Annotated in this window: 102 protein-coding genes and 1 tRNA gene (1 of these 103 running past the window's edge); 41 read left to right on the top strand and 62 right to left on the bottom strand. The window is 57.0% G+C overall.

All coding sequences use genetic code 11. The features are described 5' to 3' along the window. Window positions 1–48 precede the first annotated feature (48 nt). A tRNA-Met gene (locus QZ862_RS18405) sits at window positions 49–125 on the top strand. Window positions 126–438: 313 nt separating this feature from the next. Here QZ862_RS18405 and QZ862_RS18410 read toward each other — a convergent pair. Both QZ862_RS18410 and QZ862_RS18415 read right to left on the bottom strand, forming a co-directional pair. Then, complete coding sequence (locus tag QZ862_RS18410; RefSeq protein ID WP_296101288.1) at window positions 439–645, bottom strand: hypothetical protein; 207 nt, start codon at window positions 643–645, stop codon at window positions 439–441. 533 nt (window positions 646–1,178) lie between these two features. Beyond that, window positions 1,179–2,072: a LysR family transcriptional regulator gene (locus QZ862_RS18415; protein WP_296101289.1), complete on the bottom strand. Its 894-nt coding sequence runs from the start codon at window positions 2,070–2,072 to the stop codon at window positions 1,179–1,181. A gap of 121 nt (window positions 2,073–2,193) precedes the next feature. Here QZ862_RS18415 and QZ862_RS18420 point away from each other — a divergent pair, with 121 nt between their 5' ends. Both QZ862_RS18420 and QZ862_RS18425 read left to right on the top strand, forming a co-directional pair. Beyond that, window positions 2,194–2,805: a glutathione S-transferase gene (locus QZ862_RS18420; RefSeq protein ID WP_296101291.1), complete on the top strand. Its 612-nt coding sequence runs from the start codon at window positions 2,194–2,196 to the stop codon at window positions 2,803–2,805. Between the two features lie 55 nt (window positions 2,806–2,860). Then, window positions 2,861–4,915, top strand: coding sequence for a pyridoxamine 5'-phosphate oxidase family protein (locus QZ862_RS18425; RefSeq protein ID WP_363315947.1), 2,055 nt, complete (start codon window positions 2,861–2,863; stop codon window positions 4,913–4,915). Between the two features lie 67 nt (window positions 4,916–4,982). On the opposite strand, the gene QZ862_RS18430 is transcribed toward QZ862_RS18425, so the two are convergent. Both QZ862_RS18430 and QZ862_RS18435 read right to left on the bottom strand, forming a co-directional pair. Further along, the gene (locus tag QZ862_RS18430; RefSeq protein ID WP_296101292.1) at window positions 4,983–5,858 is read right to left on the bottom strand and encodes an alpha/beta hydrolase; all 876 of its coding nucleotides are present in this window, start codon (window positions 5,856–5,858) and stop codon (window positions 4,983–4,985) included. 117 nt (window positions 5,859–5,975) lie between these two features. Further along, entirely contained in the window at window positions 5,976–6,656 is a 681-nt protein-coding gene (locus QZ862_RS18435; protein ID WP_296101293.1) for a TetR/AcrR family transcriptional regulator, read from the bottom strand. On the opposite strand from QZ862_RS18435, the gene QZ862_RS18440 reads away from it, so the two are divergent. Together QZ862_RS18440 and QZ862_RS18445 are read left to right on the top strand one after the other, a co-directional pair. Then, complete coding sequence (locus QZ862_RS18440) at window positions 6,650–7,093, top strand: nuclear transport factor 2 family protein (protein WP_296101294.1); 444 nt, start codon at window positions 6,650–6,652, stop codon at window positions 7,091–7,093. The two genes, QZ862_RS18435 and QZ862_RS18440, sit on opposite strands and share 7 nt — an antisense overlap. Further along, window positions 7,093–7,941, top strand: coding sequence for an NmrA family NAD(P)-binding protein (locus QZ862_RS18445; protein WP_296101295.1), 849 nt, complete (start codon window positions 7,093–7,095; stop codon window positions 7,939–7,941). Before QZ862_RS18440 ends, QZ862_RS18445 begins: the two co-directional genes overlap by 1 nt. 418 nt (window positions 7,942–8,359) lie before the next feature. On the opposite strand, the gene QZ862_RS18450 is transcribed toward QZ862_RS18445, so the two are convergent. Next, a complete protein-coding gene (locus QZ862_RS18450) occupies window positions 8,360–8,800 on the bottom strand; it encodes an RbsD/FucU domain-containing protein (RefSeq protein WP_296101297.1) in 441 nt (146 codons plus the stop codon). A 358-nt stretch (window positions 8,801–9,158) separates the two neighbouring features. Here QZ862_RS18450 and ugpC (QZ862_RS18455) point away from each other — a divergent pair, with 358 nt between their 5' ends. The 11 genes from ugpC (QZ862_RS18455) (at window position 9,159) to QZ862_RS18505 (ending at window position 21,696) form a co-directional block, all read left to right on the top strand. Beyond that, window positions 9,159–10,220, top strand: a complete 1,062-nt coding sequence (gene ugpC, locus QZ862_RS18455) for a sn-glycerol-3-phosphate ABC transporter ATP-binding protein UgpC (RefSeq protein WP_296101437.1) — start codon at window positions 9,159–9,161, stop codon at window positions 10,218–10,220. Window positions 10,221–10,279: 59 nt separating this feature from the next. Beyond that, a complete protein-coding gene (locus QZ862_RS18460; RefSeq protein ID WP_296101298.1) occupies window positions 10,280–11,941 on the top strand; it encodes an extracellular solute-binding protein in 1,662 nt (553 codons plus the stop codon). A gap of 100 nt (window positions 11,942–12,041) precedes the next feature. Further along, complete coding sequence (locus QZ862_RS18465; protein WP_296083699.1) at window positions 12,042–13,157, top strand: sugar ABC transporter permease; 1,116 nt, start codon at window positions 12,042–12,044, stop codon at window positions 13,155–13,157. Window positions 13,158–13,225: 68 nt separating this feature from the next. After that, window positions 13,226–14,086: a carbohydrate ABC transporter permease gene (locus QZ862_RS18470; protein WP_363315949.1), complete on the top strand. Its 861-nt coding sequence runs from the start codon at window positions 13,226–13,228 to the stop codon at window positions 14,084–14,086. 8 nt (window positions 14,087–14,094) lie between these two features. Further along, window positions 14,095–15,015: a ribokinase gene (rbsK, locus tag QZ862_RS18475; protein ID WP_296019053.1), complete on the top strand. Its 921-nt coding sequence runs from the start codon at window positions 14,095–14,097 to the stop codon at window positions 15,013–15,015. A gap of 230 nt (window positions 15,016–15,245) precedes the next feature. Then, entirely contained in the window at window positions 15,246–16,217 is a 972-nt protein-coding gene (locus tag QZ862_RS18480; protein WP_296019075.1) for a TIM barrel protein, read from the top strand. A gap of 77 nt (window positions 16,218–16,294) precedes the next feature. Then, window positions 16,295–17,359: a substrate-binding domain-containing protein gene (locus tag QZ862_RS18485; protein WP_296083703.1), complete on the top strand. Its 1,065-nt coding sequence runs from the start codon at window positions 16,295–16,297 to the stop codon at window positions 17,357–17,359. Window positions 17,360–17,419: 60 nt separating this feature from the next. Continuing rightward, window positions 17,420–18,946 carry a sugar ABC transporter ATP-binding protein gene (locus QZ862_RS18490; RefSeq protein ID WP_296101438.1) on the top strand — a complete coding sequence of 509 codons (1,527 nt, stop codon included), beginning with the start codon at window positions 17,420–17,422 and terminating at the stop codon, window positions 18,944–18,946. Window positions 18,947–18,962: 16 nt separating this feature from the next. Continuing rightward, complete coding sequence (locus QZ862_RS18495) at window positions 18,963–19,940, top strand: ABC transporter permease (protein WP_296101300.1); 978 nt, start codon at window positions 18,963–18,965, stop codon at window positions 19,938–19,940. Beyond that, window positions 19,937–20,812, top strand: coding sequence for a MurR/RpiR family transcriptional regulator (locus QZ862_RS18500; protein ID WP_153312678.1), 876 nt, complete (start codon window positions 19,937–19,939; stop codon window positions 20,810–20,812). The genes QZ862_RS18495 and QZ862_RS18500 overlap by 4 nt, the downstream gene beginning before the upstream one ends. Beyond that, window positions 20,809–21,696 carry a ribokinase gene (locus QZ862_RS18505; RefSeq protein WP_296101301.1) on the top strand — a complete coding sequence of 296 codons (888 nt, stop codon included), beginning with the start codon at window positions 20,809–20,811 and terminating at the stop codon, window positions 21,694–21,696. The genes QZ862_RS18500 and QZ862_RS18505 overlap by 4 nt, the downstream gene beginning before the upstream one ends. A 127-nt stretch (window positions 21,697–21,823) precedes the next feature. Here the strand turns inward: QZ862_RS18505 and QZ862_RS18510 are convergent, their stop codons facing one another. The 3 genes from QZ862_RS18510 to QZ862_RS18520 all read right to left on the bottom strand — a co-directional run bounded on the left by QZ862_RS18510 (window position 21,824) and on the right by QZ862_RS18520 (window position 26,445). Further along, window positions 21,824–23,704 carry a diguanylate cyclase gene (locus tag QZ862_RS18510; RefSeq protein WP_296101302.1) on the bottom strand — a complete coding sequence of 627 codons (1,881 nt, stop codon included), beginning with the start codon at window positions 23,702–23,704 and terminating at the stop codon, window positions 21,824–21,826. A gap of 305 nt (window positions 23,705–24,009) precedes the next feature. After that, window positions 24,010–24,975, bottom strand: a complete 966-nt coding sequence (corA, locus tag QZ862_RS18515) for a magnesium/cobalt transporter CorA (protein WP_296038871.1) — start codon at window positions 24,973–24,975, stop codon at window positions 24,010–24,012. Between the two features lie 387 nt (window positions 24,976–25,362). Next, window positions 25,363–26,445, bottom strand: a complete 1,083-nt coding sequence (locus QZ862_RS18520; RefSeq protein ID WP_296101303.1) for a hypothetical protein — start codon at window positions 26,443–26,445, stop codon at window positions 25,363–25,365. A gap of 1,109 nt (window positions 26,446–27,554) precedes the next feature. Between QZ862_RS18520 and QZ862_RS18525 the strand changes: the two genes are divergently transcribed. Then, window positions 27,555–28,568: a GlxA family transcriptional regulator gene (locus QZ862_RS18525; protein WP_296101304.1), complete on the top strand. Its 1,014-nt coding sequence runs from the start codon at window positions 27,555–27,557 to the stop codon at window positions 28,566–28,568. A gap of 283 nt (window positions 28,569–28,851) precedes the next feature. Here the strand turns inward: QZ862_RS18525 and QZ862_RS18530 are convergent, their stop codons facing one another. The 7 genes from QZ862_RS18530 to QZ862_RS18560 form a co-directional block, all read right to left on the bottom strand. Beyond that, window positions 28,852–29,718 (bottom strand): sugar phosphate isomerase/epimerase family protein, encoded by an 867-nt coding sequence (locus tag QZ862_RS18530; RefSeq protein ID WP_296019066.1) that lies wholly within the window; start codon window positions 29,716–29,718, stop codon window positions 28,852–28,854. Between the two features lie 81 nt (window positions 29,719–29,799). Continuing rightward, window positions 29,800–30,456 (bottom strand): nucleoside/nucleotide kinase family protein, encoded by a 657-nt coding sequence (locus QZ862_RS18535; protein WP_296101305.1) that lies wholly within the window; start codon window positions 30,454–30,456, stop codon window positions 29,800–29,802. Between the two features lie 45 nt (window positions 30,457–30,501). After that, window positions 30,502–31,359: a sugar phosphate isomerase/epimerase gene (locus QZ862_RS18540; protein ID WP_296038878.1), complete on the bottom strand. Its 858-nt coding sequence runs from the start codon at window positions 31,357–31,359 to the stop codon at window positions 30,502–30,504. A 1-nt stretch (window position 31,360) separates the two neighbouring features. Continuing rightward, a complete protein-coding gene (locus QZ862_RS18545) occupies window positions 31,361–32,356 on the bottom strand; it encodes an ABC transporter permease (RefSeq protein ID WP_274101193.1) in 996 nt (331 codons plus the stop codon). Next, entirely contained in the window at window positions 32,353–33,366 is a 1,014-nt protein-coding gene (locus tag QZ862_RS18550; protein ID WP_296038881.1) for an ABC transporter permease, read from the bottom strand. Before QZ862_RS18550 ends, QZ862_RS18545 begins: the two co-directional genes overlap by 4 nt. Further along, window positions 33,359–34,849, bottom strand: a complete 1,491-nt coding sequence (locus tag QZ862_RS18555) for a sugar ABC transporter ATP-binding protein (protein ID WP_274101191.1) — start codon at window positions 34,847–34,849, stop codon at window positions 33,359–33,361. The genes QZ862_RS18550 and QZ862_RS18555 overlap by 8 nt, the downstream gene beginning before the upstream one ends. A gap of 162 nt (window positions 34,850–35,011) precedes the next feature. Further along, complete coding sequence (locus tag QZ862_RS18560; protein WP_113176035.1) at window positions 35,012–35,989, bottom strand: substrate-binding domain-containing protein; 978 nt, start codon at window positions 35,987–35,989, stop codon at window positions 35,012–35,014. Window positions 35,990–36,231: 242 nt separating this feature from the next. Between QZ862_RS18560 and QZ862_RS18565 the strand changes: the two genes are divergently transcribed. Continuing rightward, window positions 36,232–37,302: a LacI family DNA-binding transcriptional regulator gene (locus tag QZ862_RS18565; RefSeq protein ID WP_296101306.1), complete on the top strand. Its 1,071-nt coding sequence runs from the start codon at window positions 36,232–36,234 to the stop codon at window positions 37,300–37,302. A 61-nt stretch (window positions 37,303–37,363) separates the two neighbouring features. Here the strand turns inward: QZ862_RS18565 and QZ862_RS18570 are convergent, their stop codons facing one another. The 9 genes from QZ862_RS18570 to QZ862_RS18610 all read right to left on the bottom strand — a co-directional run bounded on the left by QZ862_RS18570 (window position 37,364) and on the right by QZ862_RS18610 (window position 46,680). Then, window positions 37,364–38,974, bottom strand: a complete 1,611-nt coding sequence (locus QZ862_RS18570) for an FGGY-family carbohydrate kinase (RefSeq protein WP_296101308.1) — start codon at window positions 38,972–38,974, stop codon at window positions 37,364–37,366. 39 nt (window positions 38,975–39,013) lie between these two features. After that, the gene (locus QZ862_RS18575) at window positions 39,014–39,742 is read right to left on the bottom strand and encodes an SDR family oxidoreductase (RefSeq protein ID WP_296019849.1); all 729 of its coding nucleotides are present in this window, start codon (window positions 39,740–39,742) and stop codon (window positions 39,014–39,016) included. A 105-nt stretch (window positions 39,743–39,847) separates the two neighbouring features. Then, window positions 39,848–40,930, bottom strand: coding sequence for a sn-glycerol-3-phosphate ABC transporter ATP-binding protein UgpC (gene ugpC, locus QZ862_RS18580; protein WP_062599772.1), 1,083 nt, complete (start codon window positions 40,928–40,930; stop codon window positions 39,848–39,850). Window positions 40,931–40,988: 58 nt separating this feature from the next. Continuing rightward, a complete protein-coding gene (locus tag QZ862_RS18585) occupies window positions 40,989–41,987 on the bottom strand; it encodes a sugar-binding transcriptional regulator (RefSeq protein ID WP_296101309.1) in 999 nt (332 codons plus the stop codon). A 13-nt stretch (window positions 41,988–42,000) separates the two neighbouring features. Continuing rightward, window positions 42,001–42,906, bottom strand: a complete 906-nt coding sequence (locus tag QZ862_RS18590) for a TIM barrel protein (RefSeq protein WP_296101310.1) — start codon at window positions 42,904–42,906, stop codon at window positions 42,001–42,003. Then, the gene (locus QZ862_RS18595; protein WP_062424443.1) at window positions 42,903–43,721 is read right to left on the bottom strand and encodes a carbohydrate ABC transporter permease; all 819 of its coding nucleotides are present in this window, start codon (window positions 43,719–43,721) and stop codon (window positions 42,903–42,905) included. The genes QZ862_RS18590 and QZ862_RS18595 overlap by 4 nt, the downstream gene beginning before the upstream one ends. Beyond that, a complete protein-coding gene (locus QZ862_RS18600; RefSeq protein WP_062599768.1) occupies window positions 43,721–44,623 on the bottom strand; it encodes a sugar ABC transporter permease in 903 nt (300 codons plus the stop codon). The genes QZ862_RS18595 and QZ862_RS18600 overlap by 1 nt, the downstream gene beginning before the upstream one ends. A 59-nt stretch (window positions 44,624–44,682) precedes the next feature. Beyond that, entirely contained in the window at window positions 44,683–45,234 is a 552-nt protein-coding gene (locus tag QZ862_RS18605; protein ID WP_296085041.1) for an SIS domain-containing protein, read from the bottom strand. A 96-nt stretch (window positions 45,235–45,330) separates the two neighbouring features. Continuing rightward, complete coding sequence (locus tag QZ862_RS18610) at window positions 45,331–46,680, bottom strand: sugar ABC transporter substrate-binding protein (RefSeq protein WP_296085043.1); 1,350 nt, start codon at window positions 46,678–46,680, stop codon at window positions 45,331–45,333. Window positions 46,681–46,994: 314 nt separating this feature from the next. Here QZ862_RS18610 and QZ862_RS18615 point away from each other — a divergent pair, with 314 nt between their 5' ends. Continuing rightward, complete coding sequence (locus tag QZ862_RS18615; protein ID WP_296101311.1) at window positions 46,995–47,786, top strand: inositol monophosphatase; 792 nt, start codon at window positions 46,995–46,997, stop codon at window positions 47,784–47,786. A gap of 33 nt (window positions 47,787–47,819) precedes the next feature. On the opposite strand, the gene QZ862_RS18620 is transcribed toward QZ862_RS18615, so the two are convergent. Continuing rightward, entirely contained in the window at window positions 47,820–48,578 is a 759-nt protein-coding gene (locus QZ862_RS18620) for a GntR family transcriptional regulator (protein ID WP_296101312.1), read from the bottom strand. Window positions 48,579–48,749: 171 nt separating this feature from the next. Here QZ862_RS18620 and QZ862_RS18625 point away from each other — a divergent pair, with 171 nt between their 5' ends. Both QZ862_RS18625 and QZ862_RS18630 read left to right on the top strand, forming a co-directional pair. Next, entirely contained in the window at window positions 48,750–49,952 is a 1,203-nt protein-coding gene (locus QZ862_RS18625) for a mandelate racemase/muconate lactonizing enzyme family protein (protein WP_296101313.1), read from the top strand. Window positions 49,953–49,962: 10 nt separating this feature from the next. Beyond that, on the top strand, window positions 49,963–50,733 hold the full coding sequence (locus QZ862_RS18630) for an SDR family oxidoreductase (protein ID WP_296101314.1): 771 nt from the start codon (window positions 49,963–49,965) through the stop codon (window positions 50,731–50,733). Between the two features lie 129 nt (window positions 50,734–50,862). Here QZ862_RS18630 and QZ862_RS18635 read toward each other — a convergent pair whose 3' ends face one another. The 6 genes from QZ862_RS18635 to QZ862_RS18660 all read right to left on the bottom strand — a co-directional run bounded on the left by QZ862_RS18635 (window position 50,863) and on the right by QZ862_RS18660 (window position 58,735). Then, a complete protein-coding gene (locus QZ862_RS18635) occupies window positions 50,863–51,558 on the bottom strand; it encodes an ROK family protein (RefSeq protein ID WP_296101316.1) in 696 nt (231 codons plus the stop codon). A gap of 17 nt (window positions 51,559–51,575) precedes the next feature. Further along, window positions 51,576–52,946 (bottom strand): glucose-6-phosphate dehydrogenase, encoded by a 1,371-nt coding sequence (gene zwf / locus QZ862_RS18640; protein ID WP_296101317.1) that lies wholly within the window; start codon window positions 52,944–52,946, stop codon window positions 51,576–51,578. An 18-nt stretch (window positions 52,947–52,964) separates the two neighbouring features. Further along, window positions 52,965–53,969, bottom strand: a complete 1,005-nt coding sequence (gnd, locus tag QZ862_RS18645; protein WP_296019809.1) for a phosphogluconate dehydrogenase (NAD(+)-dependent, decarboxylating) — start codon at window positions 53,967–53,969, stop codon at window positions 52,965–52,967. Window positions 53,970–53,983: 14 nt separating this feature from the next. Then, window positions 53,984–56,401: a glucan 1,4-alpha-glucosidase gene (locus tag QZ862_RS18650; protein WP_296101439.1), complete on the bottom strand. Its 2,418-nt coding sequence runs from the start codon at window positions 56,399–56,401 to the stop codon at window positions 53,984–53,986. Between the two features lie 307 nt (window positions 56,402–56,708). After that, window positions 56,709–58,073 (bottom strand): HAMP domain-containing sensor histidine kinase, encoded by a 1,365-nt coding sequence (locus QZ862_RS18655; protein WP_296101318.1) that lies wholly within the window; start codon window positions 58,071–58,073, stop codon window positions 56,709–56,711. Next, on the bottom strand, window positions 58,070–58,735 hold the full coding sequence (locus QZ862_RS18660; protein ID WP_296101319.1) for a response regulator transcription factor: 666 nt from the start codon (window positions 58,733–58,735) through the stop codon (window positions 58,070–58,072). The genes QZ862_RS18655 and QZ862_RS18660 overlap by 4 nt, the downstream gene beginning before the upstream one ends. Before the next feature lie 132 nt (window positions 58,736–58,867). Here QZ862_RS18660 and QZ862_RS18665 point away from each other — a divergent pair, with 132 nt between their 5' ends. Continuing rightward, complete coding sequence (locus QZ862_RS18665; protein WP_296101320.1) at window positions 58,868–59,374, top strand: hypothetical protein; 507 nt, start codon at window positions 58,868–58,870, stop codon at window positions 59,372–59,374. A 139-nt stretch (window positions 59,375–59,513) separates the two neighbouring features. On the opposite strand, the gene QZ862_RS18670 is transcribed toward QZ862_RS18665, so the two are convergent. From QZ862_RS18670 to QZ862_RS18705, 8 genes are all read right to left on the bottom strand, one after another. Beyond that, on the bottom strand, window positions 59,514–60,707 hold the full coding sequence (locus tag QZ862_RS18670; RefSeq protein WP_296101321.1) for an amidohydrolase family protein: 1,194 nt from the start codon (window positions 60,705–60,707) through the stop codon (window positions 59,514–59,516). Window positions 60,708–60,775: 68 nt separating this feature from the next. Next, window positions 60,776–61,753, bottom strand: a complete 978-nt coding sequence (locus QZ862_RS18675; RefSeq protein WP_296101322.1) for an ABC transporter ATP-binding protein — start codon at window positions 61,751–61,753, stop codon at window positions 60,776–60,778. Beyond that, a complete protein-coding gene (locus tag QZ862_RS18680; RefSeq protein WP_296101323.1) occupies window positions 61,750–62,748 on the bottom strand; it encodes an ABC transporter ATP-binding protein in 999 nt (332 codons plus the stop codon). The genes QZ862_RS18675 and QZ862_RS18680 overlap by 4 nt, the downstream gene beginning before the upstream one ends. Continuing rightward, the gene (locus QZ862_RS18685; RefSeq protein ID WP_296101324.1) at window positions 62,745–64,250 is read right to left on the bottom strand and encodes an amidohydrolase family protein; all 1,506 of its coding nucleotides are present in this window, start codon (window positions 64,248–64,250) and stop codon (window positions 62,745–62,747) included. Before QZ862_RS18685 ends, QZ862_RS18680 begins: the two co-directional genes overlap by 4 nt. Beyond that, on the bottom strand, window positions 64,247–65,440 hold the full coding sequence (locus tag QZ862_RS18690; RefSeq protein ID WP_296101326.1) for an amidohydrolase family protein: 1,194 nt from the start codon (window positions 65,438–65,440) through the stop codon (window positions 64,247–64,249). The genes QZ862_RS18685 and QZ862_RS18690 overlap by 4 nt, the downstream gene beginning before the upstream one ends. A 21-nt stretch (window positions 65,441–65,461) precedes the next feature. After that, window positions 65,462–66,409, bottom strand: coding sequence for an ABC transporter permease (locus QZ862_RS18695; protein ID WP_296101327.1), 948 nt, complete (start codon window positions 66,407–66,409; stop codon window positions 65,462–65,464). A 13-nt stretch (window positions 66,410–66,422) separates the two neighbouring features. Then, complete coding sequence (locus QZ862_RS18700) at window positions 66,423–67,388, bottom strand: ABC transporter permease (RefSeq protein WP_296038919.1); 966 nt, start codon at window positions 67,386–67,388, stop codon at window positions 66,423–66,425. 73 nt (window positions 67,389–67,461) lie between these two features. Then, complete coding sequence (locus QZ862_RS18705; RefSeq protein ID WP_296101328.1) at window positions 67,462–69,021, bottom strand: ABC transporter substrate-binding protein; 1,560 nt, start codon at window positions 69,019–69,021, stop codon at window positions 67,462–67,464. A 248-nt stretch (window positions 69,022–69,269) separates the two neighbouring features. Between QZ862_RS18705 and QZ862_RS18710 the strand changes: the two genes are divergently transcribed. From QZ862_RS18710 to QZ862_RS18730, 5 genes are all read left to right on the top strand, one after another. Continuing rightward, complete coding sequence (locus tag QZ862_RS18710; RefSeq protein WP_296019772.1) at window positions 69,270–69,959, top strand: GntR family transcriptional regulator; 690 nt, start codon at window positions 69,270–69,272, stop codon at window positions 69,957–69,959. 68 nt (window positions 69,960–70,027) lie between these two features. Then, window positions 70,028–71,551 (top strand): gamma-glutamyltransferase, encoded by a 1,524-nt coding sequence (locus QZ862_RS18715; RefSeq protein ID WP_296101440.1) that lies wholly within the window; start codon window positions 70,028–70,030, stop codon window positions 71,549–71,551. A 7-nt stretch (window positions 71,552–71,558) separates the two neighbouring features. Beyond that, on the top strand, window positions 71,559–72,809 hold the full coding sequence (locus QZ862_RS18720; protein ID WP_296101442.1) for an amidohydrolase family protein: 1,251 nt from the start codon (window positions 71,559–71,561) through the stop codon (window positions 72,807–72,809). 166 nt (window positions 72,810–72,975) lie between these two features. Continuing rightward, complete coding sequence (locus tag QZ862_RS18725; protein ID WP_296101329.1) at window positions 72,976–73,509, top strand: cytochrome b; 534 nt, start codon at window positions 72,976–72,978, stop codon at window positions 73,507–73,509. Between the two features lie 10 nt (window positions 73,510–73,519). Beyond that, window positions 73,520–74,353: a RibD family protein gene (locus QZ862_RS18730; protein ID WP_296101330.1), complete on the top strand. Its 834-nt coding sequence runs from the start codon at window positions 73,520–73,522 to the stop codon at window positions 74,351–74,353. On the opposite strand, the gene QZ862_RS18735 is transcribed toward QZ862_RS18730, so the two are convergent. Genes QZ862_RS18735 through QZ862_RS18750 form a run of 4 tightly spaced genes read right to left on the bottom strand, consistent with a single transcriptional unit; the run spans window position 74,282 to window position 77,529 of the window. Further along, window positions 74,282–75,076, bottom strand: coding sequence for a class I SAM-dependent methyltransferase (locus QZ862_RS18735; protein ID WP_296101331.1), 795 nt, complete (start codon window positions 75,074–75,076; stop codon window positions 74,282–74,284). The genes QZ862_RS18730 and QZ862_RS18735 overlap by 72 nt on opposite strands. Next, complete coding sequence (locus QZ862_RS18740; RefSeq protein WP_363315951.1) at window positions 75,073–76,110, bottom strand: glycosyltransferase family 4 protein; 1,038 nt, start codon at window positions 76,108–76,110, stop codon at window positions 75,073–75,075. The genes QZ862_RS18735 and QZ862_RS18740 overlap by 4 nt, the downstream gene beginning before the upstream one ends. A gap of 5 nt (window positions 76,111–76,115) precedes the next feature. Continuing rightward, a complete protein-coding gene (locus QZ862_RS18745; RefSeq protein WP_296019757.1) occupies window positions 76,116–76,514 on the bottom strand; it encodes a 6-carboxytetrahydropterin synthase in 399 nt (132 codons plus the stop codon). A 13-nt stretch (window positions 76,515–76,527) separates the two neighbouring features. Continuing rightward, window positions 76,528–77,529, bottom strand: coding sequence for a zinc-binding alcohol dehydrogenase (locus QZ862_RS18750; protein WP_296101333.1), 1,002 nt, complete (start codon window positions 77,527–77,529; stop codon window positions 76,528–76,530). A gap of 156 nt (window positions 77,530–77,685) precedes the next feature. On the opposite strand from QZ862_RS18750, the gene ribA reads away from it, so the two are divergent. From ribA to QZ862_RS18765, 3 genes are read left to right on the top strand one after another with little or no spacing between them, the layout of a single operon-like run. Further along, window positions 77,686–78,792 carry a GTP cyclohydrolase II RibA gene (gene ribA / locus QZ862_RS18755; protein ID WP_296101334.1) on the top strand — a complete coding sequence of 369 codons (1,107 nt, stop codon included), beginning with the start codon at window positions 77,686–77,688 and terminating at the stop codon, window positions 78,790–78,792. A gap of 24 nt (window positions 78,793–78,816) precedes the next feature. Next, entirely contained in the window at window positions 78,817–79,581 is a 765-nt protein-coding gene (locus tag QZ862_RS18760; protein ID WP_296019751.1) for a CDP-alcohol phosphatidyltransferase family protein, read from the top strand. Next, window positions 79,578–80,333 carry an FkbM family methyltransferase gene (locus QZ862_RS18765; RefSeq protein ID WP_296038534.1) on the top strand — a complete coding sequence of 252 codons (756 nt, stop codon included), beginning with the start codon at window positions 79,578–79,580 and terminating at the stop codon, window positions 80,331–80,333. Before QZ862_RS18760 ends, QZ862_RS18765 begins: the two co-directional genes overlap by 4 nt. Window positions 80,334–80,341: 8 nt before the next feature. Here the strand turns inward: QZ862_RS18765 and QZ862_RS18770 are convergent, their stop codons facing one another. Further along, on the bottom strand, window positions 80,342–81,259 hold the full coding sequence (locus QZ862_RS18770) for a lysylphosphatidylglycerol synthase transmembrane domain-containing protein (protein ID WP_296101335.1): 918 nt from the start codon (window positions 81,257–81,259) through the stop codon (window positions 80,342–80,344). Window positions 81,260–81,325: 66 nt separating this feature from the next. Between QZ862_RS18770 and QZ862_RS18775 the strand changes: the two genes are divergently transcribed. Further along, window positions 81,326–82,951 (top strand): sulfatase, encoded by a 1,626-nt coding sequence (locus QZ862_RS18775; RefSeq protein WP_296101336.1) that lies wholly within the window; start codon window positions 81,326–81,328, stop codon window positions 82,949–82,951. Between the two features lie 44 nt (window positions 82,952–82,995). Here QZ862_RS18775 and QZ862_RS18780 read toward each other — a convergent pair whose 3' ends face one another. The 8 genes from QZ862_RS18780 to dinB all read right to left on the bottom strand — a co-directional run bounded on the left by QZ862_RS18780 (window position 82,996) and on the right by dinB (window position 93,368). Next, complete coding sequence (locus QZ862_RS18780; protein ID WP_296101337.1) at window positions 82,996–84,729, bottom strand: M14 family metallopeptidase; 1,734 nt, start codon at window positions 84,727–84,729, stop codon at window positions 82,996–82,998. Between the two features lie 5 nt (window positions 84,730–84,734). Then, the gene (locus QZ862_RS18785) at window positions 84,735–85,583 is read right to left on the bottom strand and encodes an ABC transporter permease (protein WP_296019739.1); all 849 of its coding nucleotides are present in this window, start codon (window positions 85,581–85,583) and stop codon (window positions 84,735–84,737) included. A 6-nt stretch (window positions 85,584–85,589) separates the two neighbouring features. Beyond that, window positions 85,590–86,513 (bottom strand): ABC transporter permease, encoded by a 924-nt coding sequence (locus QZ862_RS18790; protein WP_296019736.1) that lies wholly within the window; start codon window positions 86,511–86,513, stop codon window positions 85,590–85,592. A 76-nt stretch (window positions 86,514–86,589) separates the two neighbouring features. Then, window positions 86,590–88,125, bottom strand: a complete 1,536-nt coding sequence (locus tag QZ862_RS18795) for an ABC transporter substrate-binding protein (RefSeq protein ID WP_296019733.1) — start codon at window positions 88,123–88,125, stop codon at window positions 86,590–86,592. 38 nt (window positions 88,126–88,163) lie between these two features. After that, window positions 88,164–89,978 carry an ABC transporter ATP-binding protein gene (locus QZ862_RS18800; RefSeq protein WP_296101338.1) on the bottom strand — a complete coding sequence of 605 codons (1,815 nt, stop codon included), beginning with the start codon at window positions 89,976–89,978 and terminating at the stop codon, window positions 88,164–88,166. A 1,168-nt stretch (window positions 89,979–91,146) separates the two neighbouring features. Next, window positions 91,147–91,494 (bottom strand): hypothetical protein, encoded by a 348-nt coding sequence (locus QZ862_RS18805; protein ID WP_296101339.1) that lies wholly within the window; start codon window positions 91,492–91,494, stop codon window positions 91,147–91,149. Continuing rightward, window positions 91,491–92,240, bottom strand: a complete 750-nt coding sequence (locus QZ862_RS18810) for a DNA polymerase III subunit epsilon (RefSeq protein ID WP_296101340.1) — start codon at window positions 92,238–92,240, stop codon at window positions 91,491–91,493. Before QZ862_RS18810 ends, QZ862_RS18805 begins: the two co-directional genes overlap by 4 nt. Window positions 92,241–92,270: 30 nt before the next feature. Further along, on the bottom strand, window positions 92,271–93,368 hold the full coding sequence (gene dinB / locus QZ862_RS18815; RefSeq protein WP_296101342.1) for a DNA polymerase IV: 1,098 nt from the start codon (window positions 93,366–93,368) through the stop codon (window positions 92,271–92,273). Between the two features lie 149 nt (window positions 93,369–93,517). On the opposite strand from dinB, the gene QZ862_RS18820 reads away from it, so the two are divergent. After that, complete coding sequence (locus QZ862_RS18820; RefSeq protein WP_296101343.1) at window positions 93,518–93,811, top strand: hypothetical protein; 294 nt, start codon at window positions 93,518–93,520, stop codon at window positions 93,809–93,811. 109 nt (window positions 93,812–93,920) lie between these two features. After that, window positions 93,921–94,811 carry a LysR substrate-binding domain-containing protein gene (locus QZ862_RS18825; RefSeq protein WP_296019713.1) on the top strand — a complete coding sequence of 297 codons (891 nt, stop codon included), beginning with the start codon at window positions 93,921–93,923 and terminating at the stop codon, window positions 94,809–94,811. 6 nt (window positions 94,812–94,817) lie between these two features. Here the strand turns inward: QZ862_RS18825 and QZ862_RS18830 are convergent, their stop codons facing one another. Further along, on the bottom strand, window positions 94,818–95,084 hold the full coding sequence (locus QZ862_RS18830) for a cyclic nucleotide-binding protein (RefSeq protein ID WP_296019710.1): 267 nt from the start codon (window positions 95,082–95,084) through the stop codon (window positions 94,818–94,820). A gap of 238 nt (window positions 95,085–95,322) precedes the next feature. On the opposite strand from QZ862_RS18830, the gene QZ862_RS18835 reads away from it, so the two are divergent. The 5 genes from QZ862_RS18835 to QZ862_RS18855 all read left to right on the top strand — a co-directional run bounded on the left by QZ862_RS18835 (window position 95,323) and on the right by QZ862_RS18855 (window position 102,355). Continuing rightward, window positions 95,323–96,879 carry an ABC transporter substrate-binding protein gene (locus QZ862_RS18835; protein WP_296101344.1) on the top strand — a complete coding sequence of 519 codons (1,557 nt, stop codon included), beginning with the start codon at window positions 95,323–95,325 and terminating at the stop codon, window positions 96,877–96,879. Further along, entirely contained in the window at window positions 96,879–97,826 is a 948-nt protein-coding gene (locus QZ862_RS18840) for an ABC transporter permease (protein ID WP_296101345.1), read from the top strand. Before QZ862_RS18835 ends, QZ862_RS18840 begins: the two co-directional genes overlap by 1 nt. Further along, window positions 97,823–98,647, top strand: a complete 825-nt coding sequence (locus QZ862_RS18845) for an ABC transporter permease (RefSeq protein WP_296019702.1) — start codon at window positions 97,823–97,825, stop codon at window positions 98,645–98,647. The genes QZ862_RS18840 and QZ862_RS18845 overlap by 4 nt, the downstream gene beginning before the upstream one ends. After that, window positions 98,644–100,257: an ABC transporter ATP-binding protein gene (locus QZ862_RS18850; RefSeq protein ID WP_296101346.1), complete on the top strand. Its 1,614-nt coding sequence runs from the start codon at window positions 98,644–98,646 to the stop codon at window positions 100,255–100,257. The genes QZ862_RS18845 and QZ862_RS18850 overlap by 4 nt, the downstream gene beginning before the upstream one ends. Window positions 100,258–100,351: 94 nt before the next feature. After that, window positions 100,352–102,355 (top strand): CocE/NonD family hydrolase, encoded by a 2,004-nt coding sequence (locus QZ862_RS18855; RefSeq protein WP_296101347.1) that lies wholly within the window; start codon window positions 100,352–100,354, stop codon window positions 102,353–102,355. Window positions 102,356–102,468: 113 nt separating this feature from the next. Here the strand turns inward: QZ862_RS18855 and ggt are convergent, their stop codons facing one another. From ggt to QZ862_RS18880, 5 genes are all read right to left on the bottom strand, one after another. Beyond that, window positions 102,469–104,226, bottom strand: coding sequence for a gamma-glutamyltransferase (ggt, locus tag QZ862_RS18860; protein WP_296101348.1), 1,758 nt, complete (start codon window positions 104,224–104,226; stop codon window positions 102,469–102,471). Window positions 104,227–104,454: 228 nt separating this feature from the next. After that, a complete protein-coding gene (locus QZ862_RS18865) occupies window positions 104,455–105,519 on the bottom strand; it encodes a GTP-binding protein (RefSeq protein ID WP_296101349.1) in 1,065 nt (354 codons plus the stop codon). Further along, complete coding sequence (locus tag QZ862_RS18870) at window positions 105,519–105,818, bottom strand: hypothetical protein (RefSeq protein WP_296101350.1); 300 nt, start codon at window positions 105,816–105,818, stop codon at window positions 105,519–105,521. Before QZ862_RS18870 ends, QZ862_RS18865 begins: the two co-directional genes overlap by 1 nt. A gap of 13 nt (window positions 105,819–105,831) precedes the next feature. Further along, window positions 105,832–106,731, bottom strand: a complete 900-nt coding sequence (locus QZ862_RS18875; RefSeq protein ID WP_296038561.1) for a polysaccharide deacetylase — start codon at window positions 106,729–106,731, stop codon at window positions 105,832–105,834. Window positions 106,732–106,772: 41 nt separating this feature from the next. Continuing rightward, complete coding sequence (locus QZ862_RS18880; protein ID WP_296101351.1) at window positions 106,773–107,492, bottom strand: FCD domain-containing protein; 720 nt, start codon at window positions 107,490–107,492, stop codon at window positions 106,773–106,775. Between the two features lie 165 nt (window positions 107,493–107,657). Between QZ862_RS18880 and QZ862_RS18885 the strand changes: the two genes are divergently transcribed. Beyond that, window positions 107,658–108,641: an asparaginase gene (locus QZ862_RS18885; RefSeq protein ID WP_296101352.1), complete on the top strand. Its 984-nt coding sequence runs from the start codon at window positions 107,658–107,660 to the stop codon at window positions 108,639–108,641. Between the two features lie 180 nt (window positions 108,642–108,821). Beyond that, a complete protein-coding gene (locus QZ862_RS18890) occupies window positions 108,822–109,514 on the top strand; it encodes a DUF72 domain-containing protein (RefSeq protein WP_296101353.1) in 693 nt (230 codons plus the stop codon). A 57-nt stretch (window positions 109,515–109,571) separates the two neighbouring features. Here the strand turns inward: QZ862_RS18890 and betC are convergent, their stop codons facing one another. Then, window positions 109,572–111,086 (bottom strand): choline-sulfatase, encoded by a 1,515-nt coding sequence (gene betC / locus QZ862_RS18895; protein WP_296101354.1) that lies wholly within the window; start codon window positions 111,084–111,086, stop codon window positions 109,572–109,574. Window positions 111,087–111,214: 128 nt separating this feature from the next. Beyond that, a complete protein-coding gene (locus tag QZ862_RS18900) occupies window positions 111,215–112,168 on the bottom strand; it encodes a choline ABC transporter substrate-binding protein (RefSeq protein ID WP_296101355.1) in 954 nt (317 codons plus the stop codon). Between the two features lie 94 nt (window positions 112,169–112,262). Between QZ862_RS18900 and QZ862_RS18905 the strand changes: the two genes are divergently transcribed. Beyond that, complete coding sequence (locus QZ862_RS18905; RefSeq protein WP_296101356.1) at window positions 112,263–113,156, top strand: LysR family transcriptional regulator; 894 nt, start codon at window positions 112,263–112,265, stop codon at window positions 113,154–113,156. Between the two features lie 113 nt (window positions 113,157–113,269). Here QZ862_RS18905 and QZ862_RS18910 read toward each other — a convergent pair whose 3' ends face one another. Both QZ862_RS18910 and QZ862_RS18915 read right to left on the bottom strand, forming a co-directional pair. After that, window positions 113,270–115,171, bottom strand: coding sequence for a bifunctional diguanylate cyclase/phosphodiesterase (locus QZ862_RS18910; protein ID WP_296101357.1), 1,902 nt, complete (start codon window positions 115,169–115,171; stop codon window positions 113,270–113,272). Continuing rightward, a protein-coding gene (locus tag QZ862_RS18915; protein ID WP_296101358.1) for a molybdopterin-dependent oxidoreductase crosses the window boundary here: on the bottom strand, window positions 115,168–115,343 show its end. It continues 319 nt past the right edge of the window; the window shows 176 of its 495 coding nt (coding positions 320–495); its start codon lies off the right edge, out of view; it ends in the stop codon at window positions 115,168–115,170. The genes QZ862_RS18910 and QZ862_RS18915 overlap by 4 nt, the downstream gene beginning before the upstream one ends.

Here is a 115,343-nt window from a genome sequence, read left to right on the forward strand (position 1 = left end):
TCTAAACAAAAAACTCCGGGTGCTTGCTCGGACATCGCTCAATGTCAACGCGGGGTGGAGCAGCCCGGTAGCTCGTCAGGCTCATAACCTGAAGGCCGCAGGTTCAAATCCTGCCCCCGCAACCAAATAATGCAATATACGAAACACAAAGCCCCTTGGCAGATGCCTTGGGGCTTTTTGTGTTTACAGGGCAGGGCATTCCTTCACGCATGCCTCCGCGGTGCGCTCGTCGGAAGGACTATCGAGCGGCATCTTTGACAGGACATGCAGGCATGGGTCGTTCGATCACGCCCTCCGACTAAGCACCAGAGTTGGTGCCGGAGAGGTTGAAGTAGAACGTCTGCGGGCGAACTCCATTGAATGCTATTCCCGCAGTTCTTGTGAGACTTCAAGCCACGCTTCTTGGTCGGCTGTGTGGCCGTCGATGGTCAGTTCCGCCTATTTGCCGTCAGCGGATGGCACGACCACTCCTTTCTGCACCAACTGGCGGATGATTGATATGCAGTTTTCCCCGACACCAGTCTCCCGCGCTGACAGCATGGGCTTGACGGCGGCGATCGCGCTTTTGAGCACTCCGGCATTGAGGGCGGGGTTGCGGCGTGGGTGGGTGTTGAGGGCGCTGCGGCCAACTCGCTCATCAGTCACAGGCTTCGTTGTTCCAGATCGTTCAGCATCTCATCGAAAGCGAGGATGACGGTATGCCCGGCCATAATGCGTTCTGCAATCTTCTCGCCGATCGCCCATGACACAAGTGTCGAGGGCGTCGAAGCCTATGCTTAGATCGCTACGAATCCGGGAACATGCCGAAACTCGGAGCCAATCATCTTTCCAAACAGCAGCCGCCCAATCGAAGATGCGAAAATATTCGATGCACCTCCCAACGCCTCGCATAGCTGTCGGGTCCGATAGTGCGTGAGCTATCGAGACCCGTCCGCTGATGTAATGTATCACGTTGCCCGGGAGGTCATTTTCCTGATGTCACGGCTGATGACGGCTTCGAAGTTCGAAAAAATCATTCGGAAATATAATTTCTACGGGAGAAGTGCAGTCGCTTAGGGGGCGTAGGCGCCCCTAAATCAAAAAATACACATATTTCAGGGGTGTTGAGGCTGTTCTGCGTGGGCTGGAAGTTCATGGTGATTCAATGTGACCACAAATCCATTGCGTGTGGCAAAAGCCTATCTCAATAGTTCCCTTAGTCGCGGCGTTGCGAAGTCGAGAAATGTCCTGAGTTTCAGTGGCATTAGGCCCTTCGATATGTGGAGGAGATGTACCGGCGACGCCTTCGGTTCGAACGTCTCCAACAGCGGCACCAGCAGGCCGGCATCAACGGCCCACTTTGCCTGATAGGCCATGACGCGTGTTATTCCGAGACCGGCGGCTGCGGCATCGACCGCTGCTTCTGCCGTGTTGACGGAAAGGCGCGTTCGGATTGGCACTTCGATTTCCTTTGCTCCGTCGCGGAACGTCCATAACCGCGTTGAGAGTACTTCGCTGAAGGCAATGCAATCGTGGTTCTTGAGGTCGTCAGGATGCAACGGGCGGGAGTGCCGCTTGAGATAATCGGGATTGGCGTAGGTCGTCGTGCGGATCGAACCCAGACGGATCGCAATCAGGCTGCTGTCTGAAAGTTCGCTGATGCGTAGAGCAACATCGATATGATCGTCAGCAAGGCTGATCATTCGGTCACTCATCGTCAGATGAATGTTGATCTCCGGAAACGCTTTCAGGAAATCCGTGATGATTGGCAATACATGCAGGCGGCCGAAGACAATCGGCGCCGTCATGGCAAGGTCTCCCTTTGGCGTGGCGTATTCTCCGGCGGCGCGACGTTCAGCTTCGTCTACCCGCTCGAGAATCTCACGTGCCGCAGCGACATAATTCCCGCCGGCCTCAGTGAGTATGATCCGACGGCTGGTGCGAGTGAAAAGGCGAACACCGAGATGGGCCTCCAGTTCGGTGAGCTTGCGGCTGACCGTCGGTAGTGGCGAATGCAGGGCGCGCGACGCGGCTGAAATGCTGCCATGTTCCACCACAGACAAAAGAACTGCCATGGCATCGAGACGATCCATACATGAATTCCAAAAAACGAGAGGGTGCCTACAGAATTTGCAGCCTACTACAAAAATATGGATACCACTAATTTTCTCCCGTCACCGGATGATGCTGTCCGGGTCGAAAAGGGAGCCAGCCATGAAACTCTACCATTTTCCTCTATCGGGCCATGCGCACCGCGCTCGCCTCTTCCTGTCCCTGCTCAACGTAAATGCCGAGATTATCGACCTCGACCTGGCAAATGGCGAGCACAAGACGCCTGAATTCCTGAAGCTCAACCCGTTTGGTCAGGTGCCGGTGCTGCAAGATGGGGATGTCGTCGTCAGTGATTCCAATGCAATCCTCGTCTATGTTGCCACGAAGCTTGGCCGCGAGGATTGGTTGCCGGAAGACCTCGTCTCTGTTGCGAAGATCCAGAAGTGGCTTTCCGTCGCGGCCGGAGAAATTGCCTATGGTCCGTGTGCTGCCCGCCTGATCACGGTTTTCGGGGCAGACTTCCGGGCCGAGGAGGTGATCGCACGCGCCCACCGGATTCTTGGCCTGATTGATGCGGAACTTGAAAATCACACTTTCATCATCGGTAACAAACCGACCATCGCGGATGTCGCCCTCTACAGCTACATTGCAGGCGCTCCGGAAGGTAACGTCGATCTGACACCGCATCCGCAGGTTCGCCAGTGGCTGGCGCGGATCGAGGCTTTGCCCGGTTTCATCGCTCTTCCAAAAACGCCCGTCGGCCTTGCAGCCTGACGTGACATACGGCCGGGGCAGTGGTCTCGGCTGCCGCTTCTCATAGGAGATTTCAGTGCCTGCTGAAGAATTCTCATCCCCGTCACCATGGCATGCAGGAGAGTTGCAGTTACAGCGGCACGCTGGCGTGGTTGACCAGATGGACGCCATCGGACGCAAGGTCTTGCGCCCATTCCTACTTGATCAACATCGTGAATTTTACGGGCTGCTGCCCTTCATTGTTATCGGCTCTGTCGATGGCAACGGTAAGCCATGGGCGACGATCCGGAGTGGAAGACCGGGCTTTCTGCATTCGCCCGATCCGCTGACACTGGATATCCATGCTGTCGGTGATCCCGATGATCCGGCAGAAAGCGGAATGAAGGATGGAGACGCGATCGGTTTGGTCGGCGTCGATCTTATCACCCGCCGGCGCAATCGTTTGAACGGTACGGTTGTTCGCAGCGGCAGTGACCGCTTTTCCGTGGTCGTCGAGCAGAGCTTCGGCAATTGCCCGCGCTACATCCAAAACTGGCAATTCAGCTTTGCGCGCGATCCGGCAAAGCCTAAGCGTTCCGAAGCACTGGTTTCAGATCGGCTCGATGTCTATGCGCGCGGCATCATCGAGTCTGCCGACACATTCTTCGTTGCATCTTATGTGGATCGCGACACTGAAGGACGGCAGGTGGATGTCTCCCATCGGGGTGGCCGGCCCGGTTTCGTTCGCATCGATTCCGATGGTGGCCTGACCGTGCCGGATTTCAATGGAAACCTGTTCTTCAATACGCTCGGCAATTTCCGCATCAATCCTCGCGCCGGACTTCTGTTCGTTGATCATGAGACGGGTGACATGCTTCAGATCACCGGCGGCGCCGAAATCATATTGGCTTCACCTGAAATTGCCGCCTTTGACGGCGCAGAACGCCTTTGGCGCGTCATGCCGCAGAGGGTGGTGCTGCGCAAAGATGCGTTGCCGCTGCGATGGAGCTTTCTTGAAGATGGCATGTCGCCAAGCAGCCTTATGACCGGAGAATGGAGGCAGGCCGAAAGCCGCTTGAAGATTTCTGCCCAGCCAAAGACATGGAGGCCTCTTCGAGTGGAACGGGTCGTACAGGAAAGCTCAACAATCCGTTCGCTTCATCTTGTGCCGATCAATGATGAGGCCCTTGTTCCGCATCTTGCAGGCCAGCATCTGCCGATTCGTATAGGAGACGGGGACGACACGCTTCGTCGGAGCTATACTATATCCAGCGCTCCATCGAATGGCTTCTACAGGCTGAGCATCAAGCGTGAGGGTCGGGCCTCCACGCTCCTGCACGCGATCGGGGAAGGCGACGAGATCGAGGCACTGTCGCCAACCGGAACCTTCACAATCGACGCGATGGAACGTAACCGACCGGCCGTTTTCCTTGCGGCGGGTATCGGCGTCACGCCCGTGCTGTCTATGCTGCACCATCTTGTCCACACCGGCGACAGAACGCGCTATCGCCGGCCAATATGGTTGTTCCGCTCGTCACGCATTTCTGCCGAAAGAGCGTTTGATCGCGAGATCGGTGAACTGGTCGCGCATAGCGAGGGCACGGTTCGGGATATTAAGGTCCTGGGAACGCCCAATATCGATGACAACGGCCTTTTCGATGCAGCCGGTCGCATCGACATGGCGCTGTTAAAGGCACATTTGCCATTCGGCGACTATGATTTCTACATCTGCGGACCGACATCTTTCATGCAGTCAATGTATGACGGGTTGCGCCAACTGGATGTCGCAGACAATCGAATCCATGCCGAAGCGTTCGGCCTATCGGGCTTGAAGCGTGATGGCGGCGTCCACCCATCGGCACTGCCACGCAAGCCCACAGCTCAAGCGCCCACTCGCGTCGTCTTCACGCAAACGGGAAAAGAAGCCATCTGGAGGCCGGGCGAAGGCTCCTTGCTAGAGCTCGCGGAGCAGTGCGGCCTCAGCCCACTCTACGGCTGTCGGGCTGGCAGTTGCGGCGATTGCCGAACGAAGATAGTCAAAGGCGACGTCAGTTACCAATCAGAGCCCAGTTATGCCGTAGCAGATGGCGAGGCACTGATTTGCTGTTCGGTTCCTGCACAAATGGACGAGGATTTGCGGCTGGATATGTGAGGCGCGCGCGTTCAGCACCAAACCAGATACGTGCAGCATCACCGGGTCCAACGAACGTCATCACGGGTCAGCAGCCGAGAAAGATTGCCAGTTCCCTTGCAACCGTTTCCGGGTCCTCACGTTGCGGAAAATGCCCAACGTTCTGGAGGGTAACACGCTGAAATGGCCCGGAGAACTTTTCGTGAAGATGTTCCGATAGCTCAGGCGGGTTCACACCGTCTTCCAGACCTTGGAAATAGAGGGTTGGCAAGGAAAGCGATTTTGTTTCCTTGATCCGGTCTTCCAGCCAATGGCTGGCCGGATCAACCTCAGCCTCACCCCATCTGGCTTGATAGCTGTGCAGGGTGACGTTTACCCAATCTGGATTGTCAAAGGATTTCGAGACAGCATTGAATGTGCTTTCGTCGAACCAGCCTTCCGGGCCCCAGTTATCCCACTGAATGCGCGCAAACCCGTGCGGGTCGGAGGCAACTCCTTCTGCTCCGCGCTTTGTTGCCATGAACCAGTGATACCAGTATCTCTGCGCCTGCTTAAAGGACGGCGTTTTTAGACCACCAATGCGTGGAAGCGATGACAGCAGCGCAATTTTGTCGACGCGCTGAGGCCAGCCAACAGCCAATCCTTCGGCAACGCCCGCTCCCCAGTCATGGCCAACGACAGAGAAGGTTTCGATCCCCAGACTATCCATCAAAGCGATCGCATCCATGGCGAGGATGCCGCTATTGGCTGTTCTCAAGGCGTCTTTATTGCGGAATATGCTGCTGCCGAACCCGCGCATATAGGGTGCTATCAACCGCAGACCACGACCAACGAGCCTCTCTGAGACACTTTCCCACGTCGAAGCGTCGTCAGGCCAACCGTGCAATAGTAAAACCGGCCTGCCGTGTTTGTCACCGCTTTCGATGAAACCAATCCGCAAGTTGTCAGTATCGACATGGGGCATGAGGAAATCCTTGTTTTTCCGGTAACATCGCACGACCAGAGCTGTTTCCGATGCTCTATTTCTTATCCGTGCAGCAGTCCGACGTCAGCAGTGGTGTCGCTTTTCACAGTTTCAACGTCATAGGAGCTTGATGGCAGCGTTCAGCGCTTTTGCTTGTCGTTCGATTTGAGCTCTGCTGATCTTGCGCTTCGTCACGATGATGCGCCAATAGAGAGCCGATGGAATCATATCGAGCGCCATTTCCACGTCTACGCTCGCATTGAGTTCGCGGCGCGCGATCGCCCGCTCAATCAATGCAGTTCCGGCAGTTCTTCTGGCCGCAGCCAGCCTCGTCAAAGCGATCGCGAGTTCGCTTTCGCGAGCTGCTTCCGCATAAAGATCTGGTAAAATCCTGCGCACGAGACGATGGCGGAGTGCCCGCCGCATCATCAGCAGGTAAGCTTCAAGCTCTTCGAGCAAGCTTCCTCTTTCCGACACGTCGGTGAGCTTCAGGCCAAGATCATCGATTGCCTCTGATGCCAGTGCAAGCTTAGATGGCCAACGGCGATAGATCGCAGCTTTGCCCGCGCCCGCTCGCGTTGCGACCCGCTCAAGACTAATTCCTCCGTAGCCATAAGCAGCCCAATCTTCAAAAAAAGCTCGTATCAAAGCATGCGTCAGATCCGTGCGCATGACCGCAGCGCCGCTCGGGTGGCGCCCACTTTTTTCGTCGGTACTCTTGCGTTCCATTGAAACTGCTCCATATCTAGTGAACGGAACGATAGCGTTCCATCCAAAAGGAGTAAAGTGCAATGCCAAGCAATGACGACGTATTTCCGAGCCTATCAGCTCTACTTCGGCAGGCTCTGGGCGATTTGATTTCCCGCGAGGCAACATCTTTCCTCGACATGTGCGATGAAAATATCGTTTTCGAGTTTCCGTACGCACCAGAAGGATTCACTCAGCGTCTCATGGGTAAATCAGCACTCGCCGCCTATCTTCCAACTGTTGCCGATTTACTGACGATTGAATCGATGAGCCTCAATCGAGTCATCATTGGAACTGGTTTCGAAACGGCCACGATCGAATTTGACTGCGGCGGATATTCGAACGACACGGGTGCGCGTTACGATCAAACCTATGTGTCGGTGGTTGATTTGAAGAACGGTCTGATCACGCGTTACCGTGATTACTGGAACCCACTTGTTCTTCTCTCAACAACAAAATCTTCACCCGCAATGGCGGAGACTCAGTGATGAAGACAGACAAAACAAAAACAATCCTAGTCACGGGCGGTACTGGAACAACAGGACGTTTGGTTGCCGAAGGGCTGAGGAAAGCCTGCATTTTGCCGAGGATAGCGACGCGTAAACCGTCTGGCGAAAACGACATTCTGTTTGACTGGCAGCAGCCAGAAAGTGCGCGCCGCGCTTTCGATGGGGTTTATGCCATGTACATTGTTGCTCCGACAAGTACGAGTGATCATGGGACGGTTGTTCCTCCCATCCTCGATATTGCGCTCTCATCCGGTGTGCAGCGCTTCGTTCTTCTCAGCGCATCATCGCTGGAGGCTGGTGGGCCTATGATGGGGCAAATACATGCATATCTTGCAGCCAGCGCGCCGGAATGGACTGTCTTGCGTCCGACTTGGTTCTTGCAGAACTTTTCGCAACCGCAACATCAACAAACGATCAGACAAGAGAATGCGATCTACTCGGCGACTGGATCTGGCCGCGTTGGTTTCATTGACGCAAACGACATTGCAAGAGCGGCTGTCAGCGCCTTGCTTGAAGATAAATCCTGGAACCGTGATTTTATCCTTACCGGCCCTGAAACCCTTTCCTACGCACAAATTGCGTCCAAGCTCAGTAGTATTCTTGATCGCCCCATTCGATATGTGAAGCTCAGCGTTGAACAACTGGCCGAGCGATATCGCGCTGGTGGCTTGGATAGGGACTATGCGGAACTTCTTGCTTCTATGGACAAGTGGATCGAGGAGGGGCACGAAGACTGCCTTACCGATGGGGTGTTGACCCTGACGCAACAAGCGCCGACATCTGCAGATGCTTTTATACGAGCCAACATCAAAAGCTGGCTGCCTTGATCTCCTCACTTTGAGGCGGTCGTTGTCAACCAGTTGCCAAAAACAAAGCCCATCGCAGAAAGGTGAAGACGCGAAGAATGGCGACGTCCGCTCTCGCCCTTCGATCTTCAGCGGTGGACAGTCCTTATTGCCGGCGTCCAAATATTTCCGTCAGAACAGATGCTTAATCTGCCCCCGAAGGCTCGGATCCCCTTCAAGGCGTTAAGTACGGTTCTCAATTCGGGGCTCGAGTTCATCTCTGACGACATTTGTTACCGGGCATATGATTTTTGTTGTGCACCAAAATATTAAGGGGCGAGATAGCTGATCTTTAGCGCGGGACCGAATTCCGTGTTCGTTGCAATCGGATACAAAGCCTTGCTGGTTGATCCACGATAAGCAAAATCAAGTCCCAACGGTTTTGCCCGCTGGCCAGAAATTAAACAACACCTTTACTGAAAATGAAGCAGCCATATGGACCCGGATCAGAGGTGCGCACGATGGCGAATGAGGCTTTCGCTTCATCGTAGAAAGCGAAACGCTCCAGCGCTTCAATTCTCACAGGTCGACCTTCCGCATTGTCGACAACCGACTGCATCACCGCGAAAATTGGAACTTGCCCGTCCGGGTCGCCAACGACCTGCATCCGTTTCACCGGAGAGTCGACGAATGTGTCGAGCGGGAAAAGCTTCAGGATGGCTTGCGCCGCATGCTCAAGACCACAGCCGGAAACATCGATCAGACGCCCATACGTCGTGTGGTGCGCGATGGTTTGTGCAGGATGGTTGATGTCGCATAAGACCAACTGATCGCCATGGCCCATGAGCATCAGGGCATGGATCAGCTCAGCGTTAATTATAGGGTCAATCCCTTTGAGCACTGCTTTCTCCTCCCAGAAACTGCAGAGTTATTCTTCACGAAATACAACATATTTGTAATGTACGCAATTAGCCGGTGACCAAAGTGATACGAGTAGCGGTACAGAAACAAACCACAGAACGCGCTCTTCCGCCAGAGAGTGACTTATTGAAGTCAGTTTTTGCCGTAGACATGAAAATCGGAAAAATTTGACGGCGGCCTAATTTACAAAAATATTTATATGTGTGAAGTTCACGGAACGGATGTGTCCTCCCAAGGATAGCATATCGATGGCAGGTACGGCTGACAGGCTGTACTCGCCCATTGGCTGGGAGGCGCAGAGTCGCGGGGAGTGCGACGCCGGTGGAGGAGAACAGCTATTGGCATCGATGAACATCGTCAATGTCGGGAAAGCCTATGGAAGCCTGACAGTGATCCATGGCGTTACCGTTGAAATACCTGACGGCGAATTTGTCGTTTTGGTGGGGCCGTCCGGCTGCGGAAAATCGACCCTGCTGCGGATGGTCGCCGGGCTTGAGCCGATCACTTTTGGGGATATCCAGATCGACGGAAAAGTGGTCAACGACCTGCCTCCGAAGGATCGCGATATTGCCATGGTGTTTCAGAGCTATGCGCTCTATCCGCACAAGACAGTCGCGGAGAACATGGGCTTTGCGCTAAAAATGCGTGGAGAGGCCAAGGCGAATATCGATTCCCGCGTCCGTACGGCGGCAGAGATACTAGATCTTACACCTTATCTGGCCCGTTATCCCCGCCAGCTTTCCGGTGGCCAGCGCCAGCGTGTGGCTATGGGGCGAGCGATTGTTCGCGATCCCAAAGTTTTTCTCTTCGATGAGCCATTATCCAACCTCGATGCCAAGCTGCGCGTGCAGATGCGGGCTGAAATCAAGGAATTGCAGCGACGTTTGGCAACGACCATGATCTATGTGACGCATGATCAAGTGGAGGCCATGACCATGGCCGACCGTATTGTCGTGCTGCGAGACGGGCGCGTGGAACAGATCGGTTCGCCGCTGACGCTTTATGATAAGCCCGCAAATACCTTCGTTGCCGGTTTCATCGGTTCTCCATCCATGAACCTCATCAAAGGCCATATTCGCAATGCCGCTGAACCCTATTTCGAAACGGATGATGGCATTCGCTTGCCCCTATCAAGCACGCCTGCCGGCTCTGATGGAAGGTCTGCCTTTTATGGTATCCGGCCAGAGCATTTCACGCTTGGCGGAACTGTCAGCGCGCAGGTGACGGTAGTGGAATCGACTGGCTCGGAAACGCAAGTCTTTGCCAAGCTTGGTGAGCAGAAGATCATCGGCGTCTTTCGCGAGCGCGTGGAAGAGCCCGCGGGCGGCACGATTGCAATGACGCCGAATGTTGCGCTGGTCCATCTTTTCGATGGGGAAAGCGGATTGAGGCTGGAGTGAATCTGGTCGTCGCCGTCAGGAGAAAAGCGACGATAACAAATCAACGGGAGGAGAACCGCATGAAAGTCAGTGATTTCGAGAGAATGATGGCTATCGGCCTGAGCCGCCGTGCCATCTTGAAAACCGGTGCGAGCCTGGGTGCCGCGGCAGCTGCAGGCAGTATGATGGGTCCGTTCGGAGCAGCTTATGCGCAGGACGCATCCTTGCGCAGTCAGATATTGCAGGTGCCGGGCGTCGGCAAGGGCTCTCCAACTGATGCTGACTGGCAGAAGGTCGGCGAAATGTGTCTGGGGGCGACGAAGAAAAACGTCAAGCAGGGCGAATTTGCCGGTGTCGAGCTTTCCTTCATGGGCCTCAACAACCAGAACCTTCACAATGTTCTGTTTCGCGGCTTTCTGAAGCCTTGGGAAGAGTACACAGGTGCCAAGATTACCTGGATCGATCTGGCGCAGGCGGATTATAATCCGCGTCTGCAACAGGCCATCGCCACCGGCACAGTCGATTTCGACATCCTCGAGATGGGTGCGCCGTTCGAGGGTGATGTTTGCGGCAAGGGGCTGGCCTCCGAGATGCCGGATTGGGTCAAGGCCCAGATCGATATGGACGACTATGTCGATTACTTGAAAGCGCCCGTAGGCACATGGGATGGCAAGACCTACCGCGTGTCTGTCGATGGCGACTGCCACAACTTCAATTATCGCACCGATTACTTCACCGATGCCGATCTTGCCAAAGCCTGGAAGGACGAGGGCCACGAGGGCGAGTGGGGCGTGCCGAAAACATGGCAGAAGGTGCAGGAAGTCACCAAATTCCTCAAGGGCAAGACCGTCGCTGGCGGTGATGCTCTTGGCTATCTCGATGCGCCAAAGGCCTGGGGTGGTTTCGGCTTCTACTTCCTCGGCAGCCGTGCGACGGCATATGCCAAGCATCCGGATGACAAGGCTTGGCTGTTCGACGCTGACACGATGAAACCACGCATCAACAATCCTGCCTGGGTTCGTGCCATTCAGGACGTTATCGATGCTCTGCCATCTGAAGCGGGCGACCAGCTAAATGCCGATCCCGGCACCACGGCCTTCCAGCAGTTTCTTGCTGGAACCGGCTCGATGGTCTCGTGGTGGGGTGATGTCGGTGCTGCCGCACGCACCAGCGATAGTTCTGTTGTGGGCGACACCATTGGTTTCGATATCCTGCCGGGTTCTGACGATGTCTATAATTCGAAAACCGGCAAATGGGAGAAGTTGGCGAGCGGTCCGAACCACGCCCCGAACATGGCCTATCTCGGGTGGGGCGTTTACGTCATGTCGCGGGTCGACAGCGATGAGAAAAAGAAAAAGGCGGCCTGGAGCGCGGCAGCCCATCTGGGTGGCAAGGACATCGCGCTTTGGACGGCAGCCTATCCATCCGGCTTCCAGTGCTATCGCAAGAGCCAGTTCGACATCAAGGAATGGGTGACGGCGGGTTATGACGAGGCGTTCATCTCGAACTACCTCGCCTCGCAGTCCAACTCCTACAATCACCCCAACGCTGCCATCGAGCCGCGTATTCCCGGTATCTTCCAATATTACAGCATCGCGGAAGATGAGCTTGCCAAGGTGTTTGCCGGACAGGCCAGCGCTCAGGCCGGAGCGGACGCCATCGCTGCGGCATGGGAAAAGCTGACGGATCAGCTCGGGCGCGACAAGCAGATTGCACTTTACAAGGCCTCGCTCGGGGCATGAGGCCTAGTGCAAATCTTTAGTTTGCAATTGCTCAGGCGGTTGGTTTTGCCGCCTGAGTCGCCAAGTCTTCCGTTCGGCTTACCAGCCAAGAGGTCTGCTCATGTCGCATACGATCACGCAAACCATCAGCCCTGTGCAGCGGACCGTCGTTCCACCAAGCTCCGCGCGGCGTGGAAAGCTGTTGCTCATGGCCGCGACGGTGCTGCTCTTTGGCGCCCTTCTTGCGCAGATAGCTGACGCAGCCGGCATCACGACCTTTGGTTTCGTCAGCTGGCAACCATTGCTGTTTGCCTACATCATATGGGCTGCAGCGCTTTGCGCGGCGCAAGTCATGATCCGCGGGGAGGCGGGGCAGCGCGCAGCTTTCGTTTTGCCAGCCGTTCTCTTCACTGTGGCCATGGTGGTTTTCCCCACGGTCTTCGGCCTCTATATCGCTTTTACCGACTGGAACCTGAGCGCTGTAGCGGGCCGCCGTTTCAACGGGCTTGATAATCTGAGAACACTGTTTGCAGATCGCTACTTCTGGAACGCGCTGCTGAACATGGTCTATTATGTTCTGTCTGTTCTGGTGCAATATGCCATCGCCTTCGGGCTCGCATTGTTGCTGAACGCGGAGATCAAAGCGCGTAAATTCTTTCGTGTCGCGTTCCTGCTGCCGTTGATGTTGAGCCCCGTTGCCGTGAGCTGGATGATCGGCAAATCGTTGATGGAGTATCGTTTCGGCCCAGCTGCGACGCTTGCGCGCCACCTCGGTTGGGACAATCCGGCATTCTTCTCGACGCCATGGTTGGCGCGGACTTCGATCATGGCCATGGATGCCTGGGTCTCCATCCCCTTCATGATGATCCTGCTGCTTGCGGGGCTTCAGGCCTTGCCCTCCGAAATCAAGGAAGCGGCGAAGGTGGATGGAGCGTCCGGTTGGCAGAGCTTCAAGGAAATCACCTTTCCGCTGATGCTGCCTGTGAGCATAACGGTCATCATTCTTCGTATCATTTTTCAGCTGAAGCTGGCCGATATCGTTATCAACGTAACTGCAGGTGGACCGGGCGGAGCGACCGATACCGTTTCCAGCTTCATCTTCCGTGAATACAGAGACCGCTCCAATGTCGGCTACGGCACCATGCTTGCGGAATTCTATCTCGTCATCATCATCATTTTCGTCGCGCTCATCCTGAAAGGGGCGAGCCGCTGGATGCAACGGGACAATCGAGGCTGAAGCCCATGGCAGCACATGTTGAAACATCCACCCCACGATTAAGCTTTTGGTCCCGCCGACCGCAGTTCATGACCAGCAGTCTGCTGATCTATGCGGCTTTGGTGTTCTGGGCTTTCGTGTCGCTATTTCCAATATACTGGACCATCACAACGTCCTTCAAGACGGCAGTCAATGTGACGCAAGGGCATCTCATTCCTTTCGTTGACTTTACGCCGGATTGGAAAGGCTGGCGCTCACTGGGTCTTTCTCCCGATACGATCTTCGCGCAATCGACGGTTCGTGACGAATTTATTCGCCGCTTTCTTAACAGTATCGTAGCCTCGGCCGGCGCATCGTTTCTGGCGGTATTGATCGGCTCGCTGGCGGCCTACGGCCTCAGCCGCTTTTCCTACAAATTTCTCTGGATGAAGAATAAGGATATTTCCTTCTTCTTCTTGTCTCAACTCATACTGCCGCCTGTCGTTTTGGCGATGCCATTTCTGGTTCTCTACAAACATCTGATGCTGCTCGACACGCTGGCCGGCCTTATCCTCGTCTATACGCTGATGGTGCTGCCCATCGTTATATGGATCATGCGCGATCAGTTCGACACGATACCTGTCGAACTTGAGCAGGCAGCACTGGTGGATGGTTGTTCGATCTGGGGTGCATTTCTGCGCATCGTTTTGCCCATCGCCTTGCCCGGCATGGTTGCGGCCTTCATCCTTTCGGTCATTCTGTGCTGGAACGAGTATTTTTTCGCCGCGCTGCTAACGAGCTCGAACGCCAAGACCCTACCGGTGATGGTGGCCAGCCAAACAGGGTCACAGGGCATCAACTGGTGGTCGATGGCGGCGATTGCTACGGCGGCCATAATGCCGCTCGTTCTCGTCGGTATCTTCCTTGAGCGCTATATCGTGAAGGGCCTCACCGCAGGCGCCGTAAAATGAGGTCTGGAATGAAGTCAGGCGTTTCCATTCTCGGTATTTTCGTTGCTGATACCGCCTATCTTGCGCCCCGCATGCCTGCTGTGGGCGAAACCATTACTGGCAGCGGCTTTGCAGTCGGTCCGGGCGGCAAAGGTTCCAACCAGGCCGTTGCCGCGGCGCGTGCCGGTGCGAAGGTGTCTTTCATTTCCAAGATTGGCCGCGACACATTTGGCGATCTGGCCCTGAAGACATATGAAGAGGCCGGCGTGACGGCAAAGCTGACGGTTATGGACGATCAGCCGACCGGTGCCGCTTTCATCTACGTCAACGACAGCACCGGCGACAATGCCATTATCGTTTATGCGGGAGCAGCAGGAACGATCGGTGTTGGCGATGTGGAAGCGGCACGCGACACAATTGCGCAATCCAACGTTTTCGTCACCCAGCTAGAACAGCCTGTGGAGGCCGCGCGGCATGCCTTGGAAATTGCGCGCAACGCCAGTGTCACAACGATTTTCAACCCCGCACCAGCGGAGGCCTTCCCGGAGGACGTCTACCGCCTTTGTGACTTCATTATTCCGAACGAGACGGAAGCTGCCGCGCTTGTCGGCTTTCCAATCGATACGCTTGATGATGCCAAGCGCGCGGGCGATATTTTCCTGTCTCGCGGCGTTGGCGCGGCCATCATCACGCTTGGCGCGCGGGGCGTGTTGTTTCATGCGCCGGGCCAATCCGTTCATGTGCCTGCCGTCTTCTGTGGTCCGGCCATCGATACGACCGGCGCGGGGGATGCATTCGTGGGTGGATTTGCGGCTGCGCTTTCGCGTGGCGCCGAGCCGCTTTGGGCGGTGCGGCTCGGTTGCGCGACCGCCGGTATTGCCGTGACCCGGCGTGGGACGGCCCCAGCAATGCCGATGCTTGCCGAAATCGAAGCAGTGATGGCGCGCTGACGCCATCAGATTTGGCCGCGCACCCCGCGGCCTTTCTTCTCATGTCAGGCCACCATAGTTGCAAAAAGCTTCGCGGCTGATTTCGCGCGTCCTGACGCACGGATTAACGTCAAAAAACGCGACCTCCGACACGAATTGATGCTATGCACAACATATATAGCTTTACAAAATAGAATTAATTTGTGAAGTTGCGTCAACAGCGACTGAAGTGAGCAAGACCAGTGACCCAATTGAAATTCGCCACCCGACTGAATTCCTTCGCCTCGAAGCCTGCTGCCGAGTGGCCTGATATTTCCGGCAAGCCGACCATGTTGCAGATGGCAAAGCGTGCTGCGAAGGTAGATGGTTTGACGGATCTAGATCTGAATTATCCCGACCATGTTGCTGATGATCCGGCGCTTCTTGCTCGCCAGATAGGCGATCTGGGGCTTGCTATTAATGGCTTTGCCATGCGCTATTATACCAATCCGGCGTTCAAGATCGGTGCCTTCACCAACCCGGATGCAGCTGTGCGCCGGGAAGCGATCGATCTCACGAAGAAGGGTATCGACGCTGCGCGTGCCGCTGGCAGTAACCTGATGACGTTGTGGCTGGGGCAGGATGGCTTCGATTACGCCTTCCAGGCTGACTACCACACTCTGTGGCAACACGAGATTGACGGAATTCGTGAAGTTTGCGCTCATGATCCGGATTGCCTCATCAGCATCGAATACAAGCCCAACGAGCCTCGTTCCTACAGCCTTATGCCAGATTGCGCGACCACGCTGCTGGCCATCAAGGATGTTGACATGCCCAACCTGGGTGTGACGCTCGACTTTGCTCATGTGCTTTATGCGGACGAGCAGCCTGCTTTCGCTGCAGCCCTGATTGCCCGCTACAGCCGCGTTCTCGGCGTTCACCTCAATGACGGTTACGCCAAGCGTGACGACGGCCTGATGGTGGGAGCCGTGCATACCCAGCAGACGATCGAGCTTCTGCGCCAGATCCGCAAGGACGGTTATGATGGTGCGATCTATTTCGATACCTTCCCTGACATGACCGGCCTCGACCCGGTTCACGAATGCGAAGTCAACATTCAGACCGTCAAGCGGATGCTGAAAGTGGTGGATCGTATCGAGCAGGACAATCGCCTGTCCGGTGCCGTTGAACGTCAGGATGCCGTTTCCGCGCAGGCCGTCATTCAGGAACTGATGCTCGGCTGATCTGCACACGAAAATCCAAAACCTCGTCACAACGCATGCCGAAGGCGTGCGGACACATTCCATCTGGGAGGAAACCGATGAAGACCTTTTTGAAGACAACACTCGCTGCCGGGCTTGCCGCCAGCTTCCTGTTCAGCGCAGCCTTTGCGCAGGAACTTGCGCCGCTGAATTCCGATACGGAAAAGGATCGCATGGACTGGTCCCAGTTGGAAGCCAAGCTCGGGCCTTTCCCGAAACTACCTGAGGGCACCAAGGCAGGTGCGGTGTCCAAGACGCTGACCAATGAATATTGGCGCTCGCTGGGTCTGGGATATGAAGCTTTCGGCAAGAAGGTCGGCGTTCCCGTCGCCTATCAGGCCGCACAGAGCGAAGGCGACCAACTGGGTCAGCTCACCATTGCCGAAGGCATGATCACGCAGGGCTACAATGTTTTGCTCGTTTCGCCGCAGACGGATGCCAATCTCCAGCCGGTTATCGAGCAGGCCAAGGCCGCCAATATTCCTGTCGTCAACGTCAACGATGCCGTCATTCCGCAGGCTGAACATTATGTTGGCAACGTCCAGCGTGACAACGGTGTGCGCGTGGCCAAATGGTTTATCGAGAACCGTCCGCAGGGCGGCAAGGTTGCCATTGTCGAAGGTCAGGCCGGTGTATACGCTGCCGTGCAGCGCACGGACGGTTTCAAATCCACAATTACGAAAAACGACAAGTTCCAGGTCGTTGCCAGCGTTCCCGGCAACTGGGATCGCCAGACATCTTATGATGCTGCCACCAACATCCTCAACCAGCATCCTGATCTGATTGGTTTCTACGCCAACAACGACGGCATGGCGCTTGGCATCGTTGAAGCTGTCAAGGCTGCGGGTCTTGCTGGCAAGGTCGCAGTCTTCGGCACGGATGGCATTTCCGATGCCTATGCCTCCATCAAGGCAGGTGAACTGACGGGTACCGTTGACAGCTTCCCAGTTCTGACCGGCGAAGTTGCGCTTGAGACAGCGCTTCGTCTGGTGGCCGGACAGAAACTGCCCCGCGTTGTCTCCACGCCGCAGGCTCTCATCACCAAAGACAATCTTAGCCGCTATCAGGGCCAGGGCATCGATGTGCGCGCCGTGCTGATGGAAGACGCCAAGACTGCCAAGTGATCAATGCTCAAGGAGATGCCGACCAAACCCGGCATCTCCATCCAGCCTGAGAGGTGGAACATGACGCCACGACTGAGATTCGAGACGATTTCCAAGAGCTTTCCCGGCGTCAACGCGCTGACGGACGTTTCATTTGACGTCGCTCCCGGCGAAATCCATGGACTTCTCGGTGAAAACGGCGCCGGCAAATCCACGCTTTTGCGCATTCTGTCGGGTGTGTTTCGCCCGACATCAGGCACCGTCTTCGTTGATGGGGAGGCTGTCGCCTTCAAGAAGCCGATGGATGCGCGTGCCGCCGGCATCGCCATGATACACCAGGAACTTCAGCAGGTGCCGCACCTGAGTGTAGCCCAGAATATGTTTCTCGGACATTCGTTGACGCATATGGGCGGCATGTTCGTGTCCCGCCGCGAACAGGAAGCCCGCGCAGCCGAAGCTCTTGCGAAGATCGACAAAACAATCGACCCCTCGGCACCAATATCGTCGCTGAAGGTCGCTCAGCGCCAGATCGTTGAAATTGGTCGCGCGCTTCTCGACAAGGCGAAGGTCATCGCCATGGACGAGCCGACATCGAGCCTGACCCCCAGCGAGTTCGATCGTCTGGCCGAGGTCATCGCCAGCCTGTCGCAAAGCGGCGTTTCTATTATTTATGTGTCGCACAAGATGGATGAGGTCTTCCGCATCTGCCAGCGCTCCAGCATTATGCGCGATGGCAAGTTGGTGGACATTGTCAATCTTGCCGAGGTTTCGGAAACCGACGTGATCGCGAAGATGGTCGGTCGCGAATTGATGCAGGAAGAGCATAATTCCTTCGTCAAGGATACCGTCAAGCTCGAGGCTAGAAACCTCTCTTCGGCCACAAGAATTCGCGATGTGTCCTTCACCTTGCGTAAGGGCGAAGTTCTCGGCATTGCCGGGCTAGTCGGCTCTGGCCGTACGGAGCTTTTGCGTCTGCTGGCGGGTGTAGACCGCCTGAGCGCAGGATCGATCAGCATCGACGGCAAGGAGCAGAGCTTCGCCAACCCGCGCGACGCGATCGCTGCCGGTATCGGGCTGGTGCCGGAAGAGCGCAAACGTGAGGGCATCATTCCCTTGCGTCCCGTATCCAGCAATATGGCGCTGGCCTCCCTCAGTCGTTTTTCGTCCGGCGGTATGATCAACAATGCCAAGCTTCGGACGACCGCGAAGGATTTGCTGAAGCGTGTCAATCTTCGACCCTTCCAGTTGGATCGCCCGATCCGCTTGTTCAGCGGTGGCAATCAGCAAAAGGCGATTATCGCGCGCTGGCTGGCGGCCAAGTCGCAAATCCTGCTGTTTGATGAACCGACCCGCGGGATCGATGTCGGCGCCAAGTCGGAAATCTATCATCTGATCGAAGACCTCGCCCGCGAGGGGCGTTCCATCATCGTCGTCTCTTCCGAACTCCCGGAAGTCATCCGTCTGTCTGATCGTGTACTGGTGATGCGCGAGGGGCGGATCGCCGCGACCATTGAACGTGATCAACTAAGCGAAAGCGCGATTGTCGCGCATGCCATTCCAGGGGCGAATGCCGATGCGGATGAGGCGCGCGTTGCGCGACCCGTGTGAACCTACAGGACAAGTCATGACCAGCACTTCCAATGCTCCCGCAACCTCCGCTTCGGCTTTCCGCCGCTTCTCGTTTTCTCTGCGCGATGCGGGAACGCTGATCGGGCTCATCGTCATCATGGCGGTGTTTGCCGCACTGGTTCCGGGCTTCATTTCCGAGAGAAACCTCGTCAACATTCTCCAGCAGTCCAGCATCAATGCCTGCCTGGCGCTTGGCATGACGCTCGTCATCATCTCCGGTGGCATCGACCTCTCGGTTGGCCCAACGGCTGCGATCTCGGCGGTTATCACCGCCAGCCTGCTCGTCGCGGGCACACCGATACCGTTGGCGATCCTCGCGGGCCTCGGCGTGGGCTTGCTTTGCGGCTTTATCAACGGCGCGCTCGTTGCCTATGTCGGCCTGCAACCCTTTATCGTCACACTCGGCACGCTCAGCACCTACCGCGCCATCGCCCTGATCTACACGGGCGGCAATCCCGTTCTCGGTATTCCCGCAGGGTTCCGCTCCCTGTTTAACGGTACTCTCTTCGGCATTCCAACCCCTATTTTGATCGTCGCTGTCGTGGCTATTGCTGCATGGATTCTGCTCAAGAAGACTCCGATTGGCGAATATCTGATGGCAGTTGGCGGCAATGAAGAGGCGGCTTATGTGGCCGGTGTTCCCATCGCGCGCACCAAAATCACGGCCTATGTGATTTCCGGTGTCTTGGCTTCACTTGCCTCGCTCATCCTCATCGGTCGCCTTGGCGCAGCTGAACCCATTCTTGGCAATCTGTGGGAGCTGGATGCCATCGCGGCAGCGGCTATCGGTGGCGCATCGCTTATGGGCGGCAAGGGCAGCATTCTCGGTACTATTCTGGGGGCGATCATCTTGGGGGCAATGCGCAATGGTTTGACGTTGATGAATGTTCAGGCCTTCTATCAACTGCTCGCCACTGGTCTTATAATCCTCGTTGCCATGATGATTGATCGTGCGACAAGGGGAAGAGAATGAATTCCGAAAGCTTCGACACTAAGGCCGTCGGCCCACGCATCCGCATGATGATGCCATTGCTGACGCCACTCGAAGCGAAGGTTGTCGATACCGTGTTCGCCATGCGTGATTTCAGCGACGATACGTCGCTGAAACAGATTGCAGACGATGCCGGTGTTTCTGAAGCGATGGTGGTCAAGATCACCAAGAAGCTGGGCTTTGCCGGTTATCGTGATTTTCGCACGGCAGTCAGCCAGTATAACCGCCAGCCGACCGCGGAAATGCATCAGGAACTTTCTGTAGATGATACGTCCATGGAGATTGTGCAGAAGGTTTTCCGCACTTCCATCAATGCACTGGAGGAAACACTTTCCATTTTGGATATGGTTGCCTTCGATAAGGCCGCCGACCTTATACACAGTGCAAAGCATAGAGACTTTTACGGTGTGGGCGGTTCGGCGCAGATCGCACGGGACGTCGCGCATAAATTTCTGCGTATTGGCGTGCGTGCCAGCGTGGTTGACGACGTGCACATGATGCTGATGTCGGCAGCCCTGTTGTCTGAGGGCGATATCGCCGTTGGCTTTTCTCATTCTGGCAACACGACGGCGATTATCGAAGGACTTCAAGTCGCCAAGCGAAATGGCGCGAAAACCATCGCAGTCACCAACTACAACTCATCTGCCTTGGCGCAAGCCGCAGATGTCGTCCTCTGTTCTACAGCGCAGGGCTCTCCACTGATGGGCGAAAATGCAGCTGCCCGAATTGCACAGTTGAATATCCTCGATGCCGTGTTCATGGCGGTTGCGCAACGCGACTACCAATCGGCTGAACGAAATCTTGACCGGACCATGTCTGCCGTCAAATCCAAACGGAAAGATAAACCTTCATGACATCCTTGCCTCTCGTCACCGTTTTCGGCAGTCTGCACTACGATATTGCCGTCATGGGGCCATCACGGCCACGGAAAGGCGAGACGGTGACCGGAACGTCATGGCATCCCAAAAGCGGCGGCAAGGGCGGCAATCAGGCAGTTTCGGCAGCCCGCACAGGCGTGGCCACTTCGATGATTGGAGCCGTCGCTGATGATGATTTCGGGCATTTCCTGCTTGCCAATCTGAAACGCAAAGGTGTCGATCATCACTTCGTTCGGCGCGACGCCTCCCGATCAACGGGAATGAGTGTTGCAATCTTTGACGAGGAGGGCGATTACGGTGCCGTTATTGTCTCGGGTAGCAATCTAACCCTCGGTGAAGCCGATGTAACTGCGGCACATGAACTGCTGTCCAGGACGACGCTGCTCGTCCTTCAGAACGAAATTCCTGATGCGGCCAATGTCGTTGGTGCAAGGGCCGTTAAGCAGGCCGGTGGGCGTGTTCTGATCAATGCTGCCCCCGCCAGAGCTCTCTCCATCGACATTCAGCCGCTCATCGATATACTGGTCGTAAACGCTATCGAGGCAGAAATGCTGGCGGGTGTTCCTGTAGTTGAGACACTCGAAGGCGCTTTGGAGGCTGCACGAAAGCTGGCGAAAATCTACCCAGAAGTAGTCGTCACTGCTGGTGGTTCAGGCGTCGCCTATGTCAGTCAAGATGGGAACGAAATTGCCATCGAAGCTGTGAAGGTGGATGTCGAAAGCACACATGGTGCAGGCGATGAATTCATAGGTGTTCTGGCCGCAAAAATTGCATCAGGTGAAACTATGAACGACGCTCTTCACAGTGCAAATGCCGCCGCGGCAACGCTTGTCGCTACCCCTGAATCCCAAAGAGTTTAGGCGAGTCCATAGCCAGCTTAGACAAGGCGTTTCATACCGACGACGACCATGTTGAGATAAGAATAAAGATGAGTTGCTAGCAAGGAAACGCTAGATAATCGAGCAGTCGCGGCTCAAAACTCACCATTCACATGCTGGATCGCAGATGTTCCGGTTTGTTGTTCTCCTCGTCGTCTTGCGACCGGTTGCGGCCGGCGGCCTTGGCCGCATAAAGCGCGCGGTCTGCCTGAGTGATTAAGTCGTTTTCGGAAAAAGCTTGCGAGGGCAGTGCCGTCGCATAGCCGGAGGAGGCGGTCACATGGCCCCAGGGCAAATTTCCAGCATGCTCGATTTTTAGCGCCGCGATCGCCTTGCGAATGTTCTCGGCAATCCTCATTGTTTCTTCGGCATCTGTATTTGGCAGAAGAACAACCAGCTCCTCGCCGCCATAACGGGCCGCGAGGCCACCGGTCCCGATGAGCTGAGGAGGGATGACGGCAGCCACATCGCGTAGTGCACAATCGCCTGCCAGATGTCCATAGGTATCGTTGTAGGCCTTGAAGCGGTCGAGATCGAGCAGGATAAGCGAAACCGACTGCTGATTTGCGCGTGCTGCTGCCAGCGTGCTGCTCAGCTGGGTATTGAAGTAACGCTTGTTGAACAGGCGCGTCAGTTCGTCCGTCGTTGCCAGTGCGTTCAGTTCCTGCTTCATCATCTGCTGACGGGTGACATCGCGGGTAATAACGACAATACCGTCCGGCTCGTTGTTATCATCGCTTCGAAAGCAGGAGATGACGCTCTCCAGCCAGATCATGGTTCCATCCATGCGCTGGTGTCGATAAAGAATACATTCCGTTGATGATCCCGATTGCACCTTGGCCAGAGCGTCTTGCCAGGCGGACTTCGTCTGGTCATCCCGGTCATCCAGTACGCTGGTGCCGATCACGCTTTCTGTATCTCTTTCGAATATTCTCGCTGCAGCCGGCGATACATATTGCCGGACGCCCGCCAAGGAGATCTTTTCAATGACGTCGGGTGAAGCATTGGCAATAAGGCGGAATTCCGCTTCTCGGGCGGCGACTTTCTGATCCCCGATCTCCCTGAGTTCGATCTGCCTGATCCACCTTATGGCCATGGCGGTGCCGATCAAATAGGCGAGAATGATGCTAAGCCAGGGATATTTCGACTGCTTAAGCCAGTCGTCAAAGATCGATGCCTTGGTTTGCGTGGCGATCGCTGTCACGCCCGTGTCCGTGCTACGATAGAACCCGCTGATGCGCTTTGTGCCATCGAAACGCGAGACATATTCGTAATTGCCGCGCAGCTTCTTCATGATCTGATCACGATAAAGCGCGCTGTCAGCAACATTTGCACCCATCGCCTTTAGATCTATCGGCAGGCGAAGCAGAATGGCGCCGTCCTTGCGCAGCAGGGCAAAGGCATTCTCCTCGTTCACCTCGAAGGTTTCAATGAAACGGGAGAAATGATCCATGTCGATGGTTGCGATCATAATGCCAGCCAAGCTTCCGTCGGGATTGTCAATCCGCTGGCTTATCGGCAGGAACCAGCGGCCATTTGTCTGGCTTTGAGACGGAAGGCCGAAACGCGGTTGCGTCGACGCATTCGATTTGTGGAACAGAAAATATTCGCGGTCGGACAGATCCATGCCCGCGGAATTCGCCGCAAACGTAGACCCGATCAGACGGCCTTGCGCATCGGCATAGGCAAGGCTTCGCAACAATGGGGATGTCTTGACCACGCGCAACATCTCCTCAAGCAGATGTTGCATTTTGGCTTCGTCGCCCAGCGCATCTCTAGCATGAGCGGAAAGGTTGTTCAGAGGCTGCTGAGCGAGCGCCAGTATGTCGTCGGTATGAAGCGCCATGGCGCGCGCCGTTTCCATCTGACGGGTGTTTGCGCTTTGCAGCAGCCGCTGCCAGTTGGTGTACTCGGCCCAGATGCCAAGACAGGCAAACACGGCCCCGACGGCAAGAACGACGGCGAGACGGAGGCGGGACCTTTTCTTCATACTTTGGGAAGACATGCAATCTAGCTGTTGAGGTTCAGATTCGCTAATCTTCTGCCAAATAAATGAAATAAATTCTAATCTTCATTCGAATGTGCGAAAGACATAATGCCCGGATTTGGTGGAAATATAACGGCGTGAACTAGGCCTTAACGCGGCAGGGTGCCCGCTTAATTTTTTTGAACTGTCCGCATTTCGGCTGGACAGGTTGGCACAACCAAAAGGCTCGAGCACAGACTTGACGTCGATCTCAGCGCAAAATTAGGGTCTTTAGTAAGTGCGCGTCTCGTCGGAATTGGGTCTGCCGATTACACCCAGCCTGCTTTCTTGAAACGGTAATAAAGAATGGCGCATAGAACCACAATGACCGCTATCACGACGTAATATCCGTACTCGGTCTTCAGCTCAGGCATGTTTTCGAAGTTCATCCCATATATGCCAGCGATAGCGGTTGGTACCGCCAGGATCGCCGCCCACGCAGCAAGCTGTCGAGTGATCGCGCCTTGTCGTTGTTGCTCGAGAAGATTTGCGGCTTCGAACACGGATGTGACGATGTCGCGCAGGCCGATCACCATGTTTTCCACGCGGCGGACATGATCATGAACATCCCTGAAGAACGGCCGTGCATTGTTGTCGACGCAGGGCAGTTCAAGATGGGCGAGTTTGCTGGCGACTTCCGCCATTGGGCCGATCACCCTCTGAAACTTGATGACCTGCCTGCGCATCCGGAAAATCCTGCGGATCTGTTCCGGTTCGAGGAAGGAAATGAGGACGTGCTTTTCGATCTCAAGCACCCGGTCTTCGATCGTTTCGACGAGTGGCAGATAACCATCGACGATGAAATCGAGAATGCCGTGGAGAACATAGTCGGGACCGTGGGAGAGAAGCTGCGGTGCCTGCTCGAGTTGCTCACGTAGTTTCTGGTGGGATCGTGCCGATCCGTGCCGGACTGTTATGACGTGCTGTTGGCCGACAAAGATACAGGTCTCACCATAGATGATCTTGTCGTTCTCCAAGTGTGCGGTCTTGGCGACGACGAATAGCTGATCTCCATAAATGTCGACTTTGGGCACCTGCCGTCCATTGAGCGCGTCTTCGACCGCAAGGGAATGAAGCCCGAACATTGCCTTGAGGTGCGCCATTTCTTCGACCGTCGGATCGGTCAGTCCGATCCACACAAAGTCGCCCGCGGTGGTTTCGAAGGGTTGCGAAGTGAGTGCGACCGCGTCGGCGCGCTTACCGTTGCGGTAGAGATAGGATGCGACGACTGTCATCTGAATCCGTTGAAGCTGCTAGATCGAGAGGTGGGATAGATAAAGTGATCGAGGACTTTATAAGCGCAAAGCCGACGGGGAGGTAAAGCTTAAAGATCGTCGGACGAGTAAGCAATCGGCACTAGTCGAGTTTGCAAGCGTCGAGATCATCAGCCCCGCAGTCGACGTTTTCGCTTCTCGACGGTGTACGGCTGGTTTCTCAAGCGTCCAGGTGCATTCTCCTTACGACCTCACATGCATGCGGTGGAACAGTTTTACATACATGGCAGGCGCTGTCATCAAAGGTAATAGCTACACTCTAAAAACAAGAAGGCCGGGGCGAAGCGCACCGGCCTTCCGGCTGTTTGCAGCAAAGAGGCCCTCTTCGAAGAGCCTCACTGCGTTTAGTTACTTACGATACGCAAGGCCGCCCCACACGCGACCTTCGTCGCGGTGACGTCCGCCGTGCACGCCGCCGATATAAGCAGCAACTGCCGCCACAAGTGACGAAGCTGCCAGGAGGAATGCTGTGAGGATGCCTGTGATGCGAGCCTTTTCTGCGGCGTCTGCCGCTGCTGTCTTAGCGTCCTCGGCAGCCTTCACAGCTTGTGCCTTAAGTTCTTCGAGCTTCTTTTGTGCCTCATCAACCTTTTGCTGTGCTGCCGCACGCACAGCCTGCACACGCTCGACCGTTTGATTCACCCGCGTCTGTGCGTCAGCTTGCGGGATACCGGTGCGGGCAACAATCTGGTTGGCCAACCACGCCTTATCGCCATCTGATATTTCGCCCGTGGAAAGCAGATTGCTAAGGATCCCGCCAGCTTGACGCTGAAAGTCAGCAGCGTTCGGATCGGTCCCAGGAGCAGGCGTGTCTGTGCGCAGCATTGTATCGGTGAAATAGTCGATTGGGTTCGTCTTAAGTCCCTGTGGCAGAGACTGTTCGATGCTTGGAGCGGCAGCTTGTCCCGCGCCCTGAGCAACACCACCTAGGGCGTTACCAGCGCCAGATACGACGCCGCCCGCCAACTGACCTACACCTTGCGCTGCGCCGCCCACGGCAGAGCCGGTTGCCTCAACCGCTGTCTGTGCGACACTGCCGACAGCCTTAGCGCCGCCCGAAATGACGCCGAGCGCCAGAAACGCTGAAACGACGGTGCCAATGCCCCATACAACAAGGCCATTCACACCGTCTCGGGTAGTCCGTTCATCGCGTAATGTGGTATCCGAAACTGGGCGTCGCATGCGCCCCGCAATGTAACCGCCGAGCATGTAAGACGCGACCATCGAGACCACCACGAACAAGCCGGTGATGATGAGCCATGTTATGCTGATGTCTCCGCCGTTGTCGGCCGAGATTGCATTCAATCCCAATCCACCGGCGAAAGCCGTGAATACGGCCATCGTACCTGACGCGATAGCAGTTCCAGCAAAGATCGCTGGCCAGTCGACGTAGCTGCGATTTGGGTTCTCAACCAATTCAGATCCTACCATCAACGTAACCCCAACAGAGAGAGAACAAACAGGACAACTACGACTAGTCCCACCAAGTAAATGATCGAGTTCATGAGGGTCTCCTCTAAAGAAATCAGTCCCAAGTGTGCAGCTGATCTGAAGCTTACTATCGCCTCCTGCACGCAAAGAGCGGCGCAGCCTGACCGACTGCGTTTTAGCGAAATGTAAACACTTCAAACGAGACATCGTTCCGCCTACAAATGACCAGATATTTCATTGCTTCACCGAGCACACAAACAGCGCCAGTTCACGCCCGACCGGTTGATCGCGCAGTTTCAGCGCGGAGCGCTCTCGGTTCCATAATTTGGCCTATCTCGCAAACATCCGGTTTCGGGCACCGTTGGAGCTAATTTGCGCAAGTCTCTGTGCAATCATCCTGCAAGCAAGGACTAGATCCGCTTAAGAAGCCCGTCGCTAACCGCCGCGGAGTCTCTGAGTTTACGGAGGATCAATTGCTTTTGGGGGCGCGCGTCGTCGGGAGGAGACATCATCAGCGGAAAATGCAAATCCACGGGGGATGGCGTGATAACGGCGGAGTCTTGTCGTGGCGTCTCAATGACGCTCATTCCTGAACGACGTCATTCACTAAAAATACGATAGCATCTCCGGGCAGCAGTAAGTCGTTGAGGAAATATAAAAATCCAATGTCGCATCGCGGGCTTTACTTCCAACCTCACACCTGATTGCGCACACTCCCGACGACAAACATCAAATTCTCAATCCGCGAAGTCCACGGAACAGTAGCCTCGGGACATCGCTGCAAACTTTTTGAAAGCGTGACCTCGGTGTCGTTGAACACACATGGCGTGTCGGAATCCAGAACGTTTAGCTCAGCCTCACGTGGTCTCCTGTCTGCACACTTCCCTCGGAGGTGAGGCTTGACGTCAAACAGGGTTTCAGGAACAAAAGTCTTATAGTAACGAAATCGGAAAGCGTCACTCGGGACACAGCGATATAGATACTTTCCGCAAATTTTCCGAGCGTGGGTGGTGGGCTCGTATGCTGGATTCAACTCGTTCCTTCATCAACGCAAGGACCCGCTTGCGTGCGGTTTTCAGATCGCGTGACAGGATGTTGGAGTATCGGGCATGAAACATCTCCGGAACCGTCAGAACAGCACGCCCAGCAAGCGATTAAAGGTTGGATTTGTTCTTTCGAAGTCCTTTACGCTATCGCCATTCGCGTTGTTCATCGATACGCTTCGGCTTGCAAGTGACGAGACAGACCATTCCGGACGCGTCTTTGCCGACTGGCATGTTCTCGGCAGCACGCGACATTTGATCACGTCAAGCTGCGGTGTTCAGATTGCGCCGACGAGTGACTTCATCGATCCCGTCAATTTCGATTATATCGTTGTCGTGGGTGGGCTCCTGAGCGTGCCGGAACCGGTCGATTACATGACCATGACGTTCCTCAAAAATGCCGCTGCGAAGGGCGTAAGGATGATCGGCGTCTGCACCGGATCATTCATTCTTGCTGAAGCCGGCCTGCTTGATGGTCATGAGGTTTGTGTCAGTTGGCTTCACTACCAGGCGTTTCAGGAGCGTTTTCCGCATCTTGTCGTGCGTCCCGATCGCCTGTTTCATCTCGAGGGGCGAAGGGGGTCTTGTGCGGGCGGCAGCAGTTCGGCGGATCTGGCCAACGTCATCGTGGAGCGCCATATCGGTCGGGACGCGGCCCGCAATGCGCTTGAGGTCCTCCAGATGGAGAGGGTCAGGAGTTCCAGCGCACCGCAATCGCGCCAGCCGCTCAGGATGCAAGTCAAGGAACCACGTGTTCTCGCTGCCCTGATCACGATGGAGCAGCATCTGTCGGGCGACATCACCACAGAACGGCTTGCAAAATCGGCGGGCCTCTGCCGTAGACAGCTGGAGCGTTTGTTCGAAACGACGATCGGTATGCCGCCTGCGGCAGCTTACAGGCAGCTTCGCCTCGAGCGTGCGTTCGAGTTGTTGACGAAAACAGACCGTGAAGTTACCGAAGTTGCCTTCGACGTGGGTTACGTGAACCCCTCTCACTTCACCAAGTCCTTCAAGCTGGCTTTTGGTGAAACGCCGTCGAGCGCCAGATCCAAGAGGTTGGCGGAAGGCACCTCTCAATAAAACATTGATCTTTTTCCGACGCGATTGCGGCTCTATCGCATTGCTATCGGGATAGTGCTTACCCGGTCAATGGTACCAGGTAGAAGGAGCGAGCGGCGTCACCGCCCAGTCTCGATCCTAGCCATCGAACGGCGAAACGATCTAACGATAGCGCGCAAGGCTAAGGCAGTCGTTCTGGATAAAATGCGTGGCGAAGTCGCTTGACCACTCTGCGTGTCGTGTCTTCGAAATAGGGCCTTAATCGATCACGATAAAGGCCCTACCTCATCGGTATCCTGCGAACTCAGCCTAGAACGAAGCGAGAGAATGCAAGCGAGTTTTTCGCATCCTCATCCATCTTCGCAGCATCAGCGCCGCCCGTCAGATCGCGCCAGACCTTGATATCGGAGCCGATCGTGCCGCCGGTCTTGACGAAGGGCTCCATGACGACTGCGCCGGTATAGTTGATTTCTCGTAGCGCTGCGCCAATCTCATGCCATGGCATTCTACCCTTGCCCGGTACACGGCGGTTGCTCTCACCGGTGTGAAAATGACCGAGAAGAGGGCCAGCAGTGCGAATTGCATCGCCAAAGCTGTCTTCCTCGATGTTCATGTGGAAGGTATCTAGCATGACTTTGACGTTGGACTTGCCAACATCCTTCACGAATGCAACGCCTTCGGCGGCCGTGTTGAGAACGTGGTTCTCGAAGCGGTTCAAAACTTCGATACACAGATTGATGCCGAGATCGTTGGCGAAATCCGCAATGCCGTGAATACCTTCCACGCCACGTGCACGGTCGCCTTCTTTGTCCACCGGCTGCGAATAGTCGATCGGCCAGTAAGAATGCAGCGCGCCACCGATCGTGTGAATATCGAGCTTGGCGACATTGCTCAGCGTCTTCTCGAAGAACGCCTTGCCTGCCTCCCGCACAGCCTTATCGGGCGAGGACAGGTTCTTCGACTTGGATGGACCGATACCTGCCGTCAGAATGATGCCGTTGTCGCGGGCGCTTTGCTTGATGGTCGCGAGTTCGGCATCGCTATAGTCATTGATATGATGAGCGGCAACTTCGATCACGTCGAAGCCGAGCTTGGCGACCTTCTCTACATAGGGGCCGAACTTGGCGCTCCACTCATGTTCCCAGTAGGAGTAATAGATTCCGTGTTTCATAGCAGGCTCTCGCTGTTGTCGTTTGATGTCTGTCTTGATTGCAAAAGTGGTGTTAGGGGCCGAGCAGGATGCAGCAGCGTTTCACTCTCTCCCTGGATTCTTCAGCCTGAGATCGGGCTCGGCGGCGGTTTTCATGATGAAGATGCCGTTTGGCAGATCGTTTTCCTCGACCTTGCGATCGATTTCGGCCTCATCGAGACCGAAACCGCGCCAACGCGCCCGTAGCCTCTCACGCAGGTCATCCTCCTCGACGTCGACGAAGACCGTGAAATCAAAGATCGGTTTCAGCCTGTCCCACGGAGATTGCTTCGCCAGCAGATAGTTGCCCTCGCAGACGATGATTTCCACCGATTGCGGAATGAGCCGGCCGCCGGCGCGCGCGATCTCGATGGACCGATCAAAGACAGGAACGGCGATAACGTCGTCTTCGTTGGCCTTAAGGCGCTCCAGCATGTGCCGCAGGCCGAGAACGTCGAAGGTATCGATCGCACCCTTGAAGGCGCGTCTACCCATAGCCTCCAGAACTGCGTCGTCGTAGTGATAGCCGTCCATGGGAAATAGCGCTGCAGCGATACCGCTTTCGCTGATAATATGGTCCACGACACGTTCGGCGATGGTGGATTTGCCCGATCCCGGCGCACCGGCAATCGCGATCATGAGCCTTTGCCGCTGATTGTCGGAGAAACGTTTCATGGCTAGGCTGGCGATTTCACGGGCGTTGTCTTCAATGATAGTCAAGGCTTTGGCTCGCGTGATGATTTTAAAGAGGGTTTTCTCGGGCCGTTAGCGGCTGGCAAAGAGGCCGTATTGAGCGGCCTTGTCGCGCAGGAACGGAATTCCCTTGTCAAGTACGTCCTCTGCACTGGGGGCGACCGCTCGCCAGGTAGAGGTTGGGCCTGCCATGAAATCAGGCAACCCGCCGAAGCTTTCCAGAACCAGAAGTCCATCGAAATCAATGGCCGCAAGCGCACCGAAAAGTTCGTCCCAGGCGATGTTGCCAAAACCGGGAGTGCCGCGGTCGCTTTCCGACATGTGCATGTATTTCAGGTGATCCCGCGCAGCGACAATTCCGCTCGCCAGACCCTTTTCCTCTAGGTTCATGTGGAACGTGTCGAGATGGACGAAGACGTTCTCCATGCCGATGCGCTCGACGAGATCAACCACTTGTTGCGCGGTATTGAGGAGATGGTTTTCGTAGCGATTGACCGCTTCGATACCAAACTGCAGGCCGAGCGATTTTGCGTGTTTTGCGACGGCACCCAAGGCACGGGTCAGATTGTCATATTCGCCGTGCGTCGGTGCAAAGCCCGTACGTTCGGTCGTTCCACCGAAGGTGACGCCGGTGAGTGCTTCGGCACCGATCTCTGCAGCCTTGTCGAGAGCAGCCGTCAGGTGATCGATTGCCGCGTCAGGGCGAGCCGAGGCCCAGGCATGTTCCGGCAAAACCAGCGAACATGTTGCCCGCAGCTCATGCTTTTCGAGAAGCGCGCGGCTGTGGGCTGCATCGACCGAGGAAATGTCGAAAAACGGTATTTCGATATAGTCCTGATTGTAATTCGCGGCTCCCGCAATGGCGCGTTCGGCGCTTGCGTGGTCCCATACGCTCGTCCACATCATTGCGTGAACACCAAATCCTTGCATATTATGCTTTCCTTCTGCGCGATGTGGCGAATCTCGACGCCAACGTCCTTGCCGCCATGACGACGATCATCAACACGCCCCATAGCGCCGTGGCAAGATGCTGGTTCGCGCCCATGAGGTTTAGACCAGAGGAAAGAAGCTGGAGAACGATCAGCGCAACGAAGACCGGCAGGACACGACCGAAGCCGCCGAATGGATTGATACCACCCAGAAATGCGGCGAGTACCGTGATCAGAAGGTAGGACTCGCCATGTCCGACGCGCACGGAGTTGAAGCGGGCCAGCATGATAAGGCCTGCAATCGCGCACATCACACCCGACAGTGTGTAGACAAGGATCAGGATACGCCGGGTATTAAGGCCTGAGTAGCGGGCGGATTCAATATTGGAACCGATCATCAAGAGCCCGAAGCCGAGCTTTGCCCTGGTCAGCAATACATGCCATAGCCCGACGCAAGCGATGAAAATGATGAGCGGGATGGGCAGGCCGAGAACCGAACCGTGACCGATTGTGGACACGTAATCAGGAAAGCCGGAAATATCGCCGCCGCGCGTGAGGAATTCACCAAGCCCGCGCAGGAAGATCATCATCGATAGGGTGACGAGGATGGGATGCGCCCGCGTGTAGGCAATGGCCGCACCTGTGAGCGCGCCAGCGGCTGCGCCGGTGAGGAGCGCGGCAAGACACGCCAGAAGAAAGGCGCTCGGCGGTGCGTTTACCCCGCCGTGGGCCTGCAACACCCATGCTGCGGCAAGGCCCGAAAGGTTGGCGGCGAATGTGATCGACAGGTTAATCCCACCGGTCAAAAGCGGAAGCAGCATGGCGAGCGTCAGAAGGCCGAGTTCGGGAAGCTGGAAAGCCACTGAACCGAAGGTCCCAGCCGACAGAAAATTATCCGCCAGCGTTCCGAAGACGACCATTACTGCGACAAAGGCAACGAGGGGTCCCGCCATGTCCGCGCCGAACGTCGCGTTGAACTTTTGCGTGAAGGATGTCATCGGCGCGCGCTTCCCTGTTTTGAACTCTTCATGGCGGACGGCAGAAGTTTATCGAAGCGGGTCGAAGAGAGCGTGATGGCGATGAGAATGATGGCGCCGACGACCATCTTGAAGGCGAAGGGCGATACGCCCATCAGGTTGAGACCGTTCTGAGTTATTGAAACAAGCAGAACGCCAAGCACGCAGCCGATGACCGACCCCTTGCCGCCGCCAAGCCGGGCACCGCCGAGAACGGTTGCGGCGAGAACATCGAGCTCGCGGCCATAAAGCGCGTTTGGCACAACCTCCTGCGCATAATGCGCCTGCATCAGTCCCGCAATTCCAGCCATGAGGCCGAGCCAGCCAAACGAAAGATAATGCATCGCGCCGATGTTGATGCCGAAGCGTCGAGCACCTTCCGGATTGTCTCCGAATGCGTAGAGCTGACGACCGATGGTGGTGCGCGAGATCATGAACCAGGTGGCGATGCAGCAGAGGATCATCACGACGACCGGCAGCGTCAATTCAATCCAAGACCCGTCGCTCATCTCGTGTTCGTAGAAGACGACACGGGTGGAAAGCCACTCCGGCAGATCGTAGATCGAGACCCCCTTGGTGAAGAACATCAAGAGACCGAAGAAGATGTTGAAGGTGGAGATCGTCGCGACGATGGAGATGATCTTCAGCCGCCAGACGAGAAACGCATTGATGACGCCGAGGCCGATACCGACACCACCGGCGATGATGAAGCCCTCTGCCCAGTTGCCACCGCCGAGCGCGGAAAGAGCAAGCACAGTCACATATTGGACGACGGACGCCGCGACGGCGAAGGAGATGTCGATGCCACCTGAAATCAAAACGACCAGCAGGCCGACGGCGAAGATGATGTTGACGGCGGAAACATTCAGCACGTCGAAAGCGTTCGAAACTGTCAAAAAGCGATCGGTCCCGATCGACAGGCCTGCGCAGAGCAGGATCGTCACGACGACCAGCGCGAATTCGGTAGTATTTCCCAGGATCAGCCTACGCATAGATGGCAGTCTCCAGTTCGGTCATAGACATGGCACGTGGATCGTAGGTTGCGTGGAAGCGTCCTTCGACCATGTGAACGATCCGGTCTGAATTGAAATAGACCTCCGGTGCTTCATCGGAGATCAGGATGATGGAGAGGCCTTGAGCCGCAAGCTTGCGAACGATCTCGAAAATACCGGCGCGCGCGCCGACATCGACGCCAACGGTCGGTGCATCGAGTATGAGGATTTTCGGGCCGATCGCCAGCCATTTGGCAATGGCGACACGCTGCTGGTTGCCGCCGGACAGCGTGCGGATCGGGTCTTCCGGCTGGCCGATCTTGACGCCGAGCGAGCCGATCCAGTTCTTGACGACCGCGGCTTTTTTCGACGGCGAAATCAGCCCGCCGACAAGCAATTTATTGAGCGAAGCCATGATGAGATTGTCGGCAATCGATTGCGGCTGGTTGAGCCCGAGTGACAGACGGTCTTCGGAGAGATAGGCAATACCTGCCCGAATGGCGTCGCGGTTCGAGCCGAACTTCACCGGTTTGCCTTCGAGCCGAATTTCACCGGCATGCGGACGATGCATTCCAAACAGCGTCAAAGCGAGTTCTGTGCGGCCGGCGCCAAGCAGACCAGTAATGCCGAGCGTTTCCCCCCGGCGCAGTTCGAAGGAAACATCTTCGAATTCGCCATGCCGCGTCAGTCCGCGAACGGAGAGTACAACAGGCTGATCGTCATGGTCGGTAGCGATGACGGCGCTATCGAAGAGGCGGCCAGTCATGAGTTCTGTGACGCGCGACTGCGTCATGCCATCGACCGGATAGACGCCGACAAGCGAGCCGTCGCGCAGCACAGTGATCCGGTTCGATATTTCGAGCACTTCGGCCAGTCGATGGGAAACGAAAACGACGGCCACGCCCGACGCTGACAGATTGCGCACGATGTCGATCAGATAATCGGTTTCAGATTGCGTCAGTGAGGCTGTCGGCTCGTCCATGAACACCAGACGCGCCTCACCGACCAGAGCGCGTGCGATGGCGACGATCTGGCGCTGCGCAATGGGAAGTTCCTTGAGTGGACGATCCAGATCGATCTCGACCCCGAGCCGGGCCAAGGCCTGTTCGGCGGCATTTCGGATTGCGGTCTTATCGACCAGCCCGAATTTGCCCTTCATGGCGTGCTGGAAGCCAATATTCTCAGCGACCGTCATTTCATCGAAAAGCGCCAGATCCTGCCAGATCACCTGAATGCCAAGAGACTGAGCAAGCGCCGGCGTCATGGCTGGGACTGCCCTGCCGTCGAACAGCAGTTCCGCGCCCGCTTCCGGTTTGTAGACGCCGGTGATGACTTTGATGAGCGTGCTCTTGCCGCAGCCGTTTTCGCCGGCCAGACAATGCACCTCGCCAGGATTGACCTCGAAAGCAACGCTCTTGAGCGCTCTAACGCCGCCGAAGGTTACGCTGATATTCTTCAAGGACAAGAGCGGTTTGTCGCTCATGGCGCAATTATCTCCCTTCGCCCGGCTGGAGCAGGGCGTTATTCATTTTCTTGTTTTTGTTGATGATACCGTCGCGTAAACGGTTGGACTACGCGACGATAATCCGATTGACCACCCGTGAAGCATAAGCGTCACGGGTGCAATCGCTGTGCCTGAAGCGGCTTAGAGACCCATGCCGACCAACTTGTCGATGCTTTCCTTGTCGATCTTCAGCAGTTGATCGACAACGATGGTGTTACCCTCGGGGTTGATCTTCCCAAGACCTGGGATATCGTCGCCAGCCTTGGGTGTTTCACCCTTGGAGAGACGATCTGCCAAGGTGACGAAGACTTCGCCGGCCTGCTTGGGGTTCCACATAAAGCCGCCGGTCAGAGCGCCGCTCTTGATGAGCTTGGCGCCCTGTCCGGGAGAAAAGGGACCGATGACAAAGACTTTGCCATCCTTGCGGCGTTCTTCCACAGCGCGTCCTGCGCCGATGGGGCCTTGCGAACCGAAGGCCAGGAAGCCCTTGAGATCCTGGTTTGCAGACATGAGGTCGAGCGCTGTGGAACGGCTCTTGTCCAAATCTTCTGCAACGCCATAACGGTCGCCAACCAGCTTCATGTCCGGATAATTCGCCTTGATGTAGGCAATTGCTGCGTCAGCCCAGGCGTTATGCAGCGGAACGGTGAGCGAACCGACGAAGACGGCATAGGAGCCCTTGCCGCCCATCTTTTCACCGAGAAGCTTGCCATGCGCTTCACCGAAGCCTTTGGCGGATGCCAGTTCGAAATCCCAGTCCGCGCCCTGCTGCTTCGGGGATTCATGCGTGATGACCTTGATGCCGGCCTCCTGTGCCTTTTTCAGCACGGGCTCAAGCACCTTCGCATCGTTTGGAACGACGCCGATGACATCGACCTTCTGTGCGATCAGGTCCTCGATGGCGCGAACCTGAAGGGCAGGGTCGGCGCTGGTCGGGCCGACCATGAAGCCGTTGACGCCGAGCTTAGCGCTTTGCTCCTTGATGCCTGCCTCCATGGCATTGAACCACGGAATACCGCCGATCTTGACGACGACGCCCACCTTTGGTCCTTCAGCAAAAGCCGTGGACGCGAGCAAGGCAAGAGACAGACCCAATGCGGCTGAAATGATTTTCTTCATGAATGTTCCTCCTCCAAAAGACGTGTACAGCAGGTGTCTCGCCACAGCTTTTGAGCTCTGTGTGCGATCGCTTCGATCTCGGCTATTCGAGATTTTCCTCCTGCTACTCCCATAGCGCGCATCGTTTGCACAATCGATATTTCAAAGTTGCACAATCGATGGTGCATGGAGGTTAGGCGCGATTTTTACTTCCGTCAAGAGGCGGATTGCTCTACACATCGATTTCGCAAGGAGGACGAGACATGGCAGACCTGACCTCGAAGAAGGCCACGATCTACGATCTGTCGGTATTGTCGGGGGCTTCGGCTTCGACGGTCAGCGCAGTGCTGAATGGAAGCTGGCGTAAGCGCCGTATCTCGGAGGAAACTGCCGGGAAAATTCTCTCGCTGGCAAAGGCCCAACGCTATACCGCCAACCTTCAGGCGAGGGGGTTGCGCAGCTCTAAATCGGGTCTCGTCGGATTGCTGGTCCCGGTTTATGAGAACCGGTTCTTTTCCTCCATGGCGCAGGCGTTCGAGGCCGAAGCGCGCAAGCGGGGCCTCTCGCCGATGGTGGTCTCCGGGCGGCGCGATCCTGAGGCAGAGCGCAAGACAGTTGAGACATTGATCGCTTACTCGATCGACGCGCTGTTTATCGCGGGTGTCGCCAATCCCGATGGCGTTCATCAGGTTTGTGCCGGTGCAGCCCTGCCGCACGTCAATCTCGATCTTCCTGGCAAGCTTGCGTCGTCCGTCATTTCCGACAACAGACATGGTGCGGAGATACTGACACGTGCGATACTGGAGCATGCGTCACGCGACGGCGCGCTTTCGCCTGATGACGTGGTGCTGTTCGGTGGACATGACGACCATGCGAGTCTGGAACGTATCGCAGGATTTGATGCAGCCAAGAATGCTTATTTCGGAACGGTCTGCAGCAGAGTAGCGGTGGAAAAGACAGGCTACTCACCGCGTATGACGGATATTGTCCTTGAAAACTATTTCATGCGCCACGGCCGTTTGCCGCGTTGCTTCTTCGTCAATTCGTCCATCAATTTCGAGGGTCTTCTGCGTTTTATGGGGCGGCATGATCCGGCGGTGGTCGCGAACATCGTGGTCGGCTGTTTCGACTACGATCCCTTCGCATCGTTCCTACCGTTTCCGGTCTACATGATCAAACCCGATATTTCGAAAATGCTGGAAGTCGGTTTCGAACTCCTGGATTCGTCGCCGGGCGAGCCGTGTGTGACCATTATCGAGCCACAGCTGATACCGCCGCGCACTGCGCTGACCGGCCCGCTTGACGATGTCAGTGAAACCCTGCGCGCTCAATGAACAGCGTGAGCGCATGATCAAGCCGAGGTCACTTGCAAGGCGTGCCTCGGCCAATCCATAATCAGAAATCCCGCAGCGATCTTATACTTGCCTGAAGGGTGCAAAAGGCGTGGTAGCGCCGATCATGCAGTTGCTGGAGCGTTCCAGAGGCGGGCACGCATGTCTTGCCGGGCTTGCTGAGCTTTTGCATTCCCTGTTTGAGGTCGGTGAAGACCTGCGCAGCGGTGGCGCCGAGAAGGGCCGCTCCCAAGAGGACAGGCTCTGCGGTCTGCGGCGCGATGACGGGCTTGCCGCTGGCATCGGCAAGAAGTTGGCGGATGAGATCATGCTGGCCGGCGCCGCCGCTGATAATGATCTGGTCGATCCCTGCGCCCGCCTTCGTCTGTGCCTCGATGATCTGTCGAAGCCCGTAGCCGATCCCGCACAAACCGGCCACATAGAGGGCGACGAGACTGTCGAGATCGCGCTCCATCCCAAGCCCGGCAATGACAGCGCGAGCAGCCGGATCGGCAAACGGTGCGCGGTTTCCGAGGAATTCAGGGACCACATGAAGGCCTCGGGCCAGCGTGACGACCTGAGAAGGAGAAGCGCTGGTGGCAGATGCCATATTGGCGAGCATGACGGGAAGCGCAACGCCGGTAGCGCGCGCCTTTTCATGCGCCTCGGGAAATGCGGGATGAAGGCTGATCAGATGGTCGATGGCCGCACCGGCAGCACTTTGTCCGCCCTCATTCAACCACAGGCCAGGCACCATGGCAGAGTAGTAAGGACCCCAGACACCGGGAACGAATTTCGGCTCCTCGGTCGAGGTCAGCGTACAGGAGGACGTGCCGAAGACATAGGCGAGGTTCGATTCGGGCGTTCCGCCGATCCCCACCGTGCCGATACCGCCTGCATGCGCATCGATCATGCCGGCAGAGACAGGCGTACCCGGTAAAAGGCCGAAATCTTCTGCAGACTTGGCCGTCAGCCCTTGACCGACCGGCGTACCGGGCTCGACGATCTCCTGCCCAATGCGGGCAAAGTTCTCGTCAGCCAGTTCCGCAAGACCGATCTGGCGGAAATAGCTTGGGTCCCACCGCTGCTCATGGGCAATATACGTCCATTTGCATGCCACGGTGCAGGTGGAACGCGCGAGACTTCCCGTTGCTCTCCATGTGAGAAAATCAGCGAGATCGAAGAACTGCCATGTCTGTGCAAAGATCTCCGGCCGATTTTCCTTTAGCCATAACAGCTTTGGCGTCTGCATTTCAGGTGATATGCGTCCGCCGACATAGCGTAGAACATCATGGCCTTGCGCATTGATGCGCTCTGCCTGTTCTACTGCACGGTGATCCATCCAGACGATGATGTCTCGGGCCGGGATTTCAGATGGGCCGACCGGCAAAGAGCGCCCGCCTTCGCCCAGCACCACGAGCGAGCAGGTGGCGTCGAAGCCTATGCCCACGATATCGTCCGGCGAGACGCCTGCGCGTGAAACCGCTGTGCGCACGGCATATGAGACTGCCTGCCAGATATTCTCGCTCGACTGCTCCACCATGTGGTGGGCATCCCGATAGATGTCGATGTCGTGCTTGGCCGTTCCAAGGCAATCGCCTTCCTCATCAAAAATGCCGGCGCGCGCACTGCCGGTGCCGACATCGACGCCGATGAAATATCTGGAACGGCTCATGGAAAACTCTCCCGCATTACAACTCCACCTCAATCCCGGCTACAGATCGACGCTGTTGGGCAGGATCACGAGATCTCGTATCACGACATTGCGGGGGCGGGACAGCATGAAATACACAGCTTCGGCGACTTCTTGCGGCTGCATCAGGCTTCCATTGGCAAGCGCCTCCTCCATCTTTGCTTTCGGCCAGTCATCCAGAAGAGCCGTGACAACCGGGCCGGGCAACACTGCGCCGACGCGCACGCCATGGGGCGCAACTTGGCGGCGAGTGGAATGGACGAATGCCTGGACGGCGAATTTGGACGCGGTGTAAATCGGCTCCCAAACGACAGGAACCACACCGGCGACAGAGCTGGTAAATAGAATGTCGCCGCTCTTTTGAGCGATCATGTGCGGAAGCACGGCGTGAACGCTACGGAAGGCAGCGTTGATATTCAGATTGAGCATCCTGTCCCAGCTGTCGGGATCGCCTTCTGCGACAGCACCGCCGATATAGGCGCCCGCATTGGCATGGAAAATATCGAGCCGTCCGGCTTCAGCGAGAATGCGCGGAAGCATCCCTGAAACCTCTTGGCCGTCAAGGAGATTGACGACGAGCATACGGCAACGCTCTCCAAGCTCTGAACAGAGCGCCCGCAACCGGTCCTCGGCGCGATCGATCAGAACAACTGTCGCACCCTCATCGAGAAGTTTGCGTGCGCAAGCCAGGCCAATGCCGGATGCCGCACCGGTGATGGCTGCAACCTTGCCTTCAAAGCTATCGGTCATGTGAGGCTTCCTCCCTACAGTCATTATGCCTTTGTCAATCGAACGTTTGTCCGATCTCTTGTTTTGCGTCCCTGAACGGTGATGGACGCTTTTTCGGCCTCAATCTCAGAGCGCCTTGCCGTCCGCAGTGAAGAGATAAATGTGCGCATGGTCGATATCCGCGCTGATTGTCTCGCCCTGCGTCACATCCGGCCGGCCGTTCACCACAATGGTGACTTGTTCTGCTGGCGTACGGGCGTAGACCTGGGTAGAGCCCCCCAGATTTTCGGCGAAATCGAGGGTGAGGTTAAGCATGGAATGGCCGGTGCCGATCCTGATATGCTCGGGCCTAAGGCCAACGGTGACGATATCTCCGGGGCGGAGCGTGTTGCTTCGCGGATGGCTGAGCACGAGGCTTTGCCCTTCAAATGCGGGATGCGAAAGACGCAGGCTCGTCGCATCCGCACCCTCGACTTTAGCGGCCAAGAAGTTCATTTTCGGCGAGCCGATGAAGCCTGCGACAAAGGTATTGGCTGGACGGTCGTAAAGTTCTGTCGGAGAACCGATCTGCTCAACCAGACCGGCGCGCAGAACCACGATACGGTCTGCAAGAGTCATCGCCTCTACCTGGTCATGTGTGACATAGACCATCGTGGCGCCGAGATTGCGGTGAAGCTTGGCAATTTCGACGCGCATCTGGCTTCGCAACTCCGCATCGAGGTTGGACAGCGGCTCGTCGAATAGAAAGATTTTCGGATTGCGTACGATCGAGCGGCCAATGGCGACGCGTTGGCGCTGGCCACCGGACAAGGCGCGTGGTTTGCGTTCGAGAAGCGGCTCGATCTGAAGGATGCGGGCGGCATCGCCGACGCGTCGTTTGATCTCCTCTTCGGACAGCTTCGCCATGCGCAGACCGAACGCCATGTTGTCGAACACGCTCATATGCGGATAGAGCGCATAGGACTGGAACACCATCGAAACTTCACGCTTGGCCGGCTCTTCGTAGGTTACATCCTTTCCATCGATCAGGACCTTACCCGAACTCACGTCCTCCAATCCGGCAATCATGCGCAGCAGCGTGGACTTGCCGCAGCCAGACGGGCCGACGAAAACGACGAATTCCCCCTTGGACGCCGATATATCGACGCCCTTGATGACGCCAAGTTCGCCGAACTGTTTCTTGATGTTTTCCAGTTGAAGGAAGGTCATTCTTCGTTACTCCCAATCTGTGAGCGGTTACCGCGCAAGCGGTGCGACGCCCGCTTGACTATTGACGTTTGCTGCGGTTCGGCGGTGCATCCCGCAGAAGCGCCTCCGCGGATGCCTGATCTGTCACCAGTTGCTTGACGTAACCGGCACGCAGGATCGCGCGGATGATGTTGAACTTGTAGAGGCCGCCCGAAGCCAGGATCGAATGCCGCACCGCTTTAAGATCCTTCAGTGACAGAGAAAGGACGCGCTCTGCCAGCGGATGATCGATCGGGTTGCCGTCCTCGTCGAGAAAGACACCGAGCAGATCTCCGATCGCCCCGGCGTCCAGGAGCGAAGTAATGTTCTCCGATACGGTCGGCGTCTGGACCAGCAGCGAGCGGGGCGTCATGTCTCCGCACGAAACGAGCGCGATGTCGACCGAGGTTGCGCGCCGCATCGTCTCGCGAATGCCATGATGGGACAGAAGCGCTTCCCGGCTTTCCGCTGTCGGAAAATAAAGCGGCGCCGTCAGATACCAGCATTCGGCGGAAATCGCGCGTGCGTAGCCTGTCGCAACCTCGAATGTGCTCGAGCCTGAACCGCGCGTCAGTCCGCCCATGATCGACGTGACCCAGCTTTCGGGCAGGGCGCGTGGCGTCAGTCGTTTGAGACCGGCGGACAGGGTTTTTCCCCAGCCCACGCCAAGCCCCATTCCATCCTGCAGCATTCCATCAAGCAAAGCACCGGCGGCCTCGCCGATCACGCGTTGATTTTCGGCGTCATCCGGCAGCGTGGGGGTCACACATGCGCCTTCCAGGCCAAAGCGTTCTTTCAGCTTATGCTCAAGATCGATGCAATCGGCCATCGGCAGACGAATATCGACCACGACGGAGCCATCTGTGCGGATCTGTCCAAGGATCTTGTTGACCCGCAGCCGGGTCAATCCCAACTGATCGGCGATTTCCTGTTGGGTCATGCCTCCAATGAAATAGAGCCATGCTACGCGGGCGCGGGTCTGCTGCGCATTGAAATCATCCGCAGCTACACCATTATCCGTTCCTTTGTTCACCATCATTGTCACTCCTGGCTTAAGCAAAGTCCTGCTTAAGGGTGCTGACGGTGCTCTTCAATGCGTCGAGTATGGAGACGCTGTCGCGTTCGAACGGATAGAAGACCTCAAGAAATACAGGGCAGGCCGAAAGACCTGTCCGCGCGAGCTCAGCCTTGACCTCGTGCGGCTTCACACGTCCCGCTTCAGTGAAGTCCCAATGCCGGTCCAGAATGAAGTCTGTCTGCTGGATATGAACAGCGGAAATCACGTCCTGCAGCTCGGCAAGCCATGGCTCCATCGTGTCTGCCTGCTGGCCATAAAGCGGTAAGATGGTGCCGTGGCCCCAGTCGACGCAGAAGGTCCAGGGTGTGGCGCTGCCGGCCGCATCTGTCATCATCCGCCGCGCTTGGGCAATCGTCCACGGCCATTCCCGGCGCATGGGCGTCGGCTCGACATAAAGCGCAGACAGGCCTGCGGCCTTTGCCTTTTGGCCGAGCCGCATCATTCTCTCGATCAGGCTATGATAGTCGCGTTCGTCGATGGCGTCAGCCTCGGTGCCATCCGGCCTTGAGGCAATGGCGCCCAAAGGACCGCCGACTGCGGGAATGCCTGCTTCGGCGGCGAAATCATAGGCGCGCTCCAGCCAATGTTCGGCGTAGGTCCGCACCTCTTCGTCCGGATGAAGCAACTGGTTGAAGGTGTAATGGGCCAAACCGATGAAGGCACTGTGAATAACGATACCGTAATCGGCGGCGGCATTGCGGACATCTTTGGCATGCCGCGATACGACTGCCGAAGGCCACATCGGGTCGACGAGATCGAAGGAAAACTGGATCTTGTCGAGTCCAAGAGTATCGCGCACGACAGGTGCCCAAAGCTGCGGCGTGATCCACCGCTTCACGCAGAAGGAAAGGTTGATGCCAAGCGGGTTCGATGCGCTCATTTGGTCGCTCCCATCGTCAGGCCGCGAACCATGTGTCGCGAAACGATCAGTGCGAAGATTGTCACCGGTAGAACGATGACTGTACCGGTTGCCATGATCTTGCCCCAGGGCAGCTCATAGCCGGACATGAAACTGGTGGCGGCGACGGGCGCCGTCTGGACATTGCGTCTCGTCAATACCAGTGCGTAAAGCAGTTCGTTCCAGGAGAAGATGAACGAGAAGATCGCAGATACCGCAATCCCCGGGGCACCAAGCGGTAGATAGATCTTGCGGAAGATCGTGAACTGATCCGCGCCATCCAGTCGCGCCGCCTGTTCCAGATCCGGCGGAATGGACTTGAACTGATCGGTGCATATCCACACGACGATCGGCAGGTTGAAGGTCAGGTAGATCAGAATGAGGACAAGATGCGTGTCGAGAATATTGAGCTGCAACGCTAGAATATAGACGGGCAATGCGAGGACGATCGGGCTCGTCATGCGGTTAGAGATGAACCAGAACCACAGGTCAGATTTGCCGCGAAAGTCGTAGCGGGCTAGGGCATATGCCGCAGGTGCCCCGAGTGCAACGGCGAGTGCCGTGGTGCAAATGGCGATGATCAGAGAATTACCGACGCCTCCAAGCACCTTGGAGTCGGCGAAAATCTCACGATAGTGATCGAGCGTCGGTGTAAAGAGCCAGACTGGCGGAGAGGCCAGAATGTCAGACTGCGACTTAAAGCTTGCCGAAACCATCCAGAAGAAGGGAAACAGCGTAAAGAGGACGACTGCGGTGAGCCCTAGAGCGTGTAGAACCTTGCCGGATGACAGGCGCATCAGTTCACCTCCTTATAGAGAACGCGGATATAGAGACGGCTGAGAAGGATCGTGATGATCAGCAGCAGGATCGCCTGGGCGGACGCCGTGCCAAGATCGAACACGCGAAAGCCGATACGTTGAATGTAGATCGATACGAGATCGGTCGCCGATCCGGGGCCGCCACGGGTCATGACGAAGACCATGTCGAAGAGCTTCAGAACGTCGGCCGAGCGCAGGATCAACAGGGCGGTCAGTCCCGGCATCAGATAGGGAAGTTGGACGAAGCGCAGCAAGGACAGCTTCGATGAGGTTTCTAGCCGCGCAGCCTCCTCGATTTCACCCGGCACCATGGAAAGCCCGGCCAGGAAGATCAGGGCGCAGAAGGGTGTCCATTGCCAGATATCCATGATCGCGATGGCTGCGAAGGCGCCGCTTTGCGATCCAAGCCAGTCGATACCGCCGATCCCAAGGACATCCAGAAACCAGTTGGCGACGCCGAAATCACCGTTGAAGATCAATCGCCCGATAAGGCCCACAACGGCATAGGTGGTCGCAAGCGGCACGACGAGCGTCACTCGTGCCAGCGATTTGAGGAAACCCATGCCCGGCTTGTGCAGTAGGAGCGCAATCATCAGGCCGAGCACGATCTCGATCGGCAATACGGTGACGTAGAATTTGGCAGTCAGGAACAATGACGCCCAAAATGTGCTGTCCGACAGGACGGACGCGTAATTTTCAAACCCGACGAAGGGGAAGCCTTCGCGCGGGCGCGCGATGTTGTAGCGACGAAACGATGTCACCAATGCAAATATCGTCGGGTAGATCCCGATGATGAACAGCGTCAATACCGCGGGCGCCAGAAACCAGAATGGTGTCCACCGGCCATAGCCGCGGTTTGGTCTGGAGGTGGGTTCTGACATCGGTCTTTCCTCTCGATGCATAGCAGGCGTGGGCACTGCTTTCGCCGCAATGCTCGGCTTTATTCAAGGTTCGTGTGATTGGCGCGCATCGCCTGGGGCGTCACGTTCAGACGGTCACGAACGGCGAGAACGAGAAGCTCGAAAGCAATGTAGAGCGCGCCCTCATAGAGCGATCCCATCGGCAGGACCGATTGCGTGTCGCCCTGATCGTCGGCCATGGTTTGCGCCGGTATATGCAACACACAATCAGCCTGGCTTGCCGCCGTGCCTTGAGGTTGTGCCGTCACGACGAGAATGCGGGCACCAGCGTTGCGCGCAACGCCGATCAGGGCCGAGACGGTTGAGAAATCGCCAGGCCCTGCTGAAACGATCAACAGATCGCCTTCAGCCACGGGCGGCGTGGTCATGTCGCCCACCATGGCGCAATGCAGTCCCAGATGGAAAAGGCGCATTGCCAGTCCCTTGATCTGGAGACCTTCGCGCCCGACCCCATAGAGGGCGATCCGCCGAGCTTTTGTGATTTCCGCAACTGTCGCTTCGAATTGCTCCGTGGCGATGTCGCGCAGGCAGACGCCAATCTCGGCAAGGGCTTGGTCTGAGAGATGCAGCATGGATCGGTTCCGGTTAAAGGATCGGCAGGGGGTGGTGACAGCAGTTGCCGCCACCCCCTGCCGTGCAATGACCTCTTGGAGATTTACGCTATAGGGTTACTGCAACAACTGCTTCTTGCCGTCGTAGTAGCCTTCCTTCTTCAGGATATCCTCCATGCGCGTGCCGATTTCCTTCGATCCTGCTTCGACCGAAACCTCGCCGAGCATCATCTTGGAACCCCACTCGGCAACGACTTCGGAGATGGCTGGCCATGCCGGGAAACGTGGACGGAATTCCGGAACGCCCTTCTGCCAAGAGGCGACCATCGGCTCGACGAACTTGTACTTCGCCTTGATCTCCGGGTCGTTGTAGACGGACATACGGCCGGAAACGCCGCCAGCTTCCACATAGGCCTTGGCGATGTCCTCAGAGGTTGCCCACTGAATGAACAGCCAGGTCGCCTTCTTCTGCTCTTCGGTGGCCTGCGCGGCAACCGCCAGAGAGAAGCCGCCAAGGGCAGGGAGACGGCCAGCAGGGCCTGCGGGTTCCGGCGCTACTGCGAGGCAGTCTCCGAGCTTGGAGGTGGCAGGATCGACGAGCGTACCGTAGAAGGCAGACCATTCCGTGATCATTGCGACCTGACCTTGGGCCAGGGCGTTGACAGCTTCTGCGTGGTCGAAGGACACGATGCCGGGTGGCATATATTTCATCAGATCCTGACGGAAGTTGAGGCCAGCCTGGCTTTCCTTGCTCATCAGGTTGGACTTGAACTGCTTGTCGAGCAGCGAGCCACCGAAGGGCCAGAGCATACGCATGAAACTGTCGGCCGACTGCGTTTCTCCGCGCAGCGATTGCAGGGCGTATGCATATTGGTTCTTCGATGCATCGGTCAGCTTTGGCGCGTAAACCTTCATCAATTCGTCCCAGGTTGCCGGTGGCTTGTCGAAGCCGGCATCCTTGAGCTTGCAGGAGTTGTAGAACATCAGGCCCGAATAGTTGTCGAAGGGCAGGCCGTATGTTTTTCCACCCCAGGAGCCGAACGCATCGAGCAGAAGTGGGAAGAAACCATCCAGCTTGAGGTTCGGATCTGTGATCGACTTGTCCTTGGTGAAATTGTCGATCGGGTCGATCCAGCCGTTTTCGGCAAATTCGCCGATCCAGACGAGATCGACCAGGGCCATCGTGAGATCGCCTTGCGAGGTGAAGTTTAGCACTTCCTTCTCGCGCGTATTCTCATAAGGAACGATTTCGTAGTTGACCTTGATGCCGGTCTTCTTTTCGAAATCCGGAAGGAGCTTGATGATCGCACGATAGCCGGGGCGATCCAGGAATATGCCGCTGATCTCCGTACCCTTCAGCGGCTTGGCTGCGTCTTCCAGCCAATCGGCATGCGCCAACATCGGCGCACCAGCGGCTCCCGCAGCCAGCGCCAGAACGCTGACGCACACTCTCAACAAACGTTTCATGCCACTCCTCCTATCGTGCCCGCCTTATGACGCAGGCTTGTTTCAGTCTTCGATCGCTTGCGACATGCGCGCAAAAGAGCATTGCTCGCCCTCGGCGCCGCCTCTTCCCAAAACTGCTTTTTCCTCCCGAAGCCGTCGCCTTGGTCACGCCTCACCATTTGCGCCATCGGCGCACTCGCGAAGAGTTATCAATGGTTTGGGCTCGCCGTCCTCTCGGCGGGAATGTGCAATCGATACACATGTAAATTTATTTTTGCAATAGTAATGATGGGGCAATTGTGATTTTATCGACGTCGTTCAAGGCAGAGGCGAATATGACGACGAACGCATCAGAGCGAACTGAAATCGATGACCGCAGAGCGCTTGCCGAGCGCATCGCAAAAGCCGCTGGAGCCAAAGCTCGGGGGTTTCTTTTGAAGCCACATCGACTGGAAACCACACAAAAATCCTCGACCCAAGACCTGGTGAGCATCGCGGACCGGACCACGGAAGCCTATCTTCGCAAAGCGATTCAGAAGCATTTTCCCGATGATGGTATCGTCGGGGAGGAAGCGGGCTCCACGCGCGGAACCTCGGGCTATATTTGGGTGATTGATCCCATTGACGGGACGATGGCCTTTCTTGTCGGGCAGCCAAACTGGTCGGTTTCAATCGCGGTTCTTAAAAATGCGGAACCGGTGGTCGGGGTGGTGTATGCCCCTGTGCTGCGCGAGCTATACGTCGGCCAGACCGATCGAGGCGCAACGCTAAACGGTCGATCTCTTTCCATCAATCAGGACTGGACGATCCGCTCGACAACGATTGGTTATGGTGGGACCGAACGCGCCGATCCGATTGAGGTCGGTGCATTCGTAACCCGGCTTTATCAGGAGGGAGGCGTTCTCTTTCGCGTAGGCTCCGGCGCACTCATGCTGGCCTATGTCGCCGCCAACCGGCTTGCTGGCTATTACGACCCGACCCTTTACTGTTGGGACTGTCTTGCTGGCGTTGCGCTTATTCGTGAGGCGGGAGGGTTGGCGGAGTTTGCCGGGGACCTGACGAAGCCGGGTCCAATCTGGGCCGGCAACCAGGGCGTCTTTGAGCACCTGAAGCGGCTTAGCGCGTGACGCGCAGCTTCGGGTAGTACTGACCGGTTTGGATCACGCCTTAAAGACCGGCTCGATCCCGCAGTCCAGAAGCTGTGGATCGATACCAAGCTCCATCTCGATGAACATGGAATCGACGAAGTCGATCAGCGCATCGGTGGCGCTAAGCGCCTTAGCCAAATTCCGGTTCGCGACGGCGTTCAGAACAGTTAGGTGACAGTCGATGGTCGTGGACAGATTGGATTTCTCCGGCGTCAGATTGTGGTGAATGAAACCGATGCGTCGATAGATGGTGTGCAATGGTCGCAACGTATGTTCGAGAAACGGCTCGCCGGAGGCAGACAGCAGAAGCTGGTTGATGCGGCGATCCAGCACATTGAACTCGGCGAGGCTCATACTATCGCTTCGCTCAAGCAATGTGCGTTCCATATGCAGGAACTGATTGCGGTGCGAAGGACTGGCGTGGTCGATCGCCATTCGCACGACAAACCGTTCTATGTCGCGCCGTAATGGCAGAAGGCGGCGCTCCCTTCCCAAATCTATGGGTGCAACCTTTAGACCATGCCGTGGAAGAACGATGAAAAGCGTATCTGCAGCGAGCTGGCTGACGGCGCTATGAACAGGTGTGCGGCCAAGTCCCGTTGCATCCTGCAACTCACTCAATGTGAGTTGCATCCCCGGCTTGAGCTCGCAATTGATAAGCCGTTCTTCGATGCGCTCATACGCAAGATCGAAGAAATTGATCCTGTTTGCTCGCTTTGGCGCAAGGCTATCCGTGCGTTTCGGTGGGCTGCTTTGCTTGGGTATGGCCATCGCCGGCTTCCTTGCCTCGCACCAGTGAAGAGCATCTCTTCGAAGACCGTTAAAACATGTTGTGATATTTCACAAGTCTCACTAATGTCGTTTTCCTTGATCGGCTCGGAGGGGGCGTTGCATTGGCATGTCATGTCAGCAACGCCTGCGCCGCTTTTGGGGGATGAATGAATGAAAATCACGTCTGTCGAGACATTGAGAACGGAAGAGTTCGCCAACGTGCTGTGGGTGCGTGTCCACACGGACGCAGGCGTGATCGGTCTGGGAGAAACCTTTTACGGTGCCGGTTCGGTTGAGGCTCATATTCATGATGTGCTTGCTGGCCGCCTGCTTGGCCAGGATCCGCTGCGGATCGAAGCGCTTGCGCGTGAACTGGTGAACCTGCCAATGGCGCAGGCCTCTACCGGAGCGGAGTATCGTGCGGCCTCGGCAATCGATCTTGCCCTGTGGGATATCTTCGGCAAGGTCTGCGGCCAGCCTGTTCACCAGATGCTGGGCGGGCTCTGCCATGACCGCATCCCTGTCTATAATACCTGTGCAGGCTACGGTTATGTCCGCTCGAACAAGATCAAGCCGGTCGACACCTGGAATTTCAGGGACGATGCCGAGGGCCCCTATGAAGACCTGAAAGGGTTCATGACCGATGCGGGCGCACTGGCGGAGAATCTATTGGAGCAGGGGATTTCCGCCATGAAGATTTGGCCGTTCGATCCCGCCGCGATCGAGAATGACGGACGCTTCATAACCGCCGAACAACTGCGTTCAGCCATCAAGCCGTTTGAGCAGATCCGCGCTCGCGTTGGTGACAGAATGCGCATCATGGTCGAATTTCATAGCCTGTGGAATCTGCCCACCATCAAGCGGATCGCTCGAGAACTGGAGGCATTCGATCCGACCTGGTACGAAGACCCGATCCGGATGAACTCGGTATCGGCTCTTTCCGAACTCGCCGCCTCAACGAGCGTGCCCATCTGCGCTTCCGAGACGCTCGGCTCGCGCTTTCCCTACAAGGACATGCTTGAAGCGGGTGCAATCGGCATTGTGATGACCGATCTGGTTTGGACTGGGGGGCTGACGGAAGGCCGCAAGATCGCCTCTCTTGCCGACACATACCACAGGCCCTATGCCCCGCATGATTGTACGGGTCCCGTTGCTTATGCGGCTGCTGTTCACTCTTCCTTCTCGCAGACCAACACAATGATCCAGGAATCCGTTCGGGCTTTTTATACGGGCTGGTATAAAGAACTTGTCACCCACGTCCCGGTCATCGAAAACGGCTTCGTCTTGCCGATGGAAGGGCCAGGCCTCGGCACCGAATTGCTGCCGCAGGTTTTTGAAAGATCGGACCTTAAGGTTCGACGCAGCACGCTTTGAGGAGGAAACGATGAGCAATCAATCCATTTTCGATTTGAAGGGTCGCACAGCGCTGATAACCGGCTCCTCGCGCGGTCTGGGTCGCGCCATGGCCGAAGGTCTTACCGCTGCCGGCGCTCGCGTCCTGATCAATGGGACCGATACGTGTCGTGTTGCACAGACGGTGGCTGAGTTTCGCGGCGCCGGTTATGAGGCTGATGCTGCGTCTTTCAACGTGACTGTGGAAGAGGAGGTCAAGGCAGCGTTTGAAGGGCTGGACGCTGCAGGCGTTGCGGTGGACATTTTGGTCAACAATGCCGGTATTCAGTATCGCAAGCCTATGGTCGAGCTTGAAACGGCGGATTGGCAGCGGGTCATCGATACGAACCTGACAAGCGCCTTCGTCATCGGGCGCGAGGCGGCGAAACGGATGATTGCCCGCGGTCATGGCAAAATCGTCAACATAGGATCGCTGACCAGCGAACTGGCCCGCGCAACGATCGCGCCCTATACGGTCGCAAAGGGCGGGATCAAGATGCTGACCAGAGCCATGGCGGCGGAGTGGGCACAGCACGGAATTCAGGCGAACGCGATCGGTCCCGGCTACATGCTGACGGATATGAACGAGGCCTTGATCAGCAATCCCGACTTCGATGCGTGGGTGAAGGGTAGAACACCATCGAAACGATGGGGCAAGCCGGAAGAACTGATCGGCACCGCCGTTTTCCTCTCCTCCTCCGCATCAGATTACGTCAACGGCCAGATCATCTACGTCGATGGTGGCATGTTGGCGGTTCTTTAGCTTCTCTTAGTCACCGATGAAGTCGAGCGACCTCAAGGTTATTGATGAGCTTCCAACAGCAAGCGAGTTGCTGGAAGCCATCTTCAATCGAGTCTGCAAAATCCCTTTCGAACATCCACAGTCGACAAATTAAACTCTCAGCTTTTCGTCCTGCCACAGACGAAATCCACCGTCGAAAGCGAGTTTATTGTCGCCGCGACGGCACTTCGGCGGAAGTGAATCGAGCTTTTCTACGTTGCCGCCACCGATGACGACGTAGTCGGGTTCAAGGGCGTTCGTAAGCGTCTCGACGACATCGAAAACCCGCGTCTGCCACTTCTTGTGACCTTTCTTCTCGCGATAGGCTTCGCTGATATAATGCTCGTAGCTCTTGCCCTTTCGGTAGGGAAGGTGAGCGATCTCCATGGGTTGCGCAACGTTCTCCACGATCATTGCTGCGCCAAGCCCGGTGCCAAGTCCGAGGAACAGCATGCGTCCATCCTTGTAGGATCCGAGCGCTTGCATCAGCGCGTCGTTGACGATGCGGGTGGGACAGCCAAAGGCGGCCTGATAATCGAACCCGACCCAGCCGTCAGCCAGGTTTACAGGCTCTCGAAGCGGCTTGTCATGCACGACCGGTCCGGGATAGCCCATAGAGACAACGTCATATTTCAAGCCGTCCGCCATCGCCTTCACGGCAGCGACCATGTCCGCCGCTGTCATGGTCTTGCCGCTGACTGCTTTCTTCTCTTCGCCGCCTGCACTGGAAAGGATCTTGACGTGACTGCCGCCGATATCGATGGAAAGGACAATGCGATCTTTGCGTTCTGAAACATCTTGCGTCATACGTCTTCTCCAATCACTCAAGCAGGGTCCACCCAGCCTCCAGGAGGTGCGAAAGTCTCCGTGCCCTCAGGTCCCCACGTTCCGGGTTTGTACGTCGGTGGAACAGTCTTTTCGTCCAGGATAGGCTCTACAATCTTCCAAGCCAGCTCCGCCGCATCCTGACGGGTGAAGAGTTGCCTGTCACCGGCCATGGCGTCGCCTATCAACCGTTCATAGGGCGCCATGTCACCGGTGCCGTCATCCACTGCGGTCAGCTCGACGGCTTCTCCTCGCATCTTTTCACCCGCAGCCTTGCGACGCGCGCCAATGCCGATCGAGATATCCGGCCCAAGCCGGAAGCGAATATAATTGGCAGAAGTGTCGGTGATCTCGTCAAAGAGGGTCACGGGCGGTCGCTTGAAGCGCACCACGACTTCCGTTGCGTGGGCTGGCAGGTTCTTGCCAGCGCGGATGAAGAAAGGCACGCCGTTCCAGCGCCAGGTGGCAACCCGAAACCGAACCGCAGCAAAGGTTTCTGTGGCTGAGGCGGGCGCCACTCCAGGTTCGTCTGTATAGCCTTCGAACTGACCGCGCACCACATCGTCCTTCGAAAGAGGCGGCATGGCTTTCAGCACTTGCACTTTTTCATCGACCAGATCGTCGGATGCGCCGGAGGCTGGGGGCTCCATGGTCAGTAGCAAGAGGACGTTGACCAAATGGTTCTGGATCACGTCGCGGATGCAGCCGACTTCATCATAAAACTTACCGCGCCCCTTGATGCCGAAATCTTCGGCCATGGTGATCTGCACGCTCTCGACGTGATCGCGATTCCAGATCGGTTCCAGAAAGCTGTTGGCAAAGCGAAAATAGAGCAGATTCTGGATCGCTTCCTTACCGAGGAAATGATCGATGCGAAAAATGGCGTCTTCCTCGAAGACTTTATGCAGCACTTCGTTCAGCGTTTTTGCGGAAGCAAGATCGCGCCCGAATGGTTTTTCCACCATAAGCCGCGCATCTTTGGCGATACCCGCCTTATCCAGACCATCCGCAACCGTTTCAAACAGAGAGGGTGGTATTGCGAGATAATAAAGTGGATTTTTGTGACCAGCCAATGCCTCTCTCAGCTTGTCGAATGTCGACTGGCTGCGATAATCGCCGGAGACGTAGGAGAGCCTGTTCGCCATCTTGCTGAACACGTCCTCGTCGATCGCGTCCACATGCTTTGAAACGGCGTCTCTGGCACGCGCGATCAGTTGATCGCGCGTCCAGTCGTCGAAAGCAACACCGATGATTGGGGTGTCGAGGCTGCCTCGCTTCACCATCGCGTAAAGCGATGGGAAGATCATCTTGTGGGCGAGGTCGCCTGTCGCGCCGAACACCACCAGAACGTCGGACCGTTGCTGTGCCATCGCTGCATTCCTTTCGATTTACTTGGTCTTTTCCAGGTGACCGCCGAAAGCGTGGCGCATGGCGGAGAGAACCTTTCCAGCAAACTGTGCCTCACCGCGAGACGAGAACCGCTCGAACAGGGCCGAGGCCAAAACCGGTGCGGGAACGCCGGTTTCGACGGCTGCCTGCAATGTCCATCGGCCTTCGCCGGAGTCAGACACGCGGCCATCGTAGTTCTCCAGATGCGGGTCCTGTTTCAAAGCTTCCGCCGTAAGATCCAGCAACCAAGAGCCAATGACCGAGCCGTGTCTCCAAACCTCCGTGACTGCGGGAAGATCGACATCAAAACGGTAATATTGCGGGTTTGCCAATGGTGCCGTCTCGGCATCCGCTTCCCGCTCGCTATTGCCCGCATTTGCGGCCTTCAATATGTTCAGCCCTTCTGCGTAGGCTGCCATGACCCCATATTCGATGCCGTTGTGAACCATCTTGACGAAATGGCCTGCACCCGCAGGGCCGCAATGCAGATAGCCTCTAGGTGCAGTTCCGGTCTCTGGATCTTCCGCGATGTCCTGGCCGGCACCGGGTGCGAGCGACGCGAAGATCGGATCTAGCCTTTTCACGGCGGCCTGCGGGCCACCGATCATTAGGGAATAGCCGCGCTCCAGACCCCAGACGCCGCCCGAGGTTCCGACATCGATGAAGTCGACGCCGAGCGGCGCAAACTCCGCGGAAAGATTGATCGCCTCATGGTAGAGCGAGTTGCCGCCATCGATAATCGCGTCGCCATTGTCGAGCTTGGAGGCAAATTCGCGGGCAATTTTAGGCGTAATGGCCGCAGGCAGCATTAGCCAGACGGCGCGTGGTTTTTCCAGCTTGGCAATGAGATCGTCGGGCGATGACGCGCCCTTGGCGCCGTCCTTCACCAGAGCGGCCACATTGTCGGCGTTGACGTCGAAGACAACGCAGTCATGGCCCTGTTTCAGAAGACGGCGCACCATATTGGCCCCCATGCGGCCAAGACCTACCATTGCAATCTGCATATCATTCTCCATTTTCAACGCGTGTTTGAAGCGTTCGATTCATTTATGACGCGAACGGCAAAATTGGTGTTTTCCCAATGACCGGCATCTGGCCAGTAGAAGGTGAAGACGACCGTTGTTTCCTCGGTCGCGTGGCCCAGCGGCAGGTCGACGTAGTAGGTTGACAGCCCTGACGGCGCCATCGGTGCATCTGAAACGGTCGCCCAGTTGTCTGTGCTCCAATGCACCAGAGCCTTGGCTTCCGTTTCGATCCTGAGCGTCTTCCCAAGCGGGATCGAAGACAGGCGGTTGTTGAAGCGCCAAATGCGCAGACCGGAACCGGTTTTGTTCTTGATGTAGCGTTCCACGCCTTGAGGCGGCATATCGAAAACTGTGCCATCTTTCAACGACCGCAGAAGCTTGATGTGTTCGGAGTGGGCCCAAACCAGAGGCATAGCGCTGCCGGAAGGGCGTCCCGGGAACAACTCCTTTTCTGGAAGATCGTGGCCATCCCATACCTGTTCCGGCAACAGGCCGCCTGAACCTGCCGATTTTTCGAGCGTTGCCAGCAAGGCTTCAGCCGCTTCGCGCCTGCCCGCCGCCAGTTCGTAATGGGCGCGTTCACCGGCCAGTAGAGGCCATGGCCGCCCTTGGCCCGTCCCATCGAAAGGCGCACCATCTTCATGCTCGCCGTACCCGTCGCCCGTATAACGATACCAAAGAGGGCCTTGTGGTAGCTCGGCGCGCAGGCTGTGATCGATCGCTTTGATGGTGTCGAGTATATGCGGATCATCGGGGGCGCGAAGGCCGAAGCGGACCAGTGCCAGCGCATCTGGGCTCAATACGTCGGCTGCCGGCAGCAGGGCCCGATCTGGCGTCTGGTTGCGGATTTCAATTTTGCCCGACGCGCTGACCTCATCGGTGACGCCAATCGGTGCGATGCGGACATAGTGACCGGAGATGCCGACGGATGCGCAGAAATTTTCATCACCGGCGAATGTCCATGTCTCGATCTGTTCGTTCCAGCAGTCTGCCGTTTCACGAAGATGGTTGGATGCCACATCATCTCCCTCGAGCGAAAGCAAATCTGCCGCCGCCAACAACGCGGAGATTTCAACCGCCAGCGTGAACGGGCTGTAGCCCGCATCCTCTTCCCAGCGGTCCTCGCATGTCGCGGGGCCGTTGGTGATGATGTAATTTGCAGCGCTGCGTAGCATCGGCATGAAGCGTTTCAACGCCTTGGCATCGAGGTGTCCGGAACGGTGCAGCATATCTGTGAGCAGGATCGGAAAGGCACACTCATCCATCTGAATCCCTGGCCAATAGGGTTTCCCGTCAAGCCACAGGTTTTGTGGCCAGCGACCCGAAGGCTGCTGCACGAGACGAAGATAATCGAGGATGGCGATTGCTTCGTGCGCGTCACCTGCGGCGAGAAAACCACCGGCCGTCTCCACCAGATCGCGAGGCCAGACGAGGTGATATCCGCCTAGATCGTCATCGCCCTTCGAAAAGCCCCACGGAATCGAGAGGCTGGCAACGACCGCACCTGGGCGGTCGGCCGCTCTATGGGAGGCCAGAACCGCCGTGGACACACGGTAGGTATTCACGCCGTTTCGGTCTTTTCGATCAAGCGGCAAAAGCTTTTCCTGCCATGCCTGCCAGTTGGCGACATAGTGTTGCCTTGCCCCTTCAAAGCCGTTCTTCAGGCTTTCCGCTGCCGCTGCTGCGGCTTCGAATTCGGTCTGCCCGAAGCCGATGGCAAGGGTTGCCTCCTGGCGATCGCTGGTGAAATCCAGTTCTCCAGCAAGCGCGACGTTGCCGTCATCGGCACGCTGATACTGTTGTACAAGTCGCCCGTGCTCTTTCAACTGCCGCCAACCGTCCGATACACCGACAAAGCCGGCGCTCGTTGCGCGCCATGGGATGTCGCAAATCAGCGCGAGGTAACGAGAGCGGCCTGTGGCAAAAAGCACGGGCCTATCTTCGAACTCACCGATCCAAGCCGAATTCAACTGTCCAGCATTGACCAGATGCGGGGCGAGCAGTGCCGTAACCGTGTAGTCGGCTATATCGCCTTTCAGAGCGGTGAAGCGAATATGTTGCAGGACGCTGGCACGGCCAGGATCCGAGACGATCTGTTTCTCGATGATGTAAGACCCGTCACGCGCCGTGTTGGTTATCGAAAAGGCTGGAATTCCCGGAGCCGACGTTTTTGTCTGCGTCACACAATCGCGCTTTTCCTCGGAGAAATAACCGTCTTGACCGGTAACGACAAAGCCGAAGTCACGCGTACAGGCGCTATCGACACGCGGATAGTAGATCTCGTTAAGCACGCCGTGGCTCAGGGTGAACCATACTCTCGAATGCTTGGAAAGCGCAGTGCCGATTCCGTTTTTCGCGCTCGACGTCCAGCGCGCATCTATTCCGGGAGCACCGGGAGCGGTGTCCAACATGATCTGTCGATGTGCGGATATTACGGAAGAAGAGGCGTTCTGGTGAAAATCTGCCATTGCAATGCTGCCTTGATGTGCGGCGAAATGAAGACTGTTTTATCTGGCGCTCGAAAGGTGGGGTTGGTCCAGTCCTGTTAATATTTGTATTCCAACACCTCTAAGGTATTGCGAGCAAATTACGTTTTTGTAATTGTTGAAGAAGCTTGATGCATTCTCCATCCGTCTTTGGACCGTCGGTTTCACGTCTTCTTCAAATCCATTGCAACAACGAGATTTTCTCTGTTCGGTTGCATGGAGGAGATCTCGCCTATGAAGAGGCGCTGTGCGACAGAGGAAGCCGTATGATCGCCTGGAATCCATCTTGGCTATTTTTGAGCGCGATGCTCCCGCCATAGAGTTCGGTCAGTTCCTTTGCGATCCCGAGTCCGAAGCCACTACCATTCACGCTTTCGTCCAAGCGCATCCCCGGCTGAAAAGCTTGCTTGATCCTGTCGTCAGATATGCCAGGACCGTCATCGCCAATGACGATGTCGACGAAGCCCGCCTTCTGTATCGATGACAGGGTAACTATGGATGATGCCCACTTGAATGCATTGTCCAGGATATTGCCGAGAATCTCGTCCACGTCCTCGGGATCGCAGCGAACAGCCAGCCGATCTTCGACGTCGCACCGCACCGAAACGCTTTTGTCTCGGTAGATGTTCGACAAAACGAGAACGAGGTCGTTGATACGTGGGCGAAGAGGCACGTTTCGTTGCGCCACTTGCCCAATCGCCGATTTGCGCGCGTCGGCAAGGTGATGGCGGATACGGCGATCGATGCGCTGGACCAGATCCCTCAAACTTCCGTTCGGATCGTTATCGTCGTTCAGGCCAAGCGTCAGGCTGGCGACCGGCGTCTTTAGTCCGTGCGCCATATTGGCAAAATGGACACGCGTATCCTCAAGTCTGCGTTCGTTCAACGCGATGAGCCGGTTGATTTCCGAGCTGACCGGTTTCAGTTCCTCGACATCGGCAGCCGGAAGCGCTGCACGATTTCCGGCGGATATCTCTGCGACGTCTGCGGTTAGTCGCTTCAGTGGCTTAAGGCCAAACCTGACTTGCAAATAGGTTCCGATTAGAAGCGTGAGGCCCAGAAGCGCCATGGCCGGGACCAGCCACATGAGCGAACGAAATGCCGGATCCGTCAAGGCCGATCGTGGAGCCGATGCCGTGATCTCAACCTGTTTGTCGCCGATTGCGGCAAGCAATGTGCGCGTATACAGGTCGCGTCCGTTCTCATCTTCGAGCTCGCCCGGCCTGGGTCTCGGCGATGCAAGATCCCGCCAGTCTGCGGTACGCCTACCGGGTTTAAGATTGTGGTGGTCCAACGAGAGTGATGAGAGTGTCGACGCCCCGGAATTGATCTGCCAGTACCATCCGGAGCCGGGCCGATCGAAGGGCGGCCCCTCCAGTTCAGATGCCAGTCCAATCTGTCCGGTTCGGTCGAGGACCAGCGCGCTGCGCAGACCTTCGATCTGAGTGTCCAGCCGCTGGTCGATTTGTTCGCGCACGACGCCTGCGACGATAAACCAGAGGATCACTGCCGCGACGAAAATGGCGCCCGCCACGAACGCTGCGGAAAAGGCTGTAAGGCGGCCGGCAATCGAGGTTGGGCGAATTGGAAATCTCATGACGATGAGGCCGTCATCATGTAGCCCCTGCCGCGCACCGTCTCGATAAAATCCGCACCGATCTTCCGACGCAGCCTGGCGATTATGACCTCGATCGAGTTCGAATCCACCTCGGCATCACCATCATAGACGCGTTCCATCAGCTCGCTTCGGTCCACCACGATTTCCTTACGCAAGATAAGGCAGGAGAGCACACGCCATTCCAGCGCGGTCAACTTCAGGGGAACGCCATCTTTTTCGAATGTGCCAAGCTGCGCGTTGAAGGTGATCGAACCACAGGTGACTGTGGCGCTGGCATGGTTGTTGGCGCGTCGCACCAGCGCGCGAAGCCGCAGCACAAGTTCCTCAACCTTGAAAGGTTTGGTGAGAAAGTCGTCGGCTCCTGCCTTGAAGCTTGCGACCTTGTCCGGCCACCCATCTCTCGCAGTCAGGACAAGAACAGGTAACGTTCGTCCGGCGTCACGCCAGGAGGCAAGAACTGCCACACCGTCGATCTTCGGAAGACCGAGATCAAGGACCGCGACATCGAAGGCTTCTGTCAGGCCCGCATGCTGTCCGTCTTCCCCGTTTCGAGCGACATCGACGACAAAGTGCTCTGCTCTCAGACTGCTGGCAATCCGGTTCGCAAGATCGGCATCGTCTTCAACGAGAAGGACACGCATGGGGGATGTCTACTCCGTGGGCTCGGGCTATTTACGGGTCTGACGCTTAACTCAAGCTGAACCGGTTGGTTCAGGGTGGTGGTGGCGGCGCTTTGGTAGAAAGGGGCATTCCACTCAAAAAGGAGACCAGAAATGTCTGTTACACCTGAAACCGAAAACAAGCATCACGATGAACTCAGCCATGCCCACCCGCATCCGAAAAAGCGTTCTGCAGCTGCTTTTACCATTGGCGCCATAGCAATCTTGGCCGTGGGCGTTGCTGGAGGTGCTGCTGCCATGAAGCTGACGCGACCGGCGGGAGAGCTTGCGCCCATTGCACCCGTTGCCATATCCGCCATGCCGGACGACAGCCTCACCAGCGTCAAGGGCAAAGTGGTGGAAATATTCGGCAACAAATTCATCATTCAGGATGATAGTGGGCGTGCGCTGGTGGAAACCGGGCCGGAAGGACGCAGCGGCGCGATCGTCAACAAGGATGAAGTCGTAACGGTTCAGGGCCGCTTCGACGACGGCTTTCTGCATGGAAGCTACATCGTCCATGAGGACGGCAAGACCGATCAACTAGGCCCGGCCGGTAAGCCGCCACGCGGACCAGAAGGTGGCCCTCGCGGACCGGAAGGCGGACCGCGCAGGCCATAAAGCGTTAAATAACGCTGATGGTTTCAAGATCACAGCAGGTTTGACAAAGGTCGCCCAAGATATTGGGCGGCCTTTTTTGCGATGGCTGGGCTGACTGTGGCAAGACGCGTCATCGTCTCGGCACAGCACCAGCAGTGGGTCAGCGTTTCACTAGGCCGTTTTCAGCAACAAGACGCCCTTCCTTGAAAACTTTGTGGCGTGTCGGAAAGGCAATTACGGCCTCGGGAACGTGCTCAGCCGCCAGGGATACGAAATCGGCCTTCGCGCCGATCTCGATGCCGTAACCTTCGAGCCTCAGGGCTTTTGCGCCCGCAGCCGTGACGACGTCGAAAGCTGCGCAGAGCTCGTCGTCGGTATAGAAGCCCGATCTGTAGCCGATGATCTCGGCGCGATGCAGCATGTCGCCATCGCCATAGGGCCACCAGGAATCGCGGATATTATCGCTGCCGCTGAAGACGGTCACGCCTTCGCGGCGGAGCAACGCGACCGGCGGAAAATTATGGTTGCCGGGCGCATTGGTCATGATCGAAACGCCGCTTTTGGCGATCCTGGCTGCGATCTTCTTGGCTGCATCCGGCGCAAGGTCTCCAAGACCGTAGGCATGGCTGACGGCGACATGTCCCTGCATGCCAAGCGCAACAGTCCGGTCGCAAATCTCTTCAATGGTGAAAGCGCCCATCGAGCCCGCATCATGCAAATGGATATCGATATCGACGCCATGCTTTTCGGCAACGCCGAAGACCACATCGAGGTGACCGTTGACGTCGCGATCGAAGCTTGCCGGATCGAGACCGCCGACGAGGCCCGCGCCAAGCCCGATGGCGGCGTCGAGAAGCTCGGGCGTTCCCGGACTTTTCAGGATGCCGCTTTGTGGAAAGGCCACCAGTTGGATATCGATCATATCCCGATATTCCTCACGGACAGCCAGGATAGTCTCCAAAGATGTCAGTCCGACAGAGCCATCGACCATCACATGGCTGCGCATCTGTGTCGTGCCTTTGGAAATGCACAAGTCCAGCTGATTGCGCGCGCGCTCGGCCATCGGCTCGGCCTTCGCCATGTTCTCGGCCTGGAATGCGACGCGCTCATGGACATCGAAGCCGTTGGTGCAGGGGCGATGCGGCACCCATTTGCCGCCATAAAAGCTGGTGTCGAGATGGATATGCCCTTCAACGAAGCCCGGCAGTATCAGATCGCCGGAAAGGTCGATGGTCGTTGCCGAAGACGCTGCTTCTCCGGCCGTGTCGATGGCCGTGATCCGGCCATTTTCCACATGAATGTCGCGCAGCGATCCATCCGCCAGCTTGGCATTGGTGAAAACAGTTTTGGTCATCGGGGTTTCCTTTCCATATATTTTATCATCCGGCATCAGCGCTTTCGCAGACGCATCACGACGTTCGTTTATTGTGGGGCCAGATGGCAGGCGACCTTGCCGCCGCCCTCTCGTGTTCGAACCTCTGGCGCAACCTGGCTGCAAAGTTCGGTTGCGATGGGGCAGCGCGGATGGAAGGCGCAGCCCTTCGGCGGATCGAGCGGGCTTGGTGGTTCGCCGCCCATCAGCGCACGGTCACGATTGGGGGCTGCGACATCGGGGATCGTTTGCAGCAGAAGCCGTGTGTAAGGGTGTTGCGGATTGGCGAAGAGCGCCTCGGTTTCCGCTTCCTCGACAATCCGGCCGAGATACATGACCGCGATGCGATCGGCCATATGTCGGACGACCGCGAGATTGTGGCTGATGAAGAGGTAGGTCAGGCCAAGCTCATCCTGCAACCTGCGCATCAGATTGAGGATTTGCGCCTGAACAGAGACATCGAGGGCCGAGGTCGGTTCGTCGCAGACGAGGAATTCCGGCTCGCTCGCAAGAGCTCTGGCAATCGAGATGCGCTGCCGCTGCCCTCCGGAAAACTCATGCGGAAACCGCCCGGCATCGTCCGGGGAAAGGCCGACGGTGCGGAGCAACTCCGCCACGCGCGCATCGATTGCGTCTTTGCCTTGCCGCAGGCCAAAGACCTGGATTGGCTCGGCGATGATATCGCCAACCCTCCAGCGCGGGTTGAGGCTGGCATGCGGATCCTGAAAGATCATCTGGGCTTCAAGCGGCTTGCCCCGGTTGGCACCTTTTTCGGCAGGCGCGAAGACGATGGCGCCCTCGCTCGGATCATAGAGACCTGTCACCAGCCGGGCGACCGTGGATTTACCGCAGCCCGATTCTCCGACGAGCGCGAGGCACTTGCCCTTCTGCACCGTGAATGTCACGTCCTGGACGGCACGCAGATAACGCTTCGGCTTGCGGTCGATGACGCGGTTGAGCCAGGGAGCGGAGACATCGAAGACCCGCGTCAGCTGATCCACTTCCAGCGCATTGTCAGAGCTTCTCATGCGACACCTCCATCGTGAACGAGGCAGGCGACGCTGCCATGATCATTGCGCACCAGCGCGGGTTTCGTCTGCCGGCAGCGGGGGCCGACATCCGGACAGCGGGGATTGAATGCGCAGCCCTGCGGAATGGCGTTTAGCCTTGGCATGGCGCCATCGATCTGAACCAGTCGCTCGACGCGAGCGCCGAGTGCGGGAATGGAACCCATCAAGCCGCGCGTGTAAGGGTGCTTCGGGTTGCGCAGCACCTCGTCGACCGGGCCGACCTCGATCACCCGGCCGGCATACATGACGGCGACGCGATCGGCGGTTTCGGCAATCACGCCCATATCATGGGTGACGAGCATGACGCCTGCGCCCTTTTCGCGGCAGAGCTTGCGCAGCAGCGTGGTGATCTGCGCCTGAATAGAGACATCAAGCGCGGTGGTCGGCTCGTCGGCGATGATCAGTTGCGGATCGCCCGCTAGCGCGAGAGCGATGACGACGCGCTGCCGCATGCCGCCGGAAAACTGGTGCGGATAATGGTCGATGCGCTCATCCGCTCCGGGTATGCCGACCTGTTTCAACAGGCCGATGGCGTGGGTGCGTGCTTCGGCACGGCTGCGATCCGAGTGCAGGCGGATCGTTTCAGCCAATTGCTGCCCAACCGAAAAGAGCGGATTGAGCGAGGTGAGCGGATCTTGAAAGATCGCGCCGACCATGCGGCCACGAACCGTGCTCATCTCCAGCTCGCTGAGATTATCGGTCCGCGTGCCGCCGATGCGGATTTCGCCGGCGGAGATCCGGCCTGGCGGTTCGAGCAGGCCAAGCACCGCCATTCCCGTCATCGACTTGCCCGCGCCGGACTCGCCGACGACACCCAGAATTTCGCCGCGCTCGACGGTGAGAGACACATCGGAGAGGGCGGTCAGGATGCCTTTGCGGGTGGGGAACTCGACGGATAGGCCTTTGACTTCGAGGGCCGGGATTGCTGCCGATGTCTGGTTGGCGGAGGTCATCGCGACACCTCGCTGGAGTGATGCGTGAGCGGATAGCTTGGCGGAAAAATTTCCTCGACCGGCGGATGCTGGAACGTTCGGTCCGGGTATTTGGCGACGAGACCGTCGAACTGGCGCTGTGCCTGGCCTCTGGCGGCGGTGAGGTCGATGCCCGCGACCTCTCCGTCGCGCATCGAAATACGGCCATCGACAATCGTGGCGCGGGTGACGCGACCGGTTGCGCCATAGACGAGGGTCTGGATGGGGTCGATCCGTGGCGCGATCATGCTGTCGGCCATGTCGAAGACTGCGATATCGGCCTTTGCGCCGGACGCGATACGCCCTAAATCCTGGCGTTTCAGCGCATCGGCACCGGCAATCGTCGCGGCATCGTAGAAATCGGCAGACGATCCGGCGTCACCACGGCCTTCGGCCAGCCGGTTCATCATCAGGCCGACCGACATGTTGAGAACCATGTCCGCAGGGGCAGTGTCCGTCCCCATGCCGATGCGGATGCCCATTGCCTTCAGGCGGGAGAAGCATTTGAGTGCCGATCCGTGGCGAGCGGAAACGAGCGGGCAGTGGGCGACGGTCACGCCATGGGAGGCGTAGCGCGCAAGGTCGTCCTCCGTCGCGACGGTCGCATGCGGGGCGATCAGGCGGGGGGATAGTACGCCAAGCCGATCCAGCCATTCCGGTGCCGTCACGCCATGCAGGCGGCGCATGGTCTGCAGTTCCATCTCGCCCTGTGCCATGTGCAGGCGAACGGGCATGTCCATATCATCGGCATGGGCGAAGGTACGGCGAAGCAGCGTTTCCGTGCAGGTCTCGACGCGGTCCGGAGCGAACATGCCGGATATCAGGCCGTTGGCGCTGCCGTGAACGCGCTTGGCAAAGGCTGCGGCCTCGGCCAATTCCGACAAGCCGCGCTCTTCATCGAAGACCGGCTTCATCGCACCGCGCTCATCGAGAATGACGCCACCACTGCGATAGGCAGGACCGAGCCAGACGCGGATGCCGAGCTCTTCGGCAGCCACCGCTGCCGCTTCGAATTCCGCCACCGTCTCGCCCCAGGTGCGATAGAAGAGCGAGGCGATTGGCAGTGCCGAGGTGATGCCGTTCAGGAGAAGCTGCGCAAAGGCGTAGCGTTTCTGGAAGGCGAGTTCGTCCTGGCTGTACATCTCGTAGGCGCGGGGTGCGTAGTCCGCGGCCCAGACGCGGCCCTTCTTCCAGCCAGGCTGGTTGTCCATGGCAAGCACGGTCGTATCGAGATCGGAGAGCGCGTCCAGATCGACAAAGCCTGGACCGATCAGGGCGTCGCCCATGTCGTAGCGGGCGGAAACCTCGCCTTCGAAATCGCGACCGACCCAGAGGATTTTGTCGTTTTCGATGACGACTTCGCCATCGGGAACGAGGCGTCGCCCTTCCGGCAGATCGGCGACGACGAAGCGGGCTTTAAGCGCCCAGCGACCCGGCGGTCTCTTGCCGAGCGGAAGCATCGACCGGGATGAAGGCGCGGTCATGGGCGTTCCTTCAGACTCTTGCCATCACGCGCAACGACATTGCCCGCGGTGACCACGAGCTTGCGGGGTTGATGCGTGACAATGGCCTCGCCGACGGTTTCCCCTTCGACGATGACGACATCGCCACGCCCGCCGATTTCGAGAGAATGCGCCTCGCGATCCATGGATTTCGCACCGCCCGTGGTGCAGACATCCAGCGCCCAAAGCAGTTCGTCATCGCGGCGAAGATTGTTTTTCATGCCAAGCAGCATGCTCCGCTCCAGCATGTCGCCATTACCATAGGGTCCCCAGGTATCGCGAAAGCCATCGACGCCCGCACCGAAGCGCACACCGGCGGTGCGCAGACGGCGCAGAGACGGCACTTCACGAGACGGTGGGGCGGTGGTGAGGATCGGCACGTCGAGTTCGGCGCAGGTGTCGATCAGCGCCTGCGTCATGTTCCAGTCGGGATGGCCGAGGCAAAAGGCGTGGCTGACGGCGACCTTGCCTTGCATGCCGAGCGCACGGGTGCGCTCGAAGATCAACTCCATGGAAAAGGCACCGAGCTCGCCGCTCTCGTGCAGATGGATATCGATGCCCTTGCCGTGTTTCTCGGCAATGGCGAAAATCGTGTCGAGATGTGCTTTCGGATCACGATCCATGCCGCAGGGGTCCAGACCGCCAACAAGATCGGCGCCCATCGCCATGCCGGCATCGAGCAGTTCCGCCGTTCCGGGGCGGCGCATCAGGCCCGATTGCGGAAAGGCGACGATCTCGATTTCGACGATGCCATCCAGCTGGCGGCGGGTCTCCATCACGCCTTCCAGCGCGATCAGCCCCTGGTCTGTGTCTATGTCGACATGGGTGCGGATCAGGGTCGTGCCATAGCCGACCGATTGCAGCGCCTGGCGCATCGATTGGGTATGGGCGTCCAACCCATAGTCGCGTTTCACTTTGCGCTCATTATCGATCTTGTCGATCAGGCGCGGTCCAACTTCGTTGACATACCAGGGGTAGCCCAGCAGCGATTTGTCGAGATGGGTGTGGGCATCGACAAGCCCCGGAATGGCGATACGTCCGCCGGCATCCTCGACGGTTAAGTCTGTGGCTGCGAGATCCTGACCGATGTCGGCAATCCGGCCGTCACGGATCAGAATATCGGCGGTCGCGCCACCCGTCGGTCTTGTGTTCTTGATCAAAAGGTCGCTCATGGACATTGTCTCCGGAGGGTTTCAGCGCAGTTTGGGATTGAGGGCGTCGCGCAGCCAGTCGCCGAGCACATTAATCGAGACGACGAGCAGGCAGAGTTGCAGGCCCGGAAAGAGCACGATCCACCAGAGGCCAGAGAAGAGGTACTGGTTGCCGATGCGGATCAGCGTGCCGAGCGATGGTTGCTCGGGCGGCATGCCGACGCCAAGAAAAGAAAGCGTCGCCTCGATGAGAATGCCGAGACCGAAATTCAGCGTTGCGGTGACGAGGAGCGGCGTGGTGGTGTTGGGAAGAATATGTTTCAGCATGACCTTCCATTTCGAAAGGCGGATCAGCCGGGCGGCCTGAACATATTCCTTGTTGCGCTCCACCATGGTCTGAGCGCGGACAGTGCGGGCATATTGCACCCAGGCCGATAGCGAGATGGCAAGGACGATAACGCCGGAAGCTCCCGCTTCCCGAAGCGACGGCGGCAGTGCCTGTCTCGCCAGTGCCGATACGAGGATGGCGATCAGCATGGTCGGCATGGAGAGAAGAACATCGCCCGTGCGCATCAACAGGCCATCAGCCCATTTGCCATGGTAACCGGCGACCAAGCCAAGCATCGTGCCGATGATTAGCGATACGAAAACCGAGCTTACGCCGATGATGATCGAGGCACGTGAGCCATAGAGGATGGCTGAGAGCACATCGCGGCCCTGAACGTCGGTCCCGAGAATGAAGGGCCACTGGCCTTCCGGCATCCAGATCGGTGGGATTTCAGCGTTCAGAAGATCGAGGGACGCGAGATCGTAGGGGTTCTGCGCGGTGATGAGCGGCGAGAAGAAGGCCGAGCCGATCAAGATCAGAAGCAGTATGGCTGCGGCAATGGCCGAAGGGTGGTGCCTGAAGCTCCACCAGAGATCCGATTGCAGGATCTTCGACAGTCGGGAGGCCCGAGGTGCTTGTGAGGTCTGTTCGATAGCGGTCATGACAGTCTCCTATTCACGCTGCACGCAGCCGCGGGTCGATGACGGCGTAAGCGATGTCGACCAGGGTGTTCAGCGTGACGAAGATGAAGGATACGATGCAGAGATAGGCGGCCATGACAGGGATATCGACAAAGGTCACGGCCTGCATGAAGAGCATGCCCATTCCCGGCCACTGGAAAACCGTTTCGGTCACCAGTGCGAAGGCGATGAGATTGCCGACCTGCATGGCGGTGAGTGTCACGACAGGCATGAGACAGTTCTTCAGCGCGTGGCGAAACCACAGAGCGCGTCTTTTGACGCCGCGTGCGCGGGCGAATTTGATGAAATCGGTTCTGAGCGTCTCCAGCATTTCGGCGCGCACCAGCCGCATCACCAGCGTGATCTGGAAGAGCGACAGCGACAGCGCCGGCAAGACGATGGCCGCACGGCCGGATGGAGTGAGAAGCCCGGTGGACCACCAGCCGATGCGAACGACCTCGCCGCGCCCGTAGCCCGGCAGCCAACCGAGTGTGACGGAAAAGGTGAGGATCAGCAGGATGCCGACGAGGAAGCTCGGGAGGGAGACGCCGACAATGGAGGAAAACTGCAAGGTCTCCGCCCACCAGCGTCCACGCCCGATTGCGGTGAAGACGCCGAGCGGTATGCCGATGGCAAGCGACAGGATGGTAGCGATGATCACCAGTTCGAAGGTCGCCGGAAACCGCTCCGCAATCAGCGTCAGGACGGATTGCTGATTGCGCCAGGACAATCCGAATTCGCCCTGTGCGGCATTGGTGACGAACCGGGCATATTGAACGAGGAAGCCGTCGTTCAGCCCAAGGCGTGCGCGCAATTCGTCGCGTTCGACCTGGGTGGCGCTTTCATTGACCATGATCTCCACCGGATCGCCGAGGAAACGGAAGATCAGGAAGGCGAAGAAGGCAACCGTGAGCATCACGAGAACGGCGTTGCCGATCCGCTTGATGAGGAAGGCGAGCATGACACCCTGTCCTTTGTCCGAAAAAGAGAAGTCGACCCTCGCAGCACTTTTGTGCAGCGAGGGTCATCCGCTGTTACATTTTCACCAGCCAAAGGCGTGGAAGGTTGTCGGAAAAGAGCGGGAAATCCTTGACTTTCGCGCTGGTGGCCCAGGCAAGCGGCTGCTGGTGCAGCGGGATCATCAGCGCGTGTTCCTTGGCGATCTTCAGGGCATCTGCCGAAAGCGCCAGACGCTTGGTCCGGTCGAGCTCTACCGCCGAGGCTTCCGTAACCCTGTCAAATTCCTTGTCGGACCACCCACCCCAGTTGAAGATGCCAAAGGACCCTTCCTTGGTGTGAAGAACCTGTGAGGTCAGGCTGTAGGTATCGAGCATCGGCAGAGTTGCCCAGCCGAGTGTATAGACATCGACCTTTCCTCCCGACCGCTTCGGTGTCTGCACGGCGCGAGGCCCCTGGTCGATCTTTGGCTTGAGGCCAATGCGCGACCACATGGAGGCGACCGCCTGGCAGACCTGCTCTTCATTCACCAGAGTGTCGGAGCAGTTGAAGTCGAACTCGAAGCCTTCAGCGCCTGCTTCCTTAAGGAGGGACTTGGCCTTCTCCGGATCGGCCTTGACCGGCGTATCGAGAGCGGCGTCGTAACCGGGAATCTGTGGAGCGACCAGCGTGCCGGCATTGCGGGACTTGCCGCGCATGACGCGCTTCTGAAGAAGGTCCAGATCGATTGCGAGCTGCATGGCCTGGCGGACACGCAGATCTTTCATCGGGTTCGGTGCGCCGGAAAGCAGCGTGTCACGCTGGCTGAAGCCGATCATGACGGTGCGTAGATCGGTGCCTTCCAGAAGCTTCACCTGAGAGGCGGCTGCTTCCAGGCGCGGCAAATCCTGAACCGGGGCCTGGTCGGTGAAGTCGATATCGCCGGAGAGAAGCGCGGCAACGCGGGTAGCACTGGAGGCAATCGGTGTCAGTTCGATGCGATCGATATTGTGTTGAGGCTTGTCCCACCAGCCATCATATTTGACGAATACCGTCTTGGCGTCAGGCTGACGGCTTTCGACCTTGAATGGACCGGTGCCATTTTCATTATAGGTCGCATAGCCTTCGGTGCCGGAGCCAACATCCGTCGGCGCTTCCGCCTTGTTGTCCTTCAGCCACTTGGCATTGAAGATATAGATGGTCGTCAGGTCGTTCAAAAGTAGCGGATAGTTCGCGGTGACATCGATTTCGATCGTGTGAGCGTCGATGACGCGCGAGCCCTTATAGGCCGGGATATTGCCACGCAGCGGTGACTTTGCATCGGTCGCGCGCAGGAGCGATGCCTGGACGTCGTCCGCAGTAAAGTCGGCACCATTGTGGAATTTCACGCCTTCGCGGAGCTTGAAACGCCATGTCGTAGGCGAAATGATTTCGTAGGATGTGGCGAGCGCCGGCTCGAGCTTCAGATTGCGGTCATAGCGCATCAGGCCTTCATAGGCGTGGTTGAGGACGCCAAGCGCAAAGCTGTCGCCATAAGAATAAGGATCGAGCGAGCTGATATCACGCGAAGCACCCCACTTCAGGGTGTTTGCCATGGCTGGCACGGCGAGAGTTAAAAGTGCCAGGCTCGTGCTCAGTAGTATGCGTTTGCTCAACATTGTGGTCCCCTTTTATTGGATACATTCTGCATTCAAATGCGCAATGAACTGCATGCAATTTGTGTTGCGGTAACCGTGATACACTCGGTTTCGCTTGTCTATAGCGCCATTCTATGTGGCTTGGGCTAGAAGCTAGGAGAACTCGTATGCAATTTCAAGCCAAAAATTGTATGCAATAAAATAAGCTAGATTAGATACAAAATTTGTGCGATACACGCGTCAAGTGTATACGAACGAGATTTGATGCGATGTCCACCAATCTGACCAGAAGCGACGCGATATACGCCTCGCTGCGTCGCGCCATCCTTGAACAGGCGCTGAAGCCCGGTACAAAGCTCCCAGAAGATTCGATCGGCGATACGTTTGGCGTCAGTCGGACAAGTGCTCGCAATGCCTTGGTGCGGCTTTCATCCGACGGTCTTGTGGAGATCAAGCCGAATCGTGGTGCTGCCGTTGCTATGCCGACACTCGAAGAGGCCGTAGAGGTCTTCGCGCTTCGCCGCTGCCTGGAGCGGGAGGTGATCGACCGACTGTGCAAGCGCATGCCAAAGGACGGTATCGATGCTCTGGTCAGTCATGTGCGGGAAGAGGAGCGCGCTTTGCGCGCATCGTCGCCGCGTTCCATCCGCCTTGCTGGCGAGTTTCACATCCTGCTGGCGGAGCTGACAGGCTCCAAACTGCTGATAGAATTCATCATCCAGGTCGTCTCACGGTCGTCGCTGATCCTCGCGCGCTTTGGCAGGCCGCATTCGGCAGAATGCGGTATCGATGAGCATATTCAATTGATCGAGGCATTGAAAAAGCTCGATGTCGAGGCGGCGACCCACATCATGGATCACCATCTGCATGCGGTTGAAGAACGCGCCAAGGCAGATGACGAGGATGACGGTCCGGACATCGGCGAAATCCTCAGCCGTTACATTTCGGCCTCCGAGTAGGCGATCAGATGGCGGCTTATGATTTCCATTCGCGTGAGGCCGCTCATACGGCCAAATCCCGCCAAGGCATGGTCACGACGCCCCATCGCGCAGCAAGCGAAGCCGGTGCAAAGGTACTGAAACGCGGCGGCACGGCAATAGAGGCCGTTATCGCAGCAGGCGCAGCGCTCACGGTTCTTTATCCCCATTTTTGCGGGCTCGGCGGAGATGCGATCTGGATCGTCGCAGATACCGAAGGCCGCCGTCAGGCGATCATGGGTATCGGACAGGCTGCCGAAAGCCTGCCAAAGCTCGATGCGATCCCGACGAGAGGTCCTCTCTCGGCACTCACCACGGCCGCACTCGTCGATAGTTGGGGCGAGGCGTTGAATTATTCCTGCATCCATTGGCAAGGTCGCGAAAGCTTCTCCAGCCTACTGGGCGATGCGATAGAATTTGCAAGCGGCGGCTTTCCTGTCAGCCAATCCCAGGCGCACTGGCACGCGTTTCGCGAAGGCGAGATCGAGGCATGGCCCGGGGTATCAAGCGTCTTCGTCAAGAGAGGTATTCAGCGTCAACCGCAATTAGCCGGTGTGCTGAAAGAGATTGCCCTTCACGGGCATCGTGCATTTTACGAGGGTGATCTTGCTCAACGGATGGCGGCAGGTCTTGAGGCGGCTGGCAGCCCGATCCGCAAACGCGACCTGGAGAGGACGCATGCCGGAATGGCTGAGCCCTTGTCGCTCATCTACCGCGATGTCGAACTTCTGGCGCCGCCGCCGCCCAGCCAAGGCGTCTCGACGCTTTCGATCATGGGCATCCTTTCCAATTTCGCGATGCAGGATGTCAGTCCGAATTCCCCTGATTTTTACCATCTTTGTGCTGAGGCGATAAAACAGGCCTTTCTGGAGCGTAGCGGCATCGCCGATCCCGATCATGTCGTTCAGGATTGTGCAGCCTGGCTGGCGAAAGATTTTCTGGCCGCAAAGGCGGAAAAGATCGATCGAAATGTCGCCTTGCCTTGGCCTCAACCATTCCGTCATGGCGATACCGTATTTCTGGCCGCGACCGATGCGAAAGGCCGGTCCGCCAGCGTGTTGCAAAGCACCTATTATGACTGGGGCAGCGGCGTTCTGCTGGAAGACACAGGCATCCTGTGGCAAAATCGCGGCGCTGCCTTCAGTGCCGATCCGGCCAGTATCAATGCGATCGCGCCTGGCAAGCGTCCCTTTTACACGCTCAATCCCGGCATTGCGTTGCGTGAGGGAAAGCCGGCCATTCTTTATGGCACGCAAGGTGCCGACGGTCAGCCGCAAACACTGACCCTTCTTCTGAGCCGATTGATCGACCACGGCTTCAGTCCTTTTGAAGCGCTTTCCGCTCCACGCTTTCTTTTGGGTCGTACCTTCTCGGATAGTCGCGACAATCTCAAGATCGAACAATCTGCTGGTGTCGAGGTCCTCGATACTCTCGGTTCTTACGGCCACGGGGTCGTTGCCATTCCAGAACTCAGTGCTCTGGCCGGGCAGGCCGGTATCATCAGCATTGGCCGTGATGGCGTGATCGAAGGTGCGCACGACCCTCGCAGTGACGGTTGTGCTGTGGGAGTATGAGGTAAACATGCGAGCCGATTTTCTTCTTCGAAACCTTCGCATCGCAGCCCGGCCCGATGTGGTGGATATCGCAATCCGCGATGGGCTGATTGTCGATATCGGCTCCGGTATTCGATGTGAGGCTGTGGAAGAAGAAGACTTTAACGGCAGGTTCGCCTTTCCTGGCTTTGCCGACAGTCATGTTCATTTGGACAAGGCCTGTATTCTGGAGCGGTGCTCAATCTGCGAAGGCACGCTTGAAGAAGCTGTTCGCGAAGCGGCAAAGGCCAAGTCAAATTTTTCCGAAGCGGACGTCTATCAGCGGGCAAGCGCCGTCGTGCGCCAAGCCATCATGCATGGCACGACGCGCATGCGAACTTTCGTCGAGATCGATCCGCGCGCAGGCATGCGCTCATTCGAAGCGATCAAGCGGGTGCGCGCGCTATTTTCCTTCGCGATCGATATCCAGATCTGCGCTTTCGTTCAGGAGGGACTGACGCAGGAGCCAGAAACGGAAGAGATGCTCGACGAGGCCTTGAGCGCCGGTGCGGACTTGATCGGCGGATGCCCCTATACCGATCCTCGTCCTGAGGAGCATGTGCGTCGTATTTTCGCTCTGGCGAGGAAGCATGATGTCGACGTCGATTTCCATTTGGACTTCAGTCTCAACCCTGCCAGAACCGATCTGCCGGCAGTTATCGAAGCGACCAAGGCGAATGCCTATGGGGGCAGGGTCACGATTGGCCATGTAACGAACCTATCCGCTCTGAGTCTGGAGGATCGTTCTCGGATCGGGCGTAAGATAGCCGAGGCTGGTATTGCTCTGGTCGTTCTGCCGGCCACCGATCTCTTTCTTATGGGGCGCAGTCATACCGCTAATATTCCCCGCGGCATCGCCCCCGCCCATCTTCTATCCACGGATGGCGTTCTGACGGCCATTGCCACCAACAATGTGCTCAATCCGTTTACTCCTTTCGGAGATGCGTCATTGATGCGGATGGCAAATCTTTACGCAAATGTTGCGCAGCTTTCGCGTGATAGCGACATTGATCATGTGTTTGCGATGGTCGGCGAGCGAGCCGCTGCCATTATGGGCTCCGATCATCGACTTGATGTCGGAGCGCCAGCCGATATCGTTGTTCTCGACGCAACGGAGCCGCGTCATGCCATCCGCTCTTCAGCACCCTCGCTGGCAGGCTGGAAGAGGGGACGAAAAACATTTGTCCGTCCCTCCGCTCATATCATCGAGCCGATAGCATCCTCCTTGAAACCGCAATAGATTTTCAAACAAGTACGCTGTGTAACCTCTTCAAGGCGGATTGCGCTTCCTGCGTCCATCCAGACGCACGGCGCTTTAAGTGTCGACGGGAACGCTTTATAATTGCGGACGTCATTCTCTCGTGCCTTTCTAGTCTTCATAATTTCGAAATTTATCGGAGTACGAAATGATGGATCACCCCGCACGAGACGTCCCGAAATACAGCCTGGCGTCAAGGATGCTGCATTGGATCGTGGCAATCCTGGTTTTCCTGACATGGCCACTGGGCTTGATGCTCGATTTCGTCAAGGATGACGTGAAGCTCGACCTTTATCTGGTCCATGAAAGTCTTGGCTTTCTGATCCTTTGGATCATGCTGTTGAGAGTGGGCGTGCGTCTTTTTACACCTGCGCCTCGTAGCACCGCACCGGCTGTCGAGCGCATTGCTGCGCATATGGTCCACGGATTGCTCTACCTCTTCCTCATCATAATGCCGGTATCGGGTTTTCTGGCAACGAATGCTCACGGCTTTCCGCTGCAGTGGTTCGGTCTGCTGCCTATATGGAGCCCAATCGGCAAGTCGCCCGACATTGCTCCGACATTTTCGACGATCCATGAGTGGAGCGCGTGGATCATTTTGGCCTTGGTCGCGTTACATATGCTGGCTGTGATCTTTCACCACTTGATCCGCCGGGACGCCACGCTTTACCGCATTCTTTAAAGGGACGTCGATGCGCAACCTTCACATGACCGACAGGCTCTGGACGAAACTGCTTTCTATCCGCGACGGAAAGGACACGCTCCGCCGTAAGGAAGCCGACCCGGCGCTGATGCTCTATGGTCCAATTGCAGCAGGAAGGGACGGTTTCGTCATCGCGCAGGTCGGTCAGTCGCTCGATGGGCGCGTCGCAACGCCGACAGGTGATGCCCGCGACATTTCCGGACCCGATGGCTTGGCGCATCTGCATCGGTGCCGCGCGCTTGTTGATGCGGTCATCGTCGGGGTCGGCACGGTGCAGAACGACAATCCTCGGCTCTCGGTACGCGAAGTCAAGGGACCAAGTCCAACGCGTGTTATCATCGATTGCAAAGGCGAGCTGACGGGGAGGGAGGGACTGTTCAACGATGACGGTGCCCCGGTGATCGTCATTCAAGGACATGACGCCCCTGCCTCATCCTATCGTTCTGAGGTGGTGAAGCTGCAGCGCAGTGGCCGCGGTCTTGATCCGCGGGACATTCTTGATTGTCTTGCAGAGCGCGGTCTCAAGCGCATTCTTGTCGAAGGCGGCGCGCGCACAATCGCCCGCTTCATTGATGCGGGACTGGTCGACCGCCTGCATGTCGCGATTGCGCCACTGATCATTGGTTCGGGTCCGTGCGGTATTTCGCTTCCGCCAATCGCTCAGCTTTGCAACGCTCACCGCCCTCAGGCCGATATTTACGGCCTCGGGAGCGATGTGCTTTTCGACTGCTGCCTGAAGCCGCAGGCAGATTCAAGCGTTTGGAAGGGCCAGGAAATCCGTATGGCCGACGATGCACCGGCTTCCATCTACGCCAACGCGTGACAGTCGAAAGTCGAGCCATTGCTTGAATTCTGCGGGGTCGATGTTTCCGATCTCGCGGATGGGTGAGGCAAGACCCGCAAGAAACTCAATCTGAAGCGCATCGGATTCCGGTCCAAGTTCCCACGGGCTGGATGCCGTCTCGACGGAGAACCCTGCATGTTTGCACAAGCCCGACAGATGATCCGAGGCGTCCGGTCCCAGAGCAGGCCCGAAGCCCTTGTCCGTGCGCTGATGCGCGTTGAAATCGGCCGCGACGGCACTATCCAGAGGGTGCTTGATCGACCATTCCATGACGCCGTCGTAGTTGAGAGCCGCATAAAGCCCAATCTTTTTGCGTGCCAATCGCTCGACAAACCGGCGACAGAAATCCTCGGAACAAAGATCAAAGAGGGCAGAAGCGGTAACCACCGCGACATAGTCGAGCAAAGTCTCGTCCAGCGTGTTAAGATCGGCGCAATGAAACGAGACGTCGTCCCGCGATCCGATCTGGCGTTTCGCTTCGTCAAGCAACACAGTCTCATAATCGAGGAGCTTCCACTCCACATCGGTCATAAGCGGCGAGAGGGTCCGGAAAGTCGATCCGGTGCCGCAGCCTATATCCATGACGACACGCTGGGAGTGGGATCCTATGTACGCTTTCACTGTGTCAACAAGAGAGGATGATCGTGCCGCACGATCTGCCGGTTCCCGAAGGCGAAGCCATTCCTTGTCAAAGCCGCTCATGTCAAATCTTTCAATCTGTTGGAAATGATTGTGGACGTATCGGTCCAGCTCGGAAGTTTTTTACCCGCGGATGCTGCAGCCTCGGCCCGGCGCGCTCTTTCCTCGGGATCGGTCAATAGAGATGTGAGCGCAGACGCCAGAGCCCCGACGTCATCCACGGGCACCAGCAATCCGGCATCCGTGGGAACAACCTCCGGCACGGCGCCTGAATGACATGCTACGATTGGCAATCCGTAAGAGAGTGCTTCTGCAAACACCATGCCGTAGCCTTCATACCGGCTGGCAAGAGCGAAGATGTCGGCACTGGCATAGGCAGCCGAAAGATCCTCGCATTCGCCCGCAAGCTTAATGCGGTCGCTAAGGCCAAGAGCTCTCACCTGCTTCTCAAGAGCCAAGGCGACGGACGGGTCTAGATAGGGGCTGCCGATGATCGTGGCTTGCCATGAAAGATCGACGATCGTCGCGAGCGATGCAATCAGGACATCATGCCCTTTTCGTCTCGTCAGGGAACCGACGGAGAGGATCTGGGGGGTCTCGTTGGGTATCTTATTTCGCGGTGGTGGCTTTGCTGTGCCGGGTACGGCGACGCTAAGCTTGGATTCCGGCACACCAAAGTTCTCGGTCAATTCGCGCGCCGTCATTGGTGAGGTGACGACAACGTGCCGCGTTCTTGCAAGCGCGTTTGTTTCCGTACGGCGCAAGTGCATTTGATCGCTCTCGCTGACGCCAGTCTCGAGCGCCAAGGGATGATGAACGAGCGCCACGATCTTGAGACGCGTTTCCTCCCGCTTTGCCCACTCGTCCATGACGCCAAAAGCAAGCCCATCAATCATCACGAGCATGCCGTCGGGCAGCGCAGAAAGTCGCCTTTCAGCCTCTCTCAGAACGTTTGAAGACGGAGAGGGGAAACCCTCTCCGAGAGGAATTAGGTCGACAGCCCACCCCAACTGCTTGAGACCGGAAATGATTTCGCGATCGTAGCCGTAGCCCCCGGTTTTCAGCGCGAGATCACCGGGGTAGGCAAAGGCCAGCATTGATGTCAAAGGTCGGCCTCGTACCAGCCGCGCGCGGCATGCGATTCATGAAGCAGCACCCGGATGCGGCAGATCCGGTGGCTGCCCGGGCCAAGGCGCTTGGTGGCAACGGCTTCCGCCAATTGATCGAAAATGTGTTTTGCGATGACTTCAGTTGTGCTGACCTTACCTTTGAAGATGTCAAGCTCATCAAGGTTTTGGTAATTCAAGGGCTTCAGCGTTTCTGAGAGAACACTCGTCGCTGCGCCGATGTCCACTGCAAGACCGTCATCGTCCACGTCCTTTGTGAAAAATGCTGCATCCACGACGAAGGTGGCGCCATGCATGCCCTGTGCCGGTCCGAATACCGGACGCGGAAGGCTGTGGGCGATCATGATGTGGTCTCGAACTTCGACTGCGAACATGGTCTCTCTTTCGTTAGTAGCGGATGCGGTGGCAGAGCGTCGTCTGCGATGAAAGAATACGGGGATAGTCCTCGGCCAGATCAGCGAAGTCTGTTTCGCCGGAAATGAGGTGATCGAGGCTATCGTCCGCCAGTAGTTCTAAGGCTTTCGCCATGCGTCGGCCAAAACTCCAGCGTACTCGCCTCGCGGGAGGCACGGCGCCGACTTGTGAACTTACCAGTTGGAGCCGCTTTGAATGGAAGGCGCCACCGAGCGGAATGGAAATGCTCTTGTCTCCATACCAGCTTGCCTCGACGATACGCGCCTCGGTCCCAGCATTCTCGATGGCTTCGGAAAGCGCAGCACCGGCCGCCGATGCGTTGATCAGGACGTCAAATTCGCCCTTGAGCGTGCCAGCCTCTGTAAATGAGATGCCCATGGCCTCGGTGTGCGCGCGGCGATCAGTATTTGTGTCCACCAATACAGTATCGGTGCCGGCGACTCTGCGAGAAAGGTTGGCGACCAACGTCCCTACGACGCCAGCGCCAAAGACGGCGACACGGTCACCGGGCTGGATCATGGCGTCCCAGACGATGTTGAGTGCCGTTTCCATATTGGCGGCAAGAACACCACGCTCCGTGGGAACTTCCTCCGGCAAGAGAGTGACCATGTCTTTCGTGGTAACGAAACGATCCTGATGCGGATGGAGGCAGAATACCGTCTTGCCGATAAGATCATCTGCTCCAGCTTCGACCTTCCCGACTGTGGAATATCCGTACTTTACCGGAAATGAGAAGCTGCCTTCCATGTGAGGACCGCGCATTCTGTCGAACTCGCTGCATGGCACCTTACCCGCAAGAACAAGAGATTCCGTTCCTCGGCTGATGCCACTGTAGAGCGTGCGGACAAGAACCTGATCTGCCTGATTGGGTTGGAGGCTTTCTTCCCTGACGGCGCAACGGTTGGCTGCTTCGATCCACAGCGCCCGGAAAGTTGTGTTTCTGCTGCTCGACGACTCGACCGGTGCTGATGCCAAAAGGGTGATCCTAATAAATGCGAATTCCAATGGAGCGTATTGCCGAGACGCGCGTTTTGTTCCGTACAGGTTACTAAAATAAATTCCGTGTCTGCGAGAAATCCAACAATGGTCTTCTCCGTAGAGAACAAAAAATATCTAGGGAGAGTATGTCACATGTCGTCTGCCACCCACGCTGCTTTTCAGTTTTCCACTCCTGAGGTCGAAGTCGAGCGCGCCGTTTCCGAGCTTCGCTACGGGCGTCCCATCCTCTTCTCCTCGAACGAACGACGCCTCGCCGTCCTTGCGCTCGATGCTGTTGCGCCTTCGATTTACGACCAATTTGCGATGGCGACGGAAAACAGCCATTCTCTCCTTCTCACAGCGCCGCGCGCCGCGCGCCTTGGCATTCTTGGAAGCGGGAATGTGTTGACTCCACTCTCAAATGTCAGCTTCGAAGAAGCATCGCGGCTGTCTTACGTTCTCGGCGCTGAACGTCCTCAAAATTGGACGAATGCCGACGAACTTGCATCGCAAACGGCAGAACTGGCGCGCGTCGCGCTTCTCCTTCCCGCTATGGTCATCGCCGACGTTTCTTCTACACACGAGCGTTTTGCCGGATGCTGCGAGCTGTCTGCGTCGCGCCTCAAGAATACGGAAATGGCGCTTCAGCGCTTCGAAAAGGTTGTGAGAACGCGCGTACCACTCAAGGACCTCGGCGACTCCGAATTCGTTGTATTCCGGGGCGGTCTTGCGCAAAAAGACCAGGTCGCGATTGTCGTCGGCAATCCGGACGTGTCAAAAACTGTGCCCATTCGCATCCATTCGTCCTGCATTACGGGTGACCTCTGCAACTCGCTGAAATGCGACTGTGGGGATCAGTTGCGCAATGGTCTCGCGTTGTTGAAGCAGGCGGGGGGCGGCGTGCTACTCTACCTCGACCAGGAAGGTCGTGGCACCGGTATCGGCGCGAAAATGCGCGCCTATGGCTATCAGCATCTCGGCCTCGACACGATCGACGCCGACGCCGAGCTTGGTCTTTCCGAGGACCACCGCCGTTATGAAGCGGCGGTTGCGATGTTGGGTCATATGAACATCAAGAAAGTCGCCGTCTATACGAACAATCCAACCAAGATCAACGGCCTTCGTGCCGGAGGTATCGAGGTGGAGGCGCGTGCTCCGGTAACGGGCACCGTCACCGCCGAGAACCAGAACTACCTCCGCACCAAGACCGTCCGTGCCGGGCATCTGATGGACCTTGAAACGCTGGTCGCAGCCGAATAAGTCCAGGATCCCGGGAGGATAAAAATGGCACTAATACAGGGCGAGTCGCTCGCGACCTTGAGAGACCGAAGGCCTCTCGTGCGAAACACGCTTGCAAATCTCGCCTGCCTGCTGCTCGGCACCATCGCCGTCGCGGTTTTGGTGCGTGTGGAAATGTCGCTAGGCTGGGATTTTGTCGTTGCCGCAACACTGTCCCTTTCGGCGATATTTGCCTTCGTGCTCTACCTGCTTCCGCAATATCCGCATCGGCGGTTCGGCTATGCCAATACGGTGACGGCCATTCGAGCCTCGCTCGTGAGTTTGACGGCAGCAACTGTGCTCTGTTTCGAAAGTTTGCAGCAGGCGGACACGGTCTTATGGATCCTCGTTGGCGTCGTTGTGGTGGCGCTGGCGCTTGACGGGATAGATGGCTATCTCGCACGGCGGTATCGTCAAGAATCCGAGCTTGGCGCTCGCTTCGATATGGAAGTCGATGCCTTCCTGATCCTCATTCTGTCGGTCGCGGCCGCTCTTCTCGACAAGGCCGGCGCTTGGGTGCTGCTGATCGGATTGATGCGGTATTTCTTCGTGGCGGCCGGCTGGCTCTTTCCGGCGCTCGCGGCGGATCTTCCTTCATCGATCAGGCGCAAGTTCGTTTGTGTGGTCCAGGTGTCGATCCTGTGCCTCATCCTCGTTCCAGCCGTGGTTGCTCCAGTCTCCAACTATCTGGCTGCGGCGGCACTTCTGGCGCTCGTCTACTCCTTTACCGCAGACATTATTTGCCTCGTGCGCAATAGGGTGAGCGCATGACGGTGGCAACGATGCTATCGTCAACGCTCGGTCTAGCCCGGTCTCTCGTCGTTTATTACGGTCAACCTTGGCGGCGCTTTGGATTGAAGCGCTTCTACCGCTCGCTCATCTCTCCCGGACAGCTTGTCTTCGACATCGGCGCTCATGTGGGAAGCCGCAGCCGGACGCTGATCGAGATCGGAGCGAGGGTCGTGGCAATCGAGCCGCAGCCTCTCTTCGCAGACTTCGTCGAAAAGCATCTTGGCAAGGAGCTTGCGGGCTTCGAAAGAGTAGCCGTCGGTGCGACGCAAGGAAGCGTCGATCTTTTCATCTCCAGCCGTCACCCAACGGTCACCAGCGTTTCGTCGAGCTTTGTCGAGGCGGTCAAGCAGAATGCAGCCTTCTCTCACGTCGAGTGGGATGGGAGGGTTACCGTGCCCATGGTGCGATTAGATGATCTCATCGAAAAATACGGGGTGCCCGCTTTCATCAAGATCGATGTGGAAGGCGCTGAAGCCGCGGTTTTGTCAGGCCTGAGCCAGCCAATCGACCTGATTGCGTTTGAGTATATCCCCGCCATGCCGTCAGTTGCCAATGACGCGATCGCAAAGCTTGCCTCGATAGGTGACTATCGTTTCAATCGCGTCGAAGGCGAAACGCATCGCTTCGTTTCGCAAGCATGGAAAACGGGAAGCCAGATGCTGAGCGAACTAGCGGCAACGCCAGCCGATGCCAAATCGGGAGACATCTACGCGCGGATCGAGCGTCGGTGAGGTCCCTCTCAGGCGTGGCTGGGAGTTCTTTTGAACGCGCCGACCAAGAGGAAGACCGCGCCCGGCGCCGTACCGATAAGCGACAGCCAGCCATAGGTGATGCTCGCAGCCAATCCATCGACAGGGGCAGCGCCCAGCATCGGCCAGAGAGCCATGGCCGCAGCCTCTCGCGTACCCCAGCCACCAAAACCGGTTGGAATGAGCATCGCAACCAGACAGAAGGGAATGATGGTCAGGCATGCGACCCAGGGAAGTTGCGAGCCGGTCGCTTCGGCGGCAATAAAAAAGACGATGACATAGGTGGAAACCACGGCAATGCTTGTGGCAGCTTGCACGAGCCACGCGCCACGCCGCACGAACACGTCGCTCAAGTTCTGGCCCAGCGATACGCCAGCAAGCCAATTCGGCTTGGCAAAGCGCACGGCAACGATAAATCCGAGCAGCAAAGCGCCGCCAAAAAGGATGTAATGCGTCAATTGTTGAGCAAACTGCGCGCTTGCGACGAACGGCCAAATCGAAAGGCCGATGGCTGCGAGGATGAAAAATGCGATCTGTCCCGACAACCGTTCGAAGATGACAGCCTTAGCGGGTTGGCGCCAACTGCCCGGTCGGTCGCCACGCATCCTCCATGCCCTCACCGCGTCGCCTCCGACACCGCCGGGCAGTGTCTGGTTCAGGAAGCTCGCGACATAATATTCCCGGATCGCCCTCCACACTGGGATGTCTTGTCCAAGACGGCGGGAGGTGAACCGCCAGCGCAGCGCGGACACGATCACCTGCACTTGAACGAGCGCCAGGCAGACTGTCACGGCGGCCCACGATATGCGAGAAAGGGACTGGCCCAGCCCATTGAGATCGGTGCGCAGTAGGATCGTCGTCAGAAATGCTAGCGTAAGGACGGAAACGGCAATTCGCAGTTTGTTCAAGCGGGAAGACCTTTGCATCCTGACTGTTTATCTGGTTGATACGTGCTGCAAGACGAGTGGATTGAAGTGAACGGAAAAATCGGACCCGAGCGCAAACACAATACCTTGAAAGCGCTGATCGGCGCATTGCTTTTCTCGTTGATGGCCTTGCTTGCTTTCAACATGCCCGACCATCCCGATGCCTTTGGCATTGGAACGTTCACACGCCTCCCGCTGGAATGGGCGGTGATCGGACTGCTGACGCTCATAGTGCCGGGGCGGATAAAGCGTACCGTCATATTTATTTGTGGCTTTCTTGTCTTTCTGCTGCTCTTTCTGAAGATTGCCGATATCGGTGTCGAGGCCGCTTTTCAGCGGCAGTTCAATCCCTATCTCGACGTAAAGATGCTGACCGACGGCTGGAACCTCATTTCCGGCACGATCGGTACGCTGGCGGCACTGGCAGCATTGATTGGTGGCGTTGCCGTTTTCCTGTTAGTCGCCACCGTCTTTCTCAAGTCTCTGACGTGGATGGCCGTTGCGCATGCATCGGCACGCCAGCCGTTGATCAGGGTGTTTGCCATCGTTCTCATCGTCGGCACGATGCTGATGTGGCTTGGAGTATCTCGTGTAGACTTCAGGACCCCAGGATATCTGACGAATAGACTTGGTCTTGTCGTTCGATCGGTGAGCGACATGAGGCTTTTTGAGCAGGAACTTGCGACAGGCCTTGGCCCGAAGAACGGCGTCAATCTTTTTCAAAGCGTCAAGGGGAAGGACATCATCCTGGTTTTCGTGGAGTCCTATGGACGATCTGCAGTCGATGACCCTCAATACGCCAGAATAACGCAGCCACGTCTTGCTGCGATCAACACGCAGATCGAAGCAGCGGGGCTTCACGCAGCAAGTGGCTGGGTGACATCGCCAACGGTCGGGGGCTTGAGTTGGCTGGCACACGGCACGCTCCTGTCCGGGCTTTGGGTGGACAGTCAAGCGCGTTACGACCGCTTGATGATCAGTCGCCAGCCAAGCTTGAACAGGCTGTTTTCCGAGGCGGGATGGCACAGCGTGGCCGTGATGCCAGCAATTACGATGGCATGGCCGGAAGCCGATTATTTCGGTTACGACCAGATCTTACCTGCCGCAGGGCTCCAGTATCGCGGCAAGCCGTTCAATTGGGTGACCATGCCGGATCAATACACCATGTCCGCCTTCGATCGCCTGGCGATGAGGCCTGCGCATCTGAGGGGTCAGAAGGTCATGGCGGAGATCGCTCTTATCTCGAGTCACGCGCCCTGGACGCCGGTGCCGAGACTAATCGGCTGGGACCAGGTCGGCGATGGCTCTGCATTTGATGATCAGGCCGTCAGCGGCGATCCACCATCGGTGGTCTGGGCCGATCCTGACCGAGTGCGGCGTCAGTACATCGAAACCATCGATTACTCACTGGCCGCTCTCGGAGAATTCATGGCAAGACAGGGTCGAGACGCGGTCTATGTCATCCTGGGAGATCACCAGCCCGCATCGATCATCACCGGGCAAGGCGCATCACGAGCAGTGCCGGTGCATATCGTCAGCAGTGATGCGACGCTTGTTGCGAGATTTGAGAAGGAAGGCTTTGTCAGCGGCATGGTGCCGACGGGCGCAGCGAATGAGCGTCCGATGAGTGGATTGCGCCAGACCCTTATTACTGCGTTCAACGGCACGCCGTGACAGCATGTCACTGGCGCGCCACTATGAGGTTTGCTTGGCTCGCCTCAGCCTGAGACCCGTTTGCTCATTATATGCTGCCATGCGTCATAAGCTGACAGAACCGTTTCCATTTGAGCCGTGTGGCCTGCGATGAATGCGTCGCCATAGATCGTTTCGTCGGGATATTCCGTGATCAGTGTCATTGGCACACTGTGGCGGTCGTCGACCGATGAAAGGCACGGGAAGCCGTTGATGATACGGAAGCCGGTGTCACCCGCATGGATTTCATAAAGCCCGATCTGGCGATTGTTGAAGTCCAGCAGTCCAGGGATGGTGCCGAGATGGCGCGTCGTGCTGTCGAGCAGCGCCTCCGCCTCGTTTTCCCAGTCCAGGTGATGTCTGATGATGAGGAAGAAACCTTTCGGCAGCGTCCACATGGCGAAATTGCGCGGCACATAGCCCGATAAGGGACGTGTCCATTCATGAGACGGATAGCCATGCAGATTGACGTGCAGACTTGCGCGGCTCTTTTCCTCGGCTTCGAAGCGGATTTTTTTCTCGAAGAGCGCGCTGCCCGCGTTTTCCACAGTGCGATATTCAAGGTCGTCCCCGAGCGCCGTATATCGCGCGGCATGGTGCATGTGACGAGGATTATCGCGCCTCAGCCGTTGATGAACAGCATAGCCGTCCGGATTTTCGAGTGGCGAGATGGTAAAGTGTGCGTTTTCACGCTGAACCAACCTGCGGGCGGCACGAATGGCTCCAACGATACCCGTCGTCTCGTTGGGATGCTGGCCGCCGCTGATCATCACAGCGGCATCACCGCCAGGCACATATCGCGCCGATAGGATGCGGCCGGAACGCGAGCGGGCGTCAAACGCTTCCCCCCCGATCTCCGCCAGCAACGTTGCCACCTGACCTGCGGCAATCGGTTTTCTGGCGCTATCGATCGATTGGTCGCCGATGTCGAGAAAAGCAGTCGTGAGGGGGCGTGTTTCGATAGCAACGGATAGCTCACCCGCGCTCATGACGATTTCGGGCACGATCTGACCCGGCTTCAATCCCCTGTCGCCGAGTGGGCGGCCGGACTTTTTTTGAAAAAGTTCGAGCAGCGAAAAGTAGATGTCCTCATGCAGGGCCTCGCGCAGGCTGACCACTTCGTCGCCCACTGGCAGCGATAGATCCGCTGCCGGATGCGCGATGCGGATGTTCAACTCCTCGAAGTATGGCTCCTGATGTCCCCAATCACGCCCGGCAATCGTTCCTATGGCGGCTTCGAAAAGCAGCTCGTAGTCCGTCTCCAGCCGTTTGCCGTCTTCGTCTCCGATACGCAGCCAGCCAGTGGGCGAGACGTTGGTCTCCCCCACGACATCCTCGTGCACTCGGTTCGGAGCGAGAACCGTCAGGGTTTGCGTTTGCCCCCCGCGCTTGAGCAAGACGTCGTAGTGAAAGGCACTGTCGTTTCGAGCGATGAAATCGAGTTTCGCTTGCCCCACGAGAGCGGCCAGCGGATAGGCTTCCAGTCGGAAGCGGTTGGCAGGCGCGTTTGGATGGGAGGGATAGCGGACCTCGATTGTGTCCACGCCGTCGAGATCGATCTCTTCCAGAAAAGCAAAGAGGAGCGGCTTGTAGGCGCTGCGGATACGCGCCTCCACACCCTTATCCTTCAATCTATTTTCCGCGTCCCTGCGGCTTTGCGCATCGTCGAAAGTCCAGGCCTCAAGGGCCTGACCGGGAACGCCGAGCGTGACGAGGCTATCGAGCGTTCGATTGAATGTCTGACTGAAAATCTGGCCCAATACGATTACCTCGAGGTTCTGCCGGTGGGATCAAGACTGTCGCGAAGCCAGTCACCGAGAAGATTGAGACCGAGTACGGTCAGAAGGATGGCAAGGCCGGGGAAGACGCTGACCCACCAGGCCGTTTGGAGATAGGTTCGTCCATCCGCCAGCATGCCGCCCCAGCTCGGAATGGTCGGATCGACGCCAAGGCCGAGGAAGGTCAGGCTGCTTTCGAGCAGGATGTTGTTGGCGACATTCAGTGTCATCAGCACGATGACGGGACCGATCAGGTTCGGCAGCAGATGCTGAAAAATGATGCGCCAGTCTTTGACGCCGATGGCGCGGGCGGACAGGATGAACTCCCGTTCCCTGAGTGTCAGCACCGAACCGCGGACTAGACGGGCATATTGCACCCACTGCGAGACGATCAGCAGGATGATGGTGTTCGTCAGGCTGCCGCCGACAATGGCGATAAAGGTGATGGCCAGCAGGATGAAAGGCATGGCCAGCTGAATGTCGGCAAAGCGCATGACCAGCATGTCCCAGAAACCGCGATAGTAACCTGCCACCAGACCTACAGCGACGCCGAAGATCACCGCACCGATCACAGAGGTGAAGCCCACGAGAAGTGAAATCTTGCCACCGGCAACCACGCGTGCGAGCACGTCGCGGCCAAGTGGATCGGTGCCGAACGGATGGGCTGTACTGGTGAATGGTTTTGCAAGTCGCGCCATCAGATCGATTTTATCCGCGCCCCCTGGGAAGAGGACGTCAGAGAAAACGACGGCAAGGCAGATTACGACCGTGAGTGTTGCGCCAAGGATGAATTCAAGACTGTTGAAGCGCGAGAGGCGCGAGGTTTTGGCAGCCATCGTGTCTTACTCCGTGCGGATACGCGGATCGACAAGCCCATAGGCGATATCGACCAGAAGATTGATACCGACGATCATGAGCGACAGTACGGTGATGACGGCCTGCAAAACCGGATAATCGCGTGCGCCGACCGCATCGAAAGCCAGCGTGCCGAGGCCCGGCCAGTTGAAGACGCGTTCGATCACGACGATGCCGCCGAGAAGGCCGCCGAACTGCAAGCCGAAATAGGTGATGAGCGGAATGGCGCAGTTGCGCAGCGCATGCTTGTAAAGGACCTTGCTCTCGCTCAAGCCTTTTGCACGCGCCACCATCACATATTGCGAGCGCAGCGTGTCGAGCATGGCAGTGCGCACGAGGCGGACATTCGTTGCGGTCAGGATGACGCCCATCGTGACAGCGGGCATGACGTAGCTTGCAAAACCGCCCATCCCGCTTGGTGGCAGCCAGCCGAGCGTGATCGAGAACAGCAGCACCAGCATGGTCGCGAGCCAGAAATTCGGAAACGACAATCCGATGAGCGAGAAGATGCGGATCACCTGATCCGCAGTCTTGCCGCGTGCGGTGGCCGCCTTGATGCCGAGCGGAATCGAAAGCGCAATTGAGACCGCCATGGAGATGAAAGCCAGTAGCAACGTGGCTGGCAAAGCATCGGCAATCAACCTCGATACAGGCGTGCTGCCTGTGAAGCTGCGACCGAAATCAAGCGTTACGAGCCCCTTCAAGAAGGTGAAGTACTGAACGAAGAAGGGCTGATCGGTGCCGAGCGCCGCACGGATTCGTGCCAAATCCTCCTCCGTCATGCTGCCACCGCCCTGGAACATTGTCACAGCGGGATCGCCCGTCAGGCGGATGGCGAAGGAGACGAGGAGGGTGATGGCGATGACGACAAAAATCGCCTGCAGCAATCGCTTGATGAGAAAACCGGCCACGTGCTTTTCCTTGAGAATTAGCTCTGCCTTGCCCGCGATTTCGCGGGCAAGGACTTATTTTAAAGGGTCGATAGGCTTATTCGACTGTGACGTCGGTCAGCTTGAGACGGTTGTCTGGCGGAGCGATAAAGCCCTTCACCCGCTTGTTCATGCCGTAAATGGCATTGGTATTATAAAGCGGAAGCTCAAGCGCACGGTCGGCTGTATAGCGTCCGATTTCCTTGAGGATTTTCTCGCGTTCGGCACGATCGGTGAGCGGACGCTGGGATTCCAGCATCTTGTCCAGCTTTTCGTCCTTGTCGTAGGGATTCCACTTTTCGCCGGAGTGATACATGGCATATGCCGTGTTGTCGTAATCGAACGTCCAACCGCCCCATTTCTGCTGGAACATCGCGCCGGTCTTGCCCTGTGGGATGATATCGTTCAGCAGGACGTTGGTCTCGTAGGGCTTGATGGTGGCGGTGATGCCGACCATTGAAAGGTAGCTCGAAACAACCTGTGCGACCTCGTTCATCGTCGCGTCATTGCCGCGAATGTCGATCTGCAGCGTTGCGCCCGTCTTTACACCCGCTTCTGCCAGCAACTTCTTGGCCGCTTCCGGGTCGTAGGGCAGGGGCTTCAGATCCGGGTCGTAACCGAATGACAGCGCGCTCTGGAAGCTAGCGATTTCCGATCCCTGACCGGCAAGGATCGACTTCACGATCGTTGCACGATCGACCGCCATGATGATCGCCTTGCGCACCTTCGGATCCGCCGTGATGCCATCTCCCGTGTTGAAACGCAGCGCGTCGACCGTGGGGCCGGGGACGCTGACGATCTCAAGCTTGGAATCACCCTCGATAACGGGAATCATACCGATTGGAATCGTCGGGGGAATGACGAGGTCGACACGGCCGGCCTGCAATTCCGCAACGGCTGTGGCCGGTTCGGAAATGAACCGGTATTCGAGTTCGGACAGCTTTGGTGCGCCGCCCCAGTAATCCGGATTGGCTTCAAGCTTGATGTTGTTTTTCGGTGCGTAAGAGACGAACTTGAACGCGCCGGTGCCGACAGGATTGAGGTTAAAATTGTCCTCGCCTTTTTCCTGGATGTACTTCGGCGGAACGATCATGGCGCCATAGCCGGCCAACTTCGTAAGGAGCACGGGGTCGGCCGCCTTGAGCTTCATATCGACAGTGTTGTCGTCGATAACCTCTACGCTTTCGATCGATACGTAGTTGGAGCGCTGCGGCCCTTTCGCACCCTGCTCGCCCAGAAGGCGCTCGAAGGTGAATTTGACGGCGGCTGCATTGAAGGGCTCGCCATTGTGGAACTTGACGTTCTGGCGGAGCTTGAAGCGAATACGCTTGCCCTCATCCAGTTCCTCCCAGGATTCAGCAAGGCCGGGAACGATCTTCAGGTCTGGCCCACGATATGTCAGACCGTCAAAGATGTTGGTGGCAACGGCTGCCCACTGCACGAGAAATGTATCGATCGGGTCCCAGCTGCCCGGGTCTTGCGGGCTGGAGATGGTCATCTTGCCCGCAGCAAATGCTGGCGATGCCGCAAACGACACGCCGGCAAGGGCCAGCGAGGTTAGAGCGGCAGATAGTCCCCTTTTGATTTTTCTCATCTTCTGTTTTCCTCTTCAGATGGCTTCAGTTGATTTGGTCAGGCACTTTGAGCGATGAAGTGACCTGGCTTGATTTCCCGGTGCGTAAGGATCGGAGGCTCATCTCCGACGCGGCGCACTGGATTGGGTATTTCGCCTTCGATCATGGCGATGCGACGCTCCACGGTCGGGTCGGCAACCGGAACTGCGGACAGAAGGCGGCGGGTATAGTCATGCGTCGGCGTTTCGAAAACCTGACGGCGGCTGCCCATTTCCATGATCTGGCCGAGATAAAGCACGGCCACGCGGTGGCTCATCTTTTCCACCACAGCCATGTCATGGCTGATGAAGAGATAGGCGAGACCTCTTTCGGCCTGCAGATCCATGAAGAGATTGATGATCTGCGCCTGAATGGAGACATCGAGCGCAGAGAGAGCTTCATCAGCAATGATGAGCTTCGGATCGCAGGCGAGCGCACGGGCAATACAAACACGCTGGCGCTGACCGCCCGAGAACTCATGTGGATATCGCGAAGCGTATTCGGAGCTCAATCCCACACGCTCCAGCAATTCGTCCACGCGCGCGTTCACCGCTTTAGTGTCGTTTATCAAACCATGGGTGCGGATCGGCTCGGCAATCGAAAAACCTACCGTCTTTCGCGGATCGAGTGAGGCAAAGGGGTCCTGGAATATATATTGTACGTCACGGCGCATACGGAAGCGCTCGTCAGCAGACATTTGTGAGTAGTGGCGACCGTTGAAGGAAATTTCACCCGACACGGCGTTTTGCAGCTGCTGGATCGTACGGCCGATGGTGGATTTACCCGAGCCGGATTCTCCCACGAGTGCAAGCGTTTCTCCCGCGTGAATATCGAAACTCACTTTCTGGACGGCACTCAGGCGATGGGTGGGCTTGCCGAACAGGTTCTTGCGGATGTCGAACCGTACAAAGAGATCTTTAACAGAGAGAAGCGGCTTTTGATCGTACTTTGCCGTGTCCTGGACACGCTCTTCGCCGAGGGTGACAGGCTCCCCGTCCTGTAAAACGGTCAGCGGCAAGCGCTTGGGGTAATCCTGGCCTTCCATGCTGCCAAGGCGAGGGACTGCGGAAAGCAGTGCGCGCGTATAAGGGTGTTTCGGATCGGCAAAGACATCCTTGACCGGACCTTCCTCGACCTTTTTACCCTTCCACATGACGACAACATCATCGGCCATCTCAGCCACCACGCCCATGTCGTGGGTGATGAAGACCATCCCCATTCCCAGCTTTTGTTGCAGGTCGCGCATGATGTTGAGGATCTGCGCCTGGATGGTCACGTCGAGTGCTGTCGTCGGCTCGTCGGCAATCAACAGCTTGGGGCGGCAGGCAAGCGCCATGGCGATCATCACGCGCTGGCGCATGCCACCGGAAAGCTGGTGCGGGTATCGTTTCAGGAGTTCTGCCGCGTCTGGCAGTCGCACCATTTCCAGAAGCGACTGAGCTTGTGCCATCGCAGCCTGCTTGCCGAGCTTCTCGTGCAGCATCAGAACTTCGCAGATCTGATCACCAATGGTAAAAACGGGGTTGAGAGAGGTCATCGGCTCCTGAAAGATCATGGCGATCTCCTTGCCGCGTATCGACCTCATCTCTTTTTGCGAAGCGGTCAGCAAGTTCCTGCCCTGGAAAAGGATTTTCCCGCTCGGGTAGGTCGCACCCATCATGTCAGCCAGACGCATGGTCGACAGCGAGGTCACTGATTTACCAGAGCCTGATTCACCGACGACGGCGACGGTCCGCCCCGATCGCACCTTGAACGAAAGATCGTCCACGACACGGCTGTTACCGAATTCGACACTAAGGCCTTCGACCGAGAGGAGCGGCTTGCTGTCGTCCATAGAGGTAGTTTCCTTCGACATAGTCATATGAGAAGCGAGGCTGCAAGGATCATGCCAAGGCGTCAGAAGTAGCGCATTCAGCGTTCTCTTCGCCTGTCGCCCAGTCGCGCGAATTGTTCAAACCGTTGTTTTTGAAGCCGATGATCAGCATTGCACTCGCCCCCTCCGCAATACAGCCAGACGCTAACAAAGGAGAACAATCCTGTCCATCCTGTTGAACAATTTTTGTATATTGCTCTACAAATAGTCAGTTGCTTGTGGTTTGAGCTCAAACGATGGCGGGCTTTTATCGGAGACGTGTAGGGTCTGGTCCTTAGAATTTTTTCGCCGCCGATGCGGCAGTTGTGGTGGCTATCCGGTCTGATCTTCTACAGTTGCCGATCAAGCTCTCGCAGCAATCTCTTGCGCTCGCTTTTTCTTCTGATCTGCCGGGTAAGAGCGGTCGTCGCCCTAAGTTCCACGGGCGTTCTCGCGTGATCGAATTCGAACGTTCGCGAAGCGCCTATCAACAGGTCTTCAGTGCTATAGATCCCAAGGATGGTGATCTCCATTGAGATCGCCTGTGCTTCCAGTTTGGAACCGAGAAAGCGTCGGTCGTCGGAGCAAGACTGTGTGGCGTAATCCAAGATGCAGGCAAATGTTCCCATATCGACCATTGTCCCAGGTAGGAGAGGTCCCTGTCTGGTCATTCGCTGCCACCCGGTTTTTGTCCCTGACGTTCGAATATCTTCAGCGCCGGTGATGTGGGCAGAGTGGGTATCGCTGTCGGTCCTGACGGTTGCGACCACACTTTGTACGTGAACGGGCTCCCTGCTCATATTCGTGACGAAACAGCGCGCCTCCAGCGTACGGCCTTCGCTCCGGTTGACGACAAGCATCGGCTTGATCTACCGCTGATGCCCTGCAAGAAAGATGTGGAGATAGACGGCCCAGATGAACAAAGTGCCGATGCTCGCCACCGCAGACACGACAGGTGCGTTATCTTGAATGAAGGCGAGCATTGTACCGGATCGTTTCGATGAAATTGAAAATGGGCCGAACATTAATAAACTTGGATGGAGGTCTGCCAAGTATCCAAGCGCCTCCTAACACGGCGCATACGGCATAGTTCCATTGTCCATACTGAAACCGGCGGATCTGCCGCGCCACGGTCGCCATCATTCCTCGTCTATGTCGTGTCCCTATGGTCCTGAAGCTGAGAGAACCAACGCGCATAAACAGTGTTTTTCACGAGATGCCGATTGAGATCCGGCTCTCCATCACGCCACCACACTGGCCCACGTTCACCAAGCGCAACCTTCGCCCGATCAACACGCCGTCGTGCGAGGGTCATTTTGCCGGGCTCTTCCTTTGAGTGCCGCACGGCTGCTCTTGCAGCCATCAGTTCCTTCACCAGCTGCGCTCGCGTCTCTTCGTCCAGAGCCGGATTGCTTTTGCGCCACAGTCGCCCGCGAACCACGAAGTATCGCCCATCTGGGGTCGAAGGATATTGAGTGGATGTCGAGCGGTTGCTCATAGTAGCGAGCCCTGAGCTGGCGTTTCGGCCACTGCAGGGGCAAGTGCGCCGCGTTTCGTCAACTCGGTCTGGGCACTGAAGCGCACATCGCCATCGCGATCGCGAAGATATCCCATAAGCGCCTCGTCAGTGAGGCGATCCCAGCCCTTTCCTCTGTCCGGACCGGCAGGCACGCGCGGCAAAAGTCCGGGTTCGGCGCTCCACGCCACCAATTGATCGAACGGGGCGATATTCAGCATGTCGCGCAGGTGGTGAGCGGTCACGTAAGCATCCGGCATGGCGCGATGCGCAGGGAGACCGATTTCATGGACCAGGCCTTCCGGCATCCTCTGGTAGCGTAACATCTGGTTGGAGAAGCGTGGTAGGTCCGGCCACAGCCGCAAAGCGCATTTCCATGTACAGATCCAAGGCAAACCGCCGGTCAGCCGATCGGTGCAATATCGTTGTTCGAACGCTGCGCGATGAGCGGCCAAGGCGACAACGCCGCCCTCAGGGCGAAGGACACGTGGAGCCAAGTCTTTCCAGAACGGTGCGTCGGCCACCTGCTCATCGAGGATATGATGAATTGCCATCGTTTCGGTCGTGATCGGACGTCCCGGATTGACGAAAAGTGCGCCACGGTTCTCTGTCAGTGCCCAGCAGCCTCCAACGTCATGGGCCACATCTTGCCAGCCGATTTCGCAAACATCGTTCGCGCCATTGCCAGCGGTTTCCAGATCGATGACGCGGATTAGGGGTTCTGACATGTCCAGGTCGGTTCCAAGCTTGTTTATTGCTCATAAATCGAAGCCGAGCTGAGGTTGTTCCCCATCATCCTCGCCGGTCTCGCTGGTGAGAGAGGAAAGTGTCACGCCAAGCAGGCGAACGGGCCGTTTGAAAGGATAGACTGTAGCAAGCAATCCTGTGGCCGTCTCGAGGATGGCTTTGCAACTCGCATATGGCACGGCGTTGCTCTTGCTTCTCGTCGCCTGAGTGAAATCGGAATACTTGATTTTGACGGTCACCGTCTTTCCGCTGAAACCCTTCGTGTGGCAGTGACCCCAGACTTTTTCGGTCAAAGGTTTCAACTCGGCGGCGGCAATATCGAGATCGTCAATGTCTTGCATGAACGTATCTTCGGCACCCACGGATTTCCGAACTCGGTCGGGCCGAACCCTGCGCTCGTCGATGCCGCGGGCGATGCCATAGAAGTAGGGCCCAGATTTGCCGAAGTGCTTGGTGAGAAACTCCAGCGACTGCTGCTTGAGATCGGCGCCTGTTTCGATCCCCAATCTGCGCATCTTTTCGGCGGTCGCTGGTCCGACTCCGTGGAACTTCTTCACCGCGAGCCTCTCGACAAATACTGGCCCGTTCTTTGGCGTAATGACCGCTTGGCCATTGGGCTTGTTGAGATCGGAGGCCATTTTGGCGAGGAACTTATTGTAAGAAATGCCGGCGGATGCGTTAAGGCCGGTGATGTCTTTGATCTTCGAGCGGATTTCCAACGCAATCTCGGTCGCGATCGGCATGTGTTTCAAGTTCTCCGTGACATCAAGATATGCCTCGTCGAGCGAGAGGGGCTCGATCAATGGCGTATACTCGGCAAAAATCTCCCGAATTTGCTGTGATACGGCACGATAGACCTCGAAGCGCGGTTTGACGAAGATCAGATCGGGACATTTGCGCGCCGCGGTCACGGAGGGCATGGCCGAATGAACGCCGAACGCCCGTGCTTCATAACTTGCCGCCGCGACGACGCCGCGCGCCGCAGCGCCACCAACGGCAAGAGGCTTGCCGCGAAGATCGGGATTATCGCGTTGCTCGACGGAGGCATAAAATGCATCCATGTCCACATGGATGATCTTGCGTGGCTGCGAGGGGTCGATGGAACTCATTGAAGCCGTCGATATGGTTTCGAACAAAAGAGGAACATAGTCAGATGTTACGCCGCCCGCAACGATATTCGGACCATAAGTTTATCTCTTCATGAAACCATAGAGCACACGAGGAGTTTGCCAGCTGAGACATTTTACGGGAGAGCACAATGGCAGAGAATGCTACGAGTACTATTCGCGCCACCTTCGAAACCCGCGAGGCCGCGGATCTGGCAGTTGAGCATTTGGTTCAACAGCATGGCATTGCCCGGCCCGATATTTTCATTCAGTCGGCGTCGAATGAAAATACGACGGGGACGGAATCCTCACGTGGCGATGTTTCGCGCTCCGATGCTCCCCACGAAGGTGAGATTGAAGTGTCGGTCGATATTGCGCCAGACCAGATGCAAGCCGTCCAACGTAGCTTTGGCGATGTCGGAGCACTTCGCGTCTCGAACAGATGAATGCCGCTGAGCTTGTTCTGAAACGGGCTCTGCTCTAATTGGCTAACAACGTAATTGCTGATCCTGCGATGTGGATGTATTTGATGTCGCATCACTGTTTAGGATCAAGATGCAGACGTTCTCCAGGTTGCCGCCGCTTGAAGCGCTGGTTGTTTTCGAAGCCGCGTCTCGTCTCGGCAGCTTCTCCCGAGCGGGCGTTGAACTCGGTTTGACCCAAAGTGCGGTTAGCCGCCAGATCGGCAAGTTGGAAGCCTTTATCGGATCCAAGCTGTTCGAGCGTGTGCCAACAGGCGTGCGGCTAACAACGATCGGAGAGAACTACTCCATCGATGTCTCCAGGTTGATCCTGGATATCGCAAGCGTCACGGATGGCGTCAGATTGTGGACGGGCGCCAGCCAGATTACCATCGCCTGCTCTCGCGGCATCGCGGACCAATGGTTTATGCCGCGTCTTAAGAAGCTAAAGCAGGATCTTCCGGGGCTGGAGCTTAGATTGCGTGTGACGGATGATGTCGCTCATCTGCGCCTCGACGAATTCGACCTCGCAATATTCTACCGAAAAGAGAGACCGATTGGCGTCTGGCTGGCTGAACTCGGTCAGGAAGAGGTCGTTCCCGTGTCCGGACAAGGCGCTCTTATGTTGGAAGAGCAAAAGGCGCCAGTGCTTATCTCTATTGAAGACTCCATGCGGGAGTGGCAAGATTGGGATAATTGGTGGCGCTCGTCGACGATGTCGCCACCCCAGGACGCAGTGCATTGGAAGCTTGGCGATTATGGCCTTTGCGTCGCCGCCGCATCTGAAGGACTGGGCACGACACTTGGATGGACATGGCTGATCCGTGATCAGTTGGATAGTGGTGTTCTCATTCCTGTACATGCCCACACGATGCGATCTGAGGGACGCTTTTATCTCATGCGTCCAGCAGACCGGCATCAGCGCAGAATTGTGCGTGAGGTTGCCGACTGGTTGATCGAAAACAACAAGCAGACCGCGCGCTAAGCGGTGTCACGCTGGAAGAAGCCGAGCCTTGCGTCGCCGGTCCAACATGAAGCGTGCGTAGCCTATGAGGGTGAAGATCAGCCAGGCGACCTGCGATATCAGGGAACCGAGATTGAAATTCCATATCAATGAATAGATCAGAAGGACGCCACCAAGAACATTCAAGAGAGTGTAGCGGCCATCTTCGATGTTGAGAATGCGCAACTGCAGCAAAGCATATGCGATGAGATAGAAAATTGCTCCTGCAAGGCCAACAATGTCCGCAAGCCCCATTTGTGTTCACTCCGTAGGTCGCCCTTTTTCCAAGGGCTTCGCGACGCCGGCTCACTCCGGCCACGCTCGTTTACTCCGCTTCGCAAACAAGCAAATACGCTTTGATTTCATGACCCCATGCGCAAAAATCATACCCCCGTAAAGGGCTCTCTCTCTAGTGCCGAACCGCTGAGTACGATAGGCCAGACCCCCGACAGCCGGCCCACGACCGGTTACGATAAAAACAGGGAACCGCGATATGACTGACTCCCCTTTTTCGATTGATCGACGCAGCTTTCTCATCGGGGCAGCCGGTCTCACCGCACTTTCAGCTGGCTTCATTACACAAGCAAACGCTCAAGATGCTCAGACCCCCAAGAAAGGCGGCGTCCTGAAGCTTGGTATCGGAGGAGGTAGCACCACCGATAATCTCGATCCACGGATTCTGAAAGACTGGGTTCCGGTCAATCAAGCCTTCATGATCATGAATGGTCTGGTCGAGATCGACGCGAACAACCACGCCGTTCCAGAGCTTCTGGAAAGCTGGGAAGCGCAGCCGGGCGCGAAAGAGTGGGTGTTCAAGCTGCGTCAAGGCGTGACGTTCCACAACGGCAAGGCTTTGACGGTCGAGGACGTAATCTACTCTATCAATCTCCATCGCGGTGAAACGACGTCTGCGGCCCGATCGGTTGCTTCGGCCTTGAAAACGGTCGAGAAAGTTTCGGATAGCGAAATCAAGATCGTCCTGGAAAGCGGGAACGCTGACCTTCCCTACATCCTCTCGGATTATCACTTCCTTGTCGTTCCCGAAGGCTGGACGGATTTCAACAAGCCCGTCGGCACAGGTCCTTTCGTGTTCGAAAGCTATGATCCAGGTGTCCGCTCGCGCTTTACGCGCAATCCAAGCTACTGGAAGCCGAATGCCGCTCATGTCGACGCTGTCGAAGTGATCGTTATCAACGATATTGCTGCACGCACCAACGCGATGATGTCCGGTCAGGTCCACGCGATCAACCAACTTGACTTCAAGACTGTCGATCTGTTGCGCCGCAATCCAAATCTCAACATCGTTCAGTCGGCAGGCGGACAGCACTTCACCTTCCTGATGGATTGCACGCAGGCTCCCTATACGGACAACAACATCCGTCTCGCGATCAAGCACGCCATCGATCGCGAGCAGCTTTTGAAGACGGCTCTGCGGGGTTACGGTCGCATCGGCAATGACCATCCGATCCCAAGTTCCGACCGCTTTTATGCCGCCGATTTGCCACAGCGGCCCTATGATCCGGAGAAGTCGAAGTTCTATCTGAAGCAGGCGGGCCTCAACACGCTGAAAGTCGAGATTTCCGCCTCCGACGCAGCATTTTCCGGCGCGGTCGACGCTGCGGCAATTTTCCGTACCAGTGCGGCGAAGAGTGGCATTGACGTGTCCATCAAGCGCGAGCCTGCGGACGGTTACTGGGACAATGTCTGGATGAAGGCCCCCTTCTGCATGTCCTATTGGGGCGGTCGCCCAACCGCCGACCAGATGCTGACCATTGCATACCAGTCGACCTCGGCGCAGAACGACACACACTGGAAGAACGAGACCTTCGACAAGAAGCTGGTGGAGGCTCGTGCGCTTCTGGACGATGCCAAGCGCAAGGAAATCTACGCCGAGCTGCAGGCTCTGATATCAAACGAGGGCGGCGCGATGATACCCATGTTCGGCGATTATCTTGACGCCACCTCCAAGAAACTCAAAGGCGTAACCACACACCCGATGTTCAATTTCATGGGTGCTCGTCTTGCTGAAAAGGTCTGGTTGGACGCGTAATGACTATCCTCATCCTGAAGCGCGTCGCTTTGGGTATTCTGACGCTTTTGCTCGTGTCGGCGCTGATTTTCGCCGGCACACAGCTTCTACCCGGTGATGTGGCGTCAGCGATACTCGGACAAAACGCAACGCCTGAGTCTCTCGCGGTCTTGCGAACCGAACTCGGCCTCGATCAACCCATCTTGCATCGCTATCTGGCATGGCTCGGCGGGTTTATGACCGGCGACCTCGGTAATTCTCTCGCCAACCGCCAGCCGGTAGCAGATCTTCTGTGGCCCAGATTTTGGAATACCATGGCGCTCGCTTTCTACGCGGCCGTCATATCGGTGCCGGTCGCGGTGGTCCTGGGTCTGTTCAGCGCCATCTGGCGAGGAAGCCTGTTCGACCGGGCCGTCAACATTGTTGCGCTCGCCTTCGTGTCGCTCCCGGAGTATTTTCTGGGTCTTCTGCTTATCCTCTTCGTCTCCGTACAATACAATCTGCTGCCAAGCCTGGCGGATACCTATCCGGGCATGGGATTTGCCGACTGGCTGAAGGCGACGACGCTTCCGGCTCTGACACTGGTTCTGGTGACCGTGGCTCAGATGTTGCGGATGACCCGGACCGCCGTTCTAGCCGTGATGGATCAGGCCTATGTGGAAACCGCTTATCTCAAGGGACTGCGGACCAAGCGTGCTGTCCTGCGCCACGCGCTTCCCAACGCAGCAGCCCCGATCGTCAACGTCGTCTCGTTCAACATCGCTTATCTCATTACCGGCGTCGTGCTTGTCGAGGCTGTCTTCAATTATAATGGACTAGGTCGCTTCATGGTCGATGCCGTTTCCAAGCGCGACCTGCCGCTGGTTCAGGCTGCGGCGCTCGTCTTCGGCACCGCTTACGTCATTTTGAACATCATTGCCGATGTCTCGGCCATCGCGCTCAATCCGCGCCTGAGGCACGCCCGATGAAATTTTTGCGTTCAGTTACCCCGACCGCCTGGGTCGGCCTCTTCATCATTTCTTTCAATCTCATCCTGTTCTTGGCCGGGCCGCATATCGCGCCTTTTGGCCAAGAAGAAATCGTCGGATCACCCTTCGATCCACCCTCGGCTGCACATTGGTTCGGTCTTGATCAAAACGGGCGTGACATGCTCTCGCGTATCCTTGCTGGCGCGCAAATGTCGATCGGTGTTTCGCTGGCTGCGTCCTTGCTGTCGTTTACGATCGGGATCACGCTTGGTTTCATTGCAGCCATCTTCGGCGGCTGGCTCGATACCGTTCTTTCGCGCATCGTCGATACCGTCATGTGCATTCCCGTGTTGATTTCGGCTCTTGTCGTGTTGCAGGCGCTGGGTTCGTCCATACCAGTCCTTATCGTCACCATTGCCTTGCTGGACTCCACCCGTGTATTTCGCCTGGCGCGTATCGTCGCTCAGGGTATCAATGTTCTCGAATATGCCGAAACGGCACGCTTGCGTGGAGAAGGCCTGTTATGGCTGGTATTCAAGGAAATATTGCCCAACGCGCTTCCGCCGCTGATTGCTGAATTCGGTCTGCGTTTCTGCTTCACCTTTCTTTTTGTTGCCGGTCTTTCATTTTTGGGACTTGGCATTCAACCACCCTTTGCGGACTGGGGTGGCATGGTGAAAGACAACCAGCAGGCTATTCTTTATGGGCTCTATGCGCCGCTTTATCCTGCAGCCGCAATCGCCATTCTCACCATCGGCGTCAATCTTGTCGCTGACTGGCTGCTGGCCGGACGAAGCGCAATTCAAGGAGCGGATCGATGAGCGATAGCAAGGTTCTGAAAATCCTCGGCTTGAAAGTCGCTGCACCGAACGGCGCCGTTCTGGTCGATGGTATCGATCTTGATCTGGCGAAGGGCGAAGTCAAAGGGCTGATCGGTGAATCGGGGGCGGGCAAATCCACCATAGGCCTCGCAGCGATGGGCTATGGTCGAAATGGTTGCCGGATCATCGACGGAGAGATTGTCGTTGATGGCGTATCTTTGATGACTGCAGGTCGTGCCGGACGTGAAGCGGTTCGTGGAGCACGCATCGCCTATGTTGCACAAAGTGCTGCTGCGGCATTCAACCCGGCAATGAAGATCGGTGAACAGATTATCGAGGGTCCGCTCTACCACGGCATCATGAACCGGCAAGAGGCAGAAGCCTGGATGCTGGAATTGCTCGAAGCGCTTCAACTTCCTGACTTCCTCAATTTTGGTAGCCGATATCCGCATCAGGTCTCCGGCGGTCAGTTGCAGCGCGCCATGGTGGCCATGGCCATGTCATGTCGTCCCGATATCCTCGTGCTTGACGAGCCGACCACAGCGCTTGACGTGACTACGCAGATCGAGGTTCTCGCCCTGCTACGCAATCTTATCCAGCGCTATAACACCGCTGCGCTCTACATCACGCACGATCTGGCGGTCGTGGCACAGGTGGCTGACAGCATCATGGTGCTGCGCCATGGAAAACGGGTCGAGGAAGGGACTGCCGAGCAAATTCTGGAGCACCCCCAGGAAGATTACACCAGGCGGCTAGTTTCTGAACGCGAAACGACCATGTCGGGGCAAGACGCGCACCACAAGAGTGGTGAGGTCCTGCTTGAGGTGCGTGATGTCACCTCCTATTACGGACGAAAGAAGGTTCTGGACAATATTCATCTGACACTGCGCCGCGGCGAAACGCTGGCCGTTGTCGGAGAATCCGGCTCGGGGAAATCCACGCTCGCCCGCGTTATCGCAGGTTTGCCGCCCCATTCTTCGGGCGTGGTTTCTCTTGCCGGTCACCGGCTTGCCGACAGTTACAAGAAACGGAGCCGGGAAGAGCTTCGCCGGGTTCAGTTGGTTTATCAGCTTCCCGATGTTGCCCTTAATCCTCGCCAAACGGTTGGCGATATCATCGGCCGTCCGATGACCTTCTATTTCAAGATGACGGATGACGAGCGAACTTCGGAGGTCGAGCGTTTACTGGACCTTGTCGGACTGCCGAGAGACTTTGCCGAGCGCCTGCCAAAGGCACTCTCCGGCGGGCAGAAGCAGCGTGTCTGTATCGCCAGAGCCCTGGCAGCCCGTCCTGATCTTATCATTTGCGATGAGGTGACGTCGGCGCTGGACCCGCTGGTGGCAGAGGAAATCTTACGATTGCTGCGTTCATTGCAAGATGAACTCTCGGTTTCCTACCTGTTCATCACCCATGATTTGGGCGTGGTTCGCAGGCTTGCTGATCGGACGATGGTGATGCAGCATGGCCGGATCGTTGAAACAGGTCCCACCGCAGACGTCTTTGCGCCGCCCCACCAGCCCTACACCGAGCAACTTATCACCTCCGTGCCGGAACTGCGGCGCGACTGGCTTGATGACGTCCTTTCAAAGCGAAGCATCTCCGCCGCATGATCGAAACGGCGGCGATCCAGCATCGCCGTCGGGGATTTGTAATTTTCGCGCTGGTTACCTGCCAGCGCTTCTGATCTGACTGGAATATCTGAAAATGACTGTGCATGTTCAAGAACATATCTGGATTCCCTTGAGCGATGGCACGCGCCTTGGCGCACGCCTGTGGCTGCCGGACGATGCGGATCGATCGCCGGTGCCAGCCATTCTCGAATATATTCCCTACCGCAAACGCGATGGGACTCGCGGACGAGATGAGCCCATGCACGGCTATTTCGCCAGCCAAGGCTACGCGGCCATTCGCGTCGATATGCGCGGCACGGGTGAATCCGATGGGCATATGGCTGACGAATATCTCAAGCAGGAGCAGGATGACGCTCTTGAAGTCATTGAGTGGATTTCACACCAGCCCTGGTGCAGCGGCAATGTCGGCATGATGGGCAAGAGCTGGGGTGGCTTCAACAGTTTGCAGGTCGCCGCCCGTCGCCCTCCTGCATTGAAGGCGATCATTACAGCCTACTCTACGGATAATCGTTATACCGATGATATTCATTACATGGGCGGTCTGTTGCTCAACGACAATTTGTGGTGGGGCACAATCATGCTGGCGTACCAGAGCCGCCCGCTTGACCCCAAGATCGTTGGCGATGTCTGGCGTGAACGTTGGCTCGAACGGCTCGATAGCCTTCCGTTCTTTCCGGCTCTCTGGCTCGAACATCAGCGCTATGACGAGTACTGGAAACACGGTTCTGTCTGCGAGGATTGGAGCGCGATCCAGTGCCCTGTGCTGGCAATTGGAGCGTGGGCAGACAGTTATACCAATCCCGTTTCGAGGCTTTTGGAAAAGCTGCAGGTGCCTCGTCGTGCTATTATTGGCCCATGGGGACACATCTATCCCCAGGATGGCGTTCCAGGCCCTGCCATCGGCTTTCTGCAAGAGGCAACGCGTTGGTGGGATCAGTGGCTGAAGGGCAAAGATACGGGCATCATGGAAGAACCCATGATGCGAGCCTTCGTCAGCGATAGCATCGAGCCGACCGGCACACGGATATCAACCGAAGGCCGCTGGGTTGGCGAAGCGACATGGCCATCGCCCGATATCTCAATCAAGCCACTCCATTTCGGGGCTCACCATACGCTGGGGACCGAAAGAGGAGAAGCAGCGATACTCAAGATCCGCTCGCCGCAAAGTCACGGAAAGGCTGGTGGCGAATGGATGGCGACAGGTTGCCCCGGCGAGCATCCGACGGATCAGCGGCTCGATAATGGCGGCGCACTGGTGTTCGAAACCGAGCTGTTGCAGGATGATTTTGACGTGCTGGGCACTCCGGTCGTGCGTCTGCGCGTTGCCGCAGACTGCCTTGTCGCGCAAGTGTCGCTGCGCCTGAACGATGTCCTGCCGGATGGCCGTGTGACGCGCGTCAGCTATCAGGTATTTAATCTGACACATCGCGATAGCCACGAAGAGCCAAGAGCGCTCGAGCCAGGCCGCTTCTATGATGTGACAATCAAGCTAAACGATTGCGGATATCGTTTTGCCAAAGGCCACCGTTTGCAACTTGCCATCGCCACGGCCTACTGGCCAATGGTTTGGCCATCGCCCTATGATGCGACCTTAAGCGTCTCTGTCGCCGAAAGTACACTCGAACTGCCAGTTCGCGCGCGGTCTGAGGTGTCGCCGGTCAGTTTCGAAAGTCCTGCTCATGGGCCTTTCACCCCGACGACGCAAGTAGATTCGGGCACCGTTCGGCGTTGGACCGAGCAGGATCACGAAACCGGGATCAACACCTATATAACCGAGGGCGTCGGCGGATTGTTCGGAGAGGGCGTGATCCGCTTTGACGAGATCGATACCCAACTCAGTCACAGTCTCCGCAGGGAGCTTACGATCAAGGACGACGATCCGTTGTCGGCGAAATATGTGCTAACCCAGGCCTATGAGATGGGCCGGGACGGGTGGCGGATCAGAATCGAGAGCCGCACGGAAATGCGTTCTGACGAGAATACGTTCTATCTGTCAGGCGAGTTGTCGGCATTCGAGAATGGCGCGCTGGTCAAGACACGTGAGTGGGACGAACGTTTCGACCGCGACTTGATTTGACCAGCAGGGTCGTTGAGTGAGAGCAGATAGCGGATGGTGTTCGAGTACCATTCGCTATCTGGCACGATACTTTCGCCGCTTGGCCTGCCGGCACGATACTTCTGAGGTCGTCGCTATTCGCCTACAGCGATACCTTCGCGGCGCGGATCTGCGCTGCCGACAAGGCCGTTCGGGGTGATCTCGATTGCGTGTAGACCAGAATTCATCTCACCTGCCTTCACTTCGTAGCCCAAGGCTTTCAAGGGTTCGGCCATCGCCTCTGCGCTTGTCCCAGCCTCAAGATCATAGGTCCCGAACCGATTGATCAGGTGAGGCTGGGCTACAATCGCTTCGACCGGCATACCCCAGTCAATATAGCCAATCAGGGCTTGTGCGACATAACCGATAATTTGGCTGCCGCCCGGCGAACCAATGGCCAGCAGCGGCTTGCCGTCTTTCATCACGATCGTCGGCGCCATCGATGAGCGCGGTCGTTTGCCCGGCTCTACGCGATTGGCGACCGGCAGGCCACCATCATGTGTCTTGAAAGAGAAATCCGTCATTTCGTTATTCAGCAGGAAGCCGTTCGTCATCAATCGCGACCCGAAGCCGTTTTCGATTGTCGTCGTCATGGAAACGACGTTGCCTTCCTTGTCGACGATGACGAAATGACTCGTAGAGGGCAATTCGAGAGCCGCGTCCTTGCCGAACAGGAATGCGTGGTCCCATCCCGGTTCGCCAGCTTTGACCTCTTCTTTGGTCAACGCCTTGTCACCATCCAGTAGCTTGGCTCGTTCGTCGAGATAGGACTTGTCGATCAAGCCCTTGATGGGCAGCGGCACGAAACTCGTGTCGGCGACGTACCTCTCGCGGTCGGCGAAGGCCAGGCGTTGCGCGTCGCCAATGATGCGCCAGCTTTCGACATTCTCAGGACCCAAGGCTTTCAAATCGAAGTGCTCCGACACGCCGAGAATTTGGCTGACGGCGATTGCGCCGGAGGATGGTGGCCCCATTCCGCACACATCAAGAGCACGATAGGTGAAGCAAACCGGTTGGCGTTCGATGATGCGATAGTTGGAGAGATCGGCCAGCGAAAGAACGCCGGGATTGCCTGCCGCTTCTCGTACAGTCTTCACGATGGCCTCGGCGATCTTCCCTTTATAGAAAGCGTCGGCGCCACCCTCAGCAAGCAGTGCGAGAGTTTCGGCATAGGCCGGGTTTTTCAACTGCGTTCCTGCTTTTAGGGCAGCCCCGGATTTGTCGAAGAAATACGCCGTCGTATCTTTGTAAGTCTTCAGGCGGTCGCCTTCGGATGCAACGAGGGAAGCAAGTCGAGGCGATACCTGAAAACCGTTTGCCGCCAACGTTTTTGCCGGTTCGAGCAGGCCAGCCCAATCTGTTCTCCCGTAGCGTTTATGCACCTCTTCCAGAAGACGCACCGTTCCCGGTGTACCTACGGATCGGCCGCCCACAACCGCAGCCATGAATTTGAGTGGTTGGCCGCTTTCGTCCAGGAAAAGCTTTGGTGTGGCCTCCATCGGAGCCGTCTCCCGGCCGTCGAATGTGGTGAGCTTTCCGCTTTTGGCGTCGTAATAGACCAGGAATGCGCCGCCGCCCAGACCCGAACTCTGCGGCTCCACAAGACCAAGAACAGTCTGCACTGCCACCATCGCATCGACCGCATTGCCGCCCTTTGCAATCACATCGCGGCCTGCTTCGGCTGCAAGCGGGTTTGCCGCTGCCACCATGAAATTCTTCGCCTCGACGCGTTGGGCCGTCGCGACCCTGGTGGCTTTCTCCGGAGCCACGATGTCGGATGCCTGCTGGGCAATCGCAGCGGGGGTGAACAAAGCGAATGCAACAAAGGCTTGCGCCAAAAATCTCGTCTTCATCGGTCTACCCTTCCCAATGCGCGTGATGCGAAAATTCCGTCCGTTGGGCCTTGAGCGGCGCCAAACTCGTCGCGAGCGAAGCCAATATGATTGCCGACCTTTTCGATTGGTGCCGAAGATGTCCAATAGTACGGCACTATGATCGCTGTTTCACCACCTGTCGATCATATCGACGAAGCGCCCTGCAGTTTGGCCGAGCATCGCGATATTTCAGCAGGCGCGGGCCTGTTATGAATGCGTACGGTTTGGTGAAATCTCTGAACCGGCATCCGGTGCTGCCTCGACAAAAGCCGAGAATGACCGGGCGATATCACCGATGTCACCGTCTGTGATAAAGACGAGCACGCACCCTTTAGCGCCATCTGGCCATTCGGAAAGATGGACGGGCTTGTGAATGAGATGCTGGACACCGTGGATCACAACTGGCGTACTGTGCCCTTCGACGGCAATGATACCCTTCACGCGGAGTAACTTCTCGCCATGCCTGTTGACGAGCAAGGAGAGCCATGTCGAGAAGCGTGGCCATGAAATCGGGTTTTGCGTGGTCACTGAAACGGAGCGAATTGCTCCATGCATGTTGACGTTTTCAACCGTTGTATGTGCGTGATCGTGATATCGCTCCGCAGCTATCCAACGCCGAACATCGGCTGGCCGGGCTGTGAGGTCATGGATATCCTCAGTCAAGATCAGACTTGCAGCCGCGTTCGACGGATCGGAGATTTCGATGCTGGCCGTTGGGTTCATTATAGATAGGGTGGAGATCAACTCCTGTGTAGCCTCGGGTCCGGCGATGTCCGATTTCGTGATGACGAGCCGGTCCGCTACGGCGACCTGTCGAGCGCTTTCTGTATAGGTCCCGATGTTGTGCTGCCCATTCGGCACCTCTACCACTGTGACGATATTGCCCATGGAGAAATGATATTTCAGCATCAGGTCTGCGGTCAGCGTTGCGACGATCGGGGCTGGATCGGCAAGTCCTGTAGTTTCGATGATCAGTCGGGAGAAGGGGCCTATGCGACCTGATTGACGTTTCTCGAACAGTGAGAGGATTGCCTGCTTGAGATCGCCGCGGATGGTGCAACAGATGCAACCGCTCTGCAGGAGCAACGTGTCATCCTCTATCGTTTCGACCAAAAGATGATCGAGACCGATGCTACCGAACTCGTTGATGATGACTGCGGCATCGGAAAAGTCGGGGCGGGACAGCAATGCGTTGAGCAGAGTCGTCTTGCCGGCGCCGAGAAATCCGGTCAGAATATTGACGACGATCGGCTGCTGCGCGCCAGTGTTCATCAGGCGACCCCCACCTTACACATGAGAGCGGGATCGAGAGGATCGATCTCGACGCCCGCGAAGGCCTCGGCAAGTGGCCAAAGCTGGCCGATATGGTCCACGACCGCGCTTTTGCCGGTGCGGCCTTGGAGAACATAGCGATCGTTCCAGACCTTCAATCGCAGACCGTAATGATCAAGGATCATATTGACGGCGCTGGCCTGTCGATAACGTTCGGCAGCGGGCGTCGCGCTTGCAACGCCGCGACCGCCACTGCTCCAATGATCGGCTGGGCCAAACGCACCGCACAGGCCGCACATGGAAAACCTCCCTTTACGACTTTGGACGCGCCGTGCCGCTGCGTGGATATCGCTTGGCGAAATCGGCGGCGATTTCCTCCATGGTAACGAATTTCACCCCGTCGAACTGGCGGATGTGTTCGAAGATGCGCTCATGCATTTTGAGAACATGCGGCTTGCCGGAAACATCCGGATGGATGGTGAGCGGAAAGACGGCGTAATCGTAGTTCTCGTAGACCCAGTCAAACTGGTCGATCCACATCTGCTCGAGGTCGCGTGGGTTGACGAAGCCGTGGCTGTTGGGGGCGGCCTTGATGAACATCATCGGGGGCAGATCGTCGAGGTTCCAAGAGGCCGGAATTTCTATCAGATCGGTTTCCGGCCCTTGGGTAAACGGCTTCATCCAGTGCGACGGATGCTTGGAGTAATCGATTTTCGTCCACTCGTCTCCAACGGTCACGTAGTAGGGATGGTGGTCGTTGTGCATCAAGGAGTGATCGTAAAGAATGCCCTTTTGCTTCAACAGTTCGTTGGTCTTGGAGCCAAATTCCCACCATGGAGCCACATAGCCACGGGGCGGCTTTCCCGAAAGCTTGGTGATGAGATCGACGCATTTGTCGAAGATGGCTTCTTCCTGCTCCGGCGTCATGGCGATGGGGTTTTCGTGGCTGTAGCCATGCATGCCGATCTCGTGTCCGGCGTCGGCGACCTGCTTCATTTCATCCCAGAATGTCTCGATCGAGTGTCCGGGGATAAACCAGGTAGTCTTGATACCCCATTTTTCGAAAAGACGGAGCAGACGAACAGAGCCGACCTTACCTGCGAATACACCGCGTGAGATGTCGCAAGGGCTGTCTTCCCCGCCATAGGAGCCGAGCCAGCCCGCGACGGCATCGACGTCAATGCCATAGGACACCAGTATTTCTTTCGCCATAATCCATTCCTTCTCGCTTGGCCGGTCAGGCCGGGTTGAACTCAAGGCAGTTCGGACGGGGCAAGGCCTGAGCGGCTGCCCCCCATACTGATATGCTTGCGCATGTAATAATTGGCGCCGTCCGGATCGCCGCGCTCAATGGCTTCGAGGATCAATTCGTGCTCCTTGACGGCAGGCCAGAGATCCCCCGGGCGCAACACCGGCATACGCTGGCTCTCCTGCATCACATCTGCAAAAGTGCGGTGCATGTCGACGAGAAGCCGGTTGCCGCAAAGCGCCAGAATCTGGCGGTGGAACTCGAAGTCGGCCTCTGCATAGGCGCTCAGGTCGCTGGAAATTGCGGCACGCCGGAACGCATCGAGCGCCTGATGAAGTCGCGCAAGATCGGCGTCCGTTCGGGACATGGCTGCAAGCTGTGCTGCGTAGCTTTCGACAACGTGCCGCAGTTGGTAGACTTCCCGCAGCGAATAGGGTGCCACGCTCGACCAGGCCTGGCTTTGCGCCAGATCCGCTATCGTGAAACCTCTGCCATTGTCTCGAGCCTTGATCTTGCCAATGGTCAAGAGAACCGAAATCGCTTCACGAAGTGTAGCGCGGCTTATTTCCAGAAGCTTCGCGAGTTCTCGTTGCGGCGGAAGTGCTGCCCCCGCCGGCCAGCGTCCATCGGCGATCATCGAAGCCAACGTTCTGACCGTCGCGGCCACGGCGCTTTCGCCGACAGCATCCGCCTCACTTTGCTTCCTGAAGACGCTGTCTATCACCAGCCGCTTCTCTCTCTTGGTCTGACCAAATAAGATTACAGGAGAAGGAAATCGCATTTTGGTCAGGCCGTCAACGTCAAATTATAGGCACTACGTGGCTTATCCTTGGGCATTTGACAAATTTGGTCAGGCCAAGATAAGCTTAGATGAAGAGTGGGGGATAAGATGAAGAAGACAGTTTGCCTCATCACGACAGGCGGGACGATTGCGTCGCAGAAGAACGCCAGCACCGGCCACGTAACGGCCAAACTCGGTGGTGCCGAACTGAGAGCATTGCTCGGTAGCCGTCTGGATGACGTCGAATTGCTCGTCGATGAGTTCATGACGGTGGGCAGTTTCGCGCTCTCGCTTGAGGATGCCTTTGCACTCGCATGCAGGATCAGAGAGCATTTGGCGGACCCGAGGATCGATGGTGTCGTAGTGACCCATGGAACCGACACGATGGAGGAGAGTGCCTATATGGCCGATCTTCTGATCGACAGCGAAAAGCCAGTTGTTTTTACCGGTGCGCAACGCGCCGCGGATGAACCGGACGCGGACGGGCCACGCAACATCGGCGATGCCGTTCGCATCGCTGCGTCCTCCGTCGCCCGTGGCCTTGGCGTTCTGCTTTGCTTTGAGCAGGAGTTTCATGCCGCCCGTGACGTCACGAAGTCGCACACATCTCGGACCGACACATTTATCTCTGCCGAACATGGCAAGCTTGGCGAAGTCGATGGCGACAGGGTCATCGTTCACCGCCGCCCATTGGTCCAAGGCAAAATACCTGCATCACGGGTCGAAGCCGACATCGAGATCGTCAAGCTTGGTATCGGATCAAGCGATCGCTTCCTACGCTTCGCTGCTTCGAATGGTGTCAAGGCTGTGGTCATCGAGGGCTTCGGGCGGGGCAATGCGCCGCCCGCCGTTACGGCAGCGGCTATCGATCTGGTAAAAAGCGGCACTCCCGTCATCATGACCAGCAGGTGCCAGCGCGGGCGCGTCAAACCGATCTACGGAAACGGCGGTGGCAAAACGCTTGCCGAAGGCGGCGTAATCTTCGCGGGCGACCTCAGTTCTCAGAAGGCACGTGTTCTCGTTTCCCTGTTGCTCGGATGCGGTCTTGGGGTCGAAGAGGTTCGCGATGAGGTGGAACGCTTCGGTCTTTGAGCGTGAGATGACCCGTTCTAAGGGGCTCACACGCTCGGTTTATATCGAAAGCTCCATTCTTCTTCGTTCGGAGGCGATCGCGGCTTGAGCCTGTCGGCTCCATGGGCTGCGTGCTGTGGAACCGTGCGATAGGCTGCTTTGTTTGGCTTCCAATGTGGGAAATGGGGAGAGGACATAGATTTGCGGATCATCGCTACCGCTGCCTGGTCTATTCCCAAGACAGTGGCTCAACGGTTCTCTCAAGAGGGGAGTGGCCTTTCGCGATACGCGTCGGTGTTCGACGGCGTCGAGATCAATTCCACCTTCTACCGGCGGCATAAGCCATCGACATTTGCGCGGTGGGCGGAAGCCGTTCCCGACAGCTTTCGGTTCGCGATAAAAATCCCAAAAGAGATTACCCACGCAAGAGCGATGAAGGACATTGCAGGGGCGTTCGACACCTTCCTTGAGGATATCGCGCCGCTGGACAGGAAGCGCGGGCCGCTGCTCTGCCAGTTGCCGCCTTCATTGAAATTCGATGTCAATGTCTTTGCTGCCGCGTTCAAGGCGATGCGCAACGCCGACGAAGGGCAGATGATCATCGAGGTGCGGCACAAAAGCTGGGCATCGAGCGATACGCTCGATCTGTTGAGGAGCTACGGGATCGACCGTGTGCTTGCCGACCCCGCACCGGTATGGGCCGCGGAAAATTTTGGCGAACCACCAAAATACATCCGTCTCCACGGCAAGCCTAGGATGTATTATTCGAGCTACACTGATGCAGAGATCAGGTCTTTTCTGGATCTCTCGGCACCGCAAGGATGGTGCGTATTTGACAATACTGCCTCAGGCGCGGCGATCGACAACGCTCTGAGCGCGCTTGAAGTCAGCTAAGTTCGGATGCCGGGTAGACGAGCATGACGACCGTCGCGCTCGTCTCACTATCATATTTCACTCGCCGCGCGGATAACGCTGGTTTTCCTCTAGGACGTTGAGGTCCATGTGGTTGCGCATATAGCGTTCCGAGGCTTTTTGCAGTGGCTGATAATCCCAAGGGTAGTAGGCCCCGTTGCGCAGGGCATTGTAGACCACCCAACGCCGCGCCTGACTTTCCCTGACGGCCGCATCGAAAACGGGCAGTTGCCAGCGCCGACCGATTTCTTCAGACAAAGACGAGAGGACGGTGCCGAATGCCGGATCTGTAGCAAGATTTGTTCGCTCTTCGGGATCTGCCGCCAAGTCGTATAGGAGAGGTGGATCGGCTTCGCAAACGCAGAGCTTGTAGTGCCCGTCGCGAAGACCAACCAGCGGCGCGATAGAACCTTCCGCGGCGTATTCCATCGGGACGGGCCCGCGTTCTCCGGTTTGCGCCGCCACTGCAGCCAAATCCTCGCCATCCGTCCAGCGTTTGAGCGTGCTGATATCGAGCCCGGCCAGACCGCACAGTGTGGGCGTGACATCTAGTGTCGAGACCGGCGTTTCAATCCGGCGCGGCGTCCATCCCGGTGCAGCGATCATGAGCGGTACGCGCGCCGAGCCCTCGAAAAAACACATCTTGAACCACAGCCCGCGCTCGCCAAGCATATCGCCATGGTCGGACAGGAAGAGGATGATCGTATCGTCTTCCATTCTGGTTGCTTTCAGAACGTCGAGGATTTCGCCGATCTTTTCGTCGATATAGGAGATGTTGGCAAAGTAGCCGCGCCGGGCGCGCCGGATCTGCTCGTGGGTAATCTCGAAGGCCTTGTGGTCGCAAGCTTCCAGCAGGCGCTTCGAATGCGCGTCCTGGTCATCAAAGGGAATTGCTTCCAAGTGCGGATCGAGTGCCGGGCAATCCTCATAAAGGTCCCAGAACTTGCGCCGCGCCACGTACGGGTCGTGCGGGTGCGTGAAGCTGACGGTCAAGCACCACGGGCGGTCATCAAGGCGGCGGGATAGGTCGTAAAGCTTGCGGGTTGCGTGATAGGCGACCTCGTCGTCATATTCCATCTGATTGGTGATTTCTGCCACGCCAGCGCCCGTGACAGAGCCTAGATTGTGATACCACCAGTCGATCCGCTCGCCTGGTTTGGTGTAATCAGGAGTCCAGCCGAAATCTGCCGGATAGATATCCGTCGTCAACCGTTCTTCAAAACCATGTAACTGGTCTGGGCCAACGAAATGCATTTTCCCTGAAAGGCCGGTGTAGTAACCCGCGGCCCGCAGATGATGTGCATAGGTCGGAATATCGGAGGCGAACTCGGCTGCGTTGTCATAGACCCGCGTCCGGCTCGGCAATTGCCCGGACATGAAGGATGCACGCGCCGGGGCACAAAGTGGACTTGCGGTATAGGTGTTGGCGAAACGGACTGATCGCTCGGCCAATCGCTTTAGATGCGGAGCGTGCAGGAAATCGGCCGGGCCATCAGGAAAGAAGGTGCCGTTGAATTGGTCGGCCATGAGGATCAAGATATTGGGGCGCGGCATCTCTGCTGTCCGATTACGTTTTGACCCTACGTCACCGGCTCGAAAATCGAGATCGATCGTCGGAAGGCAAGATTCGTAGATTGAAGTTGATTGAAGAAGATAGTGCGTCCAGCAGGACGCACCATCTTTTAGAGAGCAAGCTTGGCCTTGACGGCGTCCGAAGCTGGTTTGCCATCCAGCGTGGTCACGCCCTGCAGCCAGCCGTCAAGCGCTTTCGGGTTGGTTTTCAGCCAGGTTGCGGCCGCCGCTTTTGAATCCCGACCGTCGAGAATAGCGCCCATCAGGTTGTTTTCCATGCCGATTTCGAATTTCAGGTTTTTGAACAGCTTAGCTGCATTCGGGCATTGCTGGGGCCATCCGGTGCGGGCAAGCGTATAGACCTCAGCTCCTCCAAAGTTCGGACCAAAATAGGCATCACCGCCAGAAAGATAAGCGATATCGATCTTCTCATTCATTGGATGTGGTGCCCAGGCGAGGAAAACCACAGCATTCTTGTCTCTGCCGGCGCGCTCCACCTGCGCCAGCATTGCCTGTTCACCCGACTCGACAAGCTGCCAGCCTTTCAGGCCGAAATCGTTGGCGTCGATGATCTTCTGGATATTTTGATTGGCGGGTGCGCCCGGCTCGATGCCGTAAATCTTGCTTTCGAACTCATCGGCATGCTTGGCAAGGTCGGCAAAGTCCTTGAAGCCTTTTTCCGCCATATAGGCCGGAACCGCGAGCGTAAACTTGGCGCCTTCGAGATTTTTTCCCAAAACCTCGGCTGCCTTGGCAGCTTTCAGGTCATCAACGAAAGACTTCTGTGCTGGCATCCAGTTGCCAAGGAAAACGTCGATCTCGCCGTTCTTCAATGCCTGATAGCCGATCGGAACCGACAGCGTTTTGACATCGGCCTCGTAACCAAGCGCCTCAAGCAGCACCGAGGCTACGCCGTTCGTCGCCGTTATATCGGTCCAGCCCGGATCGCTGAGATGGACTGTCTTGCAGGCGGCGTCGTCGGCCGCCTGAAGTGGGGTGGAGAAGGCTGCGACGGACAGAAAAAGACCGGCGGCGATGCGATGCAGATGAGAAATATATTTCATTGCGGCTCCCCTTTTATTAGTCCTGTTTATTGAACACCACATTGTTTTCGGCTGTGAAGCGGGTATTTTTCGATGAGTCCCATAAGGATTTTTTATGTCTGATCGGCCGCTCGATCTTGGATGGATGCGCATTTTTACAGAGGTTGCCCGTCGTGGCAGCCTGACGGCTGCTGCGGCATCGCTAAGGCTGACTCAGCCCGCCGTCAGCTATCAGATTCGCAGGCTGGAAGATGACCTCGGCGTGGTGCTCATTCGCCGTAAACATCGCGGCATCGAATTGACCGGCGAGGGGCAGCGGCTATTTGATACCGTTGCACGCAATGTCGATGCCATCGACCTGTTGGCGCGTCAGCTTCGCCGCAGCGACGATCGTCAAACCATCCGCTTGCATACCGACTACGCCTTCTCGTCGCTCTGGCTCATTCCGCGTATGCATGGCTTTCGTTCTCTCAATCCTGACATCAATATCCAGATCGTGGCGACGCAGAGCCCACTCGGTGAGAGTAAGCACGATAGCGATGTGATGATCATTTTCGGGACCCGGGAAGAAGCGGGGGAAGGGGCGGTCATGCTGCTATCTGAAAAAGTGATGCCGGTTTGCTCACCTGCCTTGCTGGTGGATGCGCCGTCATCGCAGTCCATTGCAGAGTTCTCCCGACGGAAACTCATTCACCTCGAAAACAGCTCTCAGGCGCAATGGTTGGATTGGCCCGCCTATTTCAGGCAGTTCAACGTTCCAAGAGATGTGGAGAAAGAAGGGAGCGACATAAGCTTCAACAATTACACGATGGTGGTTCAGGCAACCATTGGAGAACAGGGATTTGCGCTTGGTTGGGCGGGGCTCGTTGATCCTTTGGTCGAGGCCGGCGTGTTGGTTGCGGCGGGTCCAAGTCTGGAGGCACCTGATCGCGGCTACTGGCTGATGCAGTCAAAAAGCAACGACAGCGCCGTCGGGAAGTTGATCGAGTGGCTGGTATCTGAAAGGTAATAGAGCCTCTCGCGGGCGTTGCTGCGCCGCGTCGAAAGTTAATTCTCGTTTGTGGCATGTCTCAGATGCTGTATCGGCGACAAGGACGAACGCAGTCCAGATCGATGTAGGACTTAAATCGCCTGGCTTAGAGAACGAGCTTTCGATTCCAGCGAGACACGATCCATTGCCGATTGCGAGCTTAAAGGCCTGTCAAACAGGTACCCTTGGCCTTGATGGCTTCCTGCTGCTCGGACAAGTTCGCGATCCTCTTCAGTTTCGATCCCTTCCGCGACGATTGTCAGGTCCAGCCGGTGTGCAAGATCGCACGTGCCGGTAATGATCGCGATCGCTTCCTCTCGGTGCGAAGCGCCGCGCAGGAACGACTGGTCGATTTTTATTTTATCGAACGGAAAGCGTCGTAGGTAACTTAGCGAAGCATAACCCGTTCCGAAGTCATCCAGTGAGATACGGCAGCCCATCTGTTTCAGTTCATGAAGAACGGCCAGTGCGCGCTCGTCATTTTCGATAAGAGTGCTTTCCGTAATCTCGATCTCGAGTCGCTTCGGTGAGACGCCGAATTTAGTGAGACAGGCGCGGGTTTGAAGCGCAAGCGATGGATTGGTTAGTTGAGAGGCAGATACGTTGACTGCAATGAACGTATCTGCAGGTAGAAGGGCGGCCTGCTGACATGCGGCATCAATGACCCAGGAACCAATCGGGCCAATCTGACCGCTTTCCTCTGCGATCGGGATGAATTCTGCTGGTGAAATGAGGCCCAGTTCGCCGTGTTGCCAACGCAAAAGCGCCTCGAAGCCGCGCGTTGCATTCGTCGCAAGATCGACAATCGGCTGGAAAAGCAAAAAGAGTTCGCCCTTCTCGGTCGCAGACGCCAAACCGGTCTTCAAGCATTGCCAGCGCGAAAGTTCCTCGTTCATGTCGGGATGGAAGGTTTTGAACTGATTGCGTCCTGCTTTCTTCGATTCATAGAGCGCAATATCAGCATGTCTGAACAGCGTGGCGCCCTTATCAAGATTGGCTGCGGCTGAACTGACGCCCAGACTGACGGTCGACGACACCAAACGTCCATCGATCTCAAAAGGCGCGCTAACCTCCAGCAAAATTCGCTTGCAGCAAGCCACAGCCGCTTCAAACGCCTCCGGGCCGCTGTAGAGAATAGCAAATTCATCACCACCGATGCGTGCAATCACATCCGCCCCGGCGCAGGCGCTACTCAATCTGATAGAAAGCTCGAATAAGAGCCGATCTCCTGAAGCGTGCCCCAAGGTGTCGTTGATCATCTTGAAATGGTCGACATCGAGGATGATCAGCGCCTGTTCGACATCTGATTTTTTCGAGATGGATGCGCTCAGGCCCAGACGGTTCGCGATCCCAGTCAGCGAATCGATTTTCAAGACCCTGTCCAGCTTTGCATTTTGACTGAAGACAAAAACCAGAAGGACTGCGCCAAAAACGACGAAGGTCATCGTCACAGCGCAGATCGTGGCGAAGATGATGCCGAGCTGCCCCTGGTTGCGCTGGATTTCATCACCAACGCTGGCATGCGACATTGATCCAAGTCGCAAGACTGGCGCGATAAAGGGCTGAAGCCTGGAGACACCATCGCGGATCGCCTCTGGCGAGTGAGGCTCGGTGGCTAAAGGCGCAAGCGTGGACACAACCTTTTTAAGATCCTCTAGCATGGCCTTCTGCTTCGGATCATTGTTTAGTGGATTGGACGAAAAGATTTTCAGACGATTGTTAACAATGCTGAGCCGAAACGAAACGTCTCGGAGATCACCAGACGTTTGACTTTGTTGAAGCGCAAACTGGAGACGCAACAGTTCGACTGCCGTCTGACCGAGGTCGAAGGTACTATTATAGCGGGAAGCCTCGATAATGTGGCGCTGATAGTTGTACGCCAGAAAAGAACTTGCAACAGCGATTAACGCCAATATCGCTGTGACCAGCGTCAAAGTTAATTTGAGCCGTCGATAGCGGGTAGGAAGGTCAATCGTATTGCCTATCGTTTTCACAGGACGTCAATTTCCGCGATTTGCCACACAGCCCGACTGTAATAGGTCTGATGCTGCAATTCGGGGCGACTGTCGAAAGGGAACACAAGAAAAACAGGGCCCTTATCGCTCACGGGCATGATCTCGCCATTCTGGCGCGTAGCCAGCAGTGCGTCAGCTGCCACCAATTCGG

This window comes from uncultured Agrobacterium sp. (assembly GCA_913777615.1).
Lineage (GTDB): Bacteria > Pseudomonadota > Alphaproteobacteria > Rhizobiales > Rhizobiaceae > Agrobacterium.

Coding starts and splice junctions, on each gene's coding strand:
- QZ862_RS18415 (WP_296101289.1), bottom strand. CDS start 2,072: ATGGATCGTCTCGATGCCATGGCAGTTCTTTTGTCTGTGGTGGAACAT.
- QZ862_RS18420 (WP_296101291.1), top strand. CDS start 2,194: ATGAAACTCTACCATTTTCCTCTATCGGGCCATGCGCACCGCGCTCGC.
- QZ862_RS18430 (WP_296101292.1), bottom strand. CDS start 5,858: ATGCCCCATGTCGATACTGACAACTTGCGGATTGGTTTCATCGAAAGC.
- QZ862_RS18440 (WP_296101294.1), top strand. CDS start 6,650: ATGCCAAGCAATGACGACGTATTTCCGAGCCTATCAGCTCTACTTCGG.
- QZ862_RS18445 (WP_296101295.1), top strand. CDS start 7,093: ATGAAGACAGACAAAACAAAAACAATCCTAGTCACGGGCGGTACTGGA.
- QZ862_RS18460 (WP_296101298.1), top strand. CDS start 10,280: ATGAAAGTCAGTGATTTCGAGAGAATGATGGCTATCGGCCTGAGCCGC.
- QZ862_RS18465 (WP_296083699.1), top strand. CDS start 12,042: ATGTCGCATACGATCACGCAAACCATCAGCCCTGTGCAGCGGACCGTC.
- QZ862_RS18470 (WP_363315949.1), top strand. CDS start 13,226: ATGACCAGCAGTCTGCTGATCTATGCGGCTTTGGTGTTCTGGGCTTTC.
- rbsK (WP_296019053.1), top strand. CDS start 14,095: ATGAAGTCAGGCGTTTCCATTCTCGGTATTTTCGTTGCTGATACCGCC.
- QZ862_RS18485 (WP_296083703.1), top strand. CDS start 16,295: ATGAAGACCTTTTTGAAGACAACACTCGCTGCCGGGCTTGCCGCCAGC.
- QZ862_RS18490 (WP_296101438.1), top strand. CDS start 17,420: ATGACGCCACGACTGAGATTCGAGACGATTTCCAAGAGCTTTCCCGGC.
- QZ862_RS18495 (WP_296101300.1), top strand. CDS start 18,963: ATGACCAGCACTTCCAATGCTCCCGCAACCTCCGCTTCGGCTTTCCGC.
- QZ862_RS18500 (WP_153312678.1), top strand. CDS start 19,937: ATGAATTCCGAAAGCTTCGACACTAAGGCCGTCGGCCCACGCATCCGC.
- QZ862_RS18505 (WP_296101301.1), top strand. CDS start 20,809: ATGACATCCTTGCCTCTCGTCACCGTTTTCGGCAGTCTGCACTACGAT.
- QZ862_RS18510 (WP_296101302.1), bottom strand. CDS start 23,704: ATGAAGAAAAGGTCCCGCCTCCGTCTCGCCGTCGTTCTTGCCGTCGGG.
- corA (WP_296038871.1), bottom strand. CDS start 24,975: ATGACAGTCGTCGCATCCTATCTCTACCGCAACGGTAAGCGCGCCGAC.
- QZ862_RS18520 (WP_296101303.1), bottom strand. CDS start 26,445: ATGGTAGGATCTGAATTGGTTGAGAACCCAAATCGCAGCTACGTCGAC.
- QZ862_RS18525 (WP_296101304.1), top strand. CDS start 27,555: ATGAAACATCTCCGGAACCGTCAGAACAGCACGCCCAGCAAGCGATTA.
- QZ862_RS18530 (WP_296019066.1), bottom strand. CDS start 29,718: ATGAAACACGGAATCTATTACTCCTACTGGGAACATGAGTGGAGCGCC.
- QZ862_RS18540 (WP_296038878.1), bottom strand. CDS start 31,359: ATGCAAGGATTTGGTGTTCACGCAATGATGTGGACGAGCGTATGGGAC.
- QZ862_RS18545 (WP_274101193.1), bottom strand. CDS start 32,356: ATGACATCCTTCACGCAAAAGTTCAACGCGACGTTCGGCGCGGACATG.
- QZ862_RS18550 (WP_296038881.1), bottom strand. CDS start 33,366: ATGCGTAGGCTGATCCTGGGAAATACTACCGAATTCGCGCTGGTCGTC.
- QZ862_RS18555 (WP_274101191.1), bottom strand. CDS start 34,849: ATGAGCGACAAACCGCTCTTGTCCTTGAAGAATATCAGCGTAACCTTC.
- QZ862_RS18560 (WP_113176035.1), bottom strand. CDS start 35,989: ATGAAGAAAATCATTTCAGCCGCATTGGGTCTGTCTCTTGCCTTGCTC.
- QZ862_RS18565 (WP_296101306.1), top strand. CDS start 36,232: ATGGCAGACCTGACCTCGAAGAAGGCCACGATCTACGATCTGTCGGTA.
- QZ862_RS18570 (WP_296101308.1), bottom strand. CDS start 38,974: ATGAGCCGTTCCAGATATTTCATCGGCGTCGATGTCGGCACCGGCAGT.
- QZ862_RS18575 (WP_296019849.1), bottom strand. CDS start 39,742: ATGACCGATAGCTTTGAAGGCAAGGTTGCAGCCATCACCGGTGCGGCA.
- ugpC (WP_062599772.1), bottom strand. CDS start 40,930: ATGACCTTCCTTCAACTGGAAAACATCAAGAAACAGTTCGGCGAACTT.
- QZ862_RS18585 (WP_296101309.1), bottom strand. CDS start 41,987: ATGATGGTGAACAAAGGAACGGATAATGGTGTAGCTGCGGATGATTTC.
- QZ862_RS18590 (WP_296101310.1), bottom strand. CDS start 42,906: ATGAGCGCATCGAACCCGCTTGGCATCAACCTTTCCTTCTGCGTGAAG.
- QZ862_RS18595 (WP_062424443.1), bottom strand. CDS start 43,721: ATGCGCCTGTCATCCGGCAAGGTTCTACACGCTCTAGGGCTCACCGCA.
- QZ862_RS18600 (WP_062599768.1), bottom strand. CDS start 44,623: ATGTCAGAACCCACCTCCAGACCAAACCGCGGCTATGGCCGGTGGACA.
- QZ862_RS18605 (WP_296085041.1), bottom strand. CDS start 45,234: ATGCTGCATCTCTCAGACCAAGCCCTTGCCGAGATTGGCGTCTGCCTG.
- QZ862_RS18610 (WP_296085043.1), bottom strand. CDS start 46,680: ATGAAACGTTTGTTGAGAGTGTGCGTCAGCGTTCTGGCGCTGGCTGCG.
- QZ862_RS18615 (WP_296101311.1), top strand. CDS start 46,995: ATGACGACGAACGCATCAGAGCGAACTGAAATCGATGACCGCAGAGCG.
- QZ862_RS18620 (WP_296101312.1), bottom strand. CDS start 48,578: ATGGCCATACCCAAGCAAAGCAGCCCACCGAAACGCACGGATAGCCTT.
- QZ862_RS18625 (WP_296101313.1), top strand. CDS start 48,750: ATGAAAATCACGTCTGTCGAGACATTGAGAACGGAAGAGTTCGCCAAC.
- QZ862_RS18630 (WP_296101314.1), top strand. CDS start 49,963: ATGAGCAATCAATCCATTTTCGATTTGAAGGGTCGCACAGCGCTGATA.
- QZ862_RS18635 (WP_296101316.1), bottom strand. CDS start 51,558: ATGACGCAAGATGTTTCAGAACGCAAAGATCGCATTGTCCTTTCCATC.
- zwf (WP_296101317.1), bottom strand. CDS start 52,946: ATGGCACAGCAACGGTCCGACGTTCTGGTGGTGTTCGGCGCGACAGGC.
- gnd (WP_296019809.1), bottom strand. CDS start 53,969: ATGCAGATTGCAATGGTAGGTCTTGGCCGCATGGGGGCCAATATGGTG.
- QZ862_RS18650 (WP_296101439.1), bottom strand. CDS start 56,401: ATGTTGGACACCGCTCCCGGTGCTCCCGGAATAGATGCGCGCTGGACG.
- QZ862_RS18655 (WP_296101318.1), bottom strand. CDS start 58,073: ATGAGATTTCCAATTCGCCCAACCTCGATTGCCGGCCGCCTTACAGCC.
- QZ862_RS18660 (WP_296101319.1), bottom strand. CDS start 58,735: ATGCGTGTCCTTCTCGTTGAAGACGATGCCGATCTTGCGAACCGGATT.
- QZ862_RS18665 (WP_296101320.1), top strand. CDS start 58,868: ATGTCTGTTACACCTGAAACCGAAAACAAGCATCACGATGAACTCAGC.
- QZ862_RS18670 (WP_296101321.1), bottom strand. CDS start 60,707: ATGACCAAAACTGTTTTCACCAATGCCAAGCTGGCGGATGGATCGCTG.
- QZ862_RS18675 (WP_296101322.1), bottom strand. CDS start 61,753: ATGAGAAGCTCTGACAATGCGCTGGAAGTGGATCAGCTGACGCGGGTC.
- QZ862_RS18680 (WP_296101323.1), bottom strand. CDS start 62,748: ATGACCTCCGCCAACCAGACATCGGCAGCAATCCCGGCCCTCGAAGTC.
- QZ862_RS18685 (WP_296101324.1), bottom strand. CDS start 64,250: ATGACCGCGCCTTCATCCCGGTCGATGCTTCCGCTCGGCAAGAGACCG.
- QZ862_RS18690 (WP_296101326.1), bottom strand. CDS start 65,440: ATGAGCGACCTTTTGATCAAGAACACAAGACCGACGGGTGGCGCGACC.
- QZ862_RS18695 (WP_296101327.1), bottom strand. CDS start 66,409: ATGACCGCTATCGAACAGACCTCACAAGCACCTCGGGCCTCCCGACTG.
- QZ862_RS18700 (WP_296038919.1), bottom strand. CDS start 67,388: ATGCTCGCCTTCCTCATCAAGCGGATCGGCAACGCCGTTCTCGTGATG.
- QZ862_RS18705 (WP_296101328.1), bottom strand. CDS start 69,021: ATGTTGAGCAAACGCATACTACTGAGCACGAGCCTGGCACTTTTAACT.
- QZ862_RS18710 (WP_296019772.1), top strand. CDS start 69,270: ATGTCCACCAATCTGACCAGAAGCGACGCGATATACGCCTCGCTGCGT.
- QZ862_RS18715 (WP_296101440.1), top strand. CDS start 70,028: ATGGTCACGACGCCCCATCGCGCAGCAAGCGAAGCCGGTGCAAAGGTA.
- QZ862_RS18720 (WP_296101442.1), top strand. CDS start 71,559: ATGCGAGCCGATTTTCTTCTTCGAAACCTTCGCATCGCAGCCCGGCCC.
- QZ862_RS18725 (WP_296101329.1), top strand. CDS start 72,976: ATGATGGATCACCCCGCACGAGACGTCCCGAAATACAGCCTGGCGTCA.
- QZ862_RS18730 (WP_296101330.1), top strand. CDS start 73,520: ATGCGCAACCTTCACATGACCGACAGGCTCTGGACGAAACTGCTTTCT.
- QZ862_RS18735 (WP_296101331.1), bottom strand. CDS start 75,076: ATGAGCGGCTTTGACAAGGAATGGCTTCGCCTTCGGGAACCGGCAGAT.
- QZ862_RS18740 (WP_363315951.1), bottom strand. CDS start 76,110: ATGCTGGCCTTTGCCTACCCCGGTGATCTCGCGCTGAAAACCGGGGGC.
- QZ862_RS18745 (WP_296019757.1), bottom strand. CDS start 76,514: ATGTTCGCAGTCGAAGTTCGAGACCACATCATGATCGCCCACAGCCTT.
- ribA (WP_296101334.1), top strand. CDS start 77,686: ATGTCGTCTGCCACCCACGCTGCTTTTCAGTTTTCCACTCCTGAGGTC.
- QZ862_RS18760 (WP_296019751.1), top strand. CDS start 78,817: ATGGCACTAATACAGGGCGAGTCGCTCGCGACCTTGAGAGACCGAAGG.
- QZ862_RS18765 (WP_296038534.1), top strand. CDS start 79,578: ATGACGGTGGCAACGATGCTATCGTCAACGCTCGGTCTAGCCCGGTCT.
- QZ862_RS18785 (WP_296019739.1), bottom strand. CDS start 85,583: ATGGCTGCCAAAACCTCGCGCCTCTCGCGCTTCAACAGTCTTGAATTC.
- QZ862_RS18795 (WP_296019733.1), bottom strand. CDS start 88,125: ATGAGAAAAATCAAAAGGGGACTATCTGCCGCTCTAACCTCGCTGGCC.
- QZ862_RS18800 (WP_296101338.1), bottom strand. CDS start 89,978: ATGGACGACAGCAAGCCGCTCCTCTCGGTCGAAGGCCTTAGTGTCGAA.
- QZ862_RS18805 (WP_296101339.1), bottom strand. CDS start 91,494: ATGAGCAACCGCTCGACATCCACTCAATATCCTTCGACCCCAGATGGG.
- QZ862_RS18810 (WP_296101340.1), bottom strand. CDS start 92,240: ATGTCAGAACCCCTAATCCGCGTCATCGATCTGGAAACCGCTGGCAAT.
- dinB (WP_296101342.1), bottom strand. CDS start 93,368: ATGAGTTCCATCGACCCCTCGCAGCCACGCAAGATCATCCATGTGGAC.
- QZ862_RS18820 (WP_296101343.1), top strand. CDS start 93,518: ATGGCAGAGAATGCTACGAGTACTATTCGCGCCACCTTCGAAACCCGC.
- QZ862_RS18825 (WP_296019713.1), top strand. CDS start 93,921: ATGCAGACGTTCTCCAGGTTGCCGCCGCTTGAAGCGCTGGTTGTTTTC.
- QZ862_RS18830 (WP_296019710.1), bottom strand. CDS start 95,084: ATGGGGCTTGCGGACATTGTTGGCCTTGCAGGAGCAATTTTCTATCTC.
- QZ862_RS18835 (WP_296101344.1), top strand. CDS start 95,323: ATGACTGACTCCCCTTTTTCGATTGATCGACGCAGCTTTCTCATCGGG.
- QZ862_RS18840 (WP_296101345.1), top strand. CDS start 96,879: ATGACTATCCTCATCCTGAAGCGCGTCGCTTTGGGTATTCTGACGCTT.
- QZ862_RS18845 (WP_296019702.1), top strand. CDS start 97,823: ATGAAATTTTTGCGTTCAGTTACCCCGACCGCCTGGGTCGGCCTCTTC.
- QZ862_RS18850 (WP_296101346.1), top strand. CDS start 98,644: ATGAGCGATAGCAAGGTTCTGAAAATCCTCGGCTTGAAAGTCGCTGCA.
- QZ862_RS18855 (WP_296101347.1), top strand. CDS start 100,352: ATGACTGTGCATGTTCAAGAACATATCTGGATTCCCTTGAGCGATGGC.
- ggt (WP_296101348.1), bottom strand. CDS start 104,226: ATGAAGACGAGATTTTTGGCGCAAGCCTTTGTTGCATTCGCTTTGTTC.
- QZ862_RS18865 (WP_296101349.1), bottom strand. CDS start 105,519: ATGAACACTGGCGCGCAGCAGCCGATCGTCGTCAATATTCTGACCGGA.
- QZ862_RS18870 (WP_296101350.1), bottom strand. CDS start 105,818: ATGTGCGGCCTGTGCGGTGCGTTTGGCCCAGCCGATCATTGGAGCAGT.
- QZ862_RS18875 (WP_296038561.1), bottom strand. CDS start 106,731: ATGGCGAAAGAAATACTGGTGTCCTATGGCATTGACGTCGATGCCGTC.
- QZ862_RS18885 (WP_296101352.1), top strand. CDS start 107,658: ATGAAGAAGACAGTTTGCCTCATCACGACAGGCGGGACGATTGCGTCG.
- betC (WP_296101354.1), bottom strand. CDS start 111,086: ATGCCGCGCCCCAATATCTTGATCCTCATGGCCGACCAATTCAACGGC.
- QZ862_RS18900 (WP_296101355.1), bottom strand. CDS start 112,168: ATGAAATATATTTCTCATCTGCATCGCATCGCCGCCGGTCTTTTTCTG.
- QZ862_RS18905 (WP_296101356.1), top strand. CDS start 112,263: ATGTCTGATCGGCCGCTCGATCTTGGATGGATGCGCATTTTTACAGAG.